Genomic DNA, 112,614 nt, shown 5'->3' with positions numbered 1-112,614 from the left:
AGCTCACCCAGCTGAGCAACGAGCTCACCGTCGCCCGGGATGAAGCCGAATCGGCCAACCACGGCAAAAGCGTATTCCTGGCCAACATGAGCCACGAGATCCGGACACCGTTCCAGGGTCTGCTGGGGATGCTGACGCTGCTGGCCGAAGGCAAGCTCAACGTGCAGCAACGCGACTACCTGCGCACGGCACAGGACTCAGCCCTGCACCTTCTGGGCATCCTCAATGACATCCTGGACGTCTCCACGATGGAGTCGGGCACGCTCAAGCTCTCTCCGACCAGCACGCCTCTTCACAACACAGTTCGCGAGGTTGAGTCCCTGATGCAGGTGGCTGCGCACGAGAAGGGGCTGCGCCTCGCCGTGGAAGTGGACAAGGACGTGCCGCAATGGGTCATGGCCGACGCCACACGATTGCGGCAAATCCTGTTCAACCTCATCAACAACGCCATCAAGTTCACCAATGAGGGCGAGGTCACGGTGCATTGCTCCATGGAGCCGGCGGGCACGCCTGGCGCACCGAAGTCCCGGCGGCGAGTGATGCTCACCATTGCCGACACCGGCGTCGGCATGGACGAAGAGACCGTCGAGCATCTTTTCACCCGCTTCTTCCAGGCCGACAACTCTCTCCGCCGTCGCCATGGCGGCACCGGGCTGGGCCTGGAGATTTCCCGCAACCTTGCGCGGATGATGGGTGGCGACATTCATGTGCGTTCGACGCAGGGCGTTGGCACCATCTTCACTGTCTTGCTCGATTTGCCAGAGGCTGCCGCGCCTGCCAACGTGGCGACCGAGCGCGAACTCAAGGGCATGCTGCTGTCCAGCGACGCGCCGCGCCTGCGCATCCTGGTGGCCGAAGACCACCCGGTCAACCTCAAGTACATGAACATTCTCCTCGACCGCATGGGACACGACGCAGTGTTCTGCAGCAACGGAGAAGAAGCCCTCACCCTGCTCGAACGAAGCTCGTTCGACGTCGTCCTGCTCGACTATCACATGCCTGTCCTCGACGGGCTGGCCACTGCACGCGCCATTCGCTCACTCAACGGGCCAGCCGCCCGCATCAAGATCATCATGGTCACGGCAGATGTGGTGAACGACACCCGCAAGAAAGCCATGGATGCCGGCGTCAACGAGTTCGCCAGCAAACCGCTGCAAGCAGAAGACCTTCGTCGCGCGCTGGCCAAATGCGGCCTGCTCGGTGATTTCCGGCTGACCACCGGATTTGGCGAGCTGGTCGACGCAGTCGCGTCTTCGCATGCGCCGATCAGCCTTCCAACGCCGCTGGATGGCCAGGATGCCGACTCTGACGAAGGGTCTGCTGCGACGATGGACGATCGCACACCGACCCACGGTCTCGACAGTTTCAGGCGTTTCGAGCATATCGAGGACATTCAGGCTTCGAACCAGCCGGAAGACCCGGCCAGGCTTCCACTCATCGACTCCGAAGCCTACGACGAGATGCTCTCGCTGATGCCACGGGAGTCACTCAGGGAGCTTCTCGGGTCGCTGTTTTCTGCGCCAGATGGTACCGTTGAGCGCCTGATGCGGGCCCTGCAAACTGGCGTCCGAGAGGACATTGCGCACGAGTCCCATCAACTCAAAGGCACGTCCATGCTGGTCGGCTTCCGCAAGCTCGCACGCACAGCGGCCGAGATAGAAGGCCTTGCCCGCAGCACAGACGCACCCATCCATGCCCACCTGGCCGGGCAGCTGTCCCGTGAAGCCAAAGACACGGTCGAAGCGATGGAGTCTTACGACTACCCCGACACCGCCTGGGCCACCAACTGACCGGACGCCCGTCGCCGGGCCGGCCAGCACCCCGTCTTCACGCTGACTTTGCCGAGCTGCCAGAAGGATACCTGGCACGCGAGGCCATGCCTGGGAACGACGGATCACTGCGTCACTGCGTCACTGCATCACTGCAAGTGCATCTCTCCTGACCTCCCCAAACCGGTGCACAAGCCCGACCGCAAGCACAAGCCTGGTGTCGACGCGTGAAACTGCTCCAGATCGCATCGGCGAAAGCGGATTCGGAAGTGGATAAAAATGAGTGGAAGTGGGAATGGGAATGGGAATGGGCGGAGGACATCAGAGGGTTACGCACAGCGCGCCACTCCAGGGCGCACAAAGCGCCATTGCACACGCGTTCGTTCGCCCTGAAACGCGATGTGCGGATCGATCTCGATCAGGCGCGCTGGTCGACCAGGTAGCCCGAGGTTGGCTGCTGGCGACTGCCCTGCCCTTTGGCATCGTATGCCTGGACCGGTCCGAGATCAGGGGCAGCCATGGCGCCTGCGGCCTGAAGCGCCGCAACAGCCTCCGATTCCGATGACACGGATTCGAACTGCGGCATCTCTGCCGAACTGTCGTTCAACAGCGGCGCTGGCTCGACTGGTGCTGCAGCCCCTGCGGCGACAACCACAGGGTCCGGGCTGGCTGCTGCAGCGGCAGTCGCATCGTTTGCCGCATCCGCCGCGGGCAAATCCTCGACCTTGAGCGCGCGCTCTACCACGGCTGCACTGGCCTGCCATACGCTGGAGAGCACTTCCCGCAGCTGTTCGCGCAGTGCCTGCGATCGCTCCACGGCGTCTTTTTGCTCCTGAGCCACGCGTTCGCGCTCTTCGTCAGCAGACACTTCCTGGGCAGCAGCAGCCGAATCCTGACCATCTTTCTGTTCGGGGTTCTGGCGCGGCAAGAGAGGCGCCGCTGAGGCCTCCTGCTGTTTCTCTGTCCCTGCACGGCCATCGCTGCCCTGAGCGCTGCGATCAGGGCGCTGCGCACCATGACCTTCCTGGCCATAGCCCATACCCGCCTGAGGATTGTCGGCCCCGGACTGAACGCCCGAAACTGGCACCACTGGCGGCGTAGGAGAAACAGAACTGCTGGCCGGCGATGCCGGCAACGAATAATTGGAACTTGGAATGCTCAACATGGCACACCTCTACTGAAAAACAACCCTCCCAGACGAAGACAAGCCTGGTGGTCCACTGTTTTTCGGCAGGTGAGCCGACGAATTAAGGCCTTTTTTTGCCGTTAATCCGAACATTAAGACTTTAAAGTTCCATTTTTCACCTCACGAGTGGAACCGCACGTCGTACTTACTGTTCAGTGAATGCTTTTTCGTGCATCCATGCCGCATGCTTGGGCGCCCGTTTGGTCTTCGACCACTCCTCCAGCATGTCCCATTTCACTTCGTCGAGCTTCTTCATCATCTCGGGCGTGCCGGTATTGGCCGACAGCTCGAGGCGGTGCCCGTTGGGGTCAAAGAAGTAGATCGACTTGAAGATGGTGTGGTCCGTCACGCCCACCACCGGGATGCCCGCAGCCTCCAGCCGAGACTTGGTCGCTTCCAGCTCTGCGACAGTTTCGACTTCCATGGCCAGGTGCTGGACCCAGTCAGGGGTGTTCTGGTCGCGACCCATTTCGGGTGAGTTCGGCAGTTCGAAAAACGCCAGCACGTTGCCTGCCCCGGCGTCCATGAAGATGTGCATGTAAGGGTCGGGGGCATGTGTGGACGGCACCTGGTCCTCTGCGATGGCCAGAACAAAGTCCATACCGAGGTGCTTCTGATACCACTCCACGGTTTCCTTGGCGTCTTTGCAACGATAAGCCACGTGGTGAATCTTGCGAATCTTCATGATGCGTACTCCGTAGTCGAGGGGTTCAGGTCACACGCCTTCGCGCGCCACCGCCAGTGCTTCGCGCAGGACGGCAATGTCGCCGACCTGGTTGGCCAGCACCAGAATCAGCTTGGCGTTGAGCATCTGGCTTTGCTCGTCGGACAGGTCGCGATGGGCATCGATCAGTGCTTCATAGAAATCGTCGCCGGGCGTGTAGTCGCGGAAGTAGCGCACGCCAGGCTCGGCCAGATTGGGTTCGGTCTTCAGTGACATATCTTGGTCTGCTTTCCCCACGGCTCAGGCAGTGGTCATTTCGGCAGAAGCAACCGCCGAGAGGTTTTTCCCGACGGCCTGTGCCAGTGCCTTCTCCACACCCCCCAGATCCGGGGTTCGCCAGCGAGCCGCCACAATCTGGTCAGGGCGCACGAGATAGCACGTCCGTTCCTGGGCATCCAGCCTCAGCTTGACCATGCCCTGCACATCGGCGATATCGTTGTGCTCCCCGGCACCCACTGTCAGCAGTTCAACGCCCGGTGTCATGGCGGCCAGGCTTTGGCGCAGGCCCGTCGCCTCGGCTTCGGTCAATTCATAAGCGAGCAATGTGAAGCCTTGCCCCAGCTGGCCGAGCAGCCAGCTGTCCTGGCCATCGCGCCGGATGGGGGCATCCGCGATCGCGGCTCCTGGCACCATGTCCCCATGGAAGCCATCCTGGTCTGATGTGTTCAGGGCAGAGCCCACCAGAAACGCTGGCACGCTCAGGCGACCGGAGTTGACCAGCTTGCGGGCAAAAGGCTGCGTCCTGGCCAGCTGCAGCGCCGCATTGCGAAACAGGCGACTGACCTCGCTCTTGGGTGTGATGAAGTCCGTGGACCGTGTCGAATTGCGAATGTTCTCATCCGCCGCGTAGGCACGATCAACGTCGTACGTGTCCAGCAGTGCGTCGGGAGCCTCACCCTTCATCACCAACGCCAGCTTCCAGATCAGGTCGTCCGTATCCTGGATACCGGAGTTGGCGCCGCGCGCACCGAAGGGAGAGACCTGGTGGGCCGCATCGCCCGCAAAAAGGAGACGGCCATGACGGAAGTTCTTCATGCGCCGGCATTGGAAGGTATAGATGCTGGCCCACTCCAGCTCGAAAGGCCGGTCCTTGCCCAGCATGGCCTGCACCCGTGGAATGATGTTCTCGGGCTTCTTCTCTTCTTCCGGGTCGGCTTCCCAGCCAAGCTGAAAATCAATTCGCCAGACGTTGTCACTTTGCTTGTGCAGCAGCACCGACTGGCGCGGGTGAAATGGCGGATCAAACCAGAACCAGCGTTCTGCCGGAAAGTCCGCTTTCATGATCACATCTGCGATCAGAAACCGGTCTTTGAAGACATGCCCCTCGATGTCCAGTCCGAGCTGGCGCCGAATCGGGCTGCGAGCGCCATCGGCAACGATGACCCAGTCGGCGTCGATGTCGAAGTCACCATCCGGCGTGGTCACGCTCACCCTTGCGCCATCGGCAGCAGGTTCAACATGGGTCACCCGGTGATTCCAGCGGATGTCGGCCCCCACATCGATGGCTCGATGCACCAGCGCCTCTTCCAGGTGATATTGCTGCAGGTTGATCATGCCTGGCCACTGGTGGCCGGGCTCCGGAACCAGGTTGAAGTGATAGACCTCTTCCTCTTTCACAAAGGTCCGGCCCACGTTCCAGCTCACACCCTTGGCACGGATGGGTTCACCCACCCCCAGCCTGTCCAGAATCTCAAGGGCGCGTTTGGCATAGCAGACCGCCCGCGATCCAAAGGACACACTGTCCTCTTCGTCAAACAGCAGAACGTCCAGCCCACGCAAGCGGGCATCAATGGCCGCCGCGAGGCCTACCGGACCCGCTCCGATGATCACCAGCGGCCTGCGTTGCGGCGCATCCACCATCAGATCAGCGGGTCCACGGTACTTGAATCGAGGATAGGTATAGGTCCCCACAGCAATGTCTCCTGCTACTTTCTCACAAGGCTTTATCTGAGGAATGCACTGTAGCCGAAAATTCCTTATTAGTAAACCTGTTGCACTAATCGAAATTCGCGTATTCGGATGGCAGGGTTGTTGCAAGGCATTTTTCGGCCCTTCGCTCTACCATCGAAAGCGAAGAGCAGGTACCAGAACACATGCCGCCACCCTTGCGTCCGGACACTGCTCACGGCAGGGTCTTGCACAAGAGCCCGAAAAACCTCCTATAGTGGGATCGTCGGTCCCGCCTGAGAGAAAAGCCCGAATGCCAACATCAGAACAAGAAGTCCCCGTGCAACGCCGCTACATGTACATGAGCCATGCAGTCAGTCCGTTCTCCCCTGACGATCTTGCAGCGCTGGCCATGAGCAGCCAGCGTGAAAACGGCCGGCGCAGCATCACGGGCATTCTGGTGCATCTTGAAGGGCATTTTCTTCAGCTGGTAGAAGGGCCTGCATCAGCCATAGGACAGCTCCAGAAGAACCTCAAGGCCGACACACGGCATCGTGATGTCACTGACCTTCTCGATGAGCCTGTGGGCCGCCGCCTCTTTGACGGCTGGACACTGGCCACCGAGCGCCTGTTTCACCGGCCTGACGCTCCGACCAGCTTTGCCATGGAGGTGGCCCGACGCCTGTCTCGCGTCGCTCACTCCGACAGCGATTTCCAGGTACTGGGCATGCTCGCCCGGTTCTGGGGCGACTTTGCCGACCTCATCACCTTGTCAGAGCAGCAGACTCAGTGGCATGACGCCGTACTGAACAAGGCACCCTGAACTCTAGCTTGGGCCGAAGGCGGTGGCGGGGCTCTACCGGCTAGAAGGCGGCGACCTGTTCCAGCGCGCTCTCGGCCTACGCCCGCTTCCCAGGGGCTCCGTGGCATTTGCCACCAAAGCCAGTCACAGATCGATGCAGGATAACTCCTCAAGGGAGTGCAGATGCTGGAGAAGTCCGCCCCCCGCCAATCGGGCTGGATGCCCCGGCACTGCGTCAAGTTATGGCAGTTCATTCAGAGCAGAAAGAGCTGCGGCAAAGGCGTCGTCAACCCACCCACTGCCTTGCGGAGCCCGCGTGTTGGTTGCAGCAGCCAGCGCAGCACGTCCGTCCCGCGGAATCAGAGTCAAACAGGTGTCGCCCTCGGTGGCACCGGTGTGCGTCAAGGCCCGCCCTTTCTGACCCTGAATGCACTGCCAGCCCATTTCATAGCCCTCTGCCGGTGCGCTTCGGATTCGCTTCCAATAGGGTTCCGGCAAGCCAGCGTTCACCCCCTGAAACTGCAGGACATGGGCTCGCAGCCACCGCAACTGGGACGCCATGGGCGTCGACCATCCCCCCGCTGGATGGAACCAAGCTTGCCACCAGGGGAGGATATCTTTGTCCGGCATGGCCACTGGATGCAAGTAGCCTTTCGCCCCCGCATGCCCCGCTGGTTCGTCTGCCAGAGCCTGACCATCCACCCGGAAGCGGCCATGCAAACCCATCTGATTCACTACCACGTCTTCGAACAGTTGCTCAAATGAGCGGCCAGACACAGCTTCCATCATGGCTGCAAGCACCATGTAGCCGGCGTTTGAGTAGCTGAAGGATTGACCTGGCAACTGGCCAGTCACGGGCGCTCTTTGCAGCAGCCATCGGGTAGCGACTTGCCTGCACTCACTCACTGACATGCCCGGCGGGTGCATGGACACCACCTGAACCTGAAAGTCCTCCAGCAAGCTGCCATCCGTGTCGCCCGAAATCCAGGGCAAACCACCCGTGTGGTTGACAAGGTGTTCGACCGTCAACTGCATGAGCATGGGGTGCATGGTGGTGGCCGCTTGGCTCAGGACATCGGCGACCCGTGTGCGCCACGTCAACCGGCCACTAGCCACCAGCTCACCTGCCACCGCAGCCGTCAAGGCTTTGGTACACGATCCCAGCGCCATGCGATCATGAGCCGCCAATGGTGTTGGTTTCGCCAGCCTCTTGCGCCCCGCCACAGCCCACTGCAAGTGGTCCAAGTCCGTCATCCCCAGCACAAAGCCCACGGCACCAGCCGTCACACCGGCATCGGCTCCGGCCTGTAGTGCCTTCTGCAGGGTCTCGTCGTGGCTCAAGTCATCGTCACTGGCCAGGGCGGCATCGCTTCCGCCGCAAGCCGTCACACTCAAGCCGCTGAGCAATGGCACACTGACCACGCCCCCCAACCACCGGCACCAGACTCGCCGAGTCATGTCGCTCATGTCGATCTCCATCAGGTTTGAACATGATTGGCATTGTTCGAAACCTGCCTGAAGGTTGGCCAAAGAAACCAGCCGCGACCTTTGGTGAATCTTTGGGAAACCCGTCAAGCTTCACGATAGAGTCAGAACATGAACGCCTTGTTGATTGAAGACGACCTCGACCTTGGACAGGCTTTGTTGGGTTCCTTACCCAGAGACGGCATTGAAACGGTCTGGATCCGGACGGCCACTGATGCTCGACAGCATGCGATCGAGCACATGGACCTTGTCATCCTCGACCTTCGTTTACCTGATGGCGACGGATTGGCACTGCTGCAAGAATGGCGCGCCAACCGGCAAACCACGCCTGTCCTCATCATCACGGCCAACGCCGAACTGTCCGACAGGCTTCTCGGTTTGAACCTGGGTGCCGATGACTTCCTGGTCAAACCATTCGCCACGCCCGAGCTCATTGCCAGAGCCTGGGCCATTCATCGCCGGCACCAGCGACAGGCCAACGCCGAATGGCGATTTGGACGTCTGAGCATCATGCCCAAGACTCGAGAGGTGCATCTGGATGGAAGAGATGTGGCTTTGTCAGACCGCGAGTTCCAGATTCTCCTCATCCTCGCGGGTCGACCAGAGCAGATTGTCACCAAATCATCCTTGGGCGAGAGACTGTCTCCTTTTGGCGAGCCGGCCTCGGACGCCACCATAGAAGTTCATATTTCCAACTTGCGGCGCAAGATCGGCACCGGGCTCATTCGCACCGTGCGTGGCGTTGGCTACCAGTTCCGGTCCCCGGCTTGACTGCGCTTATCTGACCATGCCTCTCGTAACCCCCACCACACAAGCGCCGTCACTGCTGCGCCGATCGCTCTGGACCATTTTTCTGGCCTTGATCGCCACAGCGCTCATCGTTCTCATACTTGACTTCATACAGATCAAGCACAACTTGAATACTGAGGATGCTGCGACGCCATTGCTGGAACACATGGCAGCTGCCATCGAAGGCCTGCCCGACGACGACGCCATGCTGGTTCTGCGCACCAGCATCAACCAACTCAACCAGCAGTGGCAATCCGGAGAAGGCGGTAGCCCAAGTTTGATCGAGTTGTATGCACAACGGGCGAGCGGGCTGGTGTTGCATGACATCTCTTCGTCCAGAGTTCTGTCTTCCCCTAGTGGCGAGGCCAGCATGCGCGCCACCACTTTGAAGACACCCCATGTGACGCTCACGCTGTACGTGCCGATCATCTCAGACGGACAGTTGCTGCAATGGCTCTCTGGTGACGTTCCCAGCACCCTGGCCGTTGCCCTGCCCCTGCTGCTCATTCCGACTGGTTGGGCCGTCGCGCGTGGCTTTCGCCCGATCAACCAATTGGCCAAGGACGTGGCGCAGAGGCGCACAGATGACCTCTCTGCGGTGACGCTCAATCTGCGCTACAGGGAGCTCGACCCCATCGTCGACACCATCAACCGGCTACTGGAACGGGCCCGCTCTCAAGTCGACGAACAGCGAGACTTTATTGCCGATGCAGCCCACGAGTTGCGAACCCCTCTGGCAGTGATCAATGCTCGGGCACACGCCCTTGCGCAGGCTGATACCCGTGAAGAACGCGAGCAACGGATGCAGTCGCTACTGGCTGGCACCGAGCGGGCTGGACACGCTGTGGACCAATTGCTGGCGCTGGCTCGAATCGATGTTGATCGCACGCCTCATGCGGCCACATTGCTTGCCCCTTTGGCTCAGCAAATGCTGGCCGACTTGACGCCGCTGGCCGACCAAGCAGGCGTGGATCTGGTGCTGGACCTCGACAGACTTTCGCCGCACACACGGGTTGACGAAGCATGCTGGCGCCCCATTGTCGAAAATCTGCTCGGAAACGCCATCAAGTACGCTGGCCGAGGCAGCACAGCCACCGTCAGGTTTGAACTGGAACACGACGTACTTCGGCTTTGTGTCAGCGATGACGGACCCGGCATGACGCCTGAAGAATGTACCAAGGCGCTGCAGCGCTTTCACCGGGGCTTCCAGGCTGATAGAGGGCCGGCAGTGAGTGGTGCTGGCCTGGGCTTGTCCATCGTTCAGAAGGCGGTAGATCGCCTTCGTGGCGAAATGTCCGTGTCCCCGGCCAGGGCATCATCACCTGCTCAAAGCAAGGGACTTCAGGTACGCATCCAGGTTCCGGCCACTCGCTGAGAGCGAAGAGGCACGAAAAAAGGGCCGTGTGCCTGACGCCAGCCCTCACGCCGCTATCGGCACCCAGATTTCGTAGGCCATGTTTTCGTGTGTCGCCTCGGCCTCGTCAGGGTAGCGCTCAAACACCGCACCCTGGCGCTGCTTCTCGCCTGAGCCGGGCAGCCAGGTATGAAAGATCGCGTCGAACACCGCAGGAATATCTGAGGCAGCCCCCCGGCACCGGAAAACCGCGTAGGAGCCGGCAGACAGACTCACCTCACAGGCCCCGGGTGGCAGTTCTGCCGGCGTCGGCTCGACATGCAAACCCACGGCATAGGTAAAGCGCCCGCTCGGATCCACCGCATACGAGACGCCATAGCTGGCGGCCTCGACCTCACCGGGCAGGCGCCACTGCGCTTTGAAGAACTCTTCCCAAAGCTTGGGAATGGAAGAGCGCGTCTGCATATCGAACTCGCGCGCCAGTGCCACCAGCGATCTGGACGGCATTTCAATGAAATCAGGATCTGGCAACTTCATGTCTTGGACCCACCTTTCGTCTCAGGAAACAAGGAACAAGGGGTGGTCATGGTCTGCGCCATGGCCATCAGACATTACGCAGCCTGACGCCCACCCCGCCCGCTCAACTTTCGCCACCCAATCAGCACCAGCATCGCCAGCAGACCGACAAAATACACCGTCGCCAATGCACTCTTGATGACCGTCATGCCACTGGCTGTTGATGTCAGGCCGGTCGACACGTCGGGAAAGCCGGTCAACATGTGCCATACGCTGAGATTCTCACCATAGTCGAAAGCACACACAAGAAACGGCACATAGCCCAGAACCCGCCACACCAACTGCTTCAGCCCGCCTCGGGCAGCCACCCACAGCATCAACGAGCCGTAACTCAGGGCAAACAGCGCCGGATAGAACGCGTCGAGCAGCAATTGAGGAAAGACATAGGCTTCCCGACCCTGCTCTCCCAGCGCCTCCAGCAACGCCACCGCTTCTTGGTGCGTGTAACCGGCCGGAGACAGGTCAAACAGCGGCAACCCCTGAGCAAAAGCCATCACCTTCGGGATGCTGTAGAGCACCATGGCCAGGTAAACGGCATTGGCCAGCAGAAACCAGATCAGAACGCTTCGGCCCGACCAGGAGGACATCCGCATGTCCCCAATGCTCATTGACCAAACTCCAGGGTTTCAGCGATGGCTGCCACGCCCGCCTGCGCACACTCCTCGTCTACCGCCGGGTCAGCCCCCGACACGGCGATTCCCCCGTACGACTTGCCCGCCACATTCATCGGCACTCCACCGACGCTGAGCATGACACCGGGTGCAAAGCTCAAATCTGGCCGTGATGCCATGGAGGATGTCGGCACCTGAAACGTCGACGCTGCGTAGGCCTTCCTCTGGCTCACCTCGATGGTGTGCGGTCCTGCCAGCGGATTGCGAAGAAATGCCAGCAGCAGCCCGTCGCGTCCTACCACGGCCGCAGCCACCTTGTAACCCCGCCGCGTGCACTCATCCACCGCGGCACCGGCTGCTTTCTGCGCCAGCGTCTGGGACAAGGCTTCAATGGTGACCGTATCCGGCATCACGAAAGGTTCGGCCGCTTGAGCGCCACTCACGCCCAGGCAGCTCCATGCACCGAGCAGGGCCAAGTGCTGCAAGGCCCTACCATCACACTGATTGTTCATCATCCTGCCTCCTGCTGTTGTCGGCAACGTCTGCCTTGCCACACCATACGCCAGGGTCTGCCGGACTTGCAAATCTGCGGAAATCAGCCGGCCTGTTCCTCCGGCGTCGACCAGACGGCAAATTCGTTGCCACTGGGCTCCGTGAAGTGAAAGCGGCGCCCGCCCGGGAAGGCAAAGATCGGCTTCACGATCACGCCACCGCCAGCCTCCACCTTGGCCAGCGTTTCTTCCAGACGATCGCTGTAGAAAACCAGCAATGCAGCACCCGCGGCTGGACTGGAGGCCATTTCGGCCTGGTAGAAGCCGCCATCCAGACCCTGCCCGGCAAATGCGGTGTAGGCTGGCCCATAGTCAGTGAATGTCCAACCAAACACCTTCTCGAAGAAGCCCTTGGTGGCGGGCAAATCTCTGGCCGGAAACTCGACATAGTCAAGTTTCTCGTGATGATGAACCGTCATCTCGCCTTTCCTCCTTCCTCTTTCCTGCCGTTTGCGTCTGTTGTCTGTATCAGCGGCACACTTTGCCTGATCAGGACTTCGCCATCAACCGTCATCCGCCATTCGGTACCAACCTCGTGCGGCGGCTCCGTCACCACAAAGGTGGTGGTAAACGGCCCCACGCCAACCACGAAGTCATTGCCAACAAACTCAACCAGTGGGGCGTTGATCTTCGTGGTGGTGGCGCCCTGCTTTCGCACATAGTTCACGTAGCCGTCAGCCGAAATGCCAAGGAAAATGGATGGGCCAAGCCAGTGGCCCACATAGGCCATGCGCTCGGGATCAACCGGTCTTGTGCAGGCCGCCAGCACCAGCACAGCCAGTGACAAGACGGACACCTGCAGCCATCGCCAGCCGTTCCAGGCAATAGAAGATGTCAAATTCAACGCTCCAGAAACGTGGCGCCTTGTCATACCGGCTACTGGTGACCAGCCACGGGGCTACCGGGGCTTGCCCATCAGCTGTTTGGTGGCTTCCCATTCATCTGCCACGAGCTTGCCCATTTGTCTGGAAAGCAGTCGCCTGAGCCACCGAAAGGAAGACTGCCGTTTGCGCAAGATGGTCTGCTCAAGCCACTCGGCGTCGAAACCTGCCCACACACCTGTGGCGCTGAACAGGTTGACGCCACACACAGGGCTCACTTCGTCGATCAGAATGCCATCAAGCTCGGCCATCGAGTACCCGGACTTTTCCAGAGCATCGGCCCGCCCCTGCCTGCTGCTTTCGGTGTCGGTGTCCAGAAACATGTCCGACATGGCCAGCCACACGGGGCGCCGACGAGCCAGTTCTTCCAATGAAAGCGGGCTCACCTTCAGCTCCCGGCCGTCAGCGCCTTGGTCGCCAGTTTCAGAAAAGTGGACTGTTCCTTGTCGCTCAAGGGTGAGAGGATGTCTGCCTGCAAGGCCTCCACCACCGGCCGTATGTGCTGGAGCAAGCTCTCACCGTCTGGCGTCAGGCTCAGCAACTTTGCACGTCGATCGGTGGGACTGGTGGCCCGCTGAACAAGGCCTTTGGCTTCCAGCCGGTCGATCACACCGCCGATGGTGGCACGATCAAAGAAGATGGTGGCTGCCAGCGTGGCCTGGTCAATCTCAGGATGTTCGGCAATCGCATCCAGCGCGGCAAACTGTACCGAGGTCAGGTCGAACCCCGCGGCCTGCGTCACCGACTGGTAGACCTGTGTCGACTGTTGCTGCAAACGCCGGATCAGATGTCCGGCCATTTCTAACCTGTCCATGGCTTGCGTGGCTGGGGTTTGGCTGTGGCTGTGGATGGTAAATGGCACGCAGGCGCCACCAGCACCTGCATTTGCTACGCCATTCTAATGGCCGCCCCGCCGGCCAAAGGCTATTGGCGCAGCACACCAGCGAAGTAGCTGGTCAGGTCACTTCTTGCATCCAGTGGCAGCACATTGGCCACATACTGATCGGGCCGGACAATGATCATGCAGCCGTGCTCGCGGTGGATGCCGCGCATCTCGTAGATGTCCCCGACGCCTTTGTGGTCCACGCAGAAGATCTTCTCATGGTCCTGCAAACCCAGCTTTCCCGTCCTGGGCTTGAACAACGGCGGCATGGTTTCGTACGCCAGCTGATCAAAGGTGGCCTGGAAGACTGCTCGCACGTCGATGATGGCATCCACGTCTTCGCCTGGCCTGGTGTGCCGGGTCACGGGGGAGTCCGAAGCAGTCTCCAGCCAGTTGGCCAGCTCATGCATGGTCGTGCCTGGCTTACCCGTATCGCTCTTGCCGGCAAAGAGGTACAGCCGCCAGCGAGCATCGGCCTCAGCCGCATGGCCCAATTGCATCTGCTTGGCGTCCGACAAACGCACCACCGGCGCCGAATGGAAGCGGCGCCCGATTTCCTCGCCCTTGGCCAAGGCCTGGTGCTTGCCATCTGCAAACAGGGTGGATGGGTCGTACTTCACCGCGGTTCCACCGGTGAACTCCAGGTTGGCCTTGAACTGGCGAATGATGCGCGGTTCCTCGGTACCGTTGCGCTCGGCTTCCGTGGTCGGTGCCGACATGATGCGTGCCCATTCATGGTCCGTCTCCACCAGGCGCTTGGCTTCCGTCTGTCGCTCCCTGGAGTAGCTGCGCAGCAGGCTGGCATCTGCACGGCCGGTGAGCACATGCACCAGCTTCCAGCCCAGGTTGAAGGTGTCCTGCATGGACACGTTCATGCCCTGGCCGGCTTTGGGCGAATGGGTGTGGCAAGCGTCGCCAGCCGTGAACACCCGCGGGTTCCGCTTGGAACCTTCGGGCACGTCATCGAACTTGTCGGTGATGCTGTGACCAATGTCATAAATGGACCACCACACCACTTCCTTCACGTCCAGGGCATAGGGGTGAATGATCCGGTTGGCCGCCGCGATCATGTCATCCTGGGTGAACTTCTTGCTGGCCGCCTTCTCGCCTTCCTTGAGCTTGTCCAGCTCCACATACATGCGGAACACGTAGCCACCTTCGCGCGGCAGGATCAGCACGTTGCCTTCGCTGGCGGAAGAGATCAGACATTTCTGGCGCACATCCGGAAAATCGGTATTGGCCAGGATGTCCATCACGCCCCAGGCCTGGTGCGCCGCGTCGCCGTGCAGCACACCGCCAATGGACTTGCGCACTGCCGAGTGCGCGCCATCGCAGCCCACCACATAGTTCGCGCGCACCGTGCGCGTCGCCCACCAGTTGATGCCGCTTGAATCCTTGAGCGTCACCGTGACCGGGTATTCGGTGGCATCAGCGTCTACCTTCACATCCACGACTTCCCAGCCGTAGTCCGGCGCGAGCCGGGAGGGCGAGTTCTGCATCACCTCCAGAAACAGCTCGTGCAGCCGCGCCTGGTTGATGAGAATGTGCGGCATCTCGGAGCTGTCATCGGCCACGTCCTGCACCCGGCCGACGCGTTTGATGTTCGCCGGATAGGCTGGGTCGGGCATCCAGAAGTTCGTCTGGTTGACCCAGTAGGTCTCGCGCTTGACTTTGTCCGCAAAGCCAAAGGCCTGGAACATTTCCATCGTGCGCGTGTTGATGCCGTCTGCTTTGCCCTTGATGATGTTGGACGGCATGCGCTCGACGATCATGGTTTCGATCTCGGGGAACTGCGAGAGCTGCGCCGCCAGACAAAGACCCGCCGGGCCGGTGCCGGAGATCAGCACATCCACCTTTTCCGGCAGCGGCTCATTGATGCCCCGGTTGCGCCGGTTGGGCGCCGCTTGCTTGATGTCCGGGTTGCCGCCACGAAAGCCGTCTTTGTAGAACTGCATGGGTTGTCTCCTTGGGTGGGTTGCCAGCCCCGGACGCACATCATCCGTCGGCAGATGACCAATCGTATGTGTACATACGATATGTGTCAATACCATTTATCCGACGTGCAAGCAAAGAATCAATCGGGCACCCCCTGGTCTCAAATGTCGGCAGCTTTCGCTAGCGTAACGCTAGGTCCGAAGCTACTGATATTGGAGAGCGTTCGGTTGTGGTGCGCGACGATCTGGCTGGCTGTCATCACGCCGTTGTCCATGGTGGAATGACCGTCCGCCACCAGGGTGACTGGGTAACCTCCGGCAAGCGCAGCGCGCACCGTTGAGTCCACACAGAACTCAGACTGCAGGCCACCAATGACCAGACGCTCCACGCCATTGAGCTTCAGCACAGCCTGCAGTTCCGTTCTGAGGAAGGCGTCACATGCCGTCTTGCGAACTCGTATGTCGCCAGGGGTGACGGCGAGCCTGTCATCGAGCTGCCACCCCTCGCTTTCCACTGCGAACGCTCCTTCCGGCTCCTCATGCTGAATGAACACCACGGGCCACTGCCTTTGGCGGGCGACTGAGGCCACGTTGTTCAGCCGTTGAATCACGCTCTCCACATCATGTGCAGCGTCAGCGCCAATACAAATCGCCTTTTGAACATCGATGATGAGCAAAGCAAAAGTCATGCGTCTTAGCGGCACAAGCCGTCGATGTATGTGGAGAAATTGGGGTAGGCGGCTTTCGCCTTTCGCAGCACATCATCAGCTGACATGTCCGCTGCACGGGCCTGAGCTTTGGCGAATGCTGCCAACTGTGGGTTGCGCCGTCCACCATCGCCTCCATACTCCACCGCCTCAAGCGGCCCGACACCCCCTGCCAGCAACCAGAGGTATTCGTCCAGGTTGCGCGCCACCACGCCGCGCTCACCCTCCGAACCGAGGAAGACGATAGGCTGCTCATCCATCGGCGCGCCCGGTCGGGCCAGCCAGAACGCGGTGTATCCACCGGTACCGTCCTCGGCAAAGACTCTGAACTGCGCACCATCCACTTCGTTGTTGCCCGTCCAGGCCTGGAACCAGGAGAGGTTTTCTTGTGGCGAATGGAAACGATCCAGAGGTTCATAGTCGATGGACTCGAACACAGAGAAGTCCAGTTGGTGCAAGGCTTTCAAAACGGGCGGTAAATCTGTCGTCCATTGGTTCACGGCGTTCTCCTGCTTTCGATAGATGACGTCACGACATTTGACTTCAATGCCTTGATGTGTAGACGATTGTGTGCACCGGCCTTGCGGCGTAATGGTGAGCCCCTCTGCCTTGCGTTCGCCAGTCGCTGAAGATGGTTCCTTGGCCTGAGCAGATGGCGCTCTCGGAAACCGAGGCGTACATCCTGCTGGCTTCATTTCGTCTCCGCGCGGCCAGTCGTTGACCCTGCCGAGCTCGTTAGGCAAGGTAATCCGGATGTTCTCCAGGTCTTCTGCCGCCACATAGGCCACAGACCTTTTTCGATCAGCGCCGTCGACGTGGAGGTCTATCGCCGGATGGTCCTGCACTGTCAACTGAAACTCTCCCGCTTCATTTGTTCGCGTGTACCCAGAACGAAGCGGGGCCATGCCAGGCAGAAGGAGATAGCTGCGGCGACTCCAGGCCGTGACTTGAGCGTCTGCGACGGGTACGCCAGTCTCCTTGTCGACCACGACACCCGAGACAGTCAAAGAACTGGCTTTGTCCGGAAAGAACACACACCCGGCCAACGACAGGACACAAACCCCAAGCATCAATCCACGCAGTAAGCCCCAAACATCTCTCACTCTTTTCCCTTCTTGCATACCCCAACAGCACCTGACGGCCCTCCAGCTTTCTCATCGGCTCATGGGTGCACCCCGTTTTGGAACGAGCCCCAGCCCTGATCGCTGAGGTAGCCGGCCAAAGCACTCACAATGTTCTCTTCTGCCCTCAGAAAAGAACCCTCCTGCTCTCCCATCCTGCCCAGCACTGCCGAATGAACCAAGCTCTCAGCCATGGTCAAGAGGGTTTCCGCCATTGTCAGCCAATCAACGTCGAGCTCCGACGTATCGGCGGTGTTGGACGCATGGCGCTGAAGCCATTCCGTCACCAATTGCAGCAGTTCGTGCTTCGCAGCGCTTTCACCCACCGGATAGGCCAGATGGGGATATTGCTGATGCAAAACACGCTGCAGCGAGAGCCTTTCTGTATGCAAGTCCAGGCTGCTTCGTACCGCCTTCCTGAGCACCTCACGCAGCGGCAAGACAGGCTTGGACGCGAGCGCTTCCTCCATGACCGCGGCCACTGACGACATGGTTTGCCGAACATGTTGCTCATGCAAAGCCGTGAGGATCGCCAGCTTGTCGGGAAAGTACTGGTAAAGACTGCCAACGCTCACCCCAGCCACATCGGCCATCTCGTTGGTCGTCGCGCCATCAAATCCTCGCAAATCGAAAACGCGAGTTGACGCCTCAAGAATGGCGTCCACCAGCGCCACAGATCGCGCCTGAGATGGCACACGCCGCGGCAAACGGGGCCCCGTCGCCGTCGCAGGAGCCGGCGAGTTGGCAGAGATCGAGCGCAGCGATACGCTTTCTGCACTCATTTCCTTCTTGCGTCTATTGCTCTCACTCATGAGGTCTCTTGTCCATGCAAAAGCTGCTCCCGCCGTTGCTGTTCGTGATACTTGCCGCGACCAATGTCGCCTTGGAAACCATTCTGCCGGAACCCAGGTTGCCCGAGCCTTTCCAGCACCTGGGGTGGCCACTCATGGCTATCGGTGCACTTCTGCTGATCACCGCACGAGTCCAATTCTCAAAGGCAAAAACCAACATCTACACCTTCGATGAGCCGGGTGTCATGCTCACGACTGGTGTCTTCGCCATCAGCCGAAACCCCATGTATCTTGGTTTCACCCTCATGCTCGCTGGTATCGCGCTATGGCAGTCCTCGTGGGTTGGCATTCCCGTTGTTCTGGCATTTCTCATTTGTTGTGACCGCTGGTACATACGCCACGAGGAACTGCGGATGATGCAAAAATTCGGCCAGCGTTTCCTCGATTACAAGAACAGAACCCGGCGCTGGCTATAGCTAGCCCTTGTCCTGGCGCCAGTCCGCACAACGTTTCCCAGATGTTTTGCAACCCCCGCGGGAATATTGGAAACACAAGCCTTAATCGGGGGACTGAACACGCTCGACCTCGATCCACAGCAATGCATCAAACCGAACCCCCTCGGTTTCGCCCTTGAGAAGAAAGAACTTCTCAGATTCAACGCCCGTGACACGGTAGCCGGCTCGCTTCAAGGCTTCGTTGATCTCTGCAACGTATGCAGAATGCAGCACGGCTTCCTCAAACGCTGGCCGCAGCGCCACCACCTTGGGGTTGTGCAGGTTGCCCGCCGAGCGCAATGCACCTTCGAGCAAGCGTGGGTGTTTCTCTCGCAGGTGGTTCAGGATGTCTGACTGCATCGCGCTGGCGTCTGCATTCAAGCCTTCGTCGACCAACCGCCCCAAAAAAATGCCTTGCAGGCGCCCTTTCTCTGAAGCCAACACACCATTGAGGTCGGCCGCAGGTGATCCGCGGCTGCTCAGCGTATAGGCGTCACCGGGCAGCGAACCTCTGTGGACTTCCCATGCATGCGCCGAGGCGATGACCATCCACATCAGTGGACCAATCCCCAGCCGTCCCAACCCTTCAAACCGTCTCATGTGTTCTCCAAGAATCCGTGATGTCCCACTCCACTCCACTGCACGTCAGACTGATCAGTTGACTTCGCACTCGCACCGGAGCCTGACGGAATTGCGCAATGCGCGTTCGTCGTAGTAGTTGAAGTCTTCGGCGTCTGCCGTCCATTCGATGCTGAATGACCCCGGTGAAGTGCGCTGAATTCGCACCCGGTTGTTGTCCAGGAAATAGTGCCCACCCATGTAGATGCGCATCACGCTACCTGTCCGGTTCTCTCGGAGCGCGATCTCCGCATCACTGCCCTGCGATTGGGCCAGTTCTACCTCCTCCAGTGAGTCAAGGCTGGCGTGAGGGACGGCGAAGCCTTCTATGTACAGGATCGGCGCCGGCAAAAACCCAAGAGCGCATTCGGTGTTCTCTTCTGCAAAGACTTCCAAGTCCAACACGCCATCGCCCACTTGCAACTGCACCCGTTCAATGGCGTAGACGCAAAGACCATCCTGATGATCGATCACCAGCGAGTTCATGGACAGATCGTCCCGCAAGCTTGTCGTCATGTCTCAAAGCTCATTCTTGGATTCAACAAGGGCGCATGCCTGACCCTTGTCTGGCGTGGCGGCATGAGCGCCACCATCTCCATTCAACCATTGGCCCACCGCTGCGAGGAAATCACTTCTGCAGTTTGCTCCCTTTGCATTCAGCCGGTGATCAGCACCCTTGTACACACGCACCTGCAAATTCGTTTTCCCCGCAGCGGCATACGTGGCCTGCCAATGACGAACCGACTCCACCGGCACACTTTGGTCGGCCTCGCCCATGCCCACCAGCACAGGAACCTTCAGCGCCAGCATGTCCGGCAGCGGGTCCAGGTCCATCACGTCTGTCCACCAGCGGTAGGGGTTGCCCATCCAGGTTTGCTCAAGACTTGAAGGGTCGGTTTGAATCTCACGCCATGCCTGCGAAGGGTCAAAGGGAAACGCCCCTCGCTCCTTCAGAATTGACAAGGATTGGCGCATGGTGAAGGCACCGTCGCCAATGATGACCAGGTGGGTCACGGCAGCATGTCTGGCCGCAATCTGCACTGCCGGCAACGCGCCTTCCGATACGCCCACCAGGACGAGCCGCTTGGGCCGGCTCGGTGCTGCTGCCAGTTGCGCATCGATGAAGGCCGTGTAGTCTGCCACCCATTGCTGTGGGTTGTTTGCAGCATGGAAGGCATCTCCACAACCGAACATGCCGGTAGATGTATCACCCACATGGCGCTTGTTCAGCACCAGCACCCGCGCGTTCACGCCCAGCCCATCCACATAGCCAGGCATCACCGCCTTCCAGCTGGGGCAACCCGATCCGCCGTAGAACATCAGCCAGGTAGCAGGCTCCTCCACTGAGCTCCCTACTGTGAAGTCGTAGTACACGCTGGATGCGCCATCGGGATACGCAAAAGAACTGTGCGTCAACCCGCTTCCACCATACAGTTTCGCCGCGCGATCCAGCGTGGTGCAGGCTTGCAACAAGCAGACGCCAAGGCAGGCGGCGAGGTATCCGATCCATCGACGTGACAGCATTTTCAAGGCATCCCTGGGTGTCATAGACGGGTGATTGAATTTGGCGTTGTTGGGTTTTGCGTGCTCTTTTCGGCGTGCTCAGATTCGGCAAGGTTTCAGTTCACGGCACATCCACACACTGAAAGCTGCCAGGATCAACATGACCGGAAGCCTCTACGCGAAACCGAAGAAAGCGCTGCCCGCATTCCGCCTTCTGGCCGGGCTTGCAACTGGACGCCACCAACCAGCATTCGGCGCCAGTGCACCCATATGACCATGGCACGGCGTCAAACGACTCCATCGACTTCATCACACTGGCCACTGTCGGGCCGGCATCTTCTTCACAAGACCGACTCTCCACAGGAATGATCGTGCTGGACAGTTTTGTCAGCTGCAACTTCACTGGCTCCGGTAGGCCCGAAACCTGATCCAGCATTGGCACTTCCGCAGCCAGACTGTCGTCGCTGGTCAAAAGACTCAGCCCGAGCACCAGGGAAAAGGCGGCCAGCCGCCACGAACGAAACGGAGAAAGCATGTGGCTCTAATTCCCTTTGTTAACAGATTCAAGTGGAGCTACAGGTCGCTCATAGACACCTGTCCCCCAGTATTCGCTAATGGGCCTGGGCGGCCCATCCCAGCCCACCCGCTGCAATTCCTTGGCAATCAGCAAGTTGATGAAGCCATGCCCCACCAGCAACACGCTGCCATGGCTCTGCGCAAGCCCGACCAGCTCCGAGGCGGCCAGCTTGGCCCTGCGCTTGGCCGCACTCACAGATTCGCCGTTCTGCGCGAAGCCCATCAGCCACATCACCCGCAGAACTACCACCCAAACACGCACGGGCAAGCGCAGCGAACCCCCGTTGAAATGGGGCACAGCCACCTCATTGAACATCGCATCGCTGAGGTGGACTTCTGAGAACCCCAACGCGCTGGCCGATTCCTGCGATCGCAACAAGGCGCTGCAAACCACGCGCTCATGGCCTTTCACGGCCTCCAGGGCATCAAGGCCTGGTGTATCCGATATGCCAGACGCGTCATATGACCGCGCGATCTGGCCCAGATCACCCGCGCGCATGTTGCCTTTGAGCTCGAAGGTGGGTTTGCCGTGGCGTATGAGAGTGATGCGCATCGAATCCAGGCTTGGCGTTCAAAGAAAATGGAAAAGGTCAAACGCTTCGCCAACGACGCAACGCGCCATCCATTTCCACACGCTTGCCTGCCACAGTGCCGAGTTTGGCCGCCACTGTAGAGGCCTCCAGTTCGTCGGTCGTCCGTCCCACAATGCACTGCTTTCCCGAATGGAAGCGCAAGCTCACCTGCCAGTGATCAGGCCCTTTGCGACGCTCGACATTGTCAATCTCCACTTTACATGCATTGCTCAACGCATCCACCAGCCGTCCGTTCTGTTCTACGGCATCCCGGGCTTTGCTGCACACCGTGGTTCGAAACATGTGCTTCAGTTCGACGTGCAAACGGTCCGACGCCACGACGTTGATCCACCGGTACCCCGCCCCAAACCTGAAAATCCGCAGAAGGTCGATCATTGGTCGGCCTCATTGGCCTCAACCACTCCACCGGACAGTCGCCGTGGGTTTGAATGTGGCTGCGAGGCTGCCTTGGCACATGCACACATATGCAGCCAGGCGACACCCCAATCACACCATCGCTCCCACCGGCGAACATTGCTTCGCATCATCATTCCATCCCTTGTTTCGGTCTTGTATCAGTCACTCACGTAGGCCATCATAGACCGCGTCGCAATACAGGATCGAAGAGAAGTCGCCGATGGAGCATTTCGTCTGGAACGCCAACCCCGTCCTCCTTGAGGTAGGCAGCTTGCAGCTGCGCTGGTATGGCCTGCTTTTCATTGGCTCGTTTCCGGTGGGCGGCGTCATTCTCCGCTGGATATTCTCCAGAGAAGGCAAGAGCACGGCGGGGGTGGAGCCCTTGCTGGTACTGGTTCTGATCGGCGCGCTGGTGGGTGCGCGCCTGGCCCACTGCTTTCTGTATTCGCCAGCCTACTATCTTGCCCACCCTCTGGAGGTTCTCTACATCTGGCAAGGCGGTCTGGCCAGCCATGGCGGTCTGGTGGGCACGGTGCTGGCGCTGGTCTACGTCTCACGCCGTTATGAATTGCCGCTGCCATGGTTGCTGGCTCGCGTGGCCATTCCGGGCGCACTGACCGCCGCCTGTGTGCGGTTGGGCAACTTCTTCAATTCGGAGATCCTGGGCTTGCCCGCACAAGTGCCGTGGGCCGTGGTCTTTGCGCGGGTCGACAACATCCCGCGCCACCCCGTCCAGCTGTACGAATCGCTCGCCTACCTGGCCCTGTTCGGCTTGCTCCTTCTCATCTACAGGAAGGCGTCGTCCACACTCGCTACCCGTCTGCTGCCGCCCGTGTTTCTTTGCGGCCTCTTTAGCGCGCGTTTTGTGCTGGAGTACTTCAAGACGCGCCAGGCCGACTACACCACTGACTTGCCTTTCTCCACCGGGCAAATGCTCAGCCTGCCGTTCATGGCCATTGGCGTGGTCTGGATGATCTGGGCGGTCAGACAAGCAAAAGCTGCCTGAGCTGCACCGACCTTGGACCGTCGAACAGGTTCAAACCATCAGCTCAGGCAACAAATACCGCTCCCACAGCGAAGCCTCAGACCCCGCCCTGAAAAACCCGAAGTGACCAATGCGTCGCACGCCTGATTCCTGTGGAGATATCCGCTTCATGGATCGCGGCGCACCCAAATAAAAGCCATGCAGCGACGCCGTATTGCGCGCCGACATCATTTCGTCGTCTTCGAACGACAGCGAGGTGATCGGTGTGGTCACGGCGGCAAACTGCGCTCGCACGCCTGGCCCTTCGGCACCGACTGCGTACTCGGGGTTCAGACACCAGCGACGCCATTGGTCCATGACACCCCGCGGCAAATCGCCCACCTTGCGCAGACGCTTGCCCGGGAAGTAGCCGGCCAGGCGGGTGGCCAGCGGCGCGACGAAATACCAAAGCCACCAAGCCTTCCACTTCAAGGCAGGCGCGTTCTCCAGCCAATAGCCACTGCCCGTTGCAATGGTCACCGCCTTGGTGATGCGGTCGCGGTTGGGCAAAAAGCCCAGAATCTGCCCGCCGAGGCTGTGGCCCAGCCAGAACAGCGGCTTGCCCGGCGCCATTGCCGACACAGCCGTGAGCATGGCATCGCAGTCATAGCGCGCCCAGTCCACGATGTCCACTTTGAGGTTTCGTATGTCACCGTTGACAGACCGGCCGGTGCCCGAGTAATCGAAACTCGCCACCAGGAAACCCTGAGCAGCCAACCATTGGGCCAACGGGGCATAGAAGCGCTGATTCACCCCCATGGCGGGGGCGATCAATGCTGCGGCCTTGGGCTCGCCATGTGGACGAAAGATGGTGGCCTGCACGGTGCAGCCGTTGCCAGCCATGACCGTTTGCAAGTTGGGCTCGACCGGCACACCCTCTTCGCCCGCAGGTGTGGCATTGGCCATTGAATCGTCGTGAACCGTCATGGTGTTGACCTCCACTTGATGAAGAATCGCTCCAGTTTGCCCCGCCAAGCGTCCAAATCCAAGTGCTGCAAGCCCACCGCTTGTCGCCCAGCCGACAACAACGCCCTCGTCAGTTCGGCGACGAAGACCCGATATAGCAAACCGCCTGCAGCTTGTTGCCATCCGGGTCACGCACATAGGCCGCATAGTAGTTGGGGCCATAGTGCTCACGAATCCCTGGCAGCCCCTCATCCATGCCGCCGTGAGCCAGTGCGGCCGCGTGAAAGGCGTCGACGGCCTGAGTCGTACCAGCCAGAAAGGCCACATGGGTGCCATTGCCCCAGGTGGCTGGCCGCCCATCGATGGGTTTGTACAAATACAGCTGCGGCATCTGCTCGCCCTTGGCATACAGCGGCGGTTTGCCGGTAGGTTTGGGAACGCGCTCAAAACCCAGTGGTGCCAGCACAGCGTCATAGAAGCGGGTGGACCGCTCGTAATCGTTGGTGCCCAGCGTGATATGGCTGAGCACAGGCAGTTCATTTGACATCGACAATTTCTCCTTCAAGGACCCTCTGCATCACCATCAAGTCTCCCTCCTGGACCACCAGGCAAGGTCTTGCGCCTGATCAGCAGCCAGGCACTCAGCGACAGCTCTGCCACGGCCATGACCAGCATCGTCAACACCTTCATCGCCTCCGACAGCCCGAAGTCAACAAAGAAGGTGGCGTAGGTCAAAGAGGCCAACAACAGCAGCAGTCCGATCCACTTGGGCAAGTAGCCCGACTTCCATACCGCAAAGCCCAGCAGCAAGATGTGCAGAGCGAAAAAGACATAGCCCACCTGCTTGAATGAAGCATAGCCATGTGCATCCACCGCACGCACCAGCAAGGCGACGATGCCCAACACCAAAACCCCCACATAGAGCAACCTGAACACAGCCACTGCCTTGGCAAGCGCTTTGCTGGCAGGCCACAGCACCACAAAGAGCGCAAGGCCGATGATCGCGTCCAGCGCCAACACGCACAGGTAGCCAATAGCTGCCCACCAGATAGCCGTTGGCTTGGCCTCGATGTCCTGGGCCAAAGCCGCTGTGTCGCCGGGCACCACGAAGTTTGGAAGTAAAAAATCATCCACGATGGTGACGATGACCACCGAGGAGATGAAAGCCAGGCCCACCGTCAACGCAGCGAGGTGGATGGACCAAGTGGTGACAAGAGCTCTCCTCATGAGATCATCGTCGCGTCCTCCAGGCCTCCGGTCAAGAGGCGCAAGGGAAACGGGATGAAGACCAGGTGTGAGTCGGCTGCCCGCTGGCTAAAGTCCCATCCAACGAGTTCGCATGTGGTCGCCTCATGCTGACATGTCGTTCAATTCACCCCAGGCAACTTTGTGGTTGTGGGAGATTGTCCGCCGCACCGGGATGGTGTGGCCGTCGTTGTGTGACGAGGAAAGCCATCCACGTCTGCCAGGAGCGTGTGTGGCTGAACGACTCTGCACCACGCCGCGCCCCATCAAGGCAACCTCATCGCGTTGGCCGCGAACGGGCCGGCCTCGCAGGCCGCACTCAGATCTTGAAAACGGCCACCAATCCTGCGAGCTTCTCGGACTGTTGCTTCAAGCTGGCAGATGCGGCAGCGCTTTGTTCGACCAGGGCGGCATTTTGCTGGGTTGTCGAGTCCAGCTGCGCGACGGCTGTGCTGACTTGCCCGATACCTGTGCTTTGTTCATCGGTGGCAGAGCTGATCTCGCCGATCATGGTGGTGACCTGCTTGACCTGGGTGACGATTTCATTCATGTTCGTGCCAGCTTTGCTCACCAGCTGGGAGCCGACTTCCACGCGCTCTACGCTGCCGCCAATGAGATCCTTGATCTCGCGAGCTGCATTCGCACTGCGCTGTGCCAGCGTTCGCACTTCTGCCGCCACAACGGCAAACCCTCGGCCCTGCTCGCCCGCGCGGGCGGCTTCCACGGCCGCATTGAGCGCGAGGATATTGGTCTGGAATGCGATGCCGTCGATGACACCAATGATGTCTGCAATTTTGCTCGACGTCTGGGAGATGCCTTCCATGGTTTCGATGACTTCAGTGACAATGCGGCCACCTTGTTCAGCGGAATGGCTGGCAGCACTCGAGACTTGAACCGCTTGCCGCGCGGTGCTGGCATTGGCTTGCACGGTTCCATTGAGTTGCTCCATGGAAGCGGCCGTTTTTTGCAGGTTGGCGGCCTGCTGCTCGGTTCGTTGAGACAGGTCCGCATTGCCCAGCGCAATCTCGCTGGAGCCGTCGGCAATGGAGGAGGATGCATTTCTGACGTCCCGGACGATGCGCGACAGACTGGCTTGCATCTCCACCAGGGAAGCCATGACGCTGTTGGCGGGGTAGCCCTGTGGCCTGCCCTCGTTCTTTTCGCTCAGATCACCGGCTGCCACGGTTTTTGCAAAGGTGGCCAATTGCGTCGGCTCCGCGCCCAGCGATCCGACAATGGACCTGACCAGAATCCAGGTGAGCATCACACTGAGAATGCTGGAGATGATGGCCAGCGCCATCATGAAGTTCTTGGAAACCGTAGCGTCCTGTGCTTCCTCGCCAGCCTGACCAGCCGCTTCTTTTGTCACCAGGTCCAGGTAAGCGTGTCCGGCCGAGAGCAGCTCGGCCAGCAAAGGACGGCACTCCTCGATCATGCTGGTGATGGCGACCTCCCTGTTGCCAGCAAGGGTGTTGCTGACGATGGCAGTTGCCACCGGGCCATATCGGCTCTCCACCTCCTGAAAGGTCTTGAAGGCGGCCATCTCGGCCGGAGAAACACCCGCTGTGCTGGTCAGCCGGGCCTCCAGTTGGCCCAGCGCTTCCTCCAGCGCCTTTCCCGAGTGCTCCACAGCTTCTTTTTCCGTCGCGATGTCTTCCGGGGCCGACACCAGCACCAGGTTGCGTGCGGCGATGGCCCGAGCATTGGTGGCTTCCAGCACCTCGTTGGCCAGTGCCAGCCGTTTGGCCGTGCCCTCGACATAGCCCAGATAGTCATTCTGCAGACTGGTCAGAGTGATGACACCGGCCACGCCGGTGCCTACAGCCAAACAGGCCAACAGACCATGTGAAAACAGCAGCTGGGTTCTCGTCCTGAGTCCCTGGAGAAAAGACATAGCAAACATAAATACCTCATCGCTGGAGTTCTCCGGGCGTGGTACGCCTCGGAACAGTAGTGATAAGACTATCCGGCTTCTACCCTGCCGACTTCAAGAAACAAAGGTGCCCAAAGCCCTCTGTTCATCCTTTAGTTTTCGAGTCCGCTGGCCGAAAGGGCGAAACCGTTGTTGCTACCGACTTAAGAGCTGATCTGGCGCTCAGCTTTCAGCCAGACTTGATCCGCCATTCAAGATTGACTCTTCAGACCTGGCCACTTTTCGATTCTGCGAGCGAGTGCCTTCATCTCTGCATAGGTGTAGACAGCGCTGCTCTTCGGTCTGTCCAACGCGGCCGCCACCATCGCACGCGCAATCTCGGATGTGCGAATGGCGCGGTACTTTGCGGGCATCAAAAACGACAGCGCCGAGAATGCCGCGGCGATCACTTTGGGTGTGTGCTTTGAGCCGATGATCACGGAAGGCTGGAAGATGCTCACCACTTCGAGCCCTTGACCGCGCACAGCCTGCTCCGCTTCGCCTTTGACGCGCGCATACCGCGGCATTCCCGCAGCGCCTGAACCGCTCGCCCTGGCGTTGATGTCGGCGCCAATGGCCGACATGAATGCCAGGTGGCGAACCTTGCCCGATACCTTCAACCCGGCGGCGAACGCTGAATTGAGTTCCACATCGATGGCCCGGTGTTGCGCCAGTGAGAGCTTGGCTGTGCCTGCGCCCACACCCAAAACACTGAACCCCACCACTTCGGTCGATTCATCAGCCAACGCATCGACGACGGCTTGGCGCAGTTTGGTCGCGTCCATTTCTGGCACCAGGACTTCGACCACAGGAGTGCCATCGATCCGCTGGGCACCGATTGAACTTCTGGCCAGGACGATGACTTTGCCAAACTTTCCTGAACGAAGAATTTCTGTCAGCAGCACCTGGCCAACTGAGCCGGAGGCACCCAGGAGAATCGCTGTGGGTTGGGTCATAGGGAGAAGTTGCTCGTTCCAGGCTCGGAGCACATACAAGAAATATGGCCGGCAGAGGCTGTAGGCCACATGAGCTGCGGTTGATCTGGTGTCATTGCGGCCAAAGTTCTGCCTGCGGCGTTCCCCGCATGTCAACACTTCCCTTCTTGACCACGAAGAGCATACCGTCGGTTTGGATCTCGTACGTCACGCCGGCCTGGCTTTGGTAGATACGCTCAGAGATCTTCTCGATGGGAAGCCCCTTCGTACCATCAACTCCAGCGCCCTCAGAGCATCGAGCGACCATATAGTAATTTTCATGGAGCCGCTCAATGCTGCGAGTGCAAGCGATGTCCGGCTCAATGAGTTTCCAAGTGCCAATGACCACACGGCCCTCATTGCCGGGCAAAGGCTGTGGCAGATACGTTTGCGCCAACGACACGCCCAGCTGGACGGCTGCAACCACTCCGACAAGAATCTTGACTTGCTTCATGACCGCTTTGACAACGGGCGGACCCGAAGTGGTCGTCCCGCGCAGACAGTCTTGGCTGCCGGAGCGAACTTGAGCAACAGATCAGGCATTGTTGCGTGAGCCGAACACCCTGCGGTTGTACAGCAGGAAGATGATGCCGAAGACAATGAAACCGGCACCCATCAAAACCCCGGAGCTGTTCACGCTGCGACCCGAGAAAAGCGCTGTACCGATCAGCATGACCCCCATGAATGCGAAGAAAGCGGGCAAGATCAAGCTACCTCCCTTCTGTGCCTCAGAGTAGACCTTGGCGTTTCGAGTCACTATGGCGTTATAGGCCTCTACCATGCCTTCATGCTTGTCCTTGCAAGCAAGGCCATGGCCCATATCTGCCGCGCACTCACCGCAAAGACCCTTACAACAGCCCTTGCAAGAGCCGATTGCCACTCGATCTGGATGGTTGAAACAGTGCATGACTTTCCTTGATGCCTAACGATGAAGACCGACCGCTCTGGGTCGATTGTTGAAAGCGCGATGTCGCACAACGCACAAGCTACCTTTTTACTACGGTTCGTCATCGCGGAGTTCTTGCCATACACATAGGGCAAAGGGGACCGCAAATGCCAACGCACTGAAGACGCCACGCGCTGACGCCTCACTGAGGAGATGCCAGCAAAGAAAAGCTGCGCCAGCGCCCAAAACCAATCCCAACCAGGCCCACTTCGATACACCGAGCACTTGCAACAAGTCGAGCAAGTTTTCAATCAGATTGAACATCAGCGCTTCAACGATGGAGGCCGGCCGCATCGGGCCGAATTGTTGGAATTACTCAAGTACATCAGTGTCAGGGACCTCATACCCGCCCAGCCCCATATCGCCCATGGTCAAACCATGATTGGAGAGCGCCTCGTTTAGCTCAAACAAGCAGGAACGATAGGCCATTTCCCGGCCTTTCGCCTCCGCGGGATTTCGGTGCTTCCAGAAGTTGAGGTCTTCCTTGATCCGCCGCTGGATCAAAACCGAAAAGTCACGCAAAGCTGCTTCGGTTTCCTTACTTTCGCGTTTGTTCATTGATAACTCTAGGGTGCTAGCTCAGGAACCCGAAGCCTTCTTGCCGGCGGAGCGTCCCTCAGGAGCGACGGGTTGGACGGTGGCATCCGCGACAGCTGCGGGCACCAAACGGAGTGCTTCTTGGACTGCGTTGTTCACATCACTGCCGATGGGCCTATAGCCCGACTCTGCCCGCGCCCTAGCCTCAAGGGCTACAGCACGACCCGTTTTGGCTTTGAATTTTGTGCCATCTCGCGCAAGCGCACCGGCACCTATAAGGTCTCCGTCCAGCTGCGATTCAAGAAGCGCTGTTGCATCAGCTATCTGTCCGGCGCGAATGTGCTCCAAGACCGCTACCCTTGTGATGATGTCAGCCTCAGTGCGAGTGACAAAGGAGAAATGGATGAACTGGGAATAAAAGTGATTCCAGAACCACGTGGCCCCACCAACTCCCAGTGCCAGTGACCCCACGGCGATGAGCGAAACCCAGCGCTTCTTCATGGTGACGCCCTGCATTGGCTTAGAGCGGCAAGCAGCACACGCTGAGAAGCCACAACCCGATGTCGCTCGCCCGACTGGGCGGACCAGTTATCTTTATGAAGACACTCGTTTGTATTGAACATATTCTTGGCTGATGCCGTCCCACTGGTATAAGCAACCACACCCTTTGCACCGAATCATCTCTGGGGATCGACTCCAGAGTTCGGTGACTTCTCGGACGCTGATCGGGTCGCTAAGGGCATCAATTTCGTTGTCCGATATAAGGCGAAAAATTCCGTGGCCTTCAAAGCTGTTCGTACAGACAGTATGACCACAATCGCAGGCGAACTTGCTTCCCACGATCAGTCTTTCAAAGACATCGCGTGAGATTTCCCAAAACATAGCGAATGAGGCCTGCGGAGACCGTAGCCCGTCCGTTCTGGGCCGATAAGCTAAGCCTCGAACTCGCCATGATCAACCTCCATCCTTTCAATCCACTCAGCTTCGCTTCCAAACATTGAAAATCGAGGCCAGCTGACATCAGTTTCTACCTGGAATGTCAAATGCACAACGGCGAGTCGCCCGGTTCCATCTTGCAGCGCAAACAGCGCCTGGTCTCTATCTTCCCTACGGCCCATTGCTTTGACCGGCTTTCCGTGCAAGACATGCCCCTCCGGCAGTTCCCTATGCAGTTCAGCGACCAGAGCCTCGTCTTTGGTCTCGTACCAAGGTGCAAGGAACTTCATTGAGGTTTATCGGTTGACAAGAGCCGCGGAACATAGTGGCCAAAGGTCGCTTTGTTCCACCGCCCGATAAGGGGGTTAGGGCACATTCTGGCACCTCGATGGCATGGTCCTCAATGACCCACCAATGCAGGCCCAAGTGATTTTTGATCCCGAGAGACTTGGCATAAGGACGACGAGCTGTCCATCGCGGCCACCCTTCACAAAGATGATTCCGTCATTCGTAACCCTGAAATATTCGGGGGCGATGGATGGAAGGAATTTTGGGCGTTCCACTCCAGTGCCAGCGCCTACTAGGGATCTCTTACGCTCGGCGTTTGTCTCAACCTTGCGCTGGACTTCCTCCACCGTAAATAGCCAGCTATCGGTTTGTGCACGGGCCCTATAGTCACTGTACTGTGGATAGACCATCGCTGCTGCCACGAGGGCCACGACTGCGCCAAGCATTCCAAGGAGCACACTTTTCATTTAGCTCTAACATCAAAAGTGACCGGCACCGGAGCGCCTGCGAACACCACTCAATTCGCGCACCGATTTAAGTGTGCGGTTGACCAGCTTTTTAGGCGCCACGAGCACCAACTTTGCTCAAAGCGAAAAGCCAGGCCACGACAACCCATTGAAAAAGACCAAGAATACCTGCCACCACGACGGCGGCTACGCTCGCGTGTTGCAACGCCAAGGAAGCGAGCGCGGCCGGGAAGCCAGTGAACAGCAACGAAAGATGAGAACTCACGCCTCCATCGCCGAACCCCGCAATTGCTATCGCCAAATTAAAAGCAAACCAGACTCCATAGCCGACTGCGGTCAGCAAGACTGGCTTCGAGACTGCAGAAGTCCTTGCCATGTCCATACGCCTAACGACTGGAGCCAGCGAAGGTCGAAAGCCGTCCGTTCTGGGCCGATTTGTTAGCTCTCATTTGACTCGATATTGGCATTGAAATTTTCCGTCAACCACATAAAGAGAGGGCGAGCAAAAGGAACAGCGCCCAGAATCAGGCCCATGACGCCAAGCAAAACTTGCATGCGCGCGGCACTGGTGCTTTCGCGCAGAAGCCCGGCGGACGGACCAACGGCCGCCCCCGTTGCCAGGTGGCTTGCACGACAACGCTCAACTTCACGCATCGTGCACCGCGATGGGCAACCACACACAGCGCATGACGATAACGTTGCTTCGTTGGTCGACCCACATGCGAGGCATGACCAGGCGTATTGCGGCATGAGGGCAAACTGGCTAGACCGCAGACCACCGCCACGGGCACTCTCTACTTTCACTACATTCACCAATTCTCTACTCCTTGCCGCGACCAGCGGCGCGCCGCTCGCGCCACTGGCGAAACATCTCGCGAACATCGGGGGGCGCCACCAGGATGACCCAACCGAAGGCAACGACGTAAGGAGCTATCGCGCCACCGAGAAAAGCCAGCGCAATCTGCCAGCCCGGCACAGACGCCGCATCCGGTCCCGATGCGTACGTCGCTCCGAACACCAGTGAACTCAAAAGTCCCAATGCGTGAAGCCACCACATCATGCGGTCTACCGATTACGTCCAGCGGAGGCAGTAAGCCGTCCGTGCTGGGCTGATTTGTTAGGCATTGAACTCACCAATCGGCGCCTCGTACGTAGGGATTGGCGACCTGAGCTGGCGCCACGCCTCACGTACCGCAAGCCCAGCAAGTATGAGACCCAGAATACACATCGGGACCTGCGATGAAGCGCTGCCTGACCAAAACTCGTACCCAGCGAGCAATACAGTGTGCGAAATTATGGCGACCACGAAGATCAAAAGTGACCGCTGAGGAATTGCAAGACGCGCTCGGTATGCTGAGTAGACGAGAGCCATGACCGACTGAACCAACCATACAAAGCCCATAGGAATGGACAGGAAGACCGCGAATACCAATGGCGGCATCGTATGAGTGGCGGAAAAGAACAGCATCTGTGGCCCACGCAAGGTGAGCCCGTACATCTCGAACGCCGCCCACAGGCCACCCGGTAACGCAAGAAATGCAGACCAACGGTAAACCGAACGTGCAAGGGAGAAAGGCTGCTGCATGAAATGTCTACCGTGGAGGTAACCACAAGCGCAGCGTGTGGCTGCCCCGCTCGACTATTGTGTTAGACAGATGGGCCACGATCAATGCGCCATTCTGCCGCAGCCTTGAGAAGCGTCCAATCATCAAGGGCCTTCTTTGCGGGGGCATATCCCGCATTGGCGGAAGCGATCAACAACTCTTCCGCGCGCTGAAGATCACTGCTATTTCCGCTACGCATTGTTCTGGAGTGATATTCCATGAACAGGCTGTACTGAGCTTCTGGATCGTTGTTTTGGGCCGCGACTTCTAGCTCGGTCACGTACTCTCTCATTGCGACTTCAGACTCTGATTTGTAATCGCGGATGCTCACGCGATTGATGCTACCGTGATCGAGAGCGGCAAAGACCATGCTTCCCATCGTTTTTTCTGCATCATCGGGAGCCCTTTCTTTGAAGAATGCCACCTCGGGACAGACGCCATCAAATGTCTTGGCCCGAAGCGCAGCAGTGTCTGAAGCTTCGAGCATATAGAAGATGAACTTTTGGTTCTCTTCGTCGTAGTGAATCAGCAAATCTCGCTTGTTGCTCATGGAAAGAGATGTCTACCGTTCGAGCTAAGCGGGTGACGACGGCTGGATGCCAGGCCCGCGAAGCGCAGGATTACCAGCGGCGCCTCGCGGGCCTGGTAGCCGACCGTTGGCGCTCCGCTTGAGTGATGGGATGGACTCCCCCGTTTGTTTGCGCCATAACAGCGCACTGGTCTTCATTGGCGTGGGGATCAGGTCTTCATCAAACGAAAGGAGTCCGATATGCATGCTACTACTGTGGCCGTCGATCTGGCCAAATCCGTTTTCCAAATCGCTGCAGCCGACGATCAATGGCGCGTGATTGAGACACAACGCCTCACGCGTTCCCAATTCGAACGCTGGTTCGTCAATCGTTCTATCGGCCTGGTCGTCATGGAAGCCTGTGGCTCTGCTCACCACTGGGCCCGCTGGCTCAATGCCCTGGGCATCGAGGTGCGTCTGCTGCCCGCCCAGTACGTGCGCGCCTACGTTCGCCGCAACAAGACCGACGCCACCGATGCCGCTGCCCTGCTCGAAGCCGCCCGCGCGGCCGATATCCGCCCTGTGCGCGTCAAGTCGGTCGAGCAGCAAGCCATCCAGGGTCTTCACCGTACCCGCTCCCTGTGGATGAGCACCCGCACCTCCCGCATCAACGCCTTGCGCGGCTTTTGCCGCGAGTTCGGCATAGCCATTTCCCAAGGCGCCCGCACCGGCATCGAATCCCTGGCTCGCGTGCTGGCCGATCCGCGTTCGGCTGTACCTGATTTGATCCGCCACACCTGCACCCTCTTGCTCGAAGAGATCCGCCTGCTCGAAGCGCGCATTGCTCAGCTTGAGCGCGAGCTCGCTGCCGTCGCCCGCCAAAGCCCTGCCTGCACCTTGCTGCTCTCTGTGCCTGGCATCGGGCTGCTCACCGCCACCGCGCTGGTGGCTGCCACTTCGGGCGATGTCACCCACTTCCAAGATGCCCGCCACTTTGCCAGCTGGTTCGGCCTGACGCCGCGCGAGTACAGCTCCAGCTCCAGCCGCTACCTCGGCCGCATCTCCAAGAAGGGCGACCGCTACTTGCGCATGCTGCTCACCCACGGTGCGCGCAGTGTGCTCAGAGCATCCAAGGTGGCCGAGGGTGCCGGCAAAGATCTCATCGGGGTGCGCCGGTGGGCACTCGACGTGCAGGCCCGCACCAACCACAACAAGGCCACCTGTGCCCTGGCCAACAAGCTGGCCCGCATCTGCTTTGCCACGCTGCGCGACCACGCACCGTTTGACGAAACAGCCACCGCCACCAGGATCGCCCACAAAAAACAAAACCGGCAGAGCTTCGTCATGCCGGCCTGATTCTTCATCTTCCGCTCCTCACCCACTCAGCAACCACTTCACGCCATCTCACCTTGCGACGGGTTTGATCGACCACCATGGCCAACCGGGTTCCTCCCACACCGCTTTACGCCGATAACTCTTCCGGCTCCAACAAGGCAGCCGTTTGTACCGTGTGGCGATGCGGTGACGCAGATTCTTTTGGCGCCACGGGACATTGACGATCCCACCACAGATGCCGGATATACGACTGCAGGTGCTTTACCCCAAGGTCAACAATCGGTCAGTCCCTTGCTGTTGAGGGGGAGTCCATATACGACCAGTTAGGCAAACTTTTTGACATTACTCGCCTTCCACGACGTATGGGTCGGTAGATTTGTACAGAACAGACCTAGCTACGCGCTTCTTGAAGCCGATTTTTTGTTGGAGGTAGTAAGTGAAAGCAGCCACTAGCTCTGGTGGAGCTCGAGGATCGAGCAACACGCTATCGATTAAGCGGTGAGGATTTATTGGAATCTTGATGCCCTCGAGCACGGTCTTGCGGTTCGCCTCTGGTGCACGTAGAAGTACCCGGAACTCAGCTTCATGATCGAACGCTTCTCTCTTGAGAAATAGCGCATCCATGGCGCGCTGTACTTCGAAATGTTGCTGAAGGTCGCCTCGAAGTGCAGCAATCTCTTTGTTTATCTTGTACTGACTTTCGTACCTTACAGACTCCATGCGGAGGGTGTAGCCGCGCTCTCTGGCTACGGTCGCGACTTGTTGACGAAGTAGTTTTGTACTTGTTGATATACGGACACCCAGGTGGTTGGGTGAGTAGATTCGCCACATTGCATCCGATACGCCCTTTGTGCACCAGCATTGACCAAAGATCTGGTGACTTTGGTTGTGTTTTAAGCGAACCTCGTATGGATCGTCCCATGACGACGGATGCGCCAAGTGCAACTGTTCCTTCTCGAAGATCTGGACCACGCGGTCGAAGCTGAGGATCCGATACAAGCGGCCTGCCGATGAACTCATGGTTGCCTAACGTTCGCGTTTTGCCGCGCCGCATGCGCAGCGAAGCGAGCGGAAGGCGTCGGTCAACAACGCGCTGTTAGGCTGCATTTGCGGTCGACATACGCACCAGCTCATAGATTGTGGTCAACCCGAATAAGACGCTAAAGGCGAGACCGGCCCGTACTTGCCAAACTGGGAAGGAGAGCACCGGTCCTTTGACAGCGTTAACGACGACTCCCGATAGGAGCGCTACGCCAACGTACGCCAGATACAGAACAGGCAGAAGCGGAGGCACCAAGCCCTGAAATAGCACCCAGGCAGATGTACCGGCCCACCACATTTCGGCAATCATGAAGAAGAACGTCCATCCAACAGCTTTCCCGTTCTCCTTTGCATCTGCCACACCGCCGCGCCGGAGCAGGCGCACGTTGTCTGCGATAAGCACAGCTGCCATCGCAACTGACCCGACAACGTACAGCGAGGCGATCGTCGCCATATGCAGCCTAACTAGATATATACGGCAGCCAAGTGCCGGATAACATGGACGCTGCTGGATAACATGGTCATCGCTTCCTCCCTGGAACGCCGACAAATCAAAGACTTAGCCACTCACAGCGCGGATATCCGACGGTATACATGAAACGTGAAAGTCGGCAGGCATCGCGCGCGGATGGCGTACTGCCCAACTCTACACGGCTGCGCCCCAATACCGACGCGTACCGTTTCGCTGACGCGCATAGCGCTGTGCATATGCAACGGACAGGTCGAATGCCTGACGGGTCTCTCGCGATATGAGTGTCCACCACTTCAGAAACCTGGCGTTGGCCCCTTGAAGGCAATGGTGCGGCAAGCCGCACCTACAAGTCAGTCATTGTCGTTACTTATTCGAATGCTGTTCGTGCACACGGAGGGGTTTGCTGTGGCCACATCACATCGCGCTTCGCGCGATAGGAGTGTCCACCAAACCCAGAAACCTGGCGTTGTCGAAGACAACGGTGCGGCAAGCCGCACCTACAAGTCCGTCACTGTCGTCACTCGACAGTGACGCACTGCTAGAGCTCGCGGGCTTGTGTGGCCACATCACATTGCTCCGCAATATGAGTGTCCACCAAACCCAGAAGCCTGGCGTTGTCGAAGACAACGGTGCGGCAAGCCGCACCTGTTCTCACCCAATAGAGTCAAAAACTACGGCCTTGTGTTCATGCGGCCTGTGGCGGGTTAGTCGCGCAATGGAGCCATCGCAAAGTCACAAACAACGGGCTTCCGGCGCCACCGCAACTCCGAGCGCGCTAAAAAGTCAGAAACGAGGCTGATTAGAAGCGACGATGCCCCTACTGAGTATTTGTCGTTTTCCATCCGTGACCTCCCAAGCCCAGCCTGCGCGACATGTTGAACCAACGGAACAGTATGGCGACGCCGGAATCGAGCACTCGAGCAGGCTGAACAGCAAGTGACTTCGAGTATCCGAAATGCCCGCTTAGTTCGGGCCTCCGCCGCCCTCTGAGGTCACCCAGACGATGTTCTGCGCCGGATGCTGCTGCCTAGGCAAATTTGCGCTCCCTTAATGCAATAAGCACTTCACTGACTGCGCCTTCTAGCGCCCATAGCCCTTGGTGTTCTTCTATGTAACTCAAGCCGAGTCCAGTGTATGTTCCCGGCTTTGCTATCGCATCCGCAAAATCTCTAGGGCGCACTAGAGGGTTACGCACACAGACTTGTGCTGCAGCAAATACGTTGGAAAGAACGGCCGAGCGCGCTTCGGGTACGGTGAGCCCCCCCCTATGCAACCCCTGGATGAGCTCGTCCAGGATGGCGTACATCCACCCATGGCAACACGTTGCCGCAGTCAATGCGTCAAAGTGCGACTCGTCTCGCGCGACTATGACCTCGCCGAGCAAGGATAGCAACCTTTCCACAGGCGCCGCGCCAGGATAAACAGGTATAGCCCCCACACCATACTCGATTGCCATCGATGGCATGACCCTGTAAATGCTTGGACTTCCTGAAAGCTGCTCGGATAGCACGTCCACAGCCAAGTTCGCGACAGCAGAGATCACCGTATTGCCATCGGTGAAGGGGATCCCTGCTATTGCATTTGGCACATCCCTTGAATGACATGCAAGGAACACGACATCGCAGTCGCGAGCAAAAACATGTCTACTCTCCGAGATGGAACAGTCCCAATCACGAGCCAGCTCGTCTGATATCGATCGACTTCGAGGGAGCAGATGAATTGGACCTTGCATGCCAGCCCGGCGCAGGCCCTTGACCATTTGAGCCGCCAACTTTCCGACACCGACGAAACCGAAAGACCCATATGTCAAGTCCGAACGGCTAGCATTCATGACGGCTTTCCCTTCGCTTCCAGGCCAAATAGGCGGAGACCCCCAATTGCGTCAATGGACGTGATGGAAGAGTCTGCGGCAGTGCCCAGCCATGAGGCTTAAGGTCAGAGGTCGAGAGCCCCAGGGCCAGGCGGGCCGCGAGAATGCCATTGAACGTTCCACGAACTGTTCCGAGTCCATTCTGGCAACAGGCAGTGAACAGCCCCTCTGCCACCTCTTTTACGGCAGATCCGCGATTGCCTGACAGGCATAGCCTTCCCGCCCAAGTGTGTGAGAGCTCCAAGTCGCCCAAACTCGGATAGCGTTTCACCATTCCCTTGAGGTGTTCCGAACGAGCACACGCAATGGCTTCGGGGGAGGCGCGATTCAAACCGAATGTTTTGAACACGCTTCTGAAGAAGATCCTGGTACCTCCATAAACATCGCCGGACACTCGGCGAATTGTGGAGCCATGTGGCGCAGCTGGAGTGAGGGCCCAAGAACGCTGTCCTCCGATCGCAGAAGTTTGTACGGGTGTCAATGGCGTTGATATAGAAGCAAACGTCGTTACGTCAATAAGCTGCCTTGTGAAGTAGCCGAACTCCTGAACATGTCCGTTCGTAGCGAGGATCACTTTTCCCGCTGTTACGTCCACGCCGTTCGCAAAGGCAACGCGCCATTTCCCGTCTCGGCGTACGCGAGCAACTGGCGAGCACTCGAATACCCGAACGCCATCTCGCTGAAGACCTCCTGCAAAGCTCTTGATGAAAGCTGCGGGCTGAATCGTGACGGTTCCCGGGGTGGATACACCACCCAGATAGAAGTCACTGCCTGTGATCTCGGCGAGGTCATAGGCACTCAATTCACTGCAAGCTTCGCCTGCAGAGCGAAGTTGCCTGGCGTACCGTCTCGCCAAAGCTAGGCTGCGTGATGTACAAGCGACATTGATCTTTCCACTTCGCTGCACGATGTCAGGCTCGAACTCGTAGTCAAGCGCTGCAGTCATCGCGAAGTCTATTGCGAGTCGATTTTCGCAAATCGTTTGTCGATCACTATCGAGGGAACCAGCGTAGTCACTAGAACTTAGGTCATGAGAAACATCGATCATGAAGCCAGCATTCCGGCCGGAGGCGCCCTCACCGATACGAAGTGCATCAACGACGACGACACGGGCCGTTGGGTCTTGGAGCTTTAGCTCCCTCGCCGCCGAAAGGCCTGCAAATCCACCTCCAACGACCAAAAAGTCGCAGGCTTCTTCGTTTGTCACACTTGGGAACTGGCGACCAGGCAGGTAGAACTCGTCCCAGGCGCTAGTACCTGCTTCGGAGGGCGTACGCCTAACCTCCGCCATGGCCATCACCCCTGGTGCAAACGTAAAGACCTCTCTTGGACGAGAGACCATCCGGGTCGAACTTCCACTGAAATCCATTGTCAGCAAGAGCCGATTCATAGTCGTCTCTGGAAAAGAGCGTCATGTGATGTTCTTCGACAAAATAGTCAACATCAGCAGCATCTCCTACCAGGTAGTGAAGCCAAAGAGTCAGCTGCTTGCCGGTCACTCTGTAGCGAGATAGGCGCGCCACTTGAATCTCATCTTGCGTCGAAAGGCGGGAAGTTTCAAATGAATCGATGTTCGCTGACGAAAGCCACGGTTCGACTATGACTACTCCATCGGGATTCAGGTGATCGCGAAAGCTCCGAAAGGTGCGATGAAGTGCCTCTACATCTGGAAGGTATCCAATCGAGCTAAACAGGCAGACGATGGCATCGTACCTACTGTCGATAGAGAATCCGTCCATCGATTGATGGTAGTAGGTGCCAGGAAAATGGCGATCTGCAGTTTTCGCTTTTGCCAACTTGATGAACCTTTCACTCAGATCCAGGCCATCGACCTTGAAGCGATCATCGAAATAGACTCCATGCTCGTGGCTGCCACAGGCTACGTCCAAGATTGATGCGGCTTGCGGGACGATACTACCGATCACCGCCTCGATTGCCTCTACATCTTGCGAGTACGTTCGGTAGCTGTAGAAGGTGTCGTAGTATTTGGCACTCATCTCAAACTGCTTGTTCATTTAGGGTCTCATCCTTTTTCAGGCTCGATGGTGGCGCAAGAGCGGTGAGCGCCACCATGACCAATGCGCCCACGGCCAGGGCGGCATAAACGGATTCGAGCGACCCACCGCTATCGACCCAAAACCCAATCGACCAGTTCGCCATTCCTCCAACAAGACCGAATGCTGCCAATCCAAGCGCGTCGATTCGCATCGTTGCAGAAGCTGAGAAGAAGCACCCGAGATATGCCGCCACTAGGCCCCAAAATGGGTTCTGTGTGATTCCATGCCCAATTCCAACAAGCGGAACTAATTGAGACGTAGGATCAACAGCCAGTAACGCCGCTGCTGCAGAAAACCCCAGGAAGAGCACCGCAAGAATCTTGCGGTGGTCAAACCGGTCTGCCAAGGATCCGATAACCATCCCTGCAAGCGCCCCAGTTACGCCGAGCACTTGCCATACCGAGCTAGCTACAGATTCTGGCTGTCCTACCTCAGTTGTCAGATAGGCGCTTAGATATGTTGTAAACGGAACAGCTGTCGCCCCGAGAAGCCCAGAGAGCAACACAGCAAGAACGCCTACTTGGACATTCTTAGCAGTCCAAGGTGACTCTTCAACGTTGCCCCAAGTACTAGATGAGGGGGGAGCTTTCTTGTGCAACGAAATGTGTGGATAGATCAGTGCTAGACCAAGGAACGTGGCCGCAGCTCCCAAATACCAAAGCTTGTGGGAGCTCAGTAGATCTTTCCCGTAGCCCGTCATCAGGCCTATGGTGAGCATCCCGAGGGATCCACCGCCGGCGCCGATAGTCAAAATTAGGCTTCGGTTGTTCAGGCCTGGTATGCCATTGACCACGCCGACCGTGCTACTCCAGCTTACGGCCGCAGCCATTCCGAGTGGGATGAACGTCGCAATCATCCAATACATATTGGGCACTAACGGAATGAGCGCTAGAAGTACGATGCACACTGCCACTGAGATAAGGAACCAGCGCTCGGCAGGGAGGCGTCTCCCGAATGCGCTTAGCGACAGAGCACCTACCATATACGCCGTATTCAAAGTGGCGGAAGCCGCTCCGGCAAATGAGTAGTCGAAGTTGTACAGTCTTTGTAGATCCGGGAGGATTGCGCCAAAGAGGAATAGACCGTACCCGTGAGTACCGACCATGACTAGTGCGATTCCAATCGGTAGAACTACATTCATGCACAGTACCTCTCTCTACAGGTGGCCGTAATCTTCAATAGATTCAATATGAGATCAATGGTCCGCCCGTCAACGTCGTTCCCTGGGTTGAATTCGGATATCTCCAAACCAACACACTTAGGGCTAGACAGCATCTTGTAAAACTCTGGAAGGAGGTGCACAGAGCGAACTCCACCCGGTGAAGGCGTACTGACTCCTGGCGCATCTTGCGGATCAAGAGCATCCAAATCTAGCGTGACCCCATAGCCACCGCTTGCACTTCCGGCGATGTCCATAGCCTCATCGACGACGGAGGCTAGTCCGCGCTCTTTGACCTCGCTCATGTAGAAAACGCGGATGCGTCGTTGTTCAAGAAACGCCCGCTCCTCAGTCTCGAAGTCCCTGGTTCCAATTAGGCAAACATGCTCCGAGCTCATTTTTGGATGCGCCGAGAGTAGGGATCGAAGTCTTGGATCCCCGTATCCGAGCAACGCAGCTAGCGGCATCCCATGGACATATCCATTGGGGCTAGTCTCCGGCGTGTGGCTATCCATATGCGCATCTAACCAAATGAGTCCAGTGCTGCCTGATGGTCTGCTTGCTTCTGAAACACCGGACCAAAATCCCACTGCTGCCGAATGATCTCCTCCTATGAGAACTGGGAAGCCAGAGCTCTTTTCCGACACCGCTACGCTTCTTGCCAGTGTGTCGTTGAGGCGAGAGACGATCTCCAGTACTTCTGTTGCGCTTACATCTGAGAAAGATCGAGTGTCTTCAATCCAATCGGCCCAGTGGAAGTCCATGTCCCAGCGCGGGAGGTGAGAGAGTGCGACCTTGACCGCCTCAGGACCTTTCTTGCTTCCGCTGAACTGACCAGCAATTCCACATGCGTAGCCGAACAGCCGTAGTTCAGCTTGACTCGAGTTTTGCAACTTCTTCTGCGAAGACATTGAGAAATTCCTCGACATGGTCTACATGAACGTTCAGCGGGGGTGCCAAACGAAGTGTTGTTTGATTGACGTCCTTGCAAAGGATGCCGTTGCTCATAAGAGCGAGCGCAAGACGCTTTGCGGGATTCCGACCCCCTTTGACCTCGAGGCCGATCATGAGCCCTTGCCCCCGCACTTCGACGATGGAATCCGCTCGTATCTCTTCCAACCTACTCTTTAGCGATTTCCCCACTCTCATAGAGCGCTCGCATAGACTTTCGTCTTCAACTATCTGAAGAGCCTCGATCCCGACTGCCGCAGCGATAGGGTAGCCGCCAAACGTACTACCATGATCACCTGGCTGGAAAACGTCCATAACTTCTTGCCGTGCCAAGAACAGCGAAACTGGCACTACCCCCCCACCGAGAGCTTTTCCCAAGCACACCGCATCTGGCTTCACCCCTTGAGCGTTGCATGCAAGCATGTGGCCTGCGCGACCTAGGCCAGTTTGTATCTCGTCGACAATTAGCAGGACATTGTTCCGCCTGCAAATTTCTTCGCACTTATGCAAGTACTCTGGGGGAGGGAGAACTACGCCTGCCTCGCCTTGAATGGGCTCGACCACGAAGGCGGCAGTGTTGTTTGTGATGGCGTTCTCGAGTGCGTCGACGTCACCGAATGGCACATGCAGAAACCCTCTAAGGTATGGGCCAAACCCCGATCGATTTTGTGTCGAAGAGGACATGGAGATCATGCCCATCGTGCGGCCGTGGAAGTTTCTATTGCAGCAAACTATTTCGGCTCGGCCTGGCTTGACCCCTTTGACCTCGTAGGCCCACTTTCTTGCCGCTTTTATGGCCGTCTCCACCGCCTCCGCACCCGAGTTCATAGGCAGTGCTTTGTCCATTCCAGTGGCATCGCATGCGCGCTTGAGGAAGGCGCCAAGCCTGTCGTGATGGAAGGCTCTGGAAACCACGCCCAAACGTGCGGCCTGCTCAGAAACTACTTGGACGATTCTTGGGTGACAATGCCCAAGGTTTGCCGCAGAGTAGGCACTCATGAAGTCTAGGAATCTGTTGCCTCGAATGTCCCAAACTTCCGTGCCTTTCCCTTTTGTAAGGACAACTGGCAAGCTTGCATAGTTGGTTGCACCATATGTAAGCTCTTCGGCGATGATTGACCCTTCTACTTCAATGCCTGTCAGCATAGGCGCTCACTATAGATGTGGTCATCCGCATACGCCTGTAGGCTATCTGAGAGACGTTTGATCCCCTCGGAAGTTTTACGAGGGTCGTCGCCCAACGGAATTCGTACTGACTGCGATGCGATGTTTGCATAGTTTCTCGCAGTAGCCAAGATGAGACCGTACTTGGAGAGAGAGTAGTCGGCAAAGGCTTCAATGTCGTCGACTTCGCACTGGAGCATGACCTGCGTCCCCGCAGAAGTCGACGCAAAGGCTCCGCCTCTTACAGATCGAAGCGCCTCGAATACCCCCTTGCGATTTCTCTCCACATGATGAACGAGAGAAACGTTGCCGTTCTCCAATACATCTGCAGCTCGGCTTTGCGCGATCGAACAGACAGCCACGCATTCCCTTTCGAGGACACCCGTCAGCCTATCTATGTTCTTCTTCGATGCGACAACCCAACCGATACGCAATCCGGGTGAGCCGTAGTTCTTACTTACTGAGTTGATGAGGAAGAAGTGATCACAGTGTGGGAGTCGAGGAATTGATGCGTCAAGGCCGTCGAACACATAGTCCTCATACACTGCGTCAACAATTAGCTCCAACCTATACCTCTCAGCGAGGGCCGCTAGGCTCAAAATGTCATCTTTAGGTACTGCACATCCGGTTGGATTGTGTGGCGTGTTTAGGTAAATCGCAGCGACATCATTGGATAGGTTCTCCGCCATCCATGTCACGGCATCTATGCCTCGAGGGCAATGCACCACACTAAAACCCCTCGACCTCATCAGCGATGCCATTCCGACGAAAGTCGAGTTTTGGCAGAGTATCTTTCTGCGAGTCGGCTCGACCAAGGCAAGCACCAACGCGAAGGCTTGAGTGGCGCCATTTGTGACGAGCAAATTATTCTCGCCAAGCAGGTATGGGTCGTTGCCGGCTTTGCTTCTTTCCCGATCGAGCAGGAGCTGTCGGAGCCTCGATTCGCCTTCGGCTGGCGCATAGCGAAACATGTCGTTGCTGTCGCGTTGCCGGTCCTTTGGTCTCGCCGCGTCGGGCCAAACGGGGACATTCTCGACAAGGTTCAGTGCCTCGATCCCGTTTTGGTTGGCGTACGCCAGGCGCTGAGAGAGAAAAGACAATGGTGAATGTTCACTGGTGATCCTTTGCATCTCAGTTGGCTCCGCGCAGCAGATAGCCGATCTCGAGGTTGGTGGAGTCCACTGCTGAATCAGGATGATCCTTCGCCAGAACCTGCAGCCCTGCTTCCGCAAACAGCTCTTCCCACCAGCTGTCTGTCATCAGTTGCTGCTCTGTGAATTCGTGAATTAGGTAGTACGGGTTGTAGTACGCCTTGGCGAGCCTGTGCTCCATCACCGTGGGGTTGCTTACCTGGTTATCGACCTCGATCACGATCAGTGTGATCTTCGGATACCGCCGGAGTACAGAAACTAGAAAGTCAATGACGCCGGATCGTCCTTCTTGGCCAAGCACCTCCTGGAGAATGAACCCTAGGACCAAGAGATCAGGCTCATCGACGTCCTCGCTTTGCAAGAACTCTCGCACGCTTTTGTTGACAATAGAAATTCTGTTCTCTAGTCCTTCCTTGGATACGATGGATTGAGCTGAGTCACACGCAGCTTTGCTTGGCTCAACACCACAGGCTCGGAGTTGAGGCATCGTCTTGCAGAATTCGACGAGGTACATGGCATTTCCGCAACCAAGATCCAGCATGGTCGAGGCAGGCTGCTCCATCTTTGACATCAACCGCTGAGTAAGAGGGATAGCGTCATAGTGGCTAATGCCACAGCTGCCAATTCCTACCTTTCCAACGTCGCGAGTAGCCCATCGACCTTGTCCCTTTAGACACTCTCCAACTTGCACGAACGTCTCGGTATACCCTCCGACGAGCATGGTGTACCAAGCCTTGTATTTCCCGACCAGCCTTGCTCTCTCTGTCAGCTCGTACTTTCCGTCCTGTTGAAAAACGAGGTTTTCGTTTCGAAGGTAGTTGAGTAGCCCCTCCAGGCGGTTCGGCTCAAGGCTTAGCTGCTGCGAAATTTCAGTCAAGCTGCAAGGTGCGCCGTCCAACTTGGCATAGATGCCGGATTCGAAGAAGTGATTTGTACATATGGCCAGGGTCATCTGTCGAATGGGCTCGATGGCAACAACTAGGTCTTGTTCAACATTCATGCTGGATTTCCTTCGATAGTTCATGATTTGTAGGCCCTCGAAGAGCTTCGCCGGGCGACGAGGCAATGAGCAGTTCAGTCAATGAACTGCATATCTCTCTCGGACTTCCGTTAATTGGAGGCTCTTAGGTTTCGGACCTAGTGCTAGCGACTCAGGACCAAGCGGCCTTCTTCGTCGACTGGCTTCCACTCTTCTTTTAGGTCGGAGTTTCCGTTTGCCAGCGTTACCATGCCGGGGTAGAAGACCCTCCGCCCCTTCTCGTAGTCTTCCCCATACGGATTGGAAACATCCCCAAACCATCTGTTATCGCGCGCATCGTCCGCGAGTTGATAACGAGTGTCAGAGCTCAGCCTGCAGACACCATCGGGATGGTTGTTGTCAAGGGCGCCGTGAACAGTTCTGCCGCAGAAACTTAGAACGTCGCCGGGCTCAAAGTTTGTTGTAAGCCACTGTCCACCGACCCTCTCCTGCAATGCACCTGGGTCCCGCTCCAGCCATCCCAGACGTTGATTGGCGGCATCTGTATTGAAATAGTCATCCAGGGCAGCGTTGCGGTGACTTCCCTGGAGCACGATCAGAGGGCCATTGCATATGGGAACTTCTCCCAAAGGAATCCATGAGGTCCAGACATGCTTGGTACCTCGCCCGATATAGGGAATGTCTGCATGAAGCCCACATCCTTCGCCCGTCCTCATCATTCTTGGCCACCTATAGTCGAAGGCAACTACAGGACCTCCCAGGAGACTTGCATAGAAGGCGATTAGATTCGGGTGGAGAACGACGCGTTCGTACCAAGCACCTGTTCGTAGCGATGCCACAAGTGCTTCTAGATTCACCTGGTCCACGTAACTTGACGAGCGTAGGACACCTTTCAAGACGTCGTGGTGAGTACTGTCAATCTCGCCGACCGTTGCGTACTTGAGAAGGACTTCATGGCGAGCCTTCAAGACGACGTCTGGCGGAACTAGCCCGCGCAAAAAGATGTAGCCATCTTCGTCGGCTCTTCGATTTAGCTCAACGGGATCGTTTAGTGCGTCATTGGATGGTCGAAGATCGCCCAGGATATTTGGGTCCACGAGGTACCCATTGCAGGACGTTGTTGCCGTCGATTTTCTCAAACCTACCCCCTTCGTTTCAGTATGCGCTGATCTGGTTGTGACAGAAGATCAGGTGTGATCCGCACAGCGAAAGGGAACTCTAACGCGGTACTGCCGCTAGGAGTGCTGAAGCAATATTGTCTTTAGCACTCTTACATTCAGATGGGTACTGCTACGGTCTGCTGGCTATGTGCTCAGCAAGTAAGACTTGACATTGAAGTAGGTCGGCGATTTCGACACAGGTCATAAGTAGAGGAAGGGTGCTCATACGAGGCCGAGACCGGCCAAGGAGTATGAGCATGCAGAAATCGCGCTTTACCGACGAGCAGATAGCCTACGCCCTGCGCAACGCGGGCACTTGTACAAGCTCCCCAGATGCGCGAACATATCGCTATGGATTTCAAAACACCCTCCCGCTCAATATCCGTCGCTTTGGCAGATGGGTGGCGTGTGCGTGTCTATTGACCGGTTTGCACCTTCCGCCCAGCCTTAAACGGGGCTTGGGCGACAACGTAGTCGAGGCTCCATCTTCTGGAGTCAGACTATCGTGCAGGACAGCAAGAAGCTTCCCCCACTCTCACCACGCCATTTGGCAGCCTTCGGACGCCCTGTTTGTTCGGGCAAGTCCATGCTTGGGAACGAACGTTCTCGACAAGCCGAAATGGAGCTGCCACCGCCCCCGCCAGAACAGTGGGGCACCTACAGCGGACGATCACGGTACTGTTTCTGTCAGTTGGCTGCGAGGTCAACATGTTGAACAGTCCTGTCATCTTCTTGGATTTCGACGGCGTGACCCATCCACGCCTGTGTTCACCAGAGGAACTGTTCTCGTGCTTGCCACGAATTGAAGTCGTTCTGCAGCGACACCCGAAGGCGGACGTTGTGATCAGCTCATCTTGGCGAGAGTGTCATCAGCTGCATGACCTGCGGCAGCACTTTGACGCAGGATTTCGACATCGGGTAGTGGCTTGCACCCCGGCGCCGAAGTTCGATCACCGAGAGCCAACCCCTCCACATGTTCGTGAGTTCGAATGCCTGACGTGGCTCGAGGGGAACCGACCGAATTCGCCTTGGTTAGCGATTGACGACGCGAAATCGCTATTCACATGCAACTGCTCGAACTTGCTTCTCACAAATGGAAGTATCGGATTCTCAGAGTCGGACGCCCTCGAGCTTCATGCAAGGCTCGTATCCATCACAGCACAAACGACGGCCACAGGTTGCACCAATGCCCGTGGGCCATTGGAGGACCTATGAGTTCGATCCCATGTCATTGTGCTGCTGGCTCGTTTGACGCGCGGCACCGTGACGTGCTGCGTCGGCTCTGGTTTTTAGGAGACGTGCATGGTGACTTGCGCCATCTACAGAAAGCATTGGGAGCACACCTGAGACCCAACCCCATGCCACGATGGTTGGTGTTTCTGGGAGACGTAGGACTTGAGTCTTGTTCTCTGAGGGAGGCTCTGGCGCCGCTATTGCTTGAGCATCCCACCGTGAAGTTCGCTTATATCCATGGGAACCACGACGGGGACACGCACGAATACTGGGAGCGCTTGCATGACCACGGAGATGCCATACCGCTTCATGGAAGGGTGGCGGAGATCGATGGCATCCGGATTGCTGGTTTGGGAGGGAACTTTCAAAGACGCGTTTGGGCCCCACCAAGCGCCCCCGTGTACGCAACACGCGCTGAAGCCACTTACAGACACCCAAACTTGCTCAAACGGGGGCAACTGCATTCACCCAAGTTGAACGCGGCCATCTACAAGCAAGAGGTCGACGAACTTTCGCGCCAACCTGCGGACATCCTTGTCTGCCACGAAGCGCCGTCGTGTCACCCTTTCGGATGGGCTGAGCTAGACAAGTTGGGACAAGAACTGGGCGTTGTTCGAGTATTTCACGGTCACACACACGACGACCGCACACTTGAATACAAAGCACACCAGGTTCGAATGGGGTTTGAGACCGTGGCAGTGAACTACCGTTGCATCAAGAACGGCTTGGGGGAAACGGTACTAGCTTACACATTGAGCGAGAGCAGTACCGTTTGAGGCCTTCGTTCGGCAAAGAACCCGGATAGCACCCTTGTCAAAGGACCACAGCCCATCTATTGGCGGCTGTTAAGCACATGCATTGCTGACACGCCACCCAAGATTGCACCACAGGCCAACGCTCGTCGACCCACCGACAACGGAGCAGTTCGCAGGCGACTTGGGAGAAGCCTCGAGTGGACGCAGGACCACAGCCTCCAAAACCAATCAACCTTAATTCCGCCCATGACCTCATAGGCGGAATTAAAAGATCTCAATAGACTCCAGCCTCGCTCCATTAGGCCGCAATTAGCATGCCTATCGGATTAAATTCCGTATTTATCTATTCCGCAGAAAATTAGCAAAAACCATCAAATAATTGCAGTGCCATTTATTCAATGGCAAACTGTATCGATCGCTTTTCATACAAAACTCAAAAATCGATATTTTCTCTTATATATCAACCTCTTACACAACAACTGAAAGGAAACCAAAAATGTAGGCCGCAAAGAAAAACGACGAGCTGACGCCAATCAGCTCGTCGTTCTATTTATTTCCATCCCCCTGAGGGGTCAGAGGAAGTCTTACCAGGACTGAATCAGTTTACGAGTCAATTTTGATCTCGTCAAGCCCCTCTTTTCTCAAAATTTCTTGAGGGCTTCGATGAGAACCACGAAACGATTTACCAGTCAGGTGCTTGAGCGTTACGCGTCCACTGAACGCGGCCTGGGCACGAAGAAGGAATACACGGCATGGCATCGAGTCAGCCGCGGTGATCCTTCGAGCCGAGGGCGAAGTCATTGGCACCTTTCGCCGCTTGGACGACATCACCACCTTCTCTCTGACTTGGAGCGGTGCTGCCTCCTGTTCATTCTGGCCCTACCGGACCTGCATGATTGCCTCGAACAGCTTCCCATGCCATTGGATAGCGCACCTCATGTGCTCGAGCGCTATGGCAAAGCCTCTCCACTTCACCTCAATCCAGGCACTGAGCAAATCGCAAGGGAGCTTCGCATTCGCCACCCACGCGTGTCGAGCGAGAAGAGCGGCAAGCTATGGCAGATGACCGTCGACTTCTTGGTGGTCCGCTGGGAAGCCAAGGGATCGCTGGTTACACAGGCCATTTCCGTCAAGCCCGAGGCGCCACTGACCAAACGTCAGACGGAGATTCTGACTATCGAGAAGGAATATTGGAGTCGGTGCGGGGTCCCATGGCTACTGTTCACACCAGCCCTCTTCCATCAACAGGTGAGACGCAATCTGGAGCAAATTGCATGTTGGTTGACGCCGTCTCTCCCACCGCAATCCCTCGACCGCGCTGCAGAGCTTGTCCTCTCAGATCACCACAGGTCGTTGCGCCAAATCCTTGCACAGCTGGGGAGTGACAAAGAAGGCCCGTTGTTCGCGCAACGTCATTTCTGGCAGGCTGTTCACACCGGGCGAGTACCGCTAGACCTTCGAATACCGATACGCCCGACCGAACCTATTTCTCTGCTGTCTTCCCAGGAATTCCTAGACCTAAATCCAATTGAGGCAGGGAGATCGGCATGGATTTGATCTTCAACTCTACGTTCAAGGTCCTCGACGATGATCAACTGCCCTTTGGTTTGAGTCAGGGCATCTACCGAGTACTCTTGGTGGAAATCAAAGCGGACCAAGCATGTGTCGTCCGAATTGGCTCGATCAACGACGAAGAAGAGGGTGCACCTGAGCACAAAGGCGGGCGGCCGCGGCTGCCAGACTCAGCACTTCGACGCCCACGACGACCACAGAGGACCTCAAACGCCGGCAAGCTCTTCTGGGTTTCGTACACGGCACTGCTCAGGACCCACGAACTCGGTCTGGCATCTGAGTGTTTCGTGGGAAGACCACAGTATCAAGCGACTGACGCTCTGACACCTGCAGCTCTGTCCACATTCAATCGAGCACGGGAGGTTATGTCGGCGTTCCTGAATATTCAAAGACTGCAGGAGAGCATCCTACTGAACAGATCCGTTAGCCAATTGATCGCCGAAGCCGTTTCAACGCACTCGGTCAGTCGTTCGTATGTCTACACCTACTGGACCAAACTGGTCAAACACGGGATGCATGAAAGCAGCCTCCTCCCCGCCTATTTCAAATGTGGCGGGCCTGGCATTGGCAGGCCGGCTAGCGAGAGTACCCTGAAAGGAACCCCGCGGAAAAAGTCCGGCAGGAAAACTGACCGGGAGCGGATCGCCGCAGCTTACGGTGAGCGACCAGAAGGGGAACAACCAGGTATGTCCGCCGACTGGCTGGCAAAGGTCCGATCAGCAGACAAATCCATCAAGTCCCCCAAGCCAAGTTGGAGCAAACGCTATCAAACGATCATTCGAAAGGCTTTCGCCGCTTCAGTGACGCTGGATGGAGGCGAGGTTGAATTCAACCTACCTCCCCTTGGAAGCTACCCGAACTTTAGCCAAGTCAAATATGCTCTTCAGAAGGATTTGTCGAGCCTCAATCGACTGATCGAACGAACAACAAAGCGCCATCTTCTCAGTCAGCTTAGGGGTCTGACAGGTCGCGCGTGGCAAGGCGTTGCAGGGCCAGGGCACACCTATGCCATTGACTCAACGGTAGGCGACATCTATCTCAGGTCCTCGCTCAATCGAAGCTGGTTGATCGGCCGACCCATCGTTTACGTCATCGTCGACGTTTGGTCTACCGCCGTCGTAGGCTTCTATGTTTGCCTTAGCGGTCCAAGTTGGTCAACGGCAAAGATCGCGCTCTTCAACACTGTCGCTCCACCGGAGATGGTCCAAAGTACCTACCAGATCGACGACCTGTCCACTATTCAACCATCGTCGACCGTGCCCCACCTCCTGCTTTGCGACCGTGGTGAGTATCTTTCTCGCGGCCATGAAGAGACTGCACATAGGCTGAACTACAACGCATCGTTTACACCAGCGTACCGCGGGGATTTGAAAGGTGTGGTCGAGGTGCTGCACCGGATCGAGAAGGACGATCAATTCATGTTCATTCCAGGTGCAATCGACTTCCGGCGCGAAGAACTCGAACTGAGGAAGATTGACCCGAAGAAGGCCATATTCACTTTGCGTGAGTTTGTGGAGTACCTTGGCCAGGTGTTCCTTGACTACAACTTTCGAAACAGTCGCCTAGACCGGCTCGACGCCGAAATGATCGCTGCCGGCATCGAGCCAAGTGCAGCAGGACTTTGGCGTTTCGGCCATGACGTTGGAATCGGATATCGACGTCATACCGACGCAGACTACCTGGTGCGTGAACTGCTCTCCAAGTCAACAGCAAGAATCGGGCGCAATGGCGTCAAATTTGCCAACTGCTTCTACGCAAACAGTGAACTGCCGCTCGACGATTGGACCACTATCGCCAGGAACTTGGGTGGATGGGACGCGGACGTGTACCACCACCCAGGCTCGATGAAAACAATCTGGCTAGAGGTTCCGGGAACTTCCCATCTCGTCGAAATGAAGATGACCAGCGAGTCGCGCGGGCGCGATTGGGCGAGCGCCGAAGAGTGGACCGACGCACTCGCCATTTCGAAGTTGAACAAAAGAGAATCCGATCACCGAAGTCTCTCCAGAAGCACGAGCCTTCATGCAAAGACTCTGGAATTGATTCAGCGTGCAAAAGGCCTGACCGAAGAGGCACTTTCGAAGGCGTCGGGCCCACTTCCCAATTTTCGAGAGGCCCGCCTGTTGGAAGTTCACGCCAATTCGATCGAGCCGAGGTCTGAATCCCAAACAACCGACCGGCTGAAAGAGGAGCTATACCAAGACCACGAAAACTTCCTCGCTGATCTGCTGAAACAAAGCCCTGAGGAGAGAGATGGTGGCCATAAAAGCTGATACACAAACACTGCTCGACCAACCAACTGAGAACCTGCTGATCAAGGGCCTTAAATCAATCCCCTCGGAGCAAGACGCGCTGCAGCGACTGCTGTATCTACCGGCTGTTCCGGTCGACATATCCAGCATTCCGCTGCATGTCCGCCTTTACCGTCTGATGGAGGTTCGAGATCTGCACATCCCTTCTCCAGTTGAGCGCCAACTCCTCCAGACTGTCGATCTAATGGTGCGAAGCGGTTATTCATATCGCGACCCTCGAAAGGCCAGCACGTGGGCTTCCATTGGTGGCGAGGGCGAGCTCATGGGTATTCGTCTTCCCAAGGCCACCGCATCAGCGGTGGAAGGTCTCAGTGGAGTCGGAAAAACAGAGGCGTGCCTCCGCTCTCTTCACTCTCTTGGCCCACAGGTCGTTCGTCACGAATCATTTCCACATTTGGTGGGCGGGCTTAACCAGGTCGTCTGGCTATCCGTTGAGGTACCCGCTTCCGGTCGAGCGATTGACTTGGCTCGAGCACTGATGCTAGCTTGGGACGAAGCCACTGGAGGTAACCGTTTCACAACGTCTCTGGAGCGAGCACGAAATGATGGAATGCGGAGCCTCGAAGAGTTCAGGCAAGTTGCCAAATCTGGGTTCCTTGGCGTCCTCCATCTCGACGAGATTCAGAACCTGTTCAAGGCGCGGCCGCTAAAGGAGCGCCAACGCCGAGCAAATGTCGACCGTGCTGATTTGAGCATCGTCGAAGATCAGGTTCTGAGATGGTTCCTGTCGCTCACCAATTCTGGACAAATTCCCATCCTTGTGTCTGGCACGCCGGATGGCATAGGGGCGTTGACCAAACGATTCAGCACCGCCCAGCGCATCAACACAGCGGGCTACTTCAAGTTCGATCGCTTTACTTCCTCGCACGAATCCCAATACCGAAAGTTCTTCTTGAAGTCGCTCGAACGGTACCAATATGTCGACAAGCCCATCGCCGTGGACGATCACTTGGCTGAGCATCTGCTCGCCCTCACAGCCGGAGTTCCGAGAATTTTGATTGCTCTCTGGATAGCTGCCCACCGGATTTCATTCGAGCGTCGTCGGGGGGTTGATCTGACTCTTCAAGACTTCGAGACTGCATCTCACACGCTACTGGCGCCACTCGCGCCAGCCATCGAGGCCATCCAAGAGGGCAACCCGACAAAGATGAATCGCTATGAAGACCTGATCACCGATGACACCAGCTTCTGGTCCGAATTTTGGTCAACGGCACAACCAAACGTTTGTTCCTGAACTGATGACTTAACTGTCCCAGAAGGGGCTGAAGTTGCACCGCTATCCTCAGATGAGTGTTGGAAAACTCTCAACGCTTCTCTAAACGGAGTGAGTGCGACTTCCAGCGTCCGGCGAACCCGCTCGTCCGGCATCTTGAGCATCTGACATATCTCTTTGATGGAGCGATCTCCTTTGAGCAAAAGATCTACGACCGCGGCCACCTGCTTTGGTGACGACCTTCCCATTGCAGGAAGTCCCATGGCTTCCAGCTTGCGCTTCACTGTATAGCCATCGACCCCAAATTGAAGGCCGGCCAATTGATGACTCCCGTGACCTGCAAGGTAGGACGACTTGAGCTGGTCCGTTGTCAGCGCTAACGACTTCGACGAGTCTGACCTTCTACGAGACTGAGGCGGAGCCGATTCAAACACCCTCTCGAATGCACAGTCGCTGTTCTCGAACAGGATAGCCGTCACGGCGACATAGGCCAGCGTGCGCCTGCCTGCACGCTTGTCTTTCAAGCATTCATCAAATGCGGATGAATATTCCCCGATTTCTTTGTCCGGCATGCCAGGGAAGACATTGTCGAGGAAGTCCAAACCAAACAATCGCAAGAGCTCGTCACTGATCAGGGGCTTTCGAATGGCTCCGCGTCCGGTGTGGTATCCCTGCTCCCTCGCGATTGCAGTTGCGCATCGCGAGACATCCATCTCATCCCGCGCCTTCGGGTTTACCAACAGGTGGCTGCAGATCTCAAGGAAGCGATCAACATGCGGTATTGCCTGATCAAGCCTTTCGAAGTCGAACGTCGAAACGTCATCCTTCAGCATGCACCCAACAGGCGAATAGGCAATCAAATGCCTGAGATCGACCTTTGTGAGGCTCCGACCATGCTTTGCACACACTTGTCGCCCTGGAATCTGGTGATCCCGGCGCCAGTAGGACTGGCCATGGAAGTCCACGTCTTCCCTGGCACAGGCAGAACAAAAGCACGCAGAGGACCTGAGAGGCCTCATCCCTCTTCCCCACAGCGCGCGCGATGGATTCTCGACCGGGACAATAGGCCCGCTTTGACGCCGAGTCACCCCCCTCCAGATGGGAAGGAGCGTGTGATCTCCCGCAAAACGCTCAACATCCATGCCAGCTGCATTTGCCAACAGGTGGACTGCCGTAAGCTCCCGCATGCTCCGGCCGACCTGACCAGAAGCTCGCCGCAGTCCGTCATAGAGATCCTTTGCGGCCGTCCATCCGTTCATTCGCGCTACACGCCCCGCATACCCCACTGCCCATTCATCTGGAAATGGTTGAGGTCGGACGATGTGTCTCATCATGGGATGTTTCTCCTTTTGGACGAAGGCGCAGCCCACAGGCCGGCCATTGAGCGAATGACACTGGATAGCGCCTTGGCATGGCGGTCTGACCCATCCCACACCTGACGCATGGCTTCAATCAGATCGTCGTTCTCACGCACAGCTTCGGCGGTGACGCCGCCGTTCATGCGTTCTGCATAAAGGCAGACCTCTTCCAACAGCCGCGAACGGCGCAACGCCTTGGCACCCAGGATGCGGCTGACCTGCGATTGGCTGGCACCAACGGCCTTCGCCACCTGCTCTTGCGTCACGCCTCGTTCTCTGAGGATGTCGGCCGCCCTACGGGCTCTCGCTTGAAGATCGATCTGCATTATGCATAAAGCATATCTTTATGCATATCTGCATGTCAATCAAATGTGTGGTTCCTGCGGCAAGAAGCCTCGGTAGCCACGGTCAGAAGGGAAGTGAGTTCTGAGACGGGGAAGACTTCGCTCGCTGGGCAATGGCTTGTTGCAGTGCTTCGCGGGTCAGGGGTAACCGGTCAAGCGCCCTCAGCTTGGGCTTGAGTTCAGGTACGACCTGCACCACTTGCCACAGCTGGATCGGTCTTTTTCCTGATCTGGATGCCAGTTGAACAATGGCCTCTCGAACCTTGGCTCGGAGCATCAGATCCCGCTCATCCCAGTTGACCGAGGATCTGCGTGGTTCGCTGGCCTGCAGCCGCTCCGGCCGGTGCTCCTGCAGCCAGGCTCGGTCGTGTCTGTACAGCCAAGCATAGGCTGCCGGCTCCAGCGAGCGCATGAGCTTGGTACCGAGAGCGGCATGCTCATTCAGCAAGGCAAGCCAACGAGCTCGCGCATCTTGACGGGCGTTGTCAAACCGCTTGCTTGTCCAGGCCGCGTGGAGACCCACCTCCGATTGCAACACCCTGGTGATCATCTGAACAGACACCGATCGCTTCGCAGCCACCTCTGCCTTTCCGAGTCCCTGCAAAAGGTCTGCGGTGACTTGCTCGCGCTTTGCCTGGACCAGCTGCTTGGGCCTACGCTTGCTGGGGATACCAGCCTGAGCCGCCCAGGCCATGGCGGTTTGAACCGACACTCCGGCTTCGTGTGCCGCGAACGTCGCCGAAGACCCATCGCCCATCAAATGGATGACCCTGTCCCTGTCGGCTTGCCGAAAGTCCTGGGGGACGCCTTCTTGGGCCAAGCCAAGGTGTTCTGTCTGACTGTCTGACTGCTCGCACCCCTCCTGGGGAGCTTTCAAAGTCGACAAGAACTCGGTCCCGCCTTCGAACAACCAGGAAGCCATCACCATCCACCGGAGAGGATGCGTCCCCGACCGCATTGGCCGCAACAGCCGGCCCAGCTGAACACCTGCCTCCGACTTGTCGCGAGGCAATGTCTCCATTTCGGGAACACTGCGAAGGTCGTCTGCGTAGGAAAGAAAGGCACTCGACATTGCGTCGAGGCGAACGCGCCCACCTGACGTCATCCATCCTTTGTCTGCCATTCTTTGCCGGCAAGCTCGCTGCATGGCATCCCCCGTGAGATGCTCACCCATCGGAACCGCTCGAACAACATCGAGCGAAAAGCTGGAGAGCCTTGAAAGCGACCGCAAGGTGTCATCCGACAAGCTGTTTGCCGTCGGCGAACGCAGGTTATTCGTGGCCGGCAAGCACCAGAGGAACCGCTCCACCCCTGTCGCCTTGAGTGGTGAGACATCAAGCAAGCGTCCATGTTCAGGGCACACCCAAACGCCTGGAAATTGATGCGACAGGTGCCAGTAGGCCCAGCCATGCGCGGCAAGATCCTGACGCATGCATTGGTCGCATGTCTTAAGCGGATGATTCGCCCTGAATCTGCTGGTCAGCAGTCCAAGCCGATACTTGAGATGCGCGACCGACCCACTGGCCATGGCCGCCACGGCATCATCGATGGCACTACCGTCAAGGAACGGACGGTAGTACGCCAACAAGGTCCGCCCAATTGCCAATTCAGCGGCGCTACCGAATTTCCCCTCGGTTCGCTCAACGAACGAGTTCAGCCCACTCGGGAAATCATGCTGCGAACCCCGACGACCGTGCCCAAAAAGCAACTCAGTCGTCCTCGCGCTGGTCGCACATCCCCAAATTTGATGATGTCGGCTGCAGAGGCTGAAGAGGCTCTCGCCAGCGATTGGCCGAAGCAAAGGCACGGGGAACCCATAGGGATGCATCCGGCCATTCTTTCATGGGCGAAGTACGACGGCTACTGGGTCTGAGACCGCGTATGCCAGGATGTACTTGATCTAATAGACGGCGCAAAAGGCTTGATGCAGTTGCTCAACTCTTGTGCCCGAATGACCGCTGACAAACGCGGGAGTCACTGAAAGTTACTTTGACTGGAGTGGCAGTCTGCATCGAAAACCATACCCTGGATAGAGGTTTGTCGGAGGCTTCGAACTATGCATTTGGTTGATTCACGCGGCTCACTTCAAGTATGGCTCCACTCTCTAGGCTCCCATACCTTGTCACCGTTGGACAAACTCAATAGTGTCAGCGTGTAGCCATAGTTATCGCAAACGAGCTTCATTTCCTTTGCAACGGCGTCTCGGTGCGCGTGCATAAACCACGTGCCCAAACTGATTGGGGCACCGCTGCGGTTGGATACGATGGTCTCATCAGCGGCGAGGGATCCTGGAGGAAGCTCAATTACACGCCCTTTGGTTTTGTAGAAAGCGCCATTGGCCCTGGCCTTATCGGACGAAACTGCCCAATCAATAAACCCATCCCTCGACAAGATGAGGACGGCGCTATGCTCTGTCGACCGTATCCACCGCAGCGCGGTTGCGGTCAAGGATACGCCGAACATGCTAGAGGCGTCAGACAGAATGTCGAAGTTAATCTCCGAAGTCGACGTACATGCGCGGAACTGCTTCATGGGCATCAGCAAATTCGATGCGAAGTCATCGGCCTCTGCCTCGATCGACCTCATTTCCGGCCCCCAGTGCACTAGGTCTGCTTGAGAGCATTGAAACTCCTGCTGTGCAAAGCGGTGAACAAGGTAGTGCCCAAGTTCGTGGGCTTGGGTGAACCGAATCCGTCCTTCAGAAGTCATGTTGCGGTTGTACAGGAGGGCCCAGCCTTGATCCTCAACATGGAAGAGGCCACCTTCAAACGATGGGATGTCAGCAGCCACGACCTTGAAGATTGGATCTGGCCACTTAAGCTCCTTGGCCACATGAAGCGCAAGCTGCTCGACATCGACTGGAAGCCGCTGCAACCCGGCTGCCGCAGCGGCGTCAAGCCAATGTGTGAGCCGTATCGCAGCGGTCGCTGGCGTGAAAGTCACCTCGGTCATATCAGGAATTTTTCAGCACGTCCAGTATTTGGCGCAGCTTTTCCTTAGCTTCAGGTTCCAGCTTGGAGTAGCTGCGGAAGAATTCCTTGTCCTTGTTTGACGCCTGCGGCGTGTCAATCGTGTCGTCAAGGAAGAATGACACATCCTGTCCAAGCACGTCCGCTATCGCCTGCAGCTTCTCTGCTGATGGCTTCTGGGATTCGCGGTTCTCCAACTCCCAGAGGTAGCTCTTGCTCAGCCCCGCTCTACGGGCTGCCTCCTCGAGCGTCAGGTTCACCTTCGGCGAGGTCCGGCACGCTCGAAGCTTCGCGCCAAGTTTTGATGCCATCTTGCGCTCTCCTTCTAGACAGCCTCAAATTATACTGCTACTCCGAACTTTCCATAAGCAAATCCCGATAAAAAAACTCGCCTTCAAAGTTCGCTATACCGAACTTTCTATTATGCTATGTCCTAGCTAGATTCTTGGAGCAATGAATGAGCGGACCGTTGGTGGAAGGTTTGACAGATGACGAGCTGGCTGCGGCCTTGCGCGCCCGAGCGGCGGCGGGCGAGCCTCATGTCCTAGTGATTGCCAACAGATTCAGCGCCCGGATGCTCACAGCCGCGACTGCGTCGCCTGTGGCATGGAGTGATCTGGGTGTAGGGGACATCGGTCGAGACTCGCTGAAGGCGTTGGAGGCGGCTACGAAGCAGAAGCAAATCCAATGGATCGAGACCTCTGAATCGGCTGTGGGTGAGGCGGACCGCGCTGCGTCAGGCCCAGCCATTCGGGCTGTTCCCGGCCAGATTCGCGCCTGGTGCAAGGAGCGAGACAAAATCACAGGAACCTCCGGCCGCCATGGTGAAGTAACCGCCGCAACGCGCTTTGAGGTCGCATCGCTGGCCGGCTGGCGGTGCCAGTTCGATGGTTGCGGAGAGGACCTGCGGCATCACTTTTTGCCAGGAGCCACGGGAAACTACAGCTACTTCGCACACATCGTGGCCTCGTCCGCCGACGGTCCTCGTGGGGACAAGGTGAAGTCACCTCTTCTGGCCAATGCCCCGTCGAACATCATGCTAATGTGCGACAAATGTCATCGACTGATCGACCGCGTAGCTCCGAAGCGATACAGCGCTGACTATCTCAATGAGATGCGTCAGCGCAATGTCCATGAAGTTAGCCGGCTGCTAAACACGCTTCGCTACCCGGCAGTCCAGATGCTGGTGATCGGCGGCAACATCGAAGGGCAGTCATTCGCTTTTGATGAGCGAATCGCGGAAGAGGCCATGTGGTTGCGTCAGCTGCGCACCGGAGGTGTTCGTGCGGAATGGTTCGCGCGCAATGGTCCGCATCTAGGTGCATCAAACTCGGATGGCTACTGGCTGAGCCTGTTCCAACTGCTCAAGAATGACAGACCGAGATTGGCGAGTCTACTGGACGGTACGGTGCGCGGTGGCGCACCGCGACCGCCGCTCGCGGTCTTTCCTGTGCATGGCACGTCGGTCTTAGTCCTGTCGGGGCGGCTCATCGGGGACTCCAGCAGTGCCCACATTTTCCAGTTTCATCGCGATCAAGTGAGCGGGAAACGCGGTGGACAGTGGGCTTGGCCGGAGGTAGAGCCACTGCCGCCACATGACAAATTCAAGATTCTGATTCACCGTCATGCCAGCGGCGGCGAATCAGAAGCGTGTCTGCGGATCAATTTGACTGCTGCGGTCCCTGCCTCCGACTTACCCGCACATCTGTTTTCCGATGGGCAGCATGAGTTGCCGACGATTGAGATCACGGTTGACAGTCCGAGTCACCGTGTCATGGGGCATCCCGCAGATCTTGATCTGTTTGGACGGGCTGTCGACCAGGCTCTGCAGAAGCTCCAAGATGAATGGCGGGTCTCCAAAGTACATCTGGTGCTGATCGCACCAGTGTCTGCCTGTTGCCGTATGGGACAAAAGATGCAGGCCCGTCACCATGCAGATTTCGTCCTGTACGAACGCAGGCCCAGCACTACGCCCGGTGCGCGCGGCGCGTTTGCCAAGACGATTGAGATATCCCCCACCGAGGTGACCCTGCTGTCGACCGGGGAGTCCCTTTCCATCTCGTAACCAAGATCAGCACAAAGGTACTTCATCATGACTACGAAACCACCAAGCAATAGTACGTTCACCACTCGCTTGCAAAAATCTCTTGGCATGACGCGAGATGCCACCCGCTGGGAGCAACTAATCATGTCCTTGCTTCAGCGACTGGAACTCGACAAGGTCGATCGCGCCAAGGCGGTCAACCAATACGAGCTCTTGGCAGATGACATCGCCACCAAGCTGGACATTCCACGCCACAACGTGGATGTCTATTCGCAGGGATCGATGCGCACACAAACTGCCATCCGCCCCCGGGGCAATGCGAAATTTGATATCGACATCATGGTAGAGCTGTCCGGGCCGAAATACAACAATCCCGACGCGGAGGCGATGTTTGAAGAGTTTGGGAGAGCCCTTAAAGGCAACGAAGAGGTTACCGGCGTCCCAGACCCAAGGCGTCGATGCTGGCGATTGCAGTACCCGGGAGAGGCGTTCTATTTTGACGTGACGCCGGCGGTGGCAGATATGCACCAAACCTATGGTGCGGGCTTGCGAGTACGAGACCCCGAAACGGTTTGGAGTCCGTCGAGTCCGAAGGAGTTTGCTGACTGGTTTTGCGAGCGGGCAGACTTGCGGTTTGAATTTCAGCAAGAAGCCACAACTTCTTCGGTGACCGAGGCCCGAAAGTCAGTCGCCCCTCTTCCCAGCGCCCCAGTTGGGATCGACGACATCCTGCGTCGAGCTGTGCAGTTGATGAAACTGCATCGAGACAATTTCTACTTCTACGCAAACCCCGACCAGAAAGACACGATGCCAATCTCGGTCATCATTGTGACCCTGGCGACGCACGCGTTTGAGAACATCTGGCGCACCAGACAACGCAGCTTCGACTCGCCGATTCAAGTTGTGCTTGCCATCGTGGAGGAGATGCGCGATTACATCAAGCTTGATGCTGCAGGCCGGTTCTACGTGGAGAATCCTACGCTCGCCATAGAGAATTTCGCTGATCGTTGGAACAACGATCAGGGCGCGCGCGCGCGGGAATTCAAACGTTGGCACAAGCAGCTGGAGGTGCACCTTGAGGCACTGCTTACAGATGAGTATTCCAGTAGCACTGAAGAAAAGCTGCGCGGCGTGTTTGGGCAAGCCGGAGTAGATGCGTGGCGCGAAAGTCTGGGTAGTTCGACGGAGTCCATGCCACTGCTGAAGAGCTTGGTTGCGGCGTCTGGGGGGCAAGTAGCCAATCCGAGTGTTGCAACGCCAATCAGCTACCGCACCAACACGTTGGCATAGTGAGCAAGTTGCTGACCATGCCTATGTTTTCAACCGCGATCCGCATGGTCACGGCGTGGCTTGACGGGCTCGGGCCCGGCGCTGCCACACGGTGCCAAGACAAGGAGTCAGAGCAGCGCTGTCGCGTCTGGCGTTTGGCCCAAGGTGCGCCTGTGTTGAATGGCGCAGCGCCCATACTGGTGCTCCAGCATGATTTTCCGCTCACGCCTGCCCGCATCGAATTGGACCGGAAGTTCTGTTTGCGTTTACCCCACATCGAGGCAGATGGCCATTTCTGCCATGGTGTCGAATTTGACCCTGCAGACCTCGCCTCCCCGGTGCAGGCAGTTGGTCGTGTCCTGTCCAGGTTATCTGACTTCCTGAATCGATGCGGCGATCCAGGTTGGGTAGAGGCGGAATTCAATAGGGAACGCCAAGACTACTGGATACGGTATGCTGCCGGCGCGACAGCGCCAAAGAGCTATCGCACGGCCAAATTGTTGCTGGATGCCGATGTCAAAATTGACGAACCACAGGAAGCTGCTGCGCTCTCGCTTTTAGACGGGCGGGCTTTCGCTACGACGTCCACGACGGAACCAGAGCGTTTGGCAAGGGCCAGAGCATGGCCGCTGGGCGGCATCGTTCGTGGTGGTGCATTGGTGATGAAACTGCCTACACCCGAGCATTGGACACCCAGTGCCTGGCCTAGGAGTTTTCAAGATCTTGATGAGCTCCTTTCTCAGCTCAGCAGTTCCGCAGGGAAACTGAGAAATTGGTACGAGGCGCGCCGTTGGCCGAACAAAGCGCCCGTGTTCGCGGTGCTTTTGCAGGGCCCTGCAGTGTATGGATGGCGAATACTACCGCCTCCGATCGCACGTCAAGCCGAGCCGGCCCTTGTGCCTGTCGACGTCAGACGCGTCGACAGGCAATGGAGCCTGTCTCGCGATTATCGGACTGAGGGTTTGGCTCGTCTTGCCGACAAGAAGGTGGTGGTATTTGGAACGGGTTCGCTGGGTGCGCCGTTGATCGAGCTCCTAGCGCGCGCAGGCGTCGGAGCCATTGAGGTAGTAGATCCGCAGACTTTCGAGCCAGAGAATATCTCACGACATGTGCTCGGCGCACCACATATTGGCCTTGGGAAAGCCGCTTCGCTATGTGCTCAACTGCGACAGGCTATCCCAGGGGCAGAACTCGACGCTTCCGGTGAAAATGCCATGCAGTGGTGCGCGAAGGCGGATCAACGGCAGCTGCCAGATCTCATCGTGGATTGCACGGGTGAGCGCTCCGTGAGGATTGGCACTTCATTGCTTCGAAAGCATGTGTTGAAAAATGCTCCTTTGATGATGGCCTGGATGGAGCCATTTGGTTCGGCGGCTCATGCGGTTTTGATTTCTGGCAATGACGTGTGGCCTGCGTGGGACCCCGCCGAAACAGCTGTCAACGTCGCGTCTTGGCCAGACGACGTTCAGGTTAATCTTCCCGGATGTGGCCAGGGCTTCCATCCGTATGGCGTTGCCGACGCTTGGGCAGCAGCATGCATGGTCTCTGAGCGCGCATTGAAAGTTTTGAACGGCGAACAGGTGACATCGGGAGTGTGGTCCATGATTCGGCATGAAAGCTACTTCAGAAGCAAGTCGCCTTCTGTAACCTTCAACCGTCCCCCACCGGTCCACGTCGGGGTGGACTTGGTCATTGAGCATCGTCCGTTGGCAGAGGTACTGCAAAGTGCATGAGCCGATGGTGAAATTTGCACTCCCTGGCGCGGAGTGGAGTCTTCAGTTTGACGAAGCCGCAGTCTCGATGCTGCAAAGGAGGATGCAGCGCTGGGCACGTTCAAAAGAATCCGTGGGACAACTCTTCACGAATGATCTCACGGCGTCAACCATCGTGATCTCGAAGGCCACCTCACTCAAGGCGCTGCATGCATCATGGTCAACTGTCGCTTTCGACCCATTCGATGCTATGCGGCAACGACAGGATTTACTTCAGGAAGGTTTGTATTGCATTGGTCTTTGGCACACCCACCCGGAAGCGGTTCCCGAACCGTCCGGCTGTGATGAGAGGCTTGCGGCTGATCATGCACGCGCTGCCACCACCATTTTGAACGGGTTGGCTTTCGTCATTATCGGAAATCGACCTTTCCCACACGGATGGTACGTTGGCTTTCACGACATGAATCGTTTTCTTAGAGCCGAGATTTCTCGTTTGTGATGATCTCTTGATGTGCGAACAACTCCACGAATAGGCGCAATGACCAGCCCTTCAGAGTGCAACACTTTGCGATGGCCCTAGCTTGCAGTGCCGGTCACTCCATATGTCCTTCTGATTCTGCTCTATGTACCTATCGAGCTTCACTTTGAATTACTAAGGCGATAGGAGCACCTTCCGTCTATTGGTTGAGTATCGAACAGTTCAGCTCGGCGCTTTCATTTGCAGAAACTCAAGGGGGCTTGCCTCATAGACGGCGGCTTCACATACTGAGGGGTCACTTCAGAAGGCTCGTCGTCTGCTGGACCGATGACCGCTTCGGTTCCGGGGCTTGAATCAAGGTTCATGTCATCGACGGCAGCCGCTGCAAACCGGACAATGACGTCACCATCCACAACTCAAAGCTGACTTGGTGAATCTCCGATCCTCAAGTACTCCCTTGGGTATGCGGTCACCAGCTTCTTCACCAGCCAAGTAGTTTTTGACTTTATTAGTTAGTTTTTGACTTTAATAAGTTGTTTGTGACTTTAATAGTCAAGAACAGCACCTACAAGTCCGTCACTGTCGTCACTCGACAGTGACGGACTTGGCCAGGTTTCTGGGTTTGTCCACATCCGTCCCCTTTGCCAGCGCGGTGTGATACGCCAACAATTGCAGCGGCACCACGTGCAGGATGGGAGACAGCGCGCCGTAGTGCTCGGGCATGCGGATGACGTTCATGCCTTCGCTTCGCTGGATGCGGGTGTCGGCGTCAGCCAGCACGTAGAGCACGCCGCCGCGGGCGCGGACTTCTTGCATGTTGCTCTTGAGCTTTTCCAGCAGCGTGTCGTTCGGTGCCACGGTGATGACGGGCATGGCGCTGGTCACCAGGGCCAGCGGGCCGTGTTTGAGTTCTCCGGCGGGGTAGGCTTCGGCGTGGATGTAGCTGATCTCTTTGAGCTTGAGCGCGCCTTCAAGGGCGATGGGGTAGTGCAGGCCACGTCCGAGGAAGAGCGCGTTTTCTTTGCGTGCAAAGTCTTCGGCCCAGCTGATGACCTGGGGCTCCAGCGCCAGCACGGCTTGCAAGGCCACGGGCAGGTGGCGCATGGCTTTCAAGTGGTTGGATTCCTGCTCTTCGGTGATCTTGCCTTTGGTCTGACCCAGCGCCAGGGTCAGCAGGAACAGGCCAGCCAGCTGGGTGGTGAAGGCTTTGGTGGACGCCACGCCAATTTCCACACCGGCACGGGTCACATAGGCCAGCTCACACTCGCGCACCATGGCCGAGGTGGCCACGTTGCAGATGGTGAGCGTGTGCGTCATGCCCAGTTTTTTGGCGTGGCGCAAGGCGGCCAGGGTGTCAGCGGTTTCGCCGCTTTGGCTGATGGTCACCACCAGGGTTTTGGGGTCGGGCACGCTGATTCGGTAGCGGTATTCGCTGGCCACTTCCACCTGGGTGGGAATGCCGGCAATGCCTTCCAGCCAGTACTTGGCCGCACAGCCGCTGTAGTAGCTGGTGCCGCAGGCCAGGATCAAGACTTTGTCGATGGTTTTGAATACGCTGTAGGCGCCGTCGCCGAACAGTTCGGGGGTGATGCCCTCCACGCCTTCGAGCGTGTCGGCAATCGCGCGCGGCTGCTCGAAGATTTCCTTTTGCATGTAGTGGCGATACGGTCCCAGCTCGGCGGCGCCGCTGTGCGCCTGCACCTTGCGCACCGGGCGCTCTTCCACTGACAAAGGTTGTCCGTCGGAGCCGGCCACCCAGTAACGGCCGAGTTGCAGGTCCACCAGGTCGCCTTCTTCCAGGTAGACGATCTGGTCGGTCACGCCGGCCAGGGCCATGGCGTCACTGGCCAGATAGTGGGCAGCGCCTTCGTCGGCCACGCCGAGCACCAGGGGTGATCCGGCACGCGCGCCGACCACGCGGTGCGGCTCGTCGCGGTGGAACACCGCCAGGGCGAATGCGCCATGCAGTTTGGCCACGGCTTGCTGCAAGGCGGCGAACAGGTCGCCGTCGTAGAGCGAGTCGATCAAGTGGGCAATGACTTCGGTATCGGTCTGGCTGTCGAACACATAGCCTTGGGCCTGCAGCGCTTCACGCAGCTCGTCGTGGTTTTCAATGATGCCGTTGTGCACCAGGGCCACCCTGCCCTGGCCTTGGCTCTGGCCCTGGGCATCGCTGGTGCCAGGGCCGTGGCTGAAGTGGGGGTGGGCGTTGTGCACTTCCGGGGCGCCGTGGGTGGCCCAGCGGGTGTGGGCAATGCCGGTGCCGCTGCCGATGGTGCCGCTCTCAACCTGCTGCACCAGCTCGGCCACCCGGGCCACGCTGCGCGCCCGGCGCAAGGCCTGGCCGTCGTGGATGGCCACGCCGCAAGAGTCATAGCCGCGGTATTCCAGGCGCTGAAGGCCTTGCACCAAAACGGGGACCACGTTGAATTCGGCCACTCCGGCCACGATGCCGCACATGTGCGTTCTCCCAATAAAACGGAAAGATCGAAGAAAGTTGTCTTGGCGAGAATGCTAGGACGATCGACATGAAATGAATCTTCTATTTGAAAACAATTTTGATCTAATATTGCAGCACGATTCTCGTTTGCAATATCTGATCAATACCAATAAGTAAATGGAAGATTTATCCATCGACAGCACAGACATGCGTTTGCTGGATCTGCTGCAGGAAGACGCCGGACGCAGCAATCTGGAGCTGGCCGAGCTGGCCCATGTATCGCCCGCCACCAGTCAGCGGCGCGTGAGGCGGCTCGAGCAGCTCGGGCTGATTGAACGGCAGGTGGCCATACTGAACCCGGAGCGCCTGGCCGAAGCCATCGGGCACGGACTCACGGCAGTGGTGGAGATCAGCCTGGCCGTCCAGAACGAGGAAGCCATGCAGGCCTTTGAAGCGGTGGTACAGCCCGAGCCAGCGGTGCAGCAGCTCTACCGCCTGAGCCCCGGGCCGGACTACCTGGCCATCGTCTGCGTGAAAGACATGCCAGACTATCTTTCACTCGCCAAACGGGTACTGACCGCCCAGGCAAACGTGCGCAATGTGAAAGCTTACTTCAGTACTCAGCGCCTGAAATTCAACACAGCTTTGCCAATCCCCCGCCCCATTGGCTAAAACTGCCGTTCATCGCCCGGAAACACGCGCTTACCCTTGTTGTGGGCGTACACATCTGGAACAACCCTTTACAGCGTGGAGCAGTTCACGAATAATAGGCTCCTTGGATTTTTAGAACTATTGTTTCAGGAGGTTGAATGAATCCATTGTGGATCGCATTGGCAGCCGCTGTGGTTCTAGGTGGTGTTGGATTCTGGTATTACCAGCGCAACATGGGTGCCAAATCGTCTGGACGGGATGACCGCTACACACCAGAGCGCATTCTCACCAACGAACAGGCGCAGATGCTGGATTACCTTCAGGACACCTTCCCTGACCAGGTGGTGCTGCCGAATCTGTGTTTGAGCGACATGCTCTCGATTCGTCGCGCGTCTGACCGCAAGCGTGCCCAGGAGCGTCTGAACAAGCAACGCGTCGATTTCGTCGTGTGTGATGAAGAAGGACGTCCGGTATTTGCATTCGATGTCGAGCAATACCACCTGAGCAACGCCAAGGAACGCGCTCACCTGGCCAAGATCAAGAACCGCATCCTCAAGACGGCTGGCGTTCGCTTCGTTTTCCTGAAAAACGGCATTCACCGCATGCCCTCGCCTGCGGATTTCCGTGCCCAGCTGAACCTGGCCGCTTTGCCGCAACCCAAGATCAGCGAAGAGGAAGCCCGCGACAGCGTCCGCCAGAAGCTCGAATCGCAATTCTCCGAGTTCGATCAGCTGCACAGCAACTCGCGCTTCCGCGAGTCCGAGGTGCTGGGACTGAGCGGGCTGATGGATCTGGACAGGGATCAGGACCGACGCGGCTCCGACACCCGCCCCCTGGAAGCCGTGATGCGCCAGTGAACGGACAGCACACGCCTGCAAGGGCTTTGACAAAAAAACGCCGGCACATCGCCGGCGTTTTTTTGTCTGCGTCTTTTTGTCTGCGCTTCTTTCGTTCAGATGCAGCGCGGGCCCCGCGCCGCAGGGGCGCCGTCAGGATTTGGGCTTCTTTTGCGGCCGCTGCCAGTTGGCAATGCTGACTTGTCTTGCCCGGGTGACCGTCAGGGCGCCCGCCTCACCACCACGGGTCACCACCGATCCGGCGCCGACCGTGCCGCCTTTACCCAGCGTCAGCGGAGCGACCAGTACCGAGTTGGAACCTACGTGCACGTCGGCTTCGATGATGGTGCGGTGCTTGTTGGCGCCATCGTAGTTGGCCGTGATCGCGCCCGCGCCGTAGTTCACCCGCTCACCCACCGTGGCATCGCCCAGGTAAGCCAGGTGGTTGGCCTTGGCGCCATCGGCCAAGGTGGAATTCTTGATCTCGACAAAGTTGCCCACATGCACCTCATTACCCAGGTGCGCGCCGGGCCGCAGCCGGGAGAACGGACCAATGGCAGCACCCTGGCCGACACTGGCCCCTTCGTTGCCGCCATCGATATGGGTGAATGGTGCGATGGCGGTGTGGTCGCCGATGCTCACGTTGGCAACGACACAGTTGGCGCCAATACGAACGCCATTGCCCAGTTGAACCTTGCCTTCAAAGACGCAATTGACGTCGATCTCGACATCCTGCCCGCATTGGAGCTGACCACGAACATCGAGGCGGGAGGGGTCCGCCAGACGAACCCCCTGGTTCATCAGCCCTTCGGCCAGACGCAACTGATAGGCGCGTTCGAGCGCAGCCAGCTGGACCGGACTGTTCACTCCCGCGACCTGCACTTCGTCTGTGATGAGGTATGCCTGCACAGTCTCGCCCGCCGCCACCGCCATGCGGACCACGTCCGTGAGGTAATACTCCCCCTGCGCATTGTCGTTGCCCAGCTGGCTGAGCCACTGGCGCAACCGGGCCGTGGGCACCGCCATCACGCCGCTGTAGACCTCGCGGATGTCGCGCTGTGCCGGCGAGGCATCCTTGTGTTCCACAATGGCCTGTACCGAGCCGTCCGGAGCACGCACCACGCGCCCATAGCCGGCAGGGTCAGGCAACTCGAGTGTGAGCAAGGCCATGTCGCGGCCGCCGCAGCGTTCAATCAGGGCCTGCAGTGTGCCGGGTTCGGTCAGGGGCACATCGCCCGAGAGCACCAGCGTGACGCCATCATCGGGCAAGACCGGCATGGCTTGCTGCACGGCATGCCCCGTGCCGAGCTGCGGCTCCTGACGGACAAACTGCAAGCGCGAGAGGGCTTCTGGCTGAATCAGACCAGCTTCCACCGCTTCTGCCTGATGCCCGGTGATCACCACCACCGAACGGGCCGACAAGCCAGCGGCAGTGTCGATGACGTGCTGAGCCAGCGCCCGCCCGCCGATGCGGTGCAAGACCTTGGGCCGCGAGCTCTTCATGCGCGTGCCCTTGCCCGCCGCCATCACCACAACATCAACCGGGGAACCCATTCAAATACCTCCAGGGGTGCTTCACAATGAACACCATGCATATGTCTCGCATGCTACGTGTACTGCCCTGCATTATCCCCGGCTGGCAAGCCGCTGCCCGCTCTCTGGTGCTGTTCGCCACAGCAACACTGCTGGTGGCCTGCAGTGCTGTCGGGCTGGCCTACCGCCAAAGCACCACGGCGCTGTACTGGTGGCTGGATGCGCAGCTGGACCTCAACGATGCCCAGAGCACTCAGGTGCGCCGCGAGCTGGACACCATTTACGAGTGGCATCGCCGCCAGGAGCTGCCCCGCTACCTCGGGACGCTGGACCGGTGGCAAACCATGGCGATGTCCGATCTGGATGCCACTCAAGCCTGCGCGGAGTTTGCCCAGGTGCGAGGCGCCATGGAAGGTTTCACCACACACATCAGCCCCGCCCTGGCCCGGCTGGTGCAGACGCTGACGCCAGCCCAGATCGCCCACCTGAAGAAACACCAGGCGCGCAGCAATGAGGAATACGCCGAGCGGACGCTACAAGGCAGCGCCAAAGAGCGTGCCGAGCGGCACCTGGAGCGCCTGACTGAACGGTACGAACGCCTCTACGGACCACTCAACGCGCAACAGACCCGGACGCTCAAGGAAGAGGTTTTGCGCTCGTCTTTTGATGCACAGCGCTCCTACGATGAAAGAGTGCGCCGGCAGGAGGCACTGCGCGACGTGTTTCGGCAGGTCATGGCACTGCCACGCACTCCGGACGGCGAGGCCCAGGCGGTCAGCCTGTTGCGCCAGTGGTTCGCACAGGCCTGGCACTCGCCCACACCGGGCTATCAGGCCTACGCCAACACCTTGATCCGGCAAGGGTGCGAGCAGTTTGCGCAAGTGCATCGCCATGCCAGCGCCGAGCAACGCCAGCACGGCGTCCAGGTGCTTCAGTCTTACGAAATGTCACTTCGGGACTTCCTGCCACGGGATTGAAGGGCCGATGCAGCGCCCTGGTGTCCCGATCGCACGACAGACGGTCAAATACCGGTCAAATTCGGGGCTTGGCCACACCCCCGCTTGCTAAACTAGGTGCGATGAATGCCACTACAGGAGAGGCCCGCTCCATGAAGTCCATTGTTGTGAACGCCTGGCGTTGGCTAGCGGCCGCATGCGTGCTGGTCTTGCTCGCAGCCTGCGAACCGATCCCCGTCATCACCTACTCACCCACCACGGTCTATGCGAATGAGCCCGTGTCCTTTGACGGCACGGAGACGATTCTGTCGAACTACCCGTCTGACAACACGGTCAAGACGTATCGCTGGAGCTTTGGCGATGGCGCCACCGCCCGTGGCTCCACGGTGACCCACACCTACACCTCGGCCGGAAGCTACCGCGTCACGCTCACGGTGACCGACACCGCGGGTCGCGAAGGCTCGGCATCCGAGAACATCACGGTGCGCATCGGTTCGTCGTCCACGACGGGCAGCTCAACCGACAGCTCCAACGACGACACATCCACGTCTGACGACGACTCGATGGACTCGGAAGACGACACTGATACCAGCGATGATCAGGACGATCTGGTGCTGCCCAAGTGAGTCCGATCCACTGAGCCGACGAAGCCACGAAAAAGCCCCGCCAGTGCGGGGCTTTTTTTGTGCCGTGATACAGCGCGGCGCTTGAGCCGGTCAGCCTTGCAGCGCGTCCCACATTTCCTTGTCGCGCTCGGCGGTCCAGATACGGGGGTGCTTGATGCCGGACGCCTCATCGAAAGCGCGGGTCACGTCGAACGGAAGGCAGTGCTCGTAAATGAACACATGGCCAAAGACAGGATCCATGCTCTTGCGGGCATGCGCCATGGCAGCCTTGAGGTCCATGTTGCCAGCCACTGCATCCTTGCCGGCCTGGAACAGGGTCGTGACCCAGCGCTTGGTGTAGTCCAGCGCCTTGTTGACGTTGTCATTGCCCTTCATGGCTTCGCCCCGGCCCGGCACGATGTACTCGGGCTTGAGGTCGCGCAGCGCGTCCAGGGTGGCGGGCCACTCTTCGAGCTGGGCGTCACCGGTGTAAACGCCGGCTTCGTACTCGACTAGGTCACCGCTGTAGAGCACCTTCTCGCTTTCCACCCAGGCGATGGTGTCGCCCTTGGTGTGGCCCGGGCCCGGATGCCAGATCTGCACTTTCACGCCACCCAGATCGATTTCCAATGAACCCTGGCGGCCGGGCTTGCCGTCGCCCACCACCATGGTCGGCCAGGTCAGGCCGGGCACGGTCTCTGCGCCACGGAAAAGGCGCGGAAAGCGCTCCATCTCGCTCTTCATGTCCTGCGCGCCGCGCTCTTCAATCAGCTCATAAGTGCCGCGGCTGGCGATGACCTCGGTGGCACCCTCAGCCACATAAGCGCTGGCACCGAGCACGCGAACGGCGTGGTAGTGCGTGAGCAGCACATATTTGATGGGCTTGTCCGAGACGGTGCGGATCTTGGCAATCAGGTCCTGGGCCATGGCCGGCGTGGCGGTGGTGTCGCTGACCAGGATGTACTTCTCGCCGATGATGACGCCGGAGTTCGGGTCGCCTTCAGCGGTATAGGCCCAGCAGTGCTCGCTGAGTTGCTCGAAAGTGATGTTCTTGTCGTCCAGGTCTGCCTGGGACGCGAAGGCTTTGCTCATGCAGGTCTCCGGTTCATGTGGGAAATGCGTTGTAAAAGCCTCGCCAGCGTCACCGGCAAGACCCATCACCAAATTTTACCTAAACGTAATCCATTTCCTAATAAGGAATTTCAATACCCTTACGCAGCTGTCGGTGTGTGGCGCAAAACACCTGTGGACGGTTCGCAGGTGTTCGTCTATTGTGCGGGCATGGCAACCCGAACAGCACCCCGTACCGACCCTTTTGTAGAGCACGCCCGCGAATTGCTCAGTGGCCTGGGCCCCTGCGCGGCCAAACGCATGTTTGGCGGCTGGAGCCTGTCGATAGACGGCATGACGCTGGCCGTGATTTCGCGCGATGTGCTGTACCTGAAGGGCAACGAGGACACAGAAACGCGATGGCTGGCTGCTGGCTGCCAGCGCTTTGTGTACGAGACCAAGGACAACAGGGTGCTCTCCATGAACTACTACACCGCGCCTGAAGAAGCCATGGAATCGCCCGCCCTGATGCTGCCCTGGGCGCGGTTGGCCCTGGAAGCAGCGGTAGCCGCACGGGCCAAGCCGGCAGCCAGGAAGCGCAAGACCGTGGCAAATGCCAGGACGAGCACACGCGAAAAGGCGCCTGACAAGCAGGCGCCCCCAAAGAAGACCACGGGCAAGGAGAAGGCGGCGCGCTAGGGACTGCCTTTGTTACTCTCAAGGCTGGTTCATTTCGAGGGGATGGCGGCTTCTGCCGCTGTCAGGCCAGATCCAGTCGACCAGCCCCACCACACCTGCGACCAGGCTCATCAGCGCCATGCCTGCATCACCGAGCGCACCGACAAAATCGCGGGCGGGGGTCACCACTTCGCGCTGAAGCCGTGAGCCGGACGGGGAAGTGCGGCGAGCCACCTTGTTTTCCCAGTCGAACACCATGGCTTCGCTGCCGCGACCTGCGACCACCATGGCCTCAGCGACCACACTGGCACCCGCCGGGACATCCAGCAAATCACCGGCAGCCAGGAACTGGTCTGAAGGCAGAGGCTGGCCCAGCTTGCGACCGGAGACGGTGACCCAGGCAACGCCATGGCGAACCCGGAGTTGTCCGGCCATGGACGGACGCAGGTGGATGGTGTGACCCGGCATGACCTTCCAGCCGGTGGGCGTGATGGACTTTGATGCCGAAATCGCATCAATCTGATACTGACCGTGCATGAATTGTGACAACATGATGAACTCCTTTTGTCTTGGTGTAGGCGTATCATCGGTCTACGGCGCTATACCGTCCAATGAAAACGGTGAGCACATTTGATTCAATTCATGCATCAATTGATTTCCAGCCATGAGCCTGCCCAACTACCACCCACGCACCCGCCCCATCGGCGCGGGCCACTTGCGCGCGTTTGAAGCAGTTGCCCGCCATCTGAACTTCCGGGCCGCTGCCGAAGAGCTGGCCCTGACGCAAAGCGCCGTCAGCCGGCAAATCCAGTCACTGGAAGACGAGGTGGGTTCGCCACTGTTTCTCAGGCACACCCGGTCAGTCGAGCTCACGTCAGCCGGTGTGCTGCTGCTGCGTGCCGTGGGCTGGTCGCTGGAGCGGGTGGATACAGCGGTCAACCAGATTCGGCAAAGCGCGGGCAGACGAAGCGTTGCCATCACCACCTGGGCATCTTTTGCGTCCATGTGGCTGATCCCCAGGCTCGAGATGTTCCAGCGGGAGCACCCCGACATCGATCTGCGCATCGACGCCTCCGATTCGGCAGTGGATCTGGCCACGGCCGACGTGGATGTGGCTTTGCGTTACACCATTCCGGAGAATGTCCCCCAAGGAGCGGTGCGCTTGTTTGGCGAGCAACTGACCCCGGTGGCCAGTCCCTGGTTGTTGCGCGAAACCGCGATCGAGAAAGTGGAAGACCTGGCCAAGGTCACCCTCATTGAGGCCGGAGATGCGTACCGCACTCGCGTGCTGGAGTGGCTTTCATGGCAGCGTTGGATCGACGAGTTTGCCTCAGACAAGGATGCCGACAAAACGGCTGGCAAGGGCAGCCGCCAGCGCAGCAAGAGCAAGTTGTCGCCCAAGCGGTGGCTCTACCTCAACTACGCCCACCAGATTGTTCAGGCAGCCCTGACCGGGCAAGGCATGGCGCTGGCACGCCTGCCGCTGGTGGCAGAGAGCCTTGCCAACGGCGACCTGATAGAGCCACTGCCACACACCCGCGTGAACTCCCCGCTGGCCTACTGGATGATCCCGACCCAGCGCAGCCTGCAACGCCCCGAAGTCAAGGCGTTTTGCGACTGGATGCGGACCCAGGCAGGCTTGACGCGTGAAGCCATTGGCGATGTCCCTGATCCGGACACTGTCGACCACATCGACTGACGTCACCGCTTTCTTCTTTGCTTCTTCGCACCTTCGCTTTTTCGCTTCTTTCTGCCTTGTTCCATCCTGCATCCGCATGACTGCATTTCCTGCGTCCCTGACCGGCAATACACGCGGCATCGTTGCCATGCTCTCGGCCATGCTGTGGTTTTCGCTGATGGATGCCGTGCTCAAGGAGCTCACCGCCAGCTACCCGTTCATTCAGATCGCAGCGCTGCGCGGAATCGTCGCACTGCCGCTGATCGTGGCGTGGATCACCTGGCGTGGCCAGTGGCAACAGATGCGCCGCATCCGGTGGCCGCTGCAGATCATGCGCGGCGCCATCGGTGTGCCCATGCTGTTCCTGTTTACCTACGCGCTGCAGACCTTACCGCTTTCCACTGCGTACACCCTGTTCTTTGTGGCGCCATTGCTGGTCACCGTCTTTTCGGTGCTCATCCTCAAGGAAGCGGTGCCCGCCACCCATTGGTGGATCATCGGTGTGGGTTTTCTGGGTGTGATGGTCGCCCTGAGACCCGGGCCGTCCGCGCTGAGCGATGTGCCGGCACTCATGGCGGGACTGGCCGTGCTTGGCGCCGCGACCTGCTACGCCATCTCAGCCGTGACAGCGCGTCTGGTGGGGCGTACGGACAGCAGCGAGAGCATGGTTCTGGTCACCCTGGCCTGCATATCGCTCCTGGGCGGCCTGCTGGCGTACCCGACCTGGGTGCCCGTGAAGCCGGCGCATGGATGGCTTCTCACGGGCCTGGCCATCACCGGGTTTCTGGGGCAGCTGAGCATCACCGACGCTTTCCGCCACGGCAAGGCATCGGCAGTGGCGCCTTTCGAGTATTCCGCCCTGGCCTGGGGTGTGGGGCTGGACTGGGTGATCTGGCAGGCATTGCCGGACGGTTACACCTGGTTGGGTGCTGCCATCATTGTGGCCAGCGGCGTCTATCTGATCCGGCACGAGCAACGCATTGCGCGCTCGCATGCAAACCCGGATCACCCTTGAGGCAGAGGGCTCAGGCGCCCGTTCGCCAGCGTCAGCGCCGCTCCGGCCACATCACGCCTGTGTCGGCCAGGATGGCGTCCAGTGGCACGTCGTGAATTTCGGGTTCAAGGTCCGGAACGTAGCCAAAGTCGTAAGCCAGGCCCACTGTGAACGGCTTGGGCCGGAGGCTGGCCAGAGTGCGGTCGTAAAAGCCACCACCGTACCCAAGCCGATAGCCGCCCGGGCCGAAACCGACACAGGGCACAAAGATGAGAGTGGGCTCGACAACTTCGGTGTCCTTGGGCTTGGGAATGCCGAAGGCGTCTTCCTCCATCGGGCAGCCCGGGTACCAGCTGTAGAAGGTGAGGGTCTTGTCAATCTTGTTGACCACAGGCAAACCGATGCGGCGGTTGCGCGCGGCGCTTTGTGCGTCTTCCTCCAGACCGGCTTCCTGCCAGCGAAACAAGGCAGGAAGCGGATCGAACTCGCCCTTGATGGGCCAGTAGGCGCCAATCACCGTGTCCGGCCTGCTGATCAGCCAGACGCGCATCACACGCTGCAACAAGTCGTTGCGCAAAGCCCTGTCGGCCAGACCTTGCCGCTTCTCGATCAAGCGCTTTCGCCACTCCCCCTTGGGGCCATCACCTTTTGATGAAGAGGCAGATGACGCGCTGTCGCCGGAACCCTTGTCCTTGTTGTTCATAATCTGCGTATGAAATTGGTGAGCATCAAACTGGCAACCATTATGGCCGCGTTCGTCGTCGGCAGTGTGGCCCATGCCAAGGAATCTGCGCAAGAAGCCCTCACGGAGATGCGCAAAGCGTACTATCGCCAGGATGTTGCCGCCATCGAGCAGCGCCTGGATCTCGTACGGGACCACCCGCTTGCATCTCTGGCCGACTACTGGGCGGCACGGCTGAAGCTGCAGAGTGCAACGCAGGAGCAGGTGCGGGCAGTGCTTGACCGGCACCCGGGCACGTACTGGCAGGACCGCTTGCGCAACGACTGGTTGCTGGAGCTGGGAAGACGGCAGGACTGGACCCATTTTCTCGCCGAGCTGCCTGAGTTCCGCATGAACGACGATCCGCAGGTCCGCTGCTATGCGCTCATGCTCGAACACCAGCGTGGCGAGACCGATGGCGATGCGGCGGCCGACGAGGTGCGTGACCTCTGGCATGCACAAAGCGACAAGGACGAGGGCTGCGGCATGGCCGCCGGCTATTTCCTGCAGCGCAAACTGCTTTCCGCCGAAGACGTCTGGGTCCGTGCGAGACTGGCCATGGAGGCTCGTCAGTATGACGCCGTCACACAGGCGATCGGACTGCTGCACCCCGACCAGACAGTAGAAGTCGGAGCCATCGGCGACGATCCGGAAAAATACCTCGACGGCAAACTGACCGCGCTGCGTGCCGAGACCAAGGAGATGGTGACGCTGGCGCTGGTCAGGCTCGCTGCCCGTGACAACGACGCGGCCATTGACCAGCTGCAGAAGCTGCGCTGGCGCAGCCAGCTCACAGAGCCTCAGCTCCAGTGGGCCTGGGCAGTGGCGGCCAAGTGGAGCGCCAAGCGCGGCCAGCCAGAAGCGCTGGACTGGTTTGGCAAATCCGCACCGGGCCATATGTCGACAGATCACCTGGAATGGAAGATTCGCTCGGCGCTGCGCAACCAGAACTGGCAGCAGGTACAGAGCAGCATCAACGCACTGCCGGCGTCGGTGCGCGAGTCTCCCGTATGGGTCTACTGGCGGGCACGTGCGATCGAGGCGCTGGCACAGCCCGATGCAGAGGCGGCCAAGCTGGTCGCGCAGCATCTGTATGCGTCGGTTGCCGGCAGCGAAGGCTTTTATGAGCAGCTGTCCACGGAAGCGCTGGGCCTGACCGTGACCGTTCCGCCCGCCCCTGCTCCGTTGACAGAGCTTGAACGCTCCACAGCCGAGCGCCACCCGGGTTTGCAGCGCGCGCTGACTGCCATGGACATGGGCTTTCGCAGCGAAGGGGTGCGCGAGTGGCACTACAGCGTTCGCCTGGCCACCCCGGGCGGCATGAACGACCGTGAATTGCTGGCCGCAGCCGATCTGGCCTGCCGCCGCGAGATTTGGGACCGCTGCATCAACACCAGCCGCTACACCGTCCTAGAGCAGGACTTCGCCCAACGCTTTCCTCTTCCCCAGCGCAGCGCTGTGATCAAGCGCGCGGACGCCATCGACCTTCCCCCTGCCTATGTGTATGGCCTCATCCGGCAGGAGAGCCGGTTTGTGACCGCGGCTCGCTCAAGCGTGGGGGCTTCCGGCCTGATGCAGGTGATGCCCGCCACCGCCCGCTGGACCGCCAAGAAGATCGGTATGGAGGACTTTCGCCAAAGCGAGCTCAACTCGTTTGACACCAACCTGATCATCGGAACGGCCTACCTCAAACTGGTGCTGGACGACTTCGAAGGCTCCTTGCCACTCGCTGCCGCCGGCTACAACGCAGGTCCCCGGCGTCCCCGGGTCTGGCGCAATGGCGCGTTGCTCGATGGCGATGTCTGGGTGGAGAACATTTCCTTTGACGAGACACGTGACTATGTGCGCCACGTGCTGGCCAACACCACGTCCTACGCCGCCATCCTCACAGGCAAGCCCCAATCGCTTCGTGCGCGACTGGGCAAGGTGGGCCCACGCAACGAAGCAGCCCCTCAGATCGACCGCGACCTGCCTTGATGCCTTTCATGCCGTTCCAGTGAGCAAAGGCAAAAAATTGGCCACCGGATCCTGAACGGATCGGGTGGCCAAAGAGACGACGAGGTCCCAGATGAATGGTGTCGTGACAGCTGACAACTAACGGCTGGCTGCGAAACGGAAAGTCAGAAGGTCATGCCCCACTGGATGCCCAGCGACATCTGACGCATCTTGACCGACTCCTGGATGGCAGTGCCTGAACCCATCAAGCCATTGAACATGGAGGGCCCCTTGACCGTCACACTGGGGGCGTACATGAAGTGCCAGCTCAGCTCGGACGACTGGTTGATCTTGTGGGTGCCGCCAAGGGTGTAGTGCTCCTTCATCACGCCTGGCGCAAGGATGTTGGGCGTGATGTTGTTGCCCGTCACCGGGTTGTCGCCACGGTTGTAGCCCACACGCAGTGTCGTACCTTCGTTCATCTGCCACTGTGCGCCGAGCTTGAAGACATTCACATCCTTCCAGCCGAATCCGCCACCATTTTGCGCGCCCATGTTGAAGCCGGCAGGGTTGCCAATGGCCGGAATCTTGCTGTAGTTGATGCGGTTGTAATCCAGCGCCAGCTGCAAGTTGGGTGTGGCCTGAAACGCCAGGCCCACGCCCATGTTCTCGGGAATGTCGAACTTGCCCCTGTCTGCAAACAGGCCTGCATAGTCCTTGAAGCGGCTCATGCTGACTTTGGGCGAGTAGGAAGCCCCCACCGACAACTCGTCCGTGAGCTTTCCCATATAACCCAGCCGCACACCCAGTCCCGTGCTGCTGTCATGTCCGTTGTTGGTCAGGTTCTGCGGGTCTGTCGACGCTCCGGGTGTCATCTGGAACATCTGCAGGCCGGAGGCAGAGAACATCTGATAGACGAACAGAGGGCTCACACCCACCGAATGCTCGGGCGTGAACTTGTAGGCCACAGTGGGCGCCACGATCAGCTGCATCAGGTCGACCCCCAGACCGCCCATGCCACACATGGCGTTGCTGCCTGCCATGCCGCCAAAGGCGGTGCAATCCGTCGTGCCACCCGGGTAGGAGGTGTTCATGCCGCCATTGCCATAGACGGTAACTCCCACCGCCAGCTCGTCGGAGAGGCTGGTGTTGAAGCCCATCTCGGGCACATAGAAGAGTTCCTTGTCGCTCTTGACCGTACCGAGAGTCATGCCACCAAAGCTGCGGCTCATTTCGCGCTTCGGACTGAAGAACTCCAGCCCGACTTCCACCCGGTTGCCGGCAAAGGCCGCCTGGGCAGGGTTGTTGGCACCGGCAAACGTATCCTGCGCCATGGCGAGGCTGGCGCCTCCCATGCCCTTGGCCTTGATTCCATAGCCGTGCGGGAAGTATCCGTTGGTGGCATGTGCAGCCCCCATTGGTGCGATCACGGCGGCTGCCACGGCAGCCATCTTCAGTGCGGACAGTCCGCGTTGGTTCGTTTGCGTCAGCATCGCTTGTCTCCTCGTTGTGATGTGTTTATCCCTGGAGGCCTATACCGCCAGGGGGTATGCGATGCAGCGGATCAGAACTCGCCCTTGGAGGCGCGTTCCATCATGGCCCAGATGGCTTCACGCACGGCCCAGGCCTCTTCCTTCAGCGGCGAAGGCAGCTTGCGACCCATCTTGACCATCATGTCCATGTTCAGCGTGTACATCCACAGGCTTCCGTCGTCATGCTCGACGACGCTGATCCGGCAGGGGAGGTAGGCAGCCATGTGCGGGCTGAAGTCCACCATCTTCCGTGCCGTGGCCGGACTGCAATAGGAGTAGACAGTCAGGAACTTCTCCTTCTTCCCCGAGCGTGCTTCGAGCTCCTTGGAAAGAGGCAGCACGCCCACTTCGCGCATGTTCTTCTCGATGGCGACCAGGCGGATGATGTCCTCGACATCCTTGGGCGTCAGGCCGGGCTTGACTTTGCGTTCCCAGGTGGTCGCCACAGCAATGTCGCCATCGCCTTCGATCCAGCGATCCCACATCTTGGAGGCTTCTGCACCCGCGCCGTCTTCGAGCTTTCCGATGGTGCTCACAGTGCCGCAACCGGTGATCAGGGCAGCGGCCAAGGCCATGGCCACCAGTTTGGTGAGACGTTTGAAAATGTGCATGCAGAACTCCTCTTTCGTTGACGGAAGCGCGCTCGACAGTTGTCCGTGAGCAGCCGGAAAAAGATGACCCGGCCGCTCTTTGCATCGAGCTCGCGAGAATGTCGGCCGCTATGGCTCGACCTACCCCGCAACGGTATCGGAGCCCCACTGCTCCGTCATTGGTGACTACCCTAGGGGGTAGGGTAATGAAAACATTTGCAGGCAAGGTGACTGCATTGGTGCCATGCACCCGGCGTTGCACCCTTGGGATGACACAAAGGACGCAAGGCAAAATTTTTGGCAAACTGGGGTTCTCGCAGGTCTGCACGCAGGCCGTTTTTCAGCTCTTCGCCAACGACCATGACCACCACCCACAAGACCAAAGCCACCCGTCCATCCGGCACCAAGGGATCGTTGCAGGCCCCCACCAGGAAGCCCGCCGCCAGAAAGAGCGCCAAGGCGGCAGGCGCAGCACCAGCGCCGGCCAGACCGGCTGACGCCGTCTCCGACGTCCACTCCGAGACGCAGAGGGATGTGGTGAACCGGCTCAAGCGGATTGAAGGCCAGGTCCGGGGGCTGATCGACATGGTGGAGTCCGGGCGAAGCTGTGAAGACGTGGCGCAGCAGATGTCGGCCGCCCGAAAGGCCATGGACAAGACGTTCTACCGCATGATGGCCTGCACGGTCATGGAAGCCGTGGCCCTGACGGACTCCGAAGGTGATGCACGCCGCGAGGTGGAGCGCTCTACCCGCATTCTTGAAAAGTACGCCTGAGTCGACTTCGCTCTGCCTTTGAACACCGGCCACCTTCCGGACGACAACAGCACTCACAACACGGCAAAGCACCATGGACAAGCCAAACCGATCCGCACTGGTCATGGGAGGCACGGGATTTGTCGGCCGGCATGTGTGCGAGAAGCTGTGCCGCGAGGGGTGGCACGTCACCGTCCCCACGCGCCGTGTGGCGCAGGCCCGGCACATCCAGCACCTGCCCGGCCTCACCACGCTTGAAGCCGATGTGCATGACGCCGCAACGCTCGAGCAGCTGGTCAGGGGTCATGACGCCGTCATTCAGCTGATCGCCATTCTTCACGGCTCCGAGCCGGCTTTCGAAAAAGTGCATGTCGCACTGCCGGGCAAACTGGCCCAGGCTTGTCAGGCCACCGGCGTGCGCCGGGTGATCCATGTCAGCGCCCTGGGTGTCTCGCCCGAAGGCCCTGCCCTGTACCAGAAGACAAAAGCCAGGGGGGAAAGTGCGCTCGCTGAAGCCGGTCTGGATCTCACCGTCTTGCGACCCAGTGTGATCTTTGGCGCCGAAGACAGCTTTCTCAACCTGTTTGCCGCCATGCAGAAGTGGCTGCCGTTCGTGCCTCTGGCCTCAGCCCAGGCCAGGTTTCAGCCGGTATGGGTGGAAGACGTTGCCAGCGCGGCAGTAGCGGCACTGCAACAGCCGTCCACCATTGGCAAGGTATACGAATGCGCCGGCCCGGATGACATGTCGCTGGCGGAGATTGTCCGCTTTGCCGGAGCCGCCAGCGGCCACAGACGACCGGTTTTCGGCATCCCAGCATTTGCGGGCCGGATGCAGGCCTGGGTGATGGAGCAACTGCCGGGCACACCATTGATGAGCAGAGACAACCTCGACGCCATGAAGCGCCCCAACGTCGCCACCGGCGAGCACCCGGGGCTGCTCGCCCTGGGAATCGTCCCGGCCTCCATTCGCGCCTTGGCCACCAGCTATCTCGGTTCAGGCCCGGACAAGGCACAACAGCGTCGCCAACGCTGAGCCATGTCGCTGACGCAACGGCGGTTATTGCATCTGGCACATCAATTGCATCCTCGAACAGCAACAATGGGTAGCCCCGGCCGCGCTAGCATTCAGCCGTATGGCACGTGTCCGAACCGGCGCTGCTTTCTTGGTATGTATTTCACAACCCGCCCCGGAGAATCCAACCCATGGCACTGACGCTCTATATCGGCAATAAAAACTACTCGACCTGGTCCATGCGCCCCTGGGTGTTGCTCAAGCAGGCCGGCATCGAATTCCAGGAAGTCATGCTGCGCTTCGACTCTTTTCAGCCAGGGTCGGACTTCAAGCAGTCCATTCAGAAGATTTCGGCATTGGGCAAAGTGCCCGTGCTCACCGATGGCGATCTGGTGATCTGGGACACCTTGGCCATCGCCGAATACCTGGCCGAGCAGTTTCCGGAGAAATCCCTTTGGCCCGCCGACAAGGCAGCGCGTGCACGCGCACGCAGTCTGTGCGCCGAAATGCACAGCGGATTCAGTGGCCTGCGCAGCCATTGCCACATGAACATCGAAGCCGATCTGAGCCAGGTGGGCCGGGTCATCTGGCGTGACCAGGCAGCGGTGCGCTCCGAAGTCCAGCGCCTGCACACCATATGGGGTGACGCACTCAAAGCGCATGGCGGACCGATGCTGTTTGGCGAGTTCTCGGTGGCGGACGCTTTCTTTGCTCCCGTGGTCTCGCGCCTGGTCACCTACGCCCTGCCTGTAGAGCCGGAGATTCGTGCCTACATGGACCGCGTGATGGCGCTGCCCGGTGTGCAGGCATGGGTCAGGGACGCACTGAAAGAGCACGATTTCGTGGCCGAGGACGAGCCTTACAGGGCAAGCCCCGACTGAGCGGCCTCCCAGCCATTTCCCGAGCCCGGGCAGGACTCGCCTGCCCGGCTCCGCATGCCCCGCTGCAGCTGACCCACAGCCGCTGCGTCTACACTTGGTGTCATGCAAACCTATCTGGTCGGGGGCGCTGTCCGAGACGCCCTTCTCACCCGCCTGGCGGCCTCTCCCGCTCACCCATCGCACGTCGACCGGGACTGGGTCGTGGTTGGTGCAACCCCCGAAGCAATGGCAGCTCAGGGGTTCCTGCCAGTGGGCAAGGACTTTCCTGTCTTTCTGCATCCGCAGACCAAGGACGAGTACGCCCTCGCGCGCACCGAGCGCAAGACGGCTCCCGGCTACCACGGCTTTGCGTTTCATGCCGACCCTGGCGTCACCCTCGAAGACGACCTGGCACGCCGTGACCTGACCATCAACGCCATGGCCGTCGCAGCCGACCGGGCAGACGACTTCCTGCCAGAAGACATCATTGACCCTTACGGCGGCTTGCAGGACTTGCAGCACCAGCAGCTTCGACACGTGACAGAAGCGTTCGCCGAAGATCCGGTGCGAATTCTCCGGCTGGCGCGATTTGCAGCCCGTTTTGCGAGCTTCAGCGTGGCCCCCGAGACCATGACACTCATGCGTCGGATGGTGGCCCACGGAGAAGTCGATCACCTTGTGGCCGAGCGTGTCTGGCAAGAGCTTTCTCGCGGGCTCATGGAGCAAAAGCCAAGCCGGATGTTTGAAGTGCTCCGCGAGTGCGGCGCACTTGAGCGCCTGCTGCCGGAAGTGAACCGGCTCTGGGGTGTACCCCAGCGCGCGGAATATCACCCCGAAATCGACACCGGTGTGCATGTGATGATGGTGCTGGACATGGCCGCTGGCCTGGGGAGCTCTCTTCCGGTCCGGTTTGCCTGCCTTTGCCACGACCTGGGAAAGGGCACCACACCGGCTGACGTCCTGCCTCGCCATATCGGCCACGAAGTGCGCAGCGTGGACTTGCTGCACGACGTCAGTGACCGGTGGCGCGTACCACGCGAATGCAGAGAGCTGGCCGAGGTGGTGGCGCGTGAGCACGGCAACATCCATCGCAGCGAAGCGCTTCACGCGGCGCCATTGCTCAGACTGCTCGAACGGTGCGATGCCATTCGCCGGCAACAACGCTTTGAATGGGTGCTTCAGGCCTGTGAATGCGACGCTCGGGGCCGGCTCGGCCATGAGGACAAACCGTACCCTCAAACCGCTCGCCTCATGTCTGTGCTGGAGGCCGCGCTCGGGGTGGAAACAGCAGCCGTAGCAAGCCAGGCGGCCCGAAAAGGCTTGGCAGGCCCGCAAATTGCTAACCTGATTCATGCGGCCAGATCCAAGGCCGTACAAGCGCTCTTGCAGACACAAGAGACGCTGCCGACGAAAGCAGAAAGAAACGAACCCAGATAAGGTTGAAGACGTGAATCAGAACATGGATCCGGTGCTGGACCGATCGTCCGCACTGTTCCTGGACTTTGACGGCACCCTTGCCGACATCGCGCCGCGCCCTGACGCGGTTCAGGTGGACCCCGATCTGTTGCCGGTGCTTGAGCGCCTGCACCATGCGCTGAGCGGTGCCGTGGCCATCATCACCGGCAGGGTACACACCGAGATTGAACAATTCCTCCACCCATTGTCACTGCCCGGCGCCTATGAGCATGGCGCTGCCCAGCGACATGCGGGCGGAGAACTCACCCGGCGGCCAGAGCCCAGACTCGACGCCGTGAGGGCAGCTGCACAAACAATGGCCGACAGGCATCCGGGGCTGGTGGTGGAACAGAAAGCCTCCGGGGTGTCCTTGCATTACCGTCAGGCACCGGAGCTGCAGCAGGCCTGCACCCAGATCATGACCGAGGCCGTCCGCCAGGACAGCCAGTTGCAACTGCTGCACGGCAAGGCTGTACTGGAAGTCAAGTCGGCCCACATAGGCAAGGGCAAGGCGATCGAGGCATTCATGGCTGCGCCGCCTTTCTCGGGCCGCCGCCCCGTCTTTGCCGGTGACGATGTCACCGATGAAGCCGGATTCGAGGTGGTGCAGCTTGAAGGAGGGGTAGCCATCAAAGTGGGCGATGGGCCGACTGCAGCGCAACACCGACTGACATCACCCGAAGCCCTGCGCCAATGGCTGCGACGCCAGGCCGACCGACTGGAACAGGAAGAGGACGAGGAACAGCGATGAGCATCCAACCCGATCACGACTCACATGGCCAGGCCACAGCCAAGGGTGACCGGTTCTCACCCCCGATGGAATCGACGCTCAATCTGGGCATGGTGGGCAACTGCAGCATCAGTGCCCTGATCGATCCCACCGCACGCGTGGTCTGGAGCTGCCTGCCCCGGTTTGACGGCGACCCGGTCTTTCACTCGCTGCTCGATGCCGAAGATGCCGACGCATCCTGGGCCATCGAACTGGAGAACATGGCCGGTAGCCGGCAATACTACGAACCCAACACCGCCATCCTCAAGACTGAACTGTGGGACCAGGACGGCCAGCGCATCCTGGTCACCGATTTCGCGCCGCGCTTTCACTCCAGGGGACGCTTTTTCAGGCCAACGACTCTGGTCAGACGGGTGACCCCCATCAGTGGCACACCGCGCATCCGGGTGCATATCAAGCCGCGCTTCGAATGGGGAAAGGTCAAGCCAGAGGTCACTTCCGGCAGCAACCACATTCGCTTTGTCGCCGATGGACTCACCCTGCGGCTGCAGACCGACGCATCGCTTACCCACGTGCTGACGAGCCAGCCGTTCCTGCTCACCCGTCCGCTGAACTTTCTGCTGGGCCCCGACGAAACCCTGCAAGGCGGCATTGACGAAACCGCACGCCTCTTCGAGCAGGAAACCTGCAACTACTGGCGCCGCTGGACGCAACGTCTTGCCTTGCCACTGGAGTGGCAGGATGCCGTGATCCGCGCCGCCATCACTCTCAAGATGTCCGTCTTCGAAGACACGGGAGCCATCGTGGCCGCCATGACCACCAGTATTCCGGAGGCGCCCAACACCGAGCGCAACTGGGACTACCGCTATTGCTGGCTGCGTGATGCATTCTTTGTCGTGCGGGCGCTCAACTCGCTGGCCGAAGTCGGCACCATGGAGGACTACCTGGACTTTCTGTCCAATGCAGTCGAAGGCAGCCACGGCGGCCATGTTCAGCCCCTGTTTGGCGTCGGCCTGGAGAAGGACCTGCCCGAAAGCCTGTGCGATAACCTGCCCGGCTATCGCAACATGGGGCCAGTGCGGGTGGGCAACCAGGCGCACGAACACTTTCAACACGACGTCTACGGCAATATCGTCCTGGCCGCGGCACAGGCTTTCCACGACAAGCGACTGATGCACCCTTCCGGGCCGGCCGAGTTTGAACGCCTGGAAGCTGTCGGCATGCAGGCGATCAAGGTGTTCGACAAACCGGACGCCGGGATGTGGGAGTTGCGCACCCGTTCACGCATCCACACTTCGTCGGCCTTGATGTGCTGGGCGGCATGCGACCGCCTGGCCAAGATCGCTCACACCCTGGGCAAACCAGAACGCATGACCTTCTGGCACGAAAAGGCCAAAGGCATGCGCGAGCGCATTCTGCGGGAATCCTGGAGTGAAGAACGCCAGTCCTTTGCAGAGAGCTTTGGCGGCAATGAACTCGACGCCAGCGTGCTGCTGATGGCCGAAGTGGGTTTCATCGACCCCATGGACCCGCGCTTTGTCTCTACCGTGGAAGCGCTGGAGAAAGCCCTGTGCGACGGCCCCTTCATGCGCAGGTACGAAGCCGCAGATGACTTCGGCAAACCGGAAGTGGCCTTCAATATCTGCACGTTCTGGCGAATTGATGCCCTGGCCCGCATCGGCCGTGTGGAAGAAGCTCGGGCCATCTTCGAGACCATGCTGCAGGCACGAAATGCGCTGGGCTTGCTCTCCGAAGACACCCATGCCGAAACAGGCGAGATGTGGGGCAACTACCCGCAGACCTACTCCATGGTCGGCATCATCAACGCAGCCGTTCGCCTGTCGGCCCAATGGGATACCGTCATCTGAACCCGATATCAACCTGATCCGATCGCAAGCACACCCCCGAAGACCTCCAACAGAAAGCCCACCACATGAGTCGACTCGTCGTCGTATCCAATCGAATCGCCGATCCCCGAAAATCCGCCGCCGGCGGTCTCGCCGTAGCGGTGGGGCAGGCACTTGAGACGACGGGCGGCCTGTGGTTTGGATGGAGCGGCAAGATCCGGGAAGACGGCACCCCGGGCGAAGGTGAGCTGCATACGAGCCAGGCGGGCAAGGTGCAACTGGCCACGGTCGACCTGTGCCGCGAAGACTACGACAGCTACTACCTCAATCACAGCAACGGCGTGCTGTGGCCAGTCTTTCACTACAGACTCGACCTTGCGGACTTCAGCACCAACGATCTCTCCGGCTATCGCCGCGTCAACAAGCTCTTCGCCCACAAGCTCAAGGCACTGCTGAAGCCCGACGACATCATCTGGGTACACGACTACCACCTCATCCCGCTGGCGGCCGAGCTGCGCGCCATGGGCTGCCAGCAACGCATGGGGTTCTTTCTGCACATTCCTCTGCCGCCGCCCCTGATCATGGCAGCCATTCCGCAACACGACTGGCTGATGAGATCGCTCTTTGCCTATGACCTGGTGGGCTTCCAGAGCCAGGCTGATGTGACCCATTTCCGCCACTACGCAGAAACAGAGCTCAAGGGCAGCTATGGCCCTGACGACATCGTCGAAGCGTCCGGCGCGCAAGTACGCGCCAAAGCCTTCCCGATTGGCATTGATGTCGACGAATTTCAGACTCTGGCCAAGGGCAAAGACGCCCTGGAAATGTACGACCAGATGCAGAAAACCTACGGCCAGCGCAAGCTGCTGGTTGGCGTGGAGCGGCTGGACTATTCCAAAGGCCTGCGGCACCGGCTGTACGCATTCCGACAATTGCTGGAGAGCTATCCGGAAAACCGGGGCGCCACCACGCTGGTGCAGATCGCCTCCCCCAGCCGGGAATCCGTCGAAGCCTACGACCTGCTACGGCAGCGCCTGGAGTCCCTGACCGGCTCCATCAATGGCGATTTTGGCGAGCTCGACTGGACGCCTGTGCGCTACATCCACCGGTCGGTGGCACGCAAACGCCTGCCCGGCCTGTATCGGTCCGGCTCCGTCGGTCTGGTGACGCCGTTGCGCGATGGAATGAATCTGGTCGCCAAGGAATATGTGGTCGCCCAGAATGAAAAAGACCCCGGCGTGCTGGTGCTCTCCCGCTTCGCGGGCGCAGCGGAGCAGCTGGACGAGGCCCTGCAGGTCAACCCGTACGACACCGCCCAGATGGCGGAGACCATTCAGCGCGCCTTGCAGATGGGCCTGCCAGAGCGCCTGGAGAGGCACTCTGCGCTGATGCAGCGCATGAAGGCACAAGACGTTCATTGGTGGAGCCAGACCTATCTGGCCGATCTCAACGCCAGCCGCTGAGACCTGGCGCGAAGGTCCACGTGTGTGGAGCCAGCACAAGCAGGCTGTAGGATCGGCAGAATGACCGCCGGGGCGTGCCTGCCCCACTGAAGCCGGCTCAGGCTTCTGTGCGACTCGATTCAGAGAGAAATCACCTTGAACAAAGAAGACCTCATTTCACAGTTCACCGCATGGTGGAGCGAACTCGACGCCGTGGCCATACACGCCACGCGCATCGTGGGCATCATCATCGTCTCCTGGATACTGGTCATCGTACTCAACCGTGTGATCCGCGGAGTGCGAGAACGCATCGCAGCCCGCGTCGATGACCGCGAGTTCGGCAAACGGGCCGAGACGCTTGGCCGGGTGTTCCGCTACATCGTCTCGGTCGTGGTCAGCCTGATTGCCATCATGCTGATCCTCTCCGAGCTGGGCATCTCGGTCGCGCCCATTCTGGGTGCCGCCGGTGTGGTGGGTCTCGCCGTCGGCTTTGGTGCGCAAAGTCTGGTCAAAGACTACTTCACCGGCTTTTTCCTGCTGCTGGAAAACCAGATCCTCCAGGGCGATGTGGTGCAGCTGGGCGATCATTCAGGTCTGGTCGAAGGCATCACGCTGCGCTACGTGCAATTGCGGGACTACGAAGGCAATGTGCACTTCGTGCCCAACGGCACCATCACTTCCGTGGTCAACATGAGCCGCGGCTATTCCTATGCCGTCATGGACATCGGAGTGGGCTACCGCGAAGACATCGACACCTGCATCGAGGTCATGCGCCAGACGGCCAGCCAGCTCAAGCAAGACCCCGAATACACGACCCGCATCCTGGACGAGCTGGATGTGGCTGGCGTGGACAGCTGGGGAGACTCAGCCGTCGTGATCCGTTGTCGCTTCCGCTGCCAGCCGCTGGAGCAATGGGGCATCCGGCGCGAATACTTGCGGCGCCTGAAATATGCGTTCGATGCCAAGGGCATCGAGATTCCGTTCCCGCACATGACGCTCTACGCCGGAGAAGATCGCGAGGGCAAGGCGCCCTACTTCCATGTGGCCCAGGATGGCCCGAACAGGGCTGCCTGATCCCCGGTAATACCCGGTACTGCGAGGGCTGGTGATGGTTGATAATCTGTCGCCATGGCACATCTGCTCATCGTGGAGGACGACGAACTGCTGCGCGACGGTCTGAGCGCACAGCTGATTCAGGCCGGCCATCGCACGACGGCTGCAGAAGACGGCGAGCGCGCCCAGGCGTTGCTGCAGGCTGTGGCCTTTGACGGCGTGGTGCTGGACCTGGGCCTGCCCAAGATCGATGGCCTGACCTTGCTGCGCGGACTGCGCACCACACAGCCGGCGCTGCCCGTTCTGATCCTCACTGCACGCGACGGGGTGGATGACCGCATCGAAGGGCTCAACGCAGGCGCGGACGACTACCTCACCAAGCCATTCAACATCTACGAGCTGGCGGCCCGCGTGCAATCCATGCTCAGGCGCGCCAGCCTGCCCGCACACGGGCAGGGAGAGCCGGCGCCGGCCGCAGACGCCAGCCCCTCGGTCTTGCGCATGGACCCACATGTTCCCCGTGCCTGGCTGGACGACAAAACCAGCATCGACCTCACACAGCGGGAGTGGACGCTGCTCAAGCTGCTGCTCGACAATGAAGGCCGGGTGGTGAGCCGGGAAGATGTGGTCGCCGCCTGGCAGGCCGAACCAGACGACGGCGGCGTCCTGGCATCCAACACCCTTGAGGTGTATGTACACCGCCTGCGACGCAAACTGGGCGACAGCTGTTATGGCATTCGCAACATTCGCGGACTGGGATACATGCTTGAGTGCCGCGAGGCCTGAGGCAGATGAAGCATGACTCGCGCCCCTCATTGCGCCGCCAGTTGCTCTTGTGGCTCTTGCTGCCCCAACTCGTCCTGTGGGCCGGCGGTGGCCTGCTGGCCTACCGGATGGCGCTGTCCTATGCGGAAAAGGGCATCGACCAATCCCTGACCCAGTCGGTCAAGGCACTGGCCCGGCAGGTCAAGCCCGTGGGTTCGGGCCTGTTGATCGATTTCCCCAAGGCGGCACAGGACGTGCTCGAACAAGACCCCGACGACCGCCTGAGCTACATGGTCTCATCCCCACCGGGGCAGTTTCTGCTGGGCAATCAGGTCATGCCTCAGCCCAATGCCATGCTCAGCATCGGCACCCCCTACCTGTACCAAACGGAAGTGGATGGCACACAGCAGAGGGTGGTGGCACTGGATGTGAGCTACGGCGACGACAGCTCACCCAATCTGCTTCGTGTCCAGGTGGGCAAAAGCCTGGCCGTGCAGCAACGCATCACACGCGAACTGGTCGCCGACATGCTGGTGCCGCTTCTCTTGCTCGGCGCATTGCTCAGCATGCTCGTGTACGCAGGTATCCAGCGCGGCCTTGCCCCCTTGAAGAACCTGACACGACAACTGGAACACCGCACCGTCGAGACCATCGCCCCCACCGAAGAGACACAGGCGCCCAGCGAGGTACAGGCGCTGGTCGATGCCATCAACCAGTTGCTGGGCGAAGTGCAGCGAAGCGTGCATCAGGAAAAGCGCTTCATCAACGACGCGGCCCACCAGTTGCGTACTCCGCTGGCCGGTCTCATCAGCCAGGTCGAGCTGGCACAGTCTGCCGCCCAGAATGACCCGGACCTCACACAGCGCCTCAAAAAGGTCCACACTGGCGCTGAACGCAGCGCACACCTGGTACATCAGCTGCTCACGCTGGCCCGCAGCGAATCGCAGGTGAACCGCCAGCGAGTGGACGTTGCTGCCCTGACCCGCGACGTGGCCCGTGAATGGACGCCACGCGTGCTGGCACACCACATGGATCTCGGCTACGAGGGCGAAGACCGCGTCACCATCGAGTGTGACAAGCTGCAAATCCGCGAAGCCCTGAGCAACCTGATCGACAACGCTACCCGATACTGCCCTGCTGGCACGCAAATCACGCTGCGGGTCAAACGCAGCCGCGACGCCGTGCTGCTCATGGTGGAGGACGACGGCAACGGCTTGACCGACGAAGAACTGTCACAGGCTTTTCAGCGCTTCTGGCGCGGCAGCCAGGTGGCCGGCGGTTGCGGGCTGGGTCTGTCCATCGTTCAGGAAATCGCGCGACGTCACGGTGGCCAGGCCACCATTGAGCGCCACGGCGATCACGGTTTGCGCATCACGCTGGCGCTGTCGCTGCGCTCCGGCATGGTGGCCAACCCGCCATTCAGCGCTCAGCCACACGGCCCGTCGACGAGCCCTTGATAAGAAACACGAAAGACGAAAGTCGAGTACCTAGTCGACGATGCGGTTGCCGCTCTGCGCATCGAACCAAAGCGCGCGATCGAGATGGACCTCGATGCCGACGGTGTCACCTTCATGCACAGGCAGTTGCGGTGGCGTGCGCACGATCACCTGCCCGGCCTCGGTCGTGACCACCACATAGGTATCCGCTCCAGTGGGCTCCACCAGCCGCACCTCGCCACGCCAATCGCTGTCGGTATTGATGCGCAAATGCTCTGGCCTCAAACCCAATTGGACTGGACCATCGTGCGCAATCGGGCACGGCAGTCGAACCGTGCTGCCGTCGAGCAGAAACTGGCCGTCCTCCACCACATGCCCATTGAGCACATTCATCGGAGGGGAGCCAATGAACCCCGCCACATAGGTATTGACCGGCTGGTTGTAGATTTCGTCCGGCGTACCCAGCTGCTGAATCACGCCACCTTTCATCACAGCGATGCGGCTGCCCAGGGTCATAGCTTCCACCTGGTCGTGCGTCACGTAAACGCTGGTGACGCCGCTCTCCTGATGCAGGCGCTTGATCTCTGCCCGCATCTCCACCCGCAGCTTGGCATCCAGATTGGACAGCGGCTCGTCAAACAGGAACAGCTTGGGCTTGCGCGCCAACGCCCGACCCATCGCCACACGCTGGCGCTGACCACCCGAGAGCTGGCTGGGGCGGCGATCGAGCAAGTCTTCCATCTGCATCAGGCGGGCGACCTCGCGCACACGCGCTTCGCGCTCGACCTTGGGCACACCGCGCATCTCCAGCGCGAAGCCGATGTTGTCCGCCACTGTCATGGTCGGGTAGAGCGCATAGCTCTGGAACACCATGGCAATGTCGCGGTCCTTCGGCGGCACACCCAGCACGTCTTTGCCCGCAATGCGCAGCTCACCTTCCGTGGGCTCCTCCAGGCCGGCAATGATGTTGAGCAGCGTTGACTTGCCGCAGCCCGAGGGTCCGACCAGAATGAGAAACTCGCCGGGATCGACCGAGATGTCGATGCGCTTGAGCACTTCAACCGTCTTGTCGCCTTTGCCGAAGCGTTTGTTGATGCCGTTGATCTCGAGTGAACTGGCCATGGTGGTTCTGGGTCTTGTTGGACTCTTGGTGTCGTATCGAACGGGGCCTAGCCCTTGACAGCGCCAGCGGTCAGCCCGCGCAGGAAGAAGCGGCCAGCCAGCACGTAGACGGCCAGCGTGGGCAGTGCCGCAATCAGCGCTGCGGCCATGTCGACGTTGTAGGCCTTGACGCTGCTGGAGGTATTGGCCAGATTGTTCAGGCCCACCGTCACCGGCTTGCTGTCGCCGCCACTGAAGGCCACACCAAAGAGGAAATCGTTCCAGATGTTGGTGAACTGCCAGATGAGCGTGACCATGATGATGGGCGTGCTCATGGGAAAGATGATGCGCCAGAAGATTCGCCAGAAACCCGCACCGTCGATGCGCGCAGCGCTGATCAGCTCACGCGGCACACCTGCGTAGAAATTGCGGAAGAACAGCGTGGTGCCCGCCATGCCAGCGAGCAGGTGCACGAAGATAAGGCCGGCGATGGACGACGACAGCCCCAGCATGCCCAGCACCTGGCTCATCGGCAGCAGCACCACCTGAAACGGCATGAACACGCCAAACAACAGCATGCCGAACAGCAGCTCGCTGCCGCGGAACTTCCACAGGCTGAGCACGTAGCCATTGATGGCGCCCCACAGGGTGGAGAGCAAGACCGCCGGCACCGCCATGGTCACCGAATTCATGAAAAACGGTTTGAGGCCGTTGCAGTCGACGCCCGTGCAGGCACTGCTCCAGGCCGCCGACCAGGCGTCAAAGCGCAATGCGCCGGGCAGAGAAAGCAGATTGCCCGCACGAATCTCCTCGGCGTCCTTGAAGGACGTCACCAGCATCACATACAGTGGCGCCAGAAACACCACAGCAGCGATCAGCAAGGCCACGTAGATCACGGCCCGGGCGAATGTGAATTTAGTGCTCATGGGCTTTTGTCCTGAGCTCCGAATACAGGTAGGGCACCACAATCGCGGCCACGGTCATCAGCATGACGGTAGCGCTGGCAGCGCCCAAACCCAGCTGCCCTCGGGTGAAGGCGACCGAATACATGAAAGTGGCCGGCAGATCGCTGCTGTAGCCCGGCCCTCCTGCCGTCAGCGCAGTGACCAGGTCGAAACTCTTGATGGCCAGATGCGAGAGCACCAGCATGGTGGAGAAGAACACCGGCCGCAGCGATGGCAGCAGAATGCGCCAGTAGATTCGCGGCAAGGACGCACCGTCGATTTGCGCTGCCTTGATGATGCTGTCATCAATGCCGCGCAGGCCGGCCAGAAACAGCGCCATGGCAAAGCCGGCCGACTGCCAGATGCCGGCGATCACCACGCAGTAGATGGCATAGTCTGTGCTGACCAGCCAGTCGAAAGAAAAGCTCTCCCAGCCCAGATCGTGCATGAGTTTTTGCAGGCCAAGGCTCGGGTTGAGCATCCATTTCCACGCAGTGCCGGTCACCACGAACGACAGTGCCATGGGGTAGAGGTAGATGGTGCGCAGCGCGCCTTCTGCCCTCACCTTCTGGTCGAGCAGGACCGCCAGCAAGAGGCCCAGCGCCATGGCACCGCCCACATACAAAGTGCCAAAGATGCCCAGGTTGCGCAGCGCCACCCACCATCGGTCCATCTCGAACAGGCGCGCGTATTGCTCCAGCCCGACGAACTCGTAGTTGGGCAGCATGCGCGATGCGCTCACAGAGAGCACACCGTTCCAGATCATCAGGCCATAGATGAAGGCAAAGCCCAACAGCAGGCCAGGCGCGACCACCAGTTTGGGCAGCCACTGTTCGGCAGAGCGGGAAGTCGTCATGTCAATGCAAGCAGATGCCCCTGGCGGTCGCGCCAGGGGAGCATCTGTTCAAGCCAGTCGTACCGCCGATTCAGCGGGTGGCTGCAGCTTTGGTCAGGCGGGCCTGTGCGTCAGCCACGCTCATCTTGTCGTCGTTCCAGAACTGGGTCACGACATCCTGCATGGCGCCCTGCGCTGCCGGTGCCACGGCCATGCCATGGGCAATCGAAGGCACGAGACCGCCGCTCTTGGAGGTGGACACAAAGTCCTTGGCCGAGAGCTTGGCGCAGTCGTCAAACTTGCCCATGTCGTGTCCCAGGCGAACCGGGATGGAACCCTTGTTCTGGTTGAACACTTCCTGGAACTCGTCACTCAGGATGGCCGAGGCCAGCGCCTGCTGAGCCTTCTGGGCTTCTGCGTCCTTGAGCTGGAAGAGAATGAAGGAGTCGACGTTGAAGGTGAAGGCGTTGGCTGTTCCGGGCGCTGCAGCACACAGGAAGCCACTGCCGGGCTTCTTGCCAGCGGCGGTGAACTCGCCCTTGGCCCAGTCACCCATGAACTGGAAACCGGCCTTGCCCTGAATGACCATGGCAGTGGTCAGGTTCCAGTCGCGGCCAGGAGAGGCTGCGTCGGTATAGCCCTTGAGCTTGCGGAAAGTCTCCAGCACCTTGGTGGTCGTGGGGCTCTTGAGTGTTGCGGCGTCGAGCTTGACCAGTGCCTTGTCGTAGTACTGCGCGCCGCCGACGCCCAGAGCCACGCTTTCAAACACGGTGAAGTCCTGCCAGTTCTGGCCGCCGTGAGCGAGAGCCACAGCACCCGACTTCTTGATCTTGTCGGCAGCGACAAAGAACTCGTCCCAGGTCTTGGGCATGCCTTCAACCCCTGCCTTCTTCAGCACGTCAGGGTTGGCCCACATCCAGTTCACGCGGTGAACGTTGACAGGGGCTGCGACATAGCTGCCCTTGTACTTCATCACATCAGCCACCACGGCAGGAAGCAGGCTGTCCCACTTCTCGGTGCCAGCCACGGCATCCATCTTGGCCAGCATGCCCTCTTGCGCCCATTCCTGAATGGCAGGGCCCTTGACCTGTGCTGCGGCTGGCGGGTTGCCGGAAATGGCGCGGCTCTTGAGCACTGTCATGGCATTCTCTCCACCGCCTCCGGCCACGGCAAAGTCTTTCCACTTGTGACCCTTGCTCTCAAGCATGCTCTTGAGCGCAGCAGCCGATTTGGCCTCACCGCCAGAGGTCCAGTAGTGCAGCACCTCCACTTCGCCAGCCATCGCTGTGTTGATCGCGCAGGCGGCCACGGCCGCACTCACCAAGTGCTTGAGCTTCATGTGTTTGTCTCCGTTTGTTGTGAACTGGCCACCCATCGGGCTGCCCTTGGGATCAGGACGCTTGCCGGTCTGGTACCGGTTTGCACCGAAAAATTAATTGTTCATTAATTAATTTAACACACACATCCGGAAAAACACTTAGGGACGCGAAAAGGCGCCTTATTGGTGCATGGCGGTCAATGATCGAGCGACCGTGCAGCACCCAGCAAGGCTGGCGAATCCTTGGCCATGATGACCCAGACCGGAATCTGTCCTAGGTATGAGGCGAAGCGCCCCTTGGCCTCGAACCGCTGGCGAAACGGGCTGCGGTCAAACCAGCCGCCCAGGCGCGGGACAATGCCGCCACCCACGTACACCCCGCCCTGTGCGCCCAATGTGAGGGCCACGTTGGCCGCTACCGAACCCAGCAGCGCGCAAAACATCGTGAGGGCTTCTTGCGCCTGAGGGAGTTCGCCAGACAATGCCAGCCGGGTCACGTCGGCTGCACTGGCAGGTATTTGTTCAGGCTTCACGCCGTCGGCCTCGCACAGGATTCGGCAGGCATCAGCCAGCCCCTGGCCGCTGAGCAGCCGTTCGGCAGAGGCATGCCCGTATTCGGCGACCAGACCATCGGCCACCAGCCGCTCGCGTGGGGTCTCGACCGGCAAGCTCACATGACCGCCTTCACCCGCCAGAGCGGCCCACCCGCCATGACCATTGGGCACCAGGCCCGAAACCCCCAGGCCGGTTCCTGCCCCGACCAGCGCCACCGCCGCATCCGGGCGGGCGGCACCACCGCCGATCTGCCTGAGTTCGTCCGGCGCCAGATCCGGCAGTGCCAATGCCAGCGCCGTGAAGTCATTGATGACGCGCAACAGCTTCAGCCCCAACGCTTCCTTCATGGCCTTTTGCGAGAACACCCAGTCGCGGTTGGTCATGCGCACTTCATCACCCGTCACCGGATTGGCGATGGCAATGGCCGCAGCCCTGGGACGTTCCGACACCGGCACGCTCTCCAGATAGGCTTCAATGGCTGCCTGCAGGGAGTCAAAGTCATCACCCGGCAGGACTCGAATGTCCTCCAGCTGTGCGCCCGGCGCCGCCTGTCGCGCGAAGCGCGCATTGGTGCCGCCCACATCGGCCAGCAAACGAGGAAACAAGGTGTGCTGAGCAGAAACGGAGGCAGCAGATGGAGCGGAAGAAGCGGTCATGCAGTCGCGGCGATTCAATGGCCATACAGGCACAGGGGGACGCCTGACGACGCATGCAAGACACGCGCCCGACGCAGCTTCGCCCCATTATGGCGCTGCGCCAGGTAAAGCAAACGGGAGCGGGCTGGAATCAGCGCTGCGCAGCAGCTGCGCGCGCCCAACGCACGATGTCGGCCTTGCCCATGGCGCCCGGCTGGCGCGCCACTTCCTTGCCACTGACAAACAAGGCCAGCGTCGGGATGCTGCGAATCTGCAATCGCGCGCCCAGGTTCTGCTCTTCTTCGGTGTTGACCTTGGCCAGCCGGAAAGCTGGCTCCAGCTCGCGGGCGGCGGCCTCGAACTGCGGCGCCATCATTCGGCAAGGCCCACACCATGGCGCCCAGAAATCCACCAGCAGCGGCACTTGCGACCGTTGCCCCTGCTTGTCGAATGCCGCCTCGGACAGTGCAACCGGATGACCGGTGAAAAGGGGTTTGTGGCACTGGCCGCAGTCCGGGTCAGCGCCCAGGCGTTCAGAGGGAACCCGGTTGGTGGCCTGGCAATGGGGGCAAACAATGTGCAAAGACGAATTCGCAGACATGGCAGCAATGGCCTGACCGTTGACGTCAGGGCAAAAGTGGCTTCAATACCCCACACGTGGTGCCATTTTCCCGGCTTTCAATAGCTACACCCGGGAGTATCAGACGAATTTGCCAATCGCACCGGCAATCAGGCTCAGCAAGATGGAAGAAGCCAGCGGGATGAACCACTCCCGTCCGAACACCTTGAAGCGGAAATCGCCCGGCAGCTTGCCCAGCCCGATCTTGTTCATGTACGGCCAAAGCCAGTTGAACACCACCAGTGCCAGGAACAGAACAATGAGCCAGCGAATCATGGAGTGATTGTCCTCGCGATCAGAGCCGGTGGGTGCGGTCGCCCGCCACAAAACCCATGGGCACCCAGCTGCCAGTGCTCGCCGCCGGCGCCAATGCCAGCACCTTGAACAGCTCGCCCATTTCGTGCTCCATCACCAGTTTCTGCATCTGGGCCTGCTCTTTGGCATCGAAGCCTGCCGCCACATCAACGATGCCACAGTTGATCAGAAATCGCCCCTGCGAGGTGTAACCCATCACGCCCAGCCCCGCATCCTGCGCCGCCAGCGCGGTGCCGGTGAAGTTGACGTGCGCAGTGATGTCCTTGAGGCCCAGATCCGTCAGCGGGTCGTGGTCCACCTGATGGCCTTTGTGGCAAACCAGTGTGCCCATGTGGCGCTCGGGGTGATAGTACTCGGCTTCCGGGAAGCCGTAGTCGATCAGAAAGCCTGCGCCACGCTGCCAGCGATCCGACAGGGTGCGGACAAAAGCGTCGCTCTGGGCATGGATCTCGGTCACATAGTCCTGTGCTCCGCCGATCTCCAATGGTGGCCGCAACCCGGTCGGGCGGTCGGCCCAGCACAGCTGCCCGTCGGCATCGTTGACCGCCACACCGCGCTCGTGCCACTGGCCGTTCAGGCGGGCCAGCAGTTGCACCGGCATGGCGTCCAGCACCTCGTTGCCCAGCACAATGCCGTCGAACCGATCGGGCAAGGCATCGGCCCAATGCACCACTGTGGCGTGGGCAGCCAGGGTCTGCGCCTGGCGTGCGCGCAGGCTGCCAGAGAGGTCGACGATGTTGTATCGCGCAGGCGTCTTGCCCGCCGCCGCCAGCGCCTCCAGCACCTGCAGTGCCAACGCGCCGGTACCGGCTCCAAACTCCCAGATTTCGTCCACACCGGTGGACTCCATGGCCTGCGCCACCTGCCGTGCCAGGGTGTGACCGAACACAGGCGTCAGCTCTGGCGCCGTCACAAAATCGCTGCCCTGCCCTGCCTCACCCTGCGGCAAATGGCCAAACTTGGGCGTGCTGTTGCTGTAGTAGCCCAGCCCAGGCTCGTACAAGGCCATGGACATGAAGGCATCGAACGGCAAAAAGCCGCCCGCACCGGCAATGGCCGATTTCACGCGCAAAAGCAGCTCGCTCGGTACACTTGGCGAAGCAGCAGGATTTTCAGAGGGCCGATCGGAAGAGGCGGGATTCTGGGCAGTCACGCCCCGATTGTCGCTCAGGCCGATTCAACCCTGACACACTTCTGCCACACAACAGCCACACCGCCGCCCCACTATCACTGTTCCACGCAGGCCACATCCCGACATGACCGATGTTCAGCGTTTTCCTACTGCCACCCGCACGGTACTGGTCACCGGTGCCGGCAAACGGCTGGGCCGTGAGGTCGCACTGACGCTGGCCCGCCAGGGATGGAACGTCGCTGTGCACCACCGTCTCTCCGCCATGGAGGCCAGGCAGACAGCTCTGGACTGCGAGACCGAGGGCAAAGGCCAAGTCTCTGCACAGGCCTTCTATGCCGACCTGTCCGATGAAGCCAGCGTGCGCGAGCTGATCCCCGCGGTGGTGAAGCACTTCGGCCGGGTGGATGCCGTGGTCAACAGCGCATCTGTCTTCGAGCACGACAGCGCCCGCACCTTCGACACCTCCTCCATGGACATGCACTTTCGCACCAATACGGCTGCCCCTGTATTGCTGGCGCAAGCCCTGCATGACCATCTCAAACATGCCGAAAGCGAGCGCGACGGTGCTGTCGTGAACCTGCTGGACCAGAAGCTGTGGAACCTCAACCCCGATTTCTTCAGCTACACGCTGTCCAAAGCTGCACTCGAATCGGCCACCAACATGCTGGCCATGGCGCTGGCACCGCGCATCCGGGTGGTGGGCGTGGCGCCCGGCCTCACCCTGACCAGCCACATGCTCAGCGACGAGAAGTTTGCCGAGCTGCACAAACAGTCCCCCCTCGGGCGGTCTTCCACCCCGGAAGACGTGGCCGAGACAGTGGCCTTTGCCCTGCGCAACCGTTCCATCACCGGCACCACGCTGATGGTCGACGGTGGCCAGCACCTCATGCGATTCGACCGCGACTTTTCACTGATGTGAAGCCGCCTACCCAGACCCGCCATCTCTGCACCACATGAACCACGCCGGCACGCAAATCCTCGCCCTCACAGGTCTGCGCTTCGACGCAAACCTCGGCATCCTCGACCACGAAAAGGTCAAGCCGCAGCCCATCCAGGTGGATGCGGAACTGAACCAGGGCACCCAGCCTTTGATGCCGCACGACGATGACATCAGCCACGTGCTGGACTACCGCAAGGTGCGCCAGATCATCATCGACGAATGCACGGCCGAGCATGTGAACCTGCTGGAGAGCCTGATCGGAAAGCTGGCGCAGCGCCTCATGCAGCTCCCCGGCGTGATCGGCGTGCGTGTGAAGATCGCCAAGCTGGAGATTTTTGAAGACTGCGAAGTCGCCATCCGGATGGAAAGCGGGCAGTGGTAGGCCCGCGCCGGGTTGGCGCAAAAGCCGACAATCGGCGACAATAGAGGTTTGGCGCTGCATCCAGGTGCCTGCCTGAACGGGCCGCTCGAAAGCTGGCTCTGTACGGCCCTGATGCCCGGCTCGCGCGACCCTGCTCGCTGCTGACTGGCGCCCCACGACCGATTTCCTGTCTGATCCGACTGGCCTCCTGTAGGCAGTCGCTCCACTGCGCCACCATGGACATGCCCGCCACCTCTTCCTCTGCCCAAGACAACGCCAACACCCAGCCGCAAGAGAACGCCTGGAGTGCCAGCGTGGGCGCCAAGCCCAACAGTGCTGCCAAAGCGCAGCGCGAAGCGCACAAGCTGGAAAAGCGCCTGTGCCGTGAAGTGGGCCGCGCCATCGTGGACTACAACATGATCGAGGAAGGCGACCGCATCATGGTTTGCCTCTCCGGTGGCAAAGACAGCTACGGCATGCTCGACATCCTGCTCAAGCTGCAGGCCCGCGCACCGGTGAACTTCGAGCTGATCGCCGTCAACCTGGACCAGAAGCAGCCAGGCTTCCCGGCCGACGTGCTGCCCAATTACCTCGACGTGCTGGGCGTGAAATACCACATCGAAAACCAGGACACCTACTCCATCGTCAAGAAGGTGATTCCCGAGGGCAAGACCATGTGCAGCCTGTGCAGCCGGCTGCGCCGGGGCATTCTCTATCGGGTGGCCAACGAGCTGGGCGCGACCAAGATTGCGCTCGGCCATCACCGCGACGACATCCTGCAAACGCTGATGCTCAACATGTTCTTTGGCGGCAAGCTCAAGGGCATGCCACCCAAACTGGTGAGCGACAACGGCGAGCACGTGGTGATCCGCCCGCTCGCCTATGTGGCCGAGAAAGACCTGATTGCCTGGGCCGATCACCGCCAGTTCCCCATCATCCCCTGCTCACTCTGCGGCAGCCAGGAAAACCTGCAACGCGTGCAGGTCGGCAACATGCTGCGCGAATGGGAAAAGAAATTCCCGGGCCGCCTGGACAACATGTTCAGCGCCTTGCAAAACGTGGTGCCCAGCCACCTCATGGACACCGGCCTGTTCCCGTTCACCGCGGTCAAGGCCACCGGCGTGGCGGACGACGAAGGCGACAAGGCGTTTGACGACGAGCCTCTGCCCCTCTCACGGCCTGACCCCGCCGCCATCGGCGATGCTGACAGCGACGAAGGCGCAGCAGTTGAGGCTGCCGACGGCGGGAACCCTGGCGCCCCCAGAACAGTCATACCCATAGCGTCCCGCTGAGCTGACCAAGGAAGGCCGACGGGACACACCCTCTGAACCCGGAGACCGCCTTCATGCAGCTCACCGCACACCGCTACCACTCTTTCTGCCCGAAGACGCGCGCCGCCAGAGCCACAGCACTCGTCTTCATGGTGTTGGCGATCACCGGTTGTGCCAGCACCTTTCGCGTCGACAGCGAAGTCCAGAGCTATGCGCGTTGGCCACAGCCCGCCAGTGCCGACCCGCAAGCCCAACCCCCTGTGGTGCCGGCAGCACCACAAACCTATCAGTTCGACCGCCTGCCTTCGCAACAGCAGGCCACCAGCGCCGGTCCTTCGCCTTCCCAGGCCATGCTGGAAGCCGCAGCGTCCAACAGCCTCATGCGACACGGGTGGACTGCAGCTGCCGACGCCACGCCTGCGCGCTGGCTGGTGCAAATCAGCGGAGGCACGGTGGTGCTGGCTCGCGCACCCTTGGAAGACCCCTGGGACCCATGGGGCTCGCGCTTTGGCATTGGCATCGGTGGCAGAGGCGGCCACGTCTGGACCTCGTTCGGTCTGCATGGCGGCTATTCGCCCTATTACGTCCGCAAAGTCTCGGTACTGATTCGCGACCGCGACAGCGGCAAGGTGGTCTACGAGACCCATGCCACGCACGACGGCCGCTGGAACGACACCACGCGTCTTTGGCAAACGATCATGGACGCTGCACTGGACGGCTTTCCCGTTCCCCCTGCAGGGCCTCGTGTGATCAACACGGATTTGCAGCGCTGAGCTGTCACCGCACGGAGCACAGAAGCAGGCTCGACCGGTGCGCCAACAGTGGTACCCTTTCCGACCATGGCACCCTGCTCCCCCCTCCCTGACCCCACTGGCCGCGCCCCATGGATTCTGTGACGCGACTGCTGGTCGTGCGCCACGGCGAAACCGCCTGGAATGCCGCTGCCCGCATCCAGGGCCACACCGACATCGACCTCAATGACACCGGCCGCTGGCAGGCCGAACGGCTGGCAGACGCCCTGGCGGACGAGGACATTGCCGCTTTCTATGCCAGCGACCTTGCCCGCGCACGCGAGACAGCCCGGGCAGTGGCCGACCGGCATGGGAAGGCAGTGAAGACCACGCGCGACTTGCGCGAACGCTGCTTCGGCGAATACGAAGGCCGCTCATGGCAGCAACTGCGCGAGGACCATCCGCATGAGTCCGAGCAATGGCGAACCCGCGTGCCCGATTACGCGCCACCCGGTGGAGAATCTCTGGTGCAGGTTCGCGACCGCGTGGTTCAGGCATTGACCGACATCGCCGCCCGCCACCGGGGCGAACAGGTTCTGGTGGTGGCCCACGGCGGCGTGCTCGACCACTTCTACCGCGCCGCTACCCGTGTGGACTTGCAAGCACCCCGAAGCTGGCAACTGGCCAATGCCGCCATCAACCGCCTGCTGTGGTCGCCCGAGGGCCTCACCCTGGTCGGTTGGGGAGACACCTTCCACCTCGACACTGGCTCCCTGGACGAGAACACCGTCTGAACAGGCTGCATGACCCGCTTCCCAGCACCAGGCACTCAGGGAAGATGCCGGTGGCACCACGGGTAAACCGGCCGAGAATAGGCCATGCTCACGCCTGGCCAGATCATCGTCCTTGCCACCCCGGTTTTTCTGGGGCTGATGGCACTGGAATTTGCCTGGGGGCTACTGAAGAAGCGCAACACCTACCACCTGGCCGATGCCATCTCCAGCGTGGGACTGGGCATGTTCAGCCAGCTCACGGGTGCCTTCCTCACCCCCATCTTCACGGTCGCGATCTATGTATTCGCTCAGTCGCACCTGAACCTTTTGCCGCAGTCCGAAGCATTCTGGCTCTCGCCATTGGGCTGGCTGGTGGCGCTGGTGTTCTACGATTTCTGCTACTACTGGCTGCACCGCAAAGGCCATGAAATGGCAGTGCTGTGGGCGGCGCATGTGGTGCACCACCAAAGCCAGGACTACAACTTGTCCACCGCCCTGCGCCAGCCGGTGACCTACCCGTTGCTTGCCTGGATCTTCTATGTACCCATGGCCGTGCTGGGCGTGCCGCCGCTGGTGTTCGCCGTGGTGGGCATGATCGATTTGCTCTATCAGTTCTGGATTCACACCGAGCATGTGCCCAAGCTGGGCTGGTTTGACCGCGTATTTGCTTCACCCTCCAACCACCGCGTCCACCATGCCGTCAACGACCGCTATGTCGACAAAAACTACGGCGGCATCCTCATCCTGTGGGACCGGCTGTTTGGCACGTTTGAAGACGAAGACCTGAACGAACCCTGTGTGTATGGCACGCGATCACCGCTCAACAGCTGGGACCCGGTCTGGGCCAACGCAGAGGTTTACGCGGCACTCGCCGAGGACAGCTGGCACGCCCGTTCATGGGCAGACAAGCTCAAGGTCTGGCTGATGCCACCCGGATGGCGCCCCGCCGACGTGGCAGAGCGGTTTCCCAAGCCCGCGTTCGATATCACGCGCGTGCAACGGTACGCGCCGCCCATGTCGCGCCCTGTGCAATGGCTCTCGGCCATGGGCTTTGCCGCCGTGCTGGTGGGGGTACTGGTGTTCCTGTGGAACGCTCACCTGTGGAGCCTACCGGTTCAACTCGCTGGCCTGGCCACGCTGTCTTCCGCCCTGTGGGTGATTGGTGCACTGATGCAGAGGCAACGACGGCAGCCAGAGGCTTCCGCCAGCCATCTCAGCGCGCGCTAGCCTCCGCGCCGTTTTTTGGCGCCAGCACACCCAGCTCACGCAAGAGCGCAATGGTCCGGTTTTGCTCCGCCAGGGTCTGCTCCAGGCGCCAGCGAATATCGGCCCGGTTTTCACCCTGCTGCCGCATGCGATGCTCCAGTTGCATGGCCTGTGCCCTCAGCGAAGCCAGGTCCTTCAGCGCAACTGCGGCGGGCGGCGCCACGCCCTCATACCGGCGAAGCTCCTGATCGATCTGGGCAGCCACGGCTTCCATGGCAGGAATATGGGTTGCCTGTATCGCCTGATCAAACGCCTGCGAAGACAAGGCCTTGGCCGAATACGCGCGGCTGTCGGCAGCCAGCGCCTCGTTGGCCTTCAGGAAAGCAGGCAAGCCCTCTCGCATGATGTTGATCGACGCAAAGAGCTCGCGGTGGTTGGTGGCCTGCTCCGATCTGGCCGTGGCCAGGAGGCCTCCAGTGACCGCACCCACCACCAGCACCGAGGCCAGCCAGCCAAACTTGCGCTGACCTCGCGTCGCACGCCATTGCACCCGCTCCACCAGCAGCCAGCCCATCACCGCTCCAGCCACCAGGCCACCGATGTGCGCCGCATTGTCGATGCCTGGACGCAAACCAATGGCGAGGTTGAGCAGCACAAACATGGCCAGCGAGGTGAGCATCGGCTTGACGAAGCTGGACGGCAGCTGCCGTCGGTGTTGCCAGATGCCGGCGAGCAAAGCGCCCACCACACCAAACACTGCGCCAGACGCCCCCACCGACACACCATCCACGGCCGAGAAATGCAGGCTCAGCGCACTGCCAGCCAAAGCCGAGCCCCAGTAGATCAGAAGAAACTGGCCATTGCCGTACCACTGCACCATCAGCCGGCCAATCTGCCAGAGGATGAACATGTTGAAACCCAGGTGGATCAGGCCGCCATGCAAGGTGGCCGCCGTGACCAAACGCCAGTACTCGCCATCGCGCAGCACAGCCCAGTTCGAATTGGCGCCCCAGGCGAACAAGTCAGCCGGGTCGGGTTGCATGGCGTCCATGCCCGAGAAGACGTTGAGCAACCACACCCCGATGTTCAGCGCCATCAGCGCGTACAGAGTCCACGGGCTGGCCGCCCCATCATTGACTTGCTCTCTCAATGCATCCACTTCTGCTTCTTCCTGATGTCGCCTGACCAGCGTGCGCATCGCATGATCACCGCCGAATCGCACAAACCCCGCCACGGCCGCTTGCACCGCCTTGTCGCGGTTCTGCGCGGGCAGCACATCAAGCCTCAGTGTCTTGGGCAATCGCTTGCCCTTGATCTTCACCACAATGTGCGGCTGCCTGCCCCGGCCCTCCTGAACGTCGTCAATGGCCGCCCATGGAACAAGCCCGCCAGAAACCGCATGGCCCCCCAGGCCGGACTCGCTCACGGTGATCCAGGGCCGGGAACTCAACATCGGTCGCACCAGCCAGTACGCACCAAAAACCACGAACAGCCCCATCGACCAGATCGCCAGCCGCAAGACCGGCCAACGAAACCCGACCCAGCCGCAGAGCGCCGCAAAGGCCAGCATCACCGCCACCACAAAAACCGTGGACCCGCGCAACGGCGCGTGAAACGCCCAGCCGCCGGGAGGCATGTGCTGAGGCGTCAACACCAAGATGACTCCACGACGTCGCTTTCCCTGGGCTTCAGAAAAGCCCGCCCTCCCTGCTCGGCGGTGCCACCCCCAGGTGACGATACGCCGCCAGCGTGGCGGTACGACCCCGGGGGGTGCGTTGCAGATAGCCCTGCTGGATCAGGTACGGCTCGATCACGTCTTCGATCGTGTCGCGCTCTTCGCCGATGCTCGCGGCAATGTTGTCCAGACCCACCGGACCGCCGTCGAAACGGTGGATCACGGCTTCGAGCAGTTTGCGGTCCATCAGGTCAAAGCCTTCCGGATCCACATCGAGCATGGTCAGGGCTTTGCTGGCCATGTCTTTGGAAATGTGGCCTGTGCCTTTCACATCGGCATAGTCGCGCACGCGGCGCAGCAGACGGTTGGCAATACGCGGGGTGCCGCGTGAGCGGCGAGCAATCTCGAACGCACCATCGGCGTCGATCGGCGCTTCCAGCAGGCCTGCGCTTCGCGTCACGATGCGGGCCAGATCATCAGCGGTGTAGAACTCCAGCCGCGCCACGATACCGAAGCGGTCGCGCAGCGGGTTGGTGAGCATGCCGGCGCGGGTGGTGGCCCCCACCAGGGTGAAAGGCTGCAGATCGAGCTTGATGCTGCGCGCTGCCGGTCCTTCGCCGATCATGATGTCGATCTGGTAGTCCTCCAGCGCCGGGTAAAGGATTTCCTCCACCACAGGGGAGAGCCGGTGGATCTCGTCGATGAAGAGAACGTCGTTCGGTTCCAGATTGGTCAGCAAAGCTGCCAGATCCTTGGGCTTCTCCAGCACCGGGCCGCTGGTCTGACGCAGGTTCACGCCCAGCTCCTGGGCGATGATGTGCGAGAGCGTGGTCTTGCCCAAACCCGGGGGGCCGAACAGCAACACATGGTCCAGCGCTTCCGTGCGCTTCTTGGCCGCGCCAATGAAGATTTCCAGCTGCTCCCGCACCTTGTGCTGGCCCACATACTCATCGAGCAGCTTGGGGCGCAGTGCACGCTCCAGAGCCTCTTCCTTGGGCGAAGCCGGGGCCGCCGACACCACACGGGGTGCCGACTCAAAGTCGTCGGTCTGAATGCTCACGGTCTGAAGGGCTGAAATGGGGATGGATTCCCCGACTATACAGGCGCATATCGCCCGCTGGCGACATCGGCCCGACTCAAGTCCGGCCCCCAACAGACCGATAAATCATGCAAAACGGGCCCGGGATCCCACGCCCGTCCGCATTCTTCGACCCCTGGCAAGCGAACACCATGAACACGCGACCCACGCACCCACAGCCAGGCCAGGCCCTGCGCCCGGCCGCCAAGACCGCCGCACTGGCCACACCCATGCAATGGAGACGGCTCTCACGCTGGATCATGATTGCCGGCTTTGGCCTGGGACTGAGCTTCCTGTTCATGACGAAGGCGCTTGCCGAGTCTGGCGGACATGGCAGCGATCACGATGCAGCTCACGCCGCGCCTGCAGCTGCTCAGCCGCACAACACAGGGCACGAGGAAAAGCCGGTGCACAACAGCGATGCGCGCAAGCCTGACGCTCATGCCACGGAGCATGCATCGGAGCACGCCAAGGACGCACACGGAAACAAGCCCCATGCAGAGGCCACGCCAGCGGCCGAAGACAAACCCGAACTGCCGGCCAATCACCCCCGCGCCGTGGCAGAGCGCCTGCGCAAGATCGTGGAGAAGCACAGCGGCGGCAAAGGCGAAATGACACTGCTCATCGGCAACGAAACCCTGGAAGAGCGACATGCGGCCATGGCCGCCGCCAGGCCCCAAGACGCCGCCGACGCTCCAGGGGACAGCCATGGTGGCGGCCATATCGAGGTCATCTCCCCCCGCGAGAAGCAGACGTCACACGCGCCACACGGCAAAACCAGGGCACACAGCAAAAAGAACAAGAAGACCCACAAGGCCCACAGCGCCGTCGCCCACTGGGACTACACCGGTGAAACCGGCCCGGCCAACTGGGGCAGCATGAAGCCTGAATTCAGCACCTGCGATTCAGGCCAACGCCAGTCGCCCATTCACATCCAGTCCATGGACGCCATGCCCGGCCCGGCGGAGCCGATCGAGTTCCACTACATGCCCAGCGGCGGCAACGTGGTGAACAACGGCCACACCATCCAGGTCAACCCCATGGGGCACAACTACATCAAGGTGCGCGGCGACGTGTACCAGTTGGTGCAATTCCACTTCCACCACCCGGCGGAGGAAAAAGTGAACTACAAGGGTTTCGCCATGGTGGCGCACCTGGTGCACAAGAACCAGGCTGGCCAGCTGGCTGTGGTGGCCATCCTGATGGATGTCGGCCACGAAAACCCCCTCGTGCGCAAGGTCTGGACCCACATGCCGCTGGATGTGAACGACCGCGTCGGCCTGCCCGACGAAACCGTGGATCTGTTCGAGCTGCTGCCATCGGACCAACGCTATTTTCAGTTCATGGGCTCACTGACCACGCCGCCATGCACAGAAGGCGTGCTCTGGCTGGTGATCAAGCAGCCTGTGACGGTAGGCCCGCAACAGCTCAGGGCTTTCAGCCGGATCTTCCCCATGAACGCCCGCCCCACACAGGAGCTCAATGGGCGACTGGTGCGGGAAGGGATGTGAGGCAAGTGGCGCTCCCGGGTTTGGCTGTGGTCAAACCCGCAACCACTTCTGCCTGAACTGCATTCGCCCCCACAGCACCAGCAAGGCAGGCAGCAACACCAGCTCCAGAACCTGACCGGCGATCAGGCCCGTGGCGGTGAGCAGGCCGAAGTGCACGGAAGGCACGAAGTTCGATGCGGTGAGCAGCATGAACTGAGCGACCAGCAGAACTGAGGTGGCCAGCACGGCCTTGCCTGCCACGTCGATGCTGCGCGCGATGGAGAAGACCACGCCCAGGCCCTTCTCCCGGCGCAACTGGTACTGGTGGAACAGGTGGATCGTGTCGTCCACCGTGATGCCCAGCACCACACCGGCGATCAGCACTGTGGCCATGTCCAGGTGAATGCCGGCGCCACCCATGAGCATGAACACAAACAGCAGCGGCGCCAGATTGGGCAGCATGCTGATCACGGCTGCGGGGAAGGTGCGCCACAACAGCAGCATGATCAAGAAAATCTGCAAGAAGGCGCCGGTAAAGCTGCGCACCTGCCCTTGCACCAGCAAGTCTTCCTGGTCGGCAAACATGCGGCCAAAGCCTGCCATCTGCCAGGTCAAGCCGGGCGTTTGTGCCAGGTCGATGCGGGCCTGGATCTTGTTCATGACCGCCTCGATGGCGTTGGCGCCGTGCACGTTCATGTTGAGCTGAATGCGCATGCGTTGGTAGTCGGGATCGACCAGTTCTTCCAGATCGTCTCCGTCGTAGATGAGCAGCAGTTGCGCGAGCATGCGGTCGTTATCGGGCAACGCGCGAAAGGCCGGGTCTTCCTCGTTGAAAGCCCAGTTCATCTCTTCCATCAGGTCAATGACAGAGAAAGTCCGGTCGACCTCGGGCATGCGCTCGATGTCTCTTTGCACCGCCTGAATCACGCGCAGGATGTCGGTTTTCTTGAACGTATCCCTTGCAGCGCCATCCACCACCACTTCCATGGCGGTCACGCCTGCAAATGACTTTTCCACCTCGCTCGTCGCTACCGAAAGACGGTGCTCGGGCGGGAAGAATTTGAGCAGGTCGGTTTCGGCTTCCACCTTGAACACCAGCGTGGAGCCCGCCAGGATGAGCACACTGAGGACGCCCACCACCCAGCCTGCGCGCCGCATGCTGAAGCGGGCCATGGCAAACGAGAGGCGCTTGGTCCAGGCAAAACCACCGCTGTCGCCGCCCCACGGCCCGTGGTCAAACTTCACCAGCAGGGGCGGCACCAGGTAGAACACCACAAAGTAGATCACCAGCACGCCAATGGCGCAGACCACACCAAAAAACTGTACGGGCGGAATCGGCACCAGGGTCAGGCTGAGCATGCCGGCTGCGGTGGTCAGCACATTGAACAGGGCCGGGGTGTTGACCGCCTGCATGGCAAACACCACCCGTTTGGGGCGATGAAAGCCGGCGTCGCGCATGCGCTTGAGGGCAGCGTACAGGTGCAGCAGATTGGCCGCTGTATAAGCCGATATCAGGGTGGGCACCATGGCCGTCACGAGCGTGAACGGGCGGCCGATCAGCGCGATCAGGCCCACGCAAAACACCACTGTCGTACCCATGGCGGCGCCCGCGATGAGTACCGGAATCGGTTTACCCACCACCCAGTAGAGCAGCAGCAAACCAATGCCGGTCACGATAGGCGTGAACACCGTCGAGTCCCCCACCATGGATTCGAGCTGCTCCGAGTCCAGCGGCACGGTACCGGCCACGCCCACGAGCGCGGGCTCCAGACCGTGTGTTTTCACGGAGGCCTTGAAGGCATCCACCACCTCCCGTCGCTCACGGCTTTCCGAGAGGTCTTTGGTCCGGACCACGATGGACAAGGCCTTGCCATCTTTGGAGGCCAGCCAGCCCGGCACAAAGCGGTCGGCCAGCACCCGCTCCCTGATGTCTTCGGGAGACTGCCGCCGCAGCTTCTTGACATTGACCAGTGGTTCGACCACAAAGCCGTCAAAGCTGCTCGCAATGTGATCCACCCGCGTGACGGCCATCGTCCGGTCCACAGAGGGGTGGTCTTCCATGTCTTGCGCCACGGCCTCTATGGCCTTGAGTCTGGGCGCGGTGTAAAGGTCATCGCCTTTGAACACCCCGATCATGAACTCATCACCCGGAAAGTCCTTGCGCAAGGATTGCTCCAGCACGTTCGCAGGTGAGTCGACAGGGAAGTAGTTGTCGGGTGCGTTGTCGAGCTTGAGGCGAAAGGCAATCAAAGCCCCGCCGATCATCTGGATCAGCACAAAGATCAGCACCGCCTTGCGCCAGCGCATGATGGGCGGTTGTGCCACCCGCATGAACCAGGGGTGGCGCACCACACGCAGAAAGAAGTCGTGAAGCTGGTCGATCACAGAAGACGAAGAAACAATGGGCGCGGTTGCCGCGCTTCAGCTCTCAGGCTTTGCGCGGGAAGGGGTTTTCCTGACGGGATCGGAACCGTGCACATCAGAACCGCGCACGCCAGCCAACCGTCACCATGTCGTTGTCGCGGTAAAAGCCGCCCATGGTGTCTTCATCGCCGCTGAACAGGTGCGCCCCCAGGTAGAACTCGTGCTGGTCGATGCCTTTGTAGGTCAGCTGCGGGTTCAGGTAGCTGTCCTTGTCCTTGAGGCCCTGCGCGAAACGGAAATTGATCTGCCACTGCCCCTCGGCAAAAGGATGCTCCACTTCCCCGGTCAGGGCGTACTGCGTGGTGCGGTCCACCACGTCGTGATCGGTGGCCGTCTTGTGCATGGCCATCTGCAGGGTCACACGGGTTTCGGCGTCGCCCGGGAAGAACTCGCTGCCCACCACCAGGTCGTAACCGGGGTCGGTGCGGTACTGGAAGGTCTGGGCTGTGGTCAAGGGCACGTCACTCGACCAGGCCGCTTCCATGCGCCAGGTCGCACCCCACTGCTGCGCCTCCAGCTCTGCGCCCACCACCGTGCTCCAGGGATGGGTTTCACGCAGCACCACGCCAGACGGTGTGGCGGACATCCGGTAGTACGGCATGGACTGGCGCGAGCGCTGCACACTGAACCCATAGTCAAACCCGTCACCTTCGGCCGTGTAGCGCAGGCCACCACCGCCAACCTTCTCGTCAGCGGGGCCTTCCACGCGTGCGCCCACCAGCGCCGGCATGCTACCCACACCCAGCATGCGGCCACGCACGGTATCGATCGGATTCCAGATGCTCTCCGCCTCGGGCAGTACCGCCTCGTCAAAGACGGGCACCAGCACCGCATCGAGCTTCATGCCATCGCCAAAATACTCGCCCCGGATGGCGGGCACGGCTCGACGGCGTTGTGGCAGGCGGTCGAGCATGCCGCGGGTCAGGTCTGCACGGCTGAGGCGGTCAATGGGCGAGACCTCATCCACCCGCCCCCACAGGACTTTCTGCGTGCCGACCGTCACCTGCATGGTGTCGCTGCCTGCCCAGCGCAGATAGTTCTCCGTGTAGTCCAGGGAAACCTTGTCAAAGTCCCGGTCCCCGGTCTGCCCCTGTGCATCCAGCTGCGCGCCAAGCCTGTAGGTCCAGTCGCCGCTGCCACCTTCGGCCGATGCCGCCAGGCGCGCGTCCAGCAGAGCTTTGGCGTCCGGATGATCGATGAGGCCGGCGGCTTCCACGCGGACCAGATCCAGCCGGGTCTCGACGCCTTGCGCCTGCACCGCGCCTGTCATCGCACAACCGGCCGTTACCAAGGCTGCCACCACCAGTGGATTCAAGCGACAAGCGGGACGGATCGGGCTGGCAATCGTGAAAAGCATGTGGGTCTCCTTCGGGGATGCTGTTGGTGTCGTGTTTGTGGTTTGTTTTTTGTGGCTTGTTGTGTGCTGGCTCTGCTCAGTGCGCTGGGTCAACTGAGCTTGAGCTGCACATCATGGCCGGTACTG

The 112,614-nt window shown here is 59.6% G+C and carries 110 protein-coding genes and 1 pseudogene (2 of these 111 only partly in view); 41 read left to right on the top strand and 70 right to left on the bottom strand.

Annotated elements, in window-relative coordinates:
- Positions 1–1,790 carry the 3' portion of an ATP-binding protein gene (locus ABWV89_RS15525; protein WP_353398705.1) on the top strand. 652 nt of this gene lie to the left of the window's left edge, so the window shows 1,790 of its 2,442 coding nt (coding positions 653–2,442); its start codon lies beyond the left edge, outside the window; it ends in the stop codon at positions 1,788–1,790.
- A gap of 397 nt (positions 1,791–2,187) precedes the next feature.
- On the opposite strand, the gene ABWV89_RS15520 is transcribed toward ABWV89_RS15525, so the two are convergent.
- The 4 genes from ABWV89_RS15520 to ABWV89_RS15505 all read right to left on the bottom strand — a co-directional run bounded on the left by ABWV89_RS15520 (position 2,188) and on the right by ABWV89_RS15505 (position 5,539).
- On the bottom strand, positions 2,188–2,934 hold the full coding sequence (locus ABWV89_RS15520; protein WP_353398702.1) for a hypothetical protein: 747 nt from the start codon (positions 2,932–2,934) through the stop codon (positions 2,188–2,190).
- A 166-nt stretch (positions 2,935–3,100) separates the two neighbouring features.
- Positions 3,101–3,640 carry a VOC family protein gene (locus ABWV89_RS15515; RefSeq protein WP_353398696.1) on the bottom strand — a complete coding sequence of 180 codons (540 nt, stop codon included), beginning with the start codon at positions 3,638–3,640 and terminating at the stop codon, positions 3,101–3,103.
- A gap of 30 nt (positions 3,641–3,670) precedes the next feature.
- Positions 3,671–3,895 (bottom strand): DUF2783 domain-containing protein, encoded by a 225-nt coding sequence (locus tag ABWV89_RS15510; protein ID WP_353398693.1) that lies wholly within the window; start codon positions 3,893–3,895, stop codon positions 3,671–3,673.
- Between the two features lie 24 nt (positions 3,896–3,919).
- A complete protein-coding gene (locus tag ABWV89_RS15505) occupies positions 3,920–5,539 on the bottom strand; it encodes an FAD-dependent oxidoreductase (protein ID WP_502903240.1) in 1,620 nt (539 codons plus the stop codon).
- A 340-nt stretch (positions 5,540–5,879) separates the two neighbouring features.
- On the opposite strand from ABWV89_RS15505, the gene ABWV89_RS15500 reads away from it, so the two are divergent.
- Positions 5,880–6,389: a BLUF domain-containing protein gene (locus tag ABWV89_RS15500; protein ID WP_353398689.1), complete on the top strand. Its 510-nt coding sequence runs from the start codon at positions 5,880–5,882 to the stop codon at positions 6,387–6,389.
- A gap of 219 nt (positions 6,390–6,608) precedes the next feature.
- Here ABWV89_RS15500 and ABWV89_RS15495 read toward each other — a convergent pair whose 3' ends face one another.
- Positions 6,609–7,835 (bottom strand): serine hydrolase domain-containing protein, encoded by a 1,227-nt coding sequence (locus ABWV89_RS15495; protein WP_353398687.1) that lies wholly within the window; start codon positions 7,833–7,835, stop codon positions 6,609–6,611.
- A 129-nt stretch (positions 7,836–7,964) separates the two neighbouring features.
- Between ABWV89_RS15495 and ABWV89_RS15490 the strand changes: the two genes are divergently transcribed.
- Both ABWV89_RS15490 and ABWV89_RS15485 read left to right on the top strand, forming a co-directional pair.
- Positions 7,965–8,624 (top strand): response regulator, encoded by a 660-nt coding sequence (locus tag ABWV89_RS15490; protein WP_353398685.1) that lies wholly within the window; start codon positions 7,965–7,967, stop codon positions 8,622–8,624.
- A 16-nt stretch (positions 8,625–8,640) separates the two neighbouring features.
- Positions 8,641–10,017 carry a sensor histidine kinase gene (locus tag ABWV89_RS15485; protein ID WP_353398682.1) on the top strand — a complete coding sequence of 459 codons (1,377 nt, stop codon included), beginning with the start codon at positions 8,641–8,643 and terminating at the stop codon, positions 10,015–10,017.
- A gap of 45 nt (positions 10,018–10,062) precedes the next feature.
- On the opposite strand, the gene ABWV89_RS15480 is transcribed toward ABWV89_RS15485, so the two are convergent.
- From ABWV89_RS15480 to ABWV89_RS15430, 11 genes are all read right to left on the bottom strand, one after another.
- Positions 10,063–10,533: a GyrI-like domain-containing protein gene (locus tag ABWV89_RS15480; protein WP_353398680.1), complete on the bottom strand. Its 471-nt coding sequence runs from the start codon at positions 10,531–10,533 to the stop codon at positions 10,063–10,065.
- Between the two features lie 74 nt (positions 10,534–10,607).
- Positions 10,608–11,180, bottom strand: coding sequence for a hypothetical protein (locus ABWV89_RS15475; RefSeq protein ID WP_353398678.1), 573 nt, complete (start codon positions 11,178–11,180; stop codon positions 10,608–10,610).
- Entirely contained in the window at positions 11,177–11,698 is a 522-nt protein-coding gene (locus tag ABWV89_RS15470; RefSeq protein WP_353398675.1) for a GlcG/HbpS family heme-binding protein, read from the bottom strand. Before ABWV89_RS15470 ends, ABWV89_RS15475 begins: the two co-directional genes overlap by 4 nt.
- An 80-nt stretch (positions 11,699–11,778) precedes the next feature.
- A complete protein-coding gene (locus ABWV89_RS15465) occupies positions 11,779–12,153 on the bottom strand; it encodes a VOC family protein (RefSeq protein WP_353398672.1) in 375 nt (124 codons plus the stop codon).
- Positions 12,150–12,572, bottom strand: a complete 423-nt coding sequence (locus ABWV89_RS15460; protein ID WP_353398669.1) for a hypothetical protein — start codon at positions 12,570–12,572, stop codon at positions 12,150–12,152. The genes ABWV89_RS15465 and ABWV89_RS15460 overlap by 4 nt, the downstream gene beginning before the upstream one ends.
- 60 nt (positions 12,573–12,632) lie before the next feature.
- Positions 12,633–13,001: a DUF7079 family protein gene (locus tag ABWV89_RS15455; protein ID WP_353398667.1), complete on the bottom strand. Its 369-nt coding sequence runs from the start codon at positions 12,999–13,001 to the stop codon at positions 12,633–12,635.
- 2 nt (positions 13,002–13,003) lie between these two features.
- Complete coding sequence (locus ABWV89_RS15450; RefSeq protein WP_353398664.1) at positions 13,004–13,414, bottom strand: MarR family winged helix-turn-helix transcriptional regulator; 411 nt, start codon at positions 13,412–13,414, stop codon at positions 13,004–13,006.
- Positions 13,415–13,539: 125 nt separating this feature from the next.
- On the bottom strand, positions 13,540–15,453 hold the full coding sequence (locus tag ABWV89_RS15445; protein ID WP_353398661.1) for an FAD-dependent monooxygenase: 1,914 nt from the start codon (positions 15,451–15,453) through the stop codon (positions 13,540–13,542).
- Between the two features lie 140 nt (positions 15,454–15,593).
- Positions 15,594–16,121, bottom strand: a complete 528-nt coding sequence (locus ABWV89_RS15440) for a cysteine hydrolase family protein (protein WP_353398658.1) — start codon at positions 16,119–16,121, stop codon at positions 15,594–15,596.
- A gap of 5 nt (positions 16,122–16,126) precedes the next feature.
- The gene (locus tag ABWV89_RS15435; RefSeq protein ID WP_353398656.1) at positions 16,127–16,990 is read right to left on the bottom strand and encodes a hypothetical protein; all 864 of its coding nucleotides are present in this window, start codon (positions 16,988–16,990) and stop codon (positions 16,127–16,129) included.
- A gap of 311 nt (positions 16,991–17,301) precedes the next feature.
- Positions 17,302–18,072, bottom strand: coding sequence for a TetR/AcrR family transcriptional regulator (locus ABWV89_RS15430; protein WP_353398653.1), 771 nt, complete (start codon positions 18,070–18,072; stop codon positions 17,302–17,304).
- Between the two features lie 14 nt (positions 18,073–18,086).
- Between ABWV89_RS15430 and ABWV89_RS15425 the strand changes: the two genes are divergently transcribed.
- Positions 18,087–18,527, top strand: a complete 441-nt coding sequence (locus ABWV89_RS15425) for a methyltransferase family protein (RefSeq protein ID WP_353398650.1) — start codon at positions 18,087–18,089, stop codon at positions 18,525–18,527.
- An 81-nt stretch (positions 18,528–18,608) separates the two neighbouring features.
- On the opposite strand, the gene ABWV89_RS15420 is transcribed toward ABWV89_RS15425, so the two are convergent.
- The 6 genes from ABWV89_RS15420 to ABWV89_RS15395 form a co-directional block, all read right to left on the bottom strand.
- The gene (locus ABWV89_RS15420; RefSeq protein ID WP_353398647.1) at positions 18,609–19,145 is read right to left on the bottom strand and encodes a hypothetical protein; all 537 of its coding nucleotides are present in this window, start codon (positions 19,143–19,145) and stop codon (positions 18,609–18,611) included.
- 54 nt (positions 19,146–19,199) lie between these two features.
- Positions 19,200–19,679, bottom strand: coding sequence for a hypothetical protein (locus tag ABWV89_RS15415; protein ID WP_353398645.1), 480 nt, complete (start codon positions 19,677–19,679; stop codon positions 19,200–19,202).
- 3 nt (positions 19,680–19,682) lie between these two features.
- Positions 19,683–20,687 carry an alpha/beta hydrolase gene (locus ABWV89_RS15410; protein WP_353398642.1) on the bottom strand — a complete coding sequence of 335 codons (1,005 nt, stop codon included), beginning with the start codon at positions 20,685–20,687 and terminating at the stop codon, positions 19,683–19,685.
- Positions 20,688–20,787: 100 nt separating this feature from the next.
- A complete protein-coding gene (locus tag ABWV89_RS15405; protein WP_353398639.1) occupies positions 20,788–21,201 on the bottom strand; it encodes a hypothetical protein in 414 nt (137 codons plus the stop codon).
- 6 nt (positions 21,202–21,207) lie between these two features.
- On the bottom strand, positions 21,208–21,795 hold the full coding sequence (locus tag ABWV89_RS15400) for a histidine phosphatase family protein (protein WP_353398636.1): 588 nt from the start codon (positions 21,793–21,795) through the stop codon (positions 21,208–21,210).
- 37 nt (positions 21,796–21,832) lie between these two features.
- Complete coding sequence (locus ABWV89_RS15395; protein ID WP_353398633.1) at positions 21,833–22,210, bottom strand: hypothetical protein; 378 nt, start codon at positions 22,208–22,210, stop codon at positions 21,833–21,835.
- A 241-nt stretch (positions 22,211–22,451) separates the two neighbouring features.
- On the opposite strand from ABWV89_RS15395, the gene lgt reads away from it, so the two are divergent.
- Positions 22,452–23,237, top strand: a complete 786-nt coding sequence (lgt, locus tag ABWV89_RS15390; protein ID WP_353398631.1) for a prolipoprotein diacylglyceryl transferase — start codon at positions 22,452–22,454, stop codon at positions 23,235–23,237.
- A gap of 30 nt (positions 23,238–23,267) precedes the next feature.
- On the opposite strand, the gene ABWV89_RS15385 is transcribed toward lgt, so the two are convergent.
- From ABWV89_RS15385 to ABWV89_RS15330, 13 genes are all read right to left on the bottom strand, one after another.
- A complete protein-coding gene (locus ABWV89_RS15385; protein WP_353398628.1) occupies positions 23,268–24,182 on the bottom strand; it encodes an alpha/beta hydrolase family protein in 915 nt (304 codons plus the stop codon).
- Positions 24,183–24,291: 109 nt separating this feature from the next.
- Positions 24,292–24,708 carry a VOC family protein gene (locus ABWV89_RS15380; protein ID WP_502903228.1) on the bottom strand — a complete coding sequence of 139 codons (417 nt, stop codon included), beginning with the start codon at positions 24,706–24,708 and terminating at the stop codon, positions 24,292–24,294.
- 14 nt (positions 24,709–24,722) lie between these two features.
- A complete protein-coding gene (locus ABWV89_RS15375) occupies positions 24,723–25,388 on the bottom strand; it encodes a DUF4386 domain-containing protein (RefSeq protein WP_353398625.1) in 666 nt (221 codons plus the stop codon).
- Between the two features lie 337 nt (positions 25,389–25,725).
- Positions 25,726–27,309, bottom strand: coding sequence for a methyl-accepting chemotaxis protein (locus ABWV89_RS15370; protein WP_353398622.1), 1,584 nt, complete (start codon positions 27,307–27,309; stop codon positions 25,726–25,728).
- Between the two features lie 221 nt (positions 27,310–27,530).
- Positions 27,531–28,274: an NAD(P)H-binding protein gene (locus ABWV89_RS15365; protein WP_353398619.1), complete on the bottom strand. Its 744-nt coding sequence runs from the start codon at positions 28,272–28,274 to the stop codon at positions 27,531–27,533.
- 91 nt (positions 28,275–28,365) lie between these two features.
- Positions 28,366–28,746 (bottom strand): hypothetical protein, encoded by a 381-nt coding sequence (locus ABWV89_RS15360; protein ID WP_353398616.1) that lies wholly within the window; start codon positions 28,744–28,746, stop codon positions 28,366–28,368.
- Positions 28,747–28,827: 81 nt separating this feature from the next.
- Positions 28,828–29,073, bottom strand: coding sequence for a hypothetical protein (locus ABWV89_RS15355; protein ID WP_353398613.1), 246 nt, complete (start codon positions 29,071–29,073; stop codon positions 28,828–28,830).
- Between the two features lie 477 nt (positions 29,074–29,550).
- Positions 29,551–29,796 carry a hypothetical protein gene (locus ABWV89_RS15350; protein WP_353398610.1) on the bottom strand — a complete coding sequence of 82 codons (246 nt, stop codon included), beginning with the start codon at positions 29,794–29,796 and terminating at the stop codon, positions 29,551–29,553.
- A gap of 573 nt (positions 29,797–30,369) precedes the next feature.
- Entirely contained in the window at positions 30,370–30,657 is a 288-nt protein-coding gene (locus ABWV89_RS18890; protein WP_502903227.1) for a DUF8617 domain-containing protein, read from the bottom strand.
- Positions 30,658–30,707: 50 nt separating this feature from the next.
- Positions 30,708–31,001, bottom strand: coding sequence for a hypothetical protein (locus ABWV89_RS15345; protein WP_353398607.1), 294 nt, complete (start codon positions 30,999–31,001; stop codon positions 30,708–30,710).
- A gap of 556 nt (positions 31,002–31,557) precedes the next feature.
- The gene (locus tag ABWV89_RS15340; protein WP_353398604.1) at positions 31,558–31,809 is read right to left on the bottom strand and encodes a hypothetical protein; all 252 of its coding nucleotides are present in this window, start codon (positions 31,807–31,809) and stop codon (positions 31,558–31,560) included.
- A gap of 477 nt (positions 31,810–32,286) precedes the next feature.
- Entirely contained in the window at positions 32,287–32,484 is a 198-nt protein-coding gene (locus ABWV89_RS15335) for a hypothetical protein (protein ID WP_353398602.1), read from the bottom strand.
- A 629-nt stretch (positions 32,485–33,113) separates the two neighbouring features.
- On the bottom strand, positions 33,114–33,620 hold the full coding sequence (locus ABWV89_RS15330; RefSeq protein WP_353398599.1) for a hypothetical protein: 507 nt from the start codon (positions 33,618–33,620) through the stop codon (positions 33,114–33,116).
- A gap of 219 nt (positions 33,621–33,839) precedes the next feature.
- On the opposite strand from ABWV89_RS15330, the gene ABWV89_RS15325 reads away from it, so the two are divergent.
- Positions 33,840–34,934, top strand: coding sequence for an IS110 family RNA-guided transposase (locus tag ABWV89_RS15325; protein WP_353398596.1), 1,095 nt, complete (start codon positions 33,840–33,842; stop codon positions 34,932–34,934).
- A 321-nt stretch (positions 34,935–35,255) separates the two neighbouring features.
- Here ABWV89_RS15325 and ABWV89_RS15320 read toward each other — a convergent pair whose 3' ends face one another.
- The 10 genes from ABWV89_RS15320 to ABWV89_RS15275 all read right to left on the bottom strand — a co-directional run bounded on the left by ABWV89_RS15320 (position 35,256) and on the right by ABWV89_RS15275 (position 46,854).
- Positions 35,256–35,933, bottom strand: a complete 678-nt coding sequence (locus ABWV89_RS15320) for a DUF2971 domain-containing protein (RefSeq protein ID WP_353398593.1) — start codon at positions 35,931–35,933, stop codon at positions 35,256–35,258.
- Between the two features lie 1,520 nt (positions 35,934–37,453).
- On the bottom strand, positions 37,454–38,257 hold the full coding sequence (locus ABWV89_RS15315) for an NAD(P)-binding domain-containing protein (protein WP_353398591.1): 804 nt from the start codon (positions 38,255–38,257) through the stop codon (positions 37,454–37,456).
- The gene (locus ABWV89_RS15310; RefSeq protein WP_353399279.1) at positions 38,247–39,587 is read right to left on the bottom strand and encodes an NAD(P)/FAD-dependent oxidoreductase; all 1,341 of its coding nucleotides are present in this window, start codon (positions 39,585–39,587) and stop codon (positions 38,247–38,249) included. The genes ABWV89_RS15315 and ABWV89_RS15310 overlap by 11 nt, the downstream gene beginning before the upstream one ends.
- Positions 39,574–40,311 carry a class I SAM-dependent methyltransferase gene (locus tag ABWV89_RS15305; protein ID WP_353398589.1) on the bottom strand — a complete coding sequence of 246 codons (738 nt, stop codon included), beginning with the start codon at positions 40,309–40,311 and terminating at the stop codon, positions 39,574–39,576. The genes ABWV89_RS15310 and ABWV89_RS15305 overlap by 14 nt, the downstream gene beginning before the upstream one ends.
- On the bottom strand, positions 40,295–41,494 hold the full coding sequence (locus ABWV89_RS15300; protein WP_353398586.1) for an MFS transporter: 1,200 nt from the start codon (positions 41,492–41,494) through the stop codon (positions 40,295–40,297). Before ABWV89_RS15300 ends, ABWV89_RS15305 begins: the two co-directional genes overlap by 17 nt.
- On the bottom strand, positions 41,491–42,423 hold the full coding sequence (locus ABWV89_RS15295; RefSeq protein ID WP_353398583.1) for an arginase: 933 nt from the start codon (positions 42,421–42,423) through the stop codon (positions 41,491–41,493). The genes ABWV89_RS15300 and ABWV89_RS15295 overlap by 4 nt, the downstream gene beginning before the upstream one ends.
- Positions 42,383–43,609, bottom strand: coding sequence for an ornithine--oxo-acid transaminase (gene rocD, locus ABWV89_RS15290; RefSeq protein WP_353398581.1), 1,227 nt, complete (start codon positions 43,607–43,609; stop codon positions 42,383–42,385). Before rocD ends, ABWV89_RS15295 begins: the two co-directional genes overlap by 41 nt.
- A complete protein-coding gene (locus tag ABWV89_RS15285) occupies positions 43,603–44,757 on the bottom strand; it encodes an aminotransferase class I/II-fold pyridoxal phosphate-dependent enzyme (protein ID WP_353398578.1) in 1,155 nt (384 codons plus the stop codon). The genes rocD and ABWV89_RS15285 overlap by 7 nt, the downstream gene beginning before the upstream one ends.
- A gap of 1 nt (position 44,758) precedes the next feature.
- Positions 44,759–45,778, bottom strand: a complete 1,020-nt coding sequence (locus ABWV89_RS15280) for a 2-ketoarginine methyltransferase (protein WP_353398576.1) — start codon at positions 45,776–45,778, stop codon at positions 44,759–44,761.
- A gap of 143 nt (positions 45,779–45,921) precedes the next feature.
- A complete protein-coding gene (locus ABWV89_RS15275; protein WP_353398574.1) occupies positions 45,922–46,854 on the bottom strand; it encodes a phytanoyl-CoA dioxygenase family protein in 933 nt (310 codons plus the stop codon).
- Positions 46,855–47,625: 771 nt separating this feature from the next.
- On the opposite strand from ABWV89_RS15275, the gene ABWV89_RS15270 reads away from it, so the two are divergent.
- The 5 genes from ABWV89_RS15270 to ABWV89_RS15250 all read left to right on the top strand — a co-directional run bounded on the left by ABWV89_RS15270 (position 47,626) and on the right by ABWV89_RS15250 (position 54,023).
- On the top strand, positions 47,626–48,132 hold the full coding sequence (locus ABWV89_RS15270) for an HAD domain-containing protein (protein ID WP_353398571.1): 507 nt from the start codon (positions 47,626–47,628) through the stop codon (positions 48,130–48,132).
- Entirely contained in the window at positions 48,129–48,926 is a 798-nt protein-coding gene (locus ABWV89_RS15265; RefSeq protein WP_353398568.1) for a metallophosphoesterase family protein, read from the top strand. Before ABWV89_RS15270 ends, ABWV89_RS15265 begins: the two co-directional genes overlap by 4 nt.
- A gap of 642 nt (positions 48,927–49,568) precedes the next feature.
- Positions 49,569–50,462, top strand: a complete 894-nt coding sequence (locus tag ABWV89_RS15260) for a TnsA endonuclease N-terminal domain-containing protein (RefSeq protein ID WP_353398565.1) — start codon at positions 49,569–49,571, stop codon at positions 50,460–50,462.
- Positions 50,453–52,750, top strand: a complete 2,298-nt coding sequence (locus ABWV89_RS15255) for a TnsB C-terminal domain-containing protein (protein ID WP_353398562.1) — start codon at positions 50,453–50,455, stop codon at positions 52,748–52,750. The genes ABWV89_RS15260 and ABWV89_RS15255 overlap by 10 nt, the downstream gene beginning before the upstream one ends.
- On the top strand, positions 52,731–54,023 hold the full coding sequence (locus tag ABWV89_RS15250; RefSeq protein ID WP_353398559.1) for an AAA family ATPase: 1,293 nt from the start codon (positions 52,731–52,733) through the stop codon (positions 54,021–54,023). The genes ABWV89_RS15255 and ABWV89_RS15250 overlap by 20 nt, the downstream gene beginning before the upstream one ends.
- Here the strand turns inward: ABWV89_RS15250 and ABWV89_RS18885 are convergent.
- The 5 genes from ABWV89_RS18885 to ABWV89_RS15220 form a co-directional block, all read right to left on the bottom strand.
- Entirely contained in the window at positions 53,945–55,333 is a 1,389-nt protein-coding gene (locus ABWV89_RS18885; protein ID WP_502903239.1) for a TniQ family protein, read from the bottom strand. The two genes, ABWV89_RS15250 and ABWV89_RS18885, sit on opposite strands and share 79 nt — an antisense overlap.
- Positions 55,333–55,626, bottom strand: a complete 294-nt coding sequence (locus ABWV89_RS15235; RefSeq protein WP_353398557.1) for a hypothetical protein — start codon at positions 55,624–55,626, stop codon at positions 55,333–55,335. The genes ABWV89_RS18885 and ABWV89_RS15235 overlap by 1 nt, the downstream gene beginning before the upstream one ends.
- 142 nt (positions 55,627–55,768) lie before the next feature.
- Positions 55,769–57,532 (bottom strand): TnsD family Tn7-like transposition protein, encoded by a 1,764-nt coding sequence (locus ABWV89_RS15230; protein ID WP_353398555.1) that lies wholly within the window; start codon positions 57,530–57,532, stop codon positions 55,769–55,771.
- A gap of 257 nt (positions 57,533–57,789) precedes the next feature.
- Complete coding sequence (locus tag ABWV89_RS15225; RefSeq protein ID WP_353398553.1) at positions 57,790–58,656, bottom strand: ImmA/IrrE family metallo-endopeptidase; 867 nt, start codon at positions 58,654–58,656, stop codon at positions 57,790–57,792.
- Position 58,657: 1 nt separating this feature from the next.
- A complete protein-coding gene (locus ABWV89_RS15220) occupies positions 58,658–58,984 on the bottom strand; it encodes a helix-turn-helix domain-containing protein (protein ID WP_353398550.1) in 327 nt (108 codons plus the stop codon).
- Positions 58,985–59,130: 146 nt separating this feature from the next.
- On the opposite strand from ABWV89_RS15220, the gene ABWV89_RS15215 reads away from it, so the two are divergent.
- From ABWV89_RS15215 to ABWV89_RS15200, 4 genes are all read left to right on the top strand, one after another.
- On the top strand, positions 59,131–60,738 hold the full coding sequence (locus tag ABWV89_RS15215) for an SAVED domain-containing protein (protein ID WP_353398547.1): 1,608 nt from the start codon (positions 59,131–59,133) through the stop codon (positions 60,736–60,738).
- Positions 60,739–60,765: 27 nt separating this feature from the next.
- Complete coding sequence (locus ABWV89_RS15210) at positions 60,766–62,007, top strand: nucleotidyltransferase domain-containing protein (RefSeq protein ID WP_353398544.1); 1,242 nt, start codon at positions 60,766–60,768, stop codon at positions 62,005–62,007.
- Positions 62,008–62,162: 155 nt separating this feature from the next.
- Positions 62,163–63,719: a ThiF family adenylyltransferase gene (locus ABWV89_RS15205; protein WP_353398541.1), complete on the top strand. Its 1,557-nt coding sequence runs from the start codon at positions 62,163–62,165 to the stop codon at positions 63,717–63,719.
- A 4-nt stretch (positions 63,720–63,723) separates the two neighbouring features.
- Positions 63,724–64,197, top strand: coding sequence for a Mov34/MPN/PAD-1 family protein (locus ABWV89_RS15200; RefSeq protein ID WP_353398539.1), 474 nt, complete (start codon positions 63,724–63,726; stop codon positions 64,195–64,197).
- Between the two features lie 564 nt (positions 64,198–64,761).
- Here the strand turns inward: ABWV89_RS15200 and glmS are convergent.
- Positions 64,762–66,636 carry a glutamine--fructose-6-phosphate transaminase (isomerizing) gene (glmS, locus tag ABWV89_RS15195; protein ID WP_353398536.1) on the bottom strand — a complete coding sequence of 625 codons (1,875 nt, stop codon included), beginning with the start codon at positions 66,634–66,636 and terminating at the stop codon, positions 64,762–64,764.
- 157 nt (positions 66,637–66,793) lie between these two features.
- Between glmS and ABWV89_RS15190 the strand changes: the two genes are divergently transcribed.
- Positions 66,794–67,288, top strand: a complete 495-nt coding sequence (locus ABWV89_RS15190; RefSeq protein WP_353398533.1) for an Lrp/AsnC family transcriptional regulator — start codon at positions 66,794–66,796, stop codon at positions 67,286–67,288.
- Between the two features lie 137 nt (positions 67,289–67,425).
- Positions 67,426–68,124: a DUF2726 domain-containing protein gene (locus tag ABWV89_RS15185; RefSeq protein ID WP_353398532.1), complete on the top strand. Its 699-nt coding sequence runs from the start codon at positions 67,426–67,428 to the stop codon at positions 68,122–68,124.
- A 132-nt stretch (positions 68,125–68,256) separates the two neighbouring features.
- On the opposite strand, the gene glmU is transcribed toward ABWV89_RS15185, so the two are convergent.
- On the bottom strand, positions 68,257–69,657 hold the full coding sequence (gene glmU, locus ABWV89_RS15180) for a bifunctional UDP-N-acetylglucosamine diphosphorylase/glucosamine-1-phosphate N-acetyltransferase GlmU (protein WP_353398529.1): 1,401 nt from the start codon (positions 69,655–69,657) through the stop codon (positions 68,257–68,259).
- A gap of 50 nt (positions 69,658–69,707) precedes the next feature.
- On the opposite strand from glmU, the gene ABWV89_RS15175 reads away from it, so the two are divergent.
- Both ABWV89_RS15175 and ABWV89_RS15170 read left to right on the top strand, forming a co-directional pair.
- Positions 69,708–70,613 (top strand): DUF6279 family lipoprotein, encoded by a 906-nt coding sequence (locus tag ABWV89_RS15175; RefSeq protein ID WP_353398526.1) that lies wholly within the window; start codon positions 69,708–69,710, stop codon positions 70,611–70,613.
- Between the two features lie 131 nt (positions 70,614–70,744).
- On the top strand, positions 70,745–71,218 hold the full coding sequence (locus ABWV89_RS15170; protein WP_353398523.1) for a PKD domain-containing protein: 474 nt from the start codon (positions 70,745–70,747) through the stop codon (positions 71,216–71,218).
- Between the two features lie 90 nt (positions 71,219–71,308).
- On the opposite strand, the gene ABWV89_RS15165 is transcribed toward ABWV89_RS15170, so the two are convergent.
- The gene (locus tag ABWV89_RS15165; protein ID WP_353398520.1) at positions 71,309–72,289 is read right to left on the bottom strand and encodes an MBL fold metallo-hydrolase; all 981 of its coding nucleotides are present in this window, start codon (positions 72,287–72,289) and stop codon (positions 71,309–71,311) included.
- Between the two features lie 189 nt (positions 72,290–72,478).
- On the opposite strand from ABWV89_RS15165, the gene ABWV89_RS15160 reads away from it, so the two are divergent.
- Positions 72,479–72,946, top strand: coding sequence for a TfoX/Sxy family protein (locus ABWV89_RS15160; protein ID WP_353398517.1), 468 nt, complete (start codon positions 72,479–72,481; stop codon positions 72,944–72,946).
- Between the two features lie 18 nt (positions 72,947–72,964).
- On the opposite strand, the gene ABWV89_RS15155 is transcribed toward ABWV89_RS15160, so the two are convergent.
- The gene (locus ABWV89_RS15155; protein WP_353398514.1) at positions 72,965–73,477 is read right to left on the bottom strand and encodes a DUF2917 domain-containing protein; all 513 of its coding nucleotides are present in this window, start codon (positions 73,475–73,477) and stop codon (positions 72,965–72,967) included.
- 112 nt (positions 73,478–73,589) lie between these two features.
- On the opposite strand from ABWV89_RS15155, the gene ABWV89_RS15150 reads away from it, so the two are divergent.
- Positions 73,590–74,624, top strand: a complete 1,035-nt coding sequence (locus ABWV89_RS15150; protein WP_353398511.1) for a LysR substrate-binding domain-containing protein — start codon at positions 73,590–73,592, stop codon at positions 74,622–74,624.
- 76 nt (positions 74,625–74,700) lie between these two features.
- On the top strand, positions 74,701–75,618 hold the full coding sequence (locus ABWV89_RS15145; protein ID WP_353398508.1) for a DMT family transporter: 918 nt from the start codon (positions 74,701–74,703) through the stop codon (positions 75,616–75,618).
- A 31-nt stretch (positions 75,619–75,649) separates the two neighbouring features.
- On the opposite strand, the gene ABWV89_RS15140 is transcribed toward ABWV89_RS15145, so the two are convergent.
- Positions 75,650–76,300 (bottom strand): 5-formyltetrahydrofolate cyclo-ligase, encoded by a 651-nt coding sequence (locus ABWV89_RS15140; protein ID WP_353398505.1) that lies wholly within the window; start codon positions 76,298–76,300, stop codon positions 75,650–75,652.
- 42 nt (positions 76,301–76,342) lie between these two features.
- Between ABWV89_RS15140 and ABWV89_RS15135 the strand changes: the two genes are divergently transcribed.
- Positions 76,343–78,295 carry a lytic transglycosylase domain-containing protein gene (locus ABWV89_RS15135; RefSeq protein WP_353398502.1) on the top strand — a complete coding sequence of 651 codons (1,953 nt, stop codon included), beginning with the start codon at positions 76,343–76,345 and terminating at the stop codon, positions 78,293–78,295.
- 143 nt (positions 78,296–78,438) lie between these two features.
- On the opposite strand, the gene ABWV89_RS15130 is transcribed toward ABWV89_RS15135, so the two are convergent.
- Complete coding sequence (locus ABWV89_RS15130) at positions 78,439–79,746, bottom strand: OmpP1/FadL family transporter (RefSeq protein ID WP_353398499.1); 1,308 nt, start codon at positions 79,744–79,746, stop codon at positions 78,439–78,441.
- 71 nt (positions 79,747–79,817) lie between these two features.
- The gene (locus tag ABWV89_RS15125; RefSeq protein ID WP_353398496.1) at positions 79,818–80,396 is read right to left on the bottom strand and encodes a DUF302 domain-containing protein; all 579 of its coding nucleotides are present in this window, start codon (positions 80,394–80,396) and stop codon (positions 79,818–79,820) included.
- 339 nt (positions 80,397–80,735) lie between these two features.
- Here ABWV89_RS15125 and ABWV89_RS15120 point away from each other — a divergent pair, with 339 nt between their 5' ends.
- The 10 genes from ABWV89_RS15120 to ABWV89_RS15075 all read left to right on the top strand — a co-directional run bounded on the left by ABWV89_RS15120 (position 80,736) and on the right by ABWV89_RS15075 (position 91,749).
- Positions 80,736–81,149 (top strand): metal-sensitive transcriptional regulator, encoded by a 414-nt coding sequence (locus tag ABWV89_RS15120; protein WP_353398493.1) that lies wholly within the window; start codon positions 80,736–80,738, stop codon positions 81,147–81,149.
- Between the two features lie 73 nt (positions 81,150–81,222).
- On the top strand, positions 81,223–82,161 hold the full coding sequence (locus tag ABWV89_RS15115; RefSeq protein ID WP_353398490.1) for a complex I NDUFA9 subunit family protein: 939 nt from the start codon (positions 81,223–81,225) through the stop codon (positions 82,159–82,161).
- Positions 82,162–82,331: 170 nt separating this feature from the next.
- Complete coding sequence (locus tag ABWV89_RS15110; RefSeq protein ID WP_353398487.1) at positions 82,332–83,021, top strand: glutathione S-transferase family protein; 690 nt, start codon at positions 82,332–82,334, stop codon at positions 83,019–83,021.
- Between the two features lie 102 nt (positions 83,022–83,123).
- A complete protein-coding gene (locus ABWV89_RS15105) occupies positions 83,124–84,437 on the top strand; it encodes a multifunctional CCA addition/repair protein (RefSeq protein ID WP_353398484.1) in 1,314 nt (437 codons plus the stop codon).
- 10 nt (positions 84,438–84,447) lie between these two features.
- A complete protein-coding gene (gene otsB, locus ABWV89_RS15100) occupies positions 84,448–85,206 on the top strand; it encodes a trehalose-phosphatase (protein WP_353398481.1) in 759 nt (252 codons plus the stop codon).
- A 65-nt stretch (positions 85,207–85,271) separates the two neighbouring features.
- Complete coding sequence (locus ABWV89_RS15095) at positions 85,272–87,053, top strand: glycoside hydrolase family 15 protein (protein ID WP_353399277.1); 1,782 nt, start codon at positions 85,272–85,274, stop codon at positions 87,051–87,053.
- Positions 87,054–87,118: 65 nt separating this feature from the next.
- The gene (gene otsA, locus ABWV89_RS15090) at positions 87,119–88,495 is read left to right on the top strand and encodes an alpha,alpha-trehalose-phosphate synthase (UDP-forming) (protein WP_353398478.1); all 1,377 of its coding nucleotides are present in this window, start codon (positions 87,119–87,121) and stop codon (positions 88,493–88,495) included.
- Between the two features lie 135 nt (positions 88,496–88,630).
- Positions 88,631–89,548 (top strand): mechanosensitive ion channel family protein, encoded by a 918-nt coding sequence (locus tag ABWV89_RS15085; protein ID WP_353398476.1) that lies wholly within the window; start codon positions 88,631–88,633, stop codon positions 89,546–89,548.
- Positions 89,549–89,602: 54 nt separating this feature from the next.
- Positions 89,603–90,313: a response regulator transcription factor gene (locus ABWV89_RS15080; RefSeq protein WP_353398473.1), complete on the top strand. Its 711-nt coding sequence runs from the start codon at positions 89,603–89,605 to the stop codon at positions 90,311–90,313.
- Between the two features lie 5 nt (positions 90,314–90,318).
- Positions 90,319–91,749 carry a sensor histidine kinase gene (locus tag ABWV89_RS15075; RefSeq protein WP_353398470.1) on the top strand — a complete coding sequence of 477 codons (1,431 nt, stop codon included), beginning with the start codon at positions 90,319–90,321 and terminating at the stop codon, positions 91,747–91,749.
- A gap of 30 nt (positions 91,750–91,779) precedes the next feature.
- Here the strand turns inward: ABWV89_RS15075 and ABWV89_RS15070 are convergent, their stop codons facing one another.
- The 8 genes from ABWV89_RS15070 to ABWV89_RS15035 form a co-directional block, all read right to left on the bottom strand.
- Positions 91,780–92,850 (bottom strand): ABC transporter ATP-binding protein, encoded by a 1,071-nt coding sequence (locus ABWV89_RS15070; protein WP_353398468.1) that lies wholly within the window; start codon positions 92,848–92,850, stop codon positions 91,780–91,782.
- 47 nt (positions 92,851–92,897) lie between these two features.
- A complete protein-coding gene (locus tag ABWV89_RS15065; RefSeq protein ID WP_353398465.1) occupies positions 92,898–93,755 on the bottom strand; it encodes a carbohydrate ABC transporter permease in 858 nt (285 codons plus the stop codon).
- The gene (locus ABWV89_RS15060) at positions 93,745–94,629 is read right to left on the bottom strand and encodes a carbohydrate ABC transporter permease (RefSeq protein WP_353398462.1); all 885 of its coding nucleotides are present in this window, start codon (positions 94,627–94,629) and stop codon (positions 93,745–93,747) included. Before ABWV89_RS15060 ends, ABWV89_RS15065 begins: the two co-directional genes overlap by 11 nt.
- Before the next feature lie 70 nt (positions 94,630–94,699).
- The gene (locus ABWV89_RS15055) at positions 94,700–95,947 is read right to left on the bottom strand and encodes an ABC transporter substrate-binding protein (protein WP_353398459.1); all 1,248 of its coding nucleotides are present in this window, start codon (positions 95,945–95,947) and stop codon (positions 94,700–94,702) included.
- A 176-nt stretch (positions 95,948–96,123) separates the two neighbouring features.
- Entirely contained in the window at positions 96,124–97,137 is a 1,014-nt protein-coding gene (locus ABWV89_RS15050) for a glucokinase (protein ID WP_353398456.1), read from the bottom strand.
- 130 nt (positions 97,138–97,267) lie between these two features.
- Positions 97,268–97,717 carry a thioredoxin TrxC gene (gene trxC, locus ABWV89_RS15045; RefSeq protein WP_353398453.1) on the bottom strand — a complete coding sequence of 150 codons (450 nt, stop codon included), beginning with the start codon at positions 97,715–97,717 and terminating at the stop codon, positions 97,268–97,270.
- Between the two features lie 99 nt (positions 97,718–97,816).
- Positions 97,817–98,011 carry a DUF2905 domain-containing protein gene (locus tag ABWV89_RS15040; RefSeq protein ID WP_353398450.1) on the bottom strand — a complete coding sequence of 65 codons (195 nt, stop codon included), beginning with the start codon at positions 98,009–98,011 and terminating at the stop codon, positions 97,817–97,819.
- A 19-nt stretch (positions 98,012–98,030) separates the two neighbouring features.
- Entirely contained in the window at positions 98,031–99,221 is a 1,191-nt protein-coding gene (locus tag ABWV89_RS15035) for a class I SAM-dependent methyltransferase (RefSeq protein WP_502903238.1), read from the bottom strand.
- An 85-nt stretch (positions 99,222–99,306) separates the two neighbouring features.
- Between ABWV89_RS15035 and ABWV89_RS15030 the strand changes: the two genes are divergently transcribed.
- The 6 genes and pseudogenes from ABWV89_RS15030 to ABWV89_RS15005 form a co-directional block, all read left to right on the top strand.
- A complete protein-coding gene (locus tag ABWV89_RS15030) occupies positions 99,307–100,101 on the top strand; it encodes an SDR family oxidoreductase (protein ID WP_353398449.1) in 795 nt (264 codons plus the stop codon).
- A gap of 34 nt (positions 100,102–100,135) precedes the next feature.
- A complete protein-coding gene (locus ABWV89_RS15025) occupies positions 100,136–100,504 on the top strand; it encodes a dihydroneopterin aldolase (protein ID WP_353398447.1) in 369 nt (122 codons plus the stop codon).
- 215 nt (positions 100,505–100,719) lie between these two features.
- On the top strand, positions 100,720–101,775 hold the full coding sequence (gene ttcA, locus ABWV89_RS15020; RefSeq protein ID WP_353398445.1) for a tRNA 2-thiocytidine(32) synthetase TtcA: 1,056 nt from the start codon (positions 100,720–100,722) through the stop codon (positions 101,773–101,775).
- A 53-nt stretch (positions 101,776–101,828) separates the two neighbouring features.
- Positions 101,829–102,527: a DUF4136 domain-containing protein gene (locus ABWV89_RS15015; protein ID WP_353398442.1), complete on the top strand. Its 699-nt coding sequence runs from the start codon at positions 101,829–101,831 to the stop codon at positions 102,525–102,527.
- A 110-nt stretch (positions 102,528–102,637) separates the two neighbouring features.
- Positions 102,638–103,279, top strand: a complete 642-nt coding sequence (locus tag ABWV89_RS15010; RefSeq protein ID WP_353398439.1) for a histidine phosphatase family protein — start codon at positions 102,638–102,640, stop codon at positions 103,277–103,279.
- 84 nt (positions 103,280–103,363) lie between these two features.
- Positions 103,364–104,434, top strand: a pseudogene (locus ABWV89_RS15005) (sterol desaturase family protein); the annotation flags it as partial.
- Positions 104,435–104,471: 37 nt separating this feature from the next.
- On the opposite strand, the gene ABWV89_RS15000 reads toward ABWV89_RS15005, so the two are convergent.
- Together ABWV89_RS15000 and ruvB are read right to left on the bottom strand one after the other, a co-directional pair.
- Entirely contained in the window at positions 104,472–106,118 is a 1,647-nt protein-coding gene (locus ABWV89_RS15000) for a rhomboid family intramembrane serine protease (protein WP_353398436.1), read from the bottom strand.
- Positions 106,119–106,152: 34 nt separating this feature from the next.
- The gene (gene ruvB / locus ABWV89_RS14995; protein ID WP_353398433.1) at positions 106,153–107,199 is read right to left on the bottom strand and encodes a Holliday junction branch migration DNA helicase RuvB; all 1,047 of its coding nucleotides are present in this window, start codon (positions 107,197–107,199) and stop codon (positions 106,153–106,155) included.
- Positions 107,200–107,369: 170 nt separating this feature from the next.
- On the opposite strand from ruvB, the gene ABWV89_RS14990 reads away from it, so the two are divergent.
- Positions 107,370–108,728: a carbonic anhydrase gene (locus tag ABWV89_RS14990; RefSeq protein ID WP_353398430.1), complete on the top strand. Its 1,359-nt coding sequence runs from the start codon at positions 107,370–107,372 to the stop codon at positions 108,726–108,728.
- 30 nt (positions 108,729–108,758) lie between these two features.
- On the opposite strand, the gene ABWV89_RS14985 is transcribed toward ABWV89_RS14990, so the two are convergent.
- From ABWV89_RS14985 to ABWV89_RS14975, 3 genes are all read right to left on the bottom strand, one after another.
- Positions 108,759–111,092: an efflux RND transporter permease subunit gene (locus ABWV89_RS14985; protein ID WP_353398427.1), complete on the bottom strand. Its 2,334-nt coding sequence runs from the start codon at positions 111,090–111,092 to the stop codon at positions 108,759–108,761.
- 94 nt (positions 111,093–111,186) lie between these two features.
- Positions 111,187–112,488 (bottom strand): porin family protein, encoded by a 1,302-nt coding sequence (locus tag ABWV89_RS14980; protein WP_353398424.1) that lies wholly within the window; start codon positions 112,486–112,488, stop codon positions 111,187–111,189.
- Positions 112,489–112,599: 111 nt separating this feature from the next.
- Positions 112,600–112,614 carry the 3' portion of an outer membrane lipoprotein-sorting protein gene (locus tag ABWV89_RS14975; protein ID WP_353398421.1) on the bottom strand. It continues 855 nt past the right edge of the window, so the window shows 15 of its 870 coding nt (coding positions 856–870); its start codon lies off the right edge, out of view; the stop codon is at positions 112,600–112,602.

The sequence above is a fragment of the Hydrogenophaga sp. 5NK40-0174 genome, from assembly GCF_040372165.1.
Classification (GTDB): Bacteria; Pseudomonadota; Gammaproteobacteria; order Burkholderiales; family Burkholderiaceae_C; genus Hydrogenophaga.
The sequence above is the reverse complement of the archived record's forward strand: the minus strand, read 5'-3'. Positions and strand labels throughout refer to the sequence as shown.

Excerpts from the sequence above, each read along its gene's own strand:
- ABWV89_RS15430 (WP_353398653.1), bottom strand. The coding sequence starts at position 18,072 with ATGAGTGAGAGCAATAGACGCAAGAAGGAAATGAGTGCAGAAAGCGTA.
- ABWV89_RS15330 (WP_353398599.1), bottom strand. The coding sequence starts at position 33,620 with ATGAGCAACAAGCGAGATTTGCTGATTCACTACGACGAAGAGAACCAA.
- ABWV89_RS15500 (WP_353398689.1), top strand. The coding sequence starts at position 5,880 with ATGCCAACATCAGAACAAGAAGTCCCCGTGCAACGCCGCTACATGTAC.
- ABWV89_RS15310 (WP_353399279.1), bottom strand. The coding sequence starts at position 39,587 with ATGGCGGAGGTTAGGCGTACGCCCTCCGAAGCAGGTACTAGCGCCTGG.
- ABWV89_RS15410 (WP_353398642.1), bottom strand. The coding sequence starts at position 20,687 with ATGCTGTCACGTCGATGGATCGGATACCTCGCCGCCTGCCTTGGCGTC.
- ABWV89_RS15285 (WP_353398578.1), bottom strand. The coding sequence starts at position 44,757 with ATGCAAAGGATCACCAGTGAACATTCACCATTGTCTTTTCTCTCTCAG.
- ABWV89_RS15450 (WP_353398664.1), bottom strand. The coding sequence starts at position 13,414 with ATGGCCGGACATCTGATCCGGCGTTTGCAGCAACAGTCGACACAGGTC.
- otsA (WP_353398478.1), top strand. The coding sequence starts at position 87,119 with ATGAGTCGACTCGTCGTCGTATCCAATCGAATCGCCGATCCCCGAAAA.
- ABWV89_RS18890 (WP_502903227.1), bottom strand. The coding sequence starts at position 30,657 with ATGTTTTGGGAAATCTCACGCGATGTCTTTGAAAGACTGATCGTGGGA.
- ABWV89_RS15115 (WP_353398490.1), top strand. The coding sequence starts at position 81,223 with ATGGACAAGCCAAACCGATCCGCACTGGTCATGGGAGGCACGGGATTT.
- ABWV89_RS15055 (WP_353398459.1), bottom strand. The coding sequence starts at position 95,947 with ATGAAGCTCAAGCACTTGGTGAGTGCGGCCGTGGCCGCCTGCGCGATC.
- ABWV89_RS15030 (WP_353398449.1), top strand. The coding sequence starts at position 99,307 with ATGACCGATGTTCAGCGTTTTCCTACTGCCACCCGCACGGTACTGGTC.
- ABWV89_RS15170 (WP_353398523.1), top strand. The coding sequence starts at position 70,745 with ATGAAGTCCATTGTTGTGAACGCCTGGCGTTGGCTAGCGGCCGCATGC.
- ABWV89_RS15355 (WP_353398613.1), bottom strand. The coding sequence starts at position 29,073 with ATGGTAGAGGCCTATAACGCCATAGTGACTCGAAACGCCAAGGTCTAC.
- ABWV89_RS15200 (WP_353398539.1), top strand. The coding sequence starts at position 63,724 with ATGGTGAAATTTGCACTCCCTGGCGCGGAGTGGAGTCTTCAGTTTGAC.
- ABWV89_RS15230 (WP_353398555.1), bottom strand. The coding sequence starts at position 57,532 with ATGCATCCCTATGGGTTCCCCGTGCCTTTGCTTCGGCCAATCGCTGGC.
- ABWV89_RS15445 (WP_353398661.1), bottom strand. The coding sequence starts at position 15,453 with ATGCAGTTCTACAAAGACGGCTTTCGTGGCGGCAACCCGGACATCAAG.
- ABWV89_RS15325 (WP_353398596.1), top strand. The coding sequence starts at position 33,840 with ATGCATGCTACTACTGTGGCCGTCGATCTGGCCAAATCCGTTTTCCAA.
- ABWV89_RS15295 (WP_353398583.1), bottom strand. The coding sequence starts at position 42,423 with ATGTCTTCGCAGAAGAAGTTGCAAAACTCGAGTCAAGCTGAACTACGG.
- ABWV89_RS15120 (WP_353398493.1), top strand. The coding sequence starts at position 80,736 with ATGACCACCACCCACAAGACCAAAGCCACCCGTCCATCCGGCACCAAG.
- ABWV89_RS15250 (WP_353398559.1), top strand. The coding sequence starts at position 52,731 with ATGGTGGCCATAAAAGCTGATACACAAACACTGCTCGACCAACCAACT.
- ABWV89_RS15305 (WP_353398589.1), bottom strand. The coding sequence starts at position 40,311 with ATGAACAAGCAGTTTGAGATGAGTGCCAAATACTACGACACCTTCTAC.
- ABWV89_RS15360 (WP_353398616.1), bottom strand. The coding sequence starts at position 28,746 with ATGAAGCAAGTCAAGATTCTTGTCGGAGTGGTTGCAGCCGTCCAGCTG.
- ABWV89_RS15465 (WP_353398672.1), bottom strand. The coding sequence starts at position 12,153 with ATGACGGTTCATCATCACGAGAAACTTGACTATGTCGAGTTTCCGGCC.
- ABWV89_RS15225 (WP_353398553.1), bottom strand. The coding sequence starts at position 58,656 with ATGACCGAGGTGACTTTCACGCCAGCGACCGCTGCGATACGGCTCACA.
- ABWV89_RS15470 (WP_353398675.1), bottom strand. The coding sequence starts at position 11,698 with ATGATGAACAATCAGTGTGATGGTAGGGCCTTGCAGCACTTGGCCCTG.
- ABWV89_RS15025 (WP_353398447.1), top strand. The coding sequence starts at position 100,136 with ATGAACCACGCCGGCACGCAAATCCTCGCCCTCACAGGTCTGCGCTTC.
- ABWV89_RS15480 (WP_353398680.1), bottom strand. The coding sequence starts at position 10,533 with ATGAAGTTGCCAGATCCTGATTTCATTGAAATGCCGTCCAGATCGCTG.
- ABWV89_RS15425 (WP_353398650.1), top strand. The coding sequence starts at position 18,087 with ATGCAAAAGCTGCTCCCGCCGTTGCTGTTCGTGATACTTGCCGCGACC.
- ABWV89_RS15175 (WP_353398526.1), top strand. The coding sequence starts at position 69,708 with ATGCTACGTGTACTGCCCTGCATTATCCCCGGCTGGCAAGCCGCTGCC.
- ABWV89_RS15140 (WP_353398505.1), bottom strand. The coding sequence starts at position 76,300 with ATGAACAACAAGGACAAGGGTTCCGGCGACAGCGCGTCATCTGCCTCT.
- ABWV89_RS15135 (WP_353398502.1), top strand. The coding sequence starts at position 76,343 with ATGGCCGCGTTCGTCGTCGGCAGTGTGGCCCATGCCAAGGAATCTGCG.
- ABWV89_RS15385 (WP_353398628.1), bottom strand. The coding sequence starts at position 24,182 with ATGACGGTTCACGACGATTCAATGGCCAATGCCACACCTGCGGGCGAA.
- ABWV89_RS15270 (WP_353398571.1), top strand. The coding sequence starts at position 47,626 with ATGTTGAACAGTCCTGTCATCTTCTTGGATTTCGACGGCGTGACCCAT.
- ABWV89_RS15300 (WP_353398586.1), bottom strand. The coding sequence starts at position 41,494 with ATGAATGTAGTTCTACCGATTGGAATCGCACTAGTCATGGTCGGTACT.
- ABWV89_RS15260 (WP_353398565.1), top strand. The coding sequence starts at position 49,569 with ATGAGAACCACGAAACGATTTACCAGTCAGGTGCTTGAGCGTTACGCG.
- ABWV89_RS15365 (WP_353398619.1), bottom strand. The coding sequence starts at position 28,274 with ATGACCCAACCCACAGCGATTCTCCTGGGTGCCTCCGGCTCAGTTGGC.
- ABWV89_RS15380 (WP_502903228.1), bottom strand. The coding sequence starts at position 24,708 with ATGTCAAATGAACTGCCTGTGCTCAGCCATATCACGCTGGGCACCAAC.
- ABWV89_RS15475 (WP_353398678.1), bottom strand. The coding sequence starts at position 11,180 with ATGAGCATTGGGGACATGCGGATGTCCTCCTGGTCGGGCCGAAGCGTT.
- ABWV89_RS15095 (WP_353399277.1), top strand. The coding sequence starts at position 85,272 with ATGGAATCGACGCTCAATCTGGGCATGGTGGGCAACTGCAGCATCAGT.
- ABWV89_RS15505 (WP_502903240.1), bottom strand. The coding sequence starts at position 5,539 with ATGGTGGATGCGCCGCAACGCAGGCCGCTGGTGATCATCGGAGCGGGT.
- ABWV89_RS15495 (WP_353398687.1), bottom strand. The coding sequence starts at position 7,835 with ATGAGCGACATGACTCGGCGAGTCTGGTGCCGGTGGTTGGGGGGCGTG.
- ABWV89_RS15345 (WP_353398607.1), bottom strand. The coding sequence starts at position 31,001 with ATGAAGTTCCTTGCACCTTGGTACGAGACCAAAGACGAGGCTCTGGTC.
- ABWV89_RS15105 (WP_353398484.1), top strand. The coding sequence starts at position 83,124 with ATGCAAACCTATCTGGTCGGGGGCGCTGTCCGAGACGCCCTTCTCACC.
- ABWV89_RS15520 (WP_353398702.1), bottom strand. The coding sequence starts at position 2,934 with ATGTTGAGCATTCCAAGTTCCAATTATTCGTTGCCGGCATCGCCGGCC.
- ABWV89_RS15010 (WP_353398439.1), top strand. The coding sequence starts at position 102,638 with ATGGATTCTGTGACGCGACTGCTGGTCGTGCGCCACGGCGAAACCGCC.
- ABWV89_RS15075 (WP_353398470.1), top strand. The coding sequence starts at position 90,319 with ATGAAGCATGACTCGCGCCCCTCATTGCGCCGCCAGTTGCTCTTGTGG.
- ABWV89_RS18885 (WP_502903239.1), bottom strand. The coding sequence starts at position 55,333 with ATGAGACACATCGTCCGACCTCAACCATTTCCAGATGAATGGGCAGTG.
- ABWV89_RS15155 (WP_353398514.1), bottom strand. The coding sequence starts at position 73,477 with ATGTTGTCACAATTCATGCACGGTCAGTATCAGATTGATGCGATTTCG.
- ABWV89_RS15015 (WP_353398442.1), top strand. The coding sequence starts at position 101,829 with ATGCAGCTCACCGCACACCGCTACCACTCTTTCTGCCCGAAGACGCGC.
- ABWV89_RS15060 (WP_353398462.1), bottom strand. The coding sequence starts at position 94,629 with ATGACGACTTCCCGCTCTGCCGAACAGTGGCTGCCCAAACTGGTGGTC.
- ABWV89_RS15265 (WP_353398568.1), top strand. The coding sequence starts at position 48,129 with ATGAGTTCGATCCCATGTCATTGTGCTGCTGGCTCGTTTGACGCGCGG.
- ABWV89_RS15400 (WP_353398636.1), bottom strand. The coding sequence starts at position 21,795 with ATGCGCATCACTCTCATACGCCACGGCAAACCCACCTTCGAGCTCAAA.
- ABWV89_RS14980 (WP_353398424.1), bottom strand. The coding sequence starts at position 112,488 with ATGCTTTTCACGATTGCCAGCCCGATCCGTCCCGCTTGTCGCTTGAAT.
- ABWV89_RS15485 (WP_353398682.1), top strand. The coding sequence starts at position 8,641 with ATGCCTCTCGTAACCCCCACCACACAAGCGCCGTCACTGCTGCGCCGA.
- trxC (WP_353398453.1), bottom strand. The coding sequence starts at position 97,717 with ATGTCTGCGAATTCGTCTTTGCACATTGTTTGCCCCCATTGCCAGGCC.
- ABWV89_RS14990 (WP_353398430.1), top strand. The coding sequence starts at position 107,370 with ATGAACACGCGACCCACGCACCCACAGCCAGGCCAGGCCCTGCGCCCG.
- ABWV89_RS15350 (WP_353398610.1), bottom strand. The coding sequence starts at position 29,796 with ATGAACAAACGCGAAAGTAAGGAAACCGAAGCAGCTTTGCGTGACTTT.
- ABWV89_RS15320 (WP_353398593.1), bottom strand. The coding sequence starts at position 35,933 with ATGAGTTCATCGGCAGGCCGCTTGTATCGGATCCTCAGCTTCGACCGC.
- ABWV89_RS15065 (WP_353398465.1), bottom strand. The coding sequence starts at position 93,755 with ATGAGCACTAAATTCACATTCGCCCGGGCCGTGATCTACGTGGCCTTG.
- ABWV89_RS15070 (WP_353398468.1), bottom strand. The coding sequence starts at position 92,850 with ATGGCCAGTTCACTCGAGATCAACGGCATCAACAAACGCTTCGGCAAA.
- ABWV89_RS15145 (WP_353398508.1), top strand. The coding sequence starts at position 74,701 with ATGACTGCATTTCCTGCGTCCCTGACCGGCAATACACGCGGCATCGTT.
- ABWV89_RS15080 (WP_353398473.1), top strand. The coding sequence starts at position 89,603 with ATGGCACATCTGCTCATCGTGGAGGACGACGAACTGCTGCGCGACGGT.
- ABWV89_RS15280 (WP_353398576.1), bottom strand. The coding sequence starts at position 45,778 with ATGAATGTTGAACAAGACCTAGTTGTTGCCATCGAGCCCATTCGACAG.
- ABWV89_RS15220 (WP_353398550.1), bottom strand. The coding sequence starts at position 58,984 with ATGGCATCAAAACTTGGCGCGAAGCTTCGAGCGTGCCGGACCTCGCCG.
- ABWV89_RS15395 (WP_353398633.1), bottom strand. The coding sequence starts at position 22,210 with ATGATCGACCTTCTGCGGATTTTCAGGTTTGGGGCGGGGTACCGGTGG.
- ABWV89_RS15440 (WP_353398658.1), bottom strand. The coding sequence starts at position 16,121 with ATGACTTTTGCTTTGCTCATCATCGATGTTCAAAAGGCGATTTGTATT.
- glmS (WP_353398536.1), bottom strand. The coding sequence starts at position 66,636 with ATGTGCGGCATCGTGGCCGGAGTGGCCGAATTCAACGTGGTCCCCGTT.
- ABWV89_RS15050 (WP_353398456.1), bottom strand. The coding sequence starts at position 97,137 with ATGACCGCTTCTTCCGCTCCATCTGCTGCCTCCGTTTCTGCTCAGCAC.
- ABWV89_RS15190 (WP_353398533.1), top strand. The coding sequence starts at position 66,794 with ATGGAAGATTTATCCATCGACAGCACAGACATGCGTTTGCTGGATCTG.
- ABWV89_RS15420 (WP_353398647.1), bottom strand. The coding sequence starts at position 19,145 with ATGAGACGGTTTGAAGGGTTGGGACGGCTGGGGATTGGTCCACTGATG.
- ABWV89_RS15315 (WP_353398591.1), bottom strand. The coding sequence starts at position 38,257 with ATGAATGCTAGCCGTTCGGACTTGACATATGGGTCTTTCGGTTTCGTC.
- ABWV89_RS15125 (WP_353398496.1), bottom strand. The coding sequence starts at position 80,396 with ATGCACATTTTCAAACGTCTCACCAAACTGGTGGCCATGGCCTTGGCC.
- ABWV89_RS15210 (WP_353398544.1), top strand. The coding sequence starts at position 60,766 with ATGACTACGAAACCACCAAGCAATAGTACGTTCACCACTCGCTTGCAA.
- ABWV89_RS15040 (WP_353398450.1), bottom strand. The coding sequence starts at position 98,011 with ATGATTCGCTGGCTCATTGTTCTGTTCCTGGCACTGGTGGTGTTCAAC.
- ABWV89_RS15185 (WP_353398532.1), top strand. The coding sequence starts at position 67,426 with ATGAATCCATTGTGGATCGCATTGGCAGCCGCTGTGGTTCTAGGTGGT.
- ABWV89_RS15510 (WP_353398693.1), bottom strand. The coding sequence starts at position 3,895 with ATGTCACTGAAGACCGAACCCAATCTGGCCGAGCCTGGCGTGCGCTAC.
- ABWV89_RS15370 (WP_353398622.1), bottom strand. The coding sequence starts at position 27,309 with ATGTTTGCTATGTCTTTTCTCCAGGGACTCAGGACGAGAACCCAGCTG.
- ABWV89_RS15215 (WP_353398547.1), top strand. The coding sequence starts at position 59,131 with ATGAGCGGACCGTTGGTGGAAGGTTTGACAGATGACGAGCTGGCTGCG.
- ABWV89_RS15165 (WP_353398520.1), bottom strand. The coding sequence starts at position 72,289 with ATGAGCAAAGCCTTCGCGTCCCAGGCAGACCTGGACGACAAGAACATC.
- ABWV89_RS15515 (WP_353398696.1), bottom strand. The coding sequence starts at position 3,640 with ATGAAGATTCGCAAGATTCACCACGTGGCTTATCGTTGCAAAGACGCC.
- rocD (WP_353398581.1), bottom strand. The coding sequence starts at position 43,609 with ATGCTGACAGGCATTGAAGTAGAAGGGTCAATCATCGCCGAAGAGCTT.
- ABWV89_RS15490 (WP_353398685.1), top strand. The coding sequence starts at position 7,965 with ATGAACGCCTTGTTGATTGAAGACGACCTCGACCTTGGACAGGCTTTG.
- ttcA (WP_353398445.1), top strand. The coding sequence starts at position 100,720 with ATGGACATGCCCGCCACCTCTTCCTCTGCCCAAGACAACGCCAACACC.
- ABWV89_RS15415 (WP_353398645.1), bottom strand. The coding sequence starts at position 19,679 with ATGACGACAAGCTTGCGGGACGATCTGTCCATGAACTCGCTGGTGATC.
- ABWV89_RS15375 (WP_353398625.1), bottom strand. The coding sequence starts at position 25,388 with ATGAGGAGAGCTCTTGTCACCACTTGGTCCATCCACCTCGCTGCGTTG.
- ABWV89_RS15160 (WP_353398517.1), top strand. The coding sequence starts at position 72,479 with ATGGCAACCCGAACAGCACCCCGTACCGACCCTTTTGTAGAGCACGCC.
- ABWV89_RS15110 (WP_353398487.1), top strand. The coding sequence starts at position 82,332 with ATGGCACTGACGCTCTATATCGGCAATAAAAACTACTCGACCTGGTCC.
- ABWV89_RS15405 (WP_353398639.1), bottom strand. The coding sequence starts at position 21,201 with ATGCTTTCTCCGTTTCGTTCGTGGCGGCTGGCCGCCTTTTCCCTGGTG.
- ABWV89_RS15255 (WP_353398562.1), top strand. The coding sequence starts at position 50,453 with ATGGATTTGATCTTCAACTCTACGTTCAAGGTCCTCGACGATGATCAA.
- ABWV89_RS15130 (WP_353398499.1), bottom strand. The coding sequence starts at position 79,746 with ATGCTGACGCAAACGAACCAACGCGGACTGTCCGCACTGAAGATGGCT.
- glmU (WP_353398529.1), bottom strand. The coding sequence starts at position 69,657 with ATGGGTTCCCCGGTTGATGTTGTGGTGATGGCGGCGGGCAAGGGCACG.
- ABWV89_RS15150 (WP_353398511.1), top strand. The coding sequence starts at position 73,590 with ATGAGCCTGCCCAACTACCACCCACGCACCCGCCCCATCGGCGCGGGC.
- lgt (WP_353398631.1), top strand. The coding sequence starts at position 22,452 with ATGGAGCATTTCGTCTGGAACGCCAACCCCGTCCTCCTTGAGGTAGGC.